92 protein-coding genes and 4 pseudogenes (2 of these 96 running past the window's edge) are annotated in these 115,343 nt (G+C 65.5%); 51 read left to right on the top strand and 45 right to left on the bottom strand.

What is annotated here, in order from left to right; translation table 11 throughout:
- Nucleotides 1–2,052 carry the 3' portion of a phosphoenolpyruvate carboxylase gene (ppc, locus tag ACVWW6_RS37455; RefSeq protein ID WP_456682518.1) on the top strand. It extends 747 nt beyond the left edge of the window, so 2,052 of the gene's 2,799 nt are visible here — the last part of the coding sequence; the start codon falls outside the window, past its left edge; the stop codon is at nt 2,050–2,052.
- A 90-nt stretch (nt 2,053–2,142) separates the two neighbouring features.
- Here the strand turns inward: ppc and ACVWW6_RS37450 are convergent, their stop codons facing one another.
- From ACVWW6_RS37450 to ACVWW6_RS37435, 4 genes are all read right to left on the bottom strand, one after another.
- Nucleotides 2,143–3,261: an SMP-30/gluconolactonase/LRE family protein gene (locus ACVWW6_RS37450; RefSeq protein WP_304551653.1), complete on the bottom strand. Its 1,119-nt coding sequence runs from the start codon at nt 3,259–3,261 to the stop codon at nt 2,143–2,145.
- A 128-nt stretch (nt 3,262–3,389) separates the two neighbouring features.
- Nucleotides 3,390–4,304, bottom strand: coding sequence for an SDR family oxidoreductase (locus tag ACVWW6_RS37445; protein WP_028172363.1), 915 nt, complete (start codon nt 4,302–4,304; stop codon nt 3,390–3,392).
- A gap of 106 nt (nt 4,305–4,410) precedes the next feature.
- Nucleotides 4,411–5,550 (bottom strand): thiolase C-terminal domain-containing protein, encoded by a 1,140-nt coding sequence (locus tag ACVWW6_RS37440; RefSeq protein ID WP_011085742.1) that lies wholly within the window; start codon nt 5,548–5,550, stop codon nt 4,411–4,413.
- 3 nt (nt 5,551–5,553) lie between these two features.
- Nucleotides 5,554–5,967: a Zn-ribbon domain-containing OB-fold protein gene (locus ACVWW6_RS37435; RefSeq protein ID WP_028172362.1), complete on the bottom strand. Its 414-nt coding sequence runs from the start codon at nt 5,965–5,967 to the stop codon at nt 5,554–5,556.
- Nucleotides 5,968–6,146: 179 nt separating this feature from the next.
- Here ACVWW6_RS37435 and ACVWW6_RS37430 point away from each other — a divergent pair, with 179 nt between their 5' ends.
- From ACVWW6_RS37430 to ACVWW6_RS37410, 5 genes are all read left to right on the top strand, one after another.
- The gene (locus tag ACVWW6_RS37430; RefSeq protein ID WP_028172361.1) at nt 6,147–7,496 is read left to right on the top strand and encodes an amidase; all 1,350 of its coding nucleotides are present in this window, start codon (nt 6,147–6,149) and stop codon (nt 7,494–7,496) included.
- Nucleotides 7,489–8,175 carry a DUF2848 domain-containing protein gene (locus ACVWW6_RS37425; protein WP_060911117.1) on the top strand — a complete coding sequence of 229 codons (687 nt, stop codon included), beginning with the start codon at nt 7,489–7,491 and terminating at the stop codon, nt 8,173–8,175. Before ACVWW6_RS37430 ends, ACVWW6_RS37425 begins: the two co-directional genes overlap by 8 nt.
- Nucleotides 8,176–8,457: 282 nt before the next feature.
- Nucleotides 8,458–9,204 (top strand): 2OG-Fe(II) oxygenase, encoded by a 747-nt coding sequence (locus ACVWW6_RS37420; protein WP_011085746.1) that lies wholly within the window; start codon nt 8,458–8,460, stop codon nt 9,202–9,204.
- 9 nt (nt 9,205–9,213) lie between these two features.
- Nucleotides 9,214–9,867 (top strand): DNA oxidative demethylase AlkB, encoded by a 654-nt coding sequence (alkB, locus tag ACVWW6_RS37415; protein ID WP_456682517.1) that lies wholly within the window; start codon nt 9,214–9,216, stop codon nt 9,865–9,867.
- A 56-nt stretch (nt 9,868–9,923) separates the two neighbouring features.
- Complete coding sequence (locus ACVWW6_RS37410; protein ID WP_456682516.1) at nt 9,924–11,168, top strand: MFS transporter; 1,245 nt, start codon at nt 9,924–9,926, stop codon at nt 11,166–11,168.
- Here the strand turns inward: ACVWW6_RS37410 and ACVWW6_RS37405 are convergent.
- The 6 genes and pseudogenes from ACVWW6_RS37405 to hpaH all read right to left on the bottom strand — a co-directional run bounded on the left by ACVWW6_RS37405 (nt 11,146) and on the right by hpaH (nt 17,548).
- Nucleotides 11,146–12,772 (bottom strand): annotated as a pseudogene (locus ACVWW6_RS37405) (thiamine pyrophosphate-dependent enzyme). The gene ACVWW6_RS37410 and the pseudogene ACVWW6_RS37405 sit on opposite strands and share 23 nt — an antisense overlap.
- Nucleotides 12,773–12,797: 25 nt before the next feature.
- Nucleotides 12,798–13,667: a fumarylacetoacetate hydrolase family protein gene (locus ACVWW6_RS37400; protein ID WP_456682515.1), complete on the bottom strand. Its 870-nt coding sequence runs from the start codon at nt 13,665–13,667 to the stop codon at nt 12,798–12,800.
- Nucleotides 13,668–13,670: 3 nt separating this feature from the next.
- The gene (gene hpaD, locus ACVWW6_RS37395; RefSeq protein ID WP_456682514.1) at nt 13,671–14,654 is read right to left on the bottom strand and encodes a 3,4-dihydroxyphenylacetate 2,3-dioxygenase; all 984 of its coding nucleotides are present in this window, start codon (nt 14,652–14,654) and stop codon (nt 13,671–13,673) included.
- Nucleotides 14,655–14,780: 126 nt separating this feature from the next.
- Nucleotides 14,781–16,319: a 5-carboxymethyl-2-hydroxymuconate semialdehyde dehydrogenase gene (hpaE, locus tag ACVWW6_RS37390; RefSeq protein WP_456682513.1), complete on the bottom strand. Its 1,539-nt coding sequence runs from the start codon at nt 16,317–16,319 to the stop codon at nt 14,781–14,783.
- Nucleotides 16,312–16,710 (bottom strand): 5-carboxymethyl-2-hydroxymuconate Delta-isomerase, encoded by a 399-nt coding sequence (locus ACVWW6_RS37385; protein ID WP_404523256.1) that lies wholly within the window; start codon nt 16,708–16,710, stop codon nt 16,312–16,314. The genes hpaE and ACVWW6_RS37385 overlap by 8 nt, the downstream gene beginning before the upstream one ends.
- Nucleotides 16,711–16,741: 31 nt before the next feature.
- Nucleotides 16,742–17,548, bottom strand: a complete 807-nt coding sequence (gene hpaH / locus ACVWW6_RS37380) for a 2-oxo-hept-4-ene-1,7-dioate hydratase (protein WP_456682512.1) — start codon at nt 17,546–17,548, stop codon at nt 16,742–16,744.
- A gap of 111 nt (nt 17,549–17,659) precedes the next feature.
- Between hpaH and hpaR the strand changes: the two genes are divergently transcribed.
- The 17 genes and pseudogenes from hpaR to ACVWW6_RS37295 all read left to right on the top strand — a co-directional run bounded on the left by hpaR (nt 17,660) and on the right by ACVWW6_RS37295 (nt 41,207).
- A complete protein-coding gene (gene hpaR, locus ACVWW6_RS37375) occupies nt 17,660–18,178 on the top strand; it encodes a homoprotocatechuate degradation operon regulator HpaR (RefSeq protein WP_011085755.1) in 519 nt (172 codons plus the stop codon).
- A gap of 8 nt (nt 18,179–18,186) precedes the next feature.
- Nucleotides 18,187–18,496: pseudogene (locus tag ACVWW6_RS37370) on the top strand (malate dehydrogenase); the annotation flags it as partial.
- 115 nt (nt 18,497–18,611) lie between these two features.
- Nucleotides 18,612–19,388, top strand: coding sequence for an HpcH/HpaI aldolase family protein (locus tag ACVWW6_RS37365; RefSeq protein ID WP_008549964.1), 777 nt, complete (start codon nt 18,612–18,614; stop codon nt 19,386–19,388).
- A gap of 168 nt (nt 19,389–19,556) precedes the next feature.
- Nucleotides 19,557–21,080 carry a UxaA family hydrolase gene (locus ACVWW6_RS37360; protein WP_456682511.1) on the top strand — a complete coding sequence of 508 codons (1,524 nt, stop codon included), beginning with the start codon at nt 19,557–19,559 and terminating at the stop codon, nt 21,078–21,080.
- 171 nt (nt 21,081–21,251) lie between these two features.
- Complete coding sequence (locus tag ACVWW6_RS37355) at nt 21,252–21,773, top strand: PAS domain-containing protein (protein ID WP_011085759.1); 522 nt, start codon at nt 21,252–21,254, stop codon at nt 21,771–21,773.
- Complete coding sequence (locus ACVWW6_RS37350) at nt 21,751–23,055, top strand: methyl-accepting chemotaxis protein (protein WP_028172347.1); 1,305 nt, start codon at nt 21,751–21,753, stop codon at nt 23,053–23,055. Before ACVWW6_RS37355 ends, ACVWW6_RS37350 begins: the two co-directional genes overlap by 23 nt.
- Before the next feature lie 294 nt (nt 23,056–23,349).
- A pseudogene (locus ACVWW6_RS37345) lies at nt 23,350–26,621 on the top strand (transglutaminase family protein).
- A 27-nt stretch (nt 26,622–26,648) separates the two neighbouring features.
- A complete protein-coding gene (locus tag ACVWW6_RS37340) occupies nt 26,649–29,162 on the top strand; it encodes a circularly permuted type 2 ATP-grasp protein (RefSeq protein ID WP_304551682.1) in 2,514 nt (837 codons plus the stop codon).
- Entirely contained in the window at nt 29,159–30,037 is an 879-nt protein-coding gene (locus tag ACVWW6_RS37335; RefSeq protein ID WP_304551683.1) for a transglutaminase family protein, read from the top strand. Before ACVWW6_RS37340 ends, ACVWW6_RS37335 begins: the two co-directional genes overlap by 4 nt.
- Nucleotides 30,038–30,352: 315 nt before the next feature.
- On the top strand, nt 30,353–31,180 hold the full coding sequence (locus tag ACVWW6_RS37330) for a metal-dependent phosphohydrolase (protein ID WP_028172344.1): 828 nt from the start codon (nt 30,353–30,355) through the stop codon (nt 31,178–31,180).
- Between the two features lie 113 nt (nt 31,181–31,293).
- Nucleotides 31,294–32,190 (top strand): alpha/beta fold hydrolase, encoded by an 897-nt coding sequence (locus ACVWW6_RS37325; RefSeq protein ID WP_456682510.1) that lies wholly within the window; start codon nt 31,294–31,296, stop codon nt 32,188–32,190.
- Nucleotides 32,191–32,268: 78 nt separating this feature from the next.
- Nucleotides 32,269–33,786 (top strand): FAD-dependent oxidoreductase, encoded by a 1,518-nt coding sequence (locus ACVWW6_RS37320; protein ID WP_456682509.1) that lies wholly within the window; start codon nt 32,269–32,271, stop codon nt 33,784–33,786.
- A 186-nt stretch (nt 33,787–33,972) separates the two neighbouring features.
- The gene (locus ACVWW6_RS37315; RefSeq protein WP_456682508.1) at nt 33,973–36,606 is read left to right on the top strand and encodes an ATP-binding protein; all 2,634 of its coding nucleotides are present in this window, start codon (nt 33,973–33,975) and stop codon (nt 36,604–36,606) included.
- A 3-nt stretch (nt 36,607–36,609) separates the two neighbouring features.
- The gene (locus ACVWW6_RS37310; RefSeq protein ID WP_011085770.1) at nt 36,610–37,725 is read left to right on the top strand and encodes a sensor histidine kinase; all 1,116 of its coding nucleotides are present in this window, start codon (nt 36,610–36,612) and stop codon (nt 37,723–37,725) included.
- A gap of 129 nt (nt 37,726–37,854) precedes the next feature.
- Nucleotides 37,855–38,436, top strand: a complete 582-nt coding sequence (locus ACVWW6_RS37305) for an HdeD family acid-resistance protein (protein WP_028172340.1) — start codon at nt 37,855–37,857, stop codon at nt 38,434–38,436.
- A 119-nt stretch (nt 38,437–38,555) separates the two neighbouring features.
- On the top strand, nt 38,556–39,767 hold the full coding sequence (locus tag ACVWW6_RS37300; RefSeq protein WP_304551688.1) for an ABC transporter substrate-binding protein: 1,212 nt from the start codon (nt 38,556–38,558) through the stop codon (nt 39,765–39,767).
- A gap of 222 nt (nt 39,768–39,989) precedes the next feature.
- Entirely contained in the window at nt 39,990–41,207 is a 1,218-nt protein-coding gene (locus ACVWW6_RS37295; protein ID WP_456682507.1) for an acyl-CoA dehydrogenase family protein, read from the top strand.
- An 83-nt stretch (nt 41,208–41,290) separates the two neighbouring features.
- Here ACVWW6_RS37295 and ACVWW6_RS37290 read toward each other — a convergent pair whose 3' ends face one another.
- Nucleotides 41,291–42,280 carry an MBL fold metallo-hydrolase gene (locus ACVWW6_RS37290; RefSeq protein ID WP_456682506.1) on the bottom strand — a complete coding sequence of 330 codons (990 nt, stop codon included), beginning with the start codon at nt 42,278–42,280 and terminating at the stop codon, nt 41,291–41,293.
- A gap of 578 nt (nt 42,281–42,858) precedes the next feature.
- Here ACVWW6_RS37290 and ACVWW6_RS37285 point away from each other — a divergent pair.
- Nucleotides 42,859–43,350 (top strand): septal ring lytic transglycosylase RlpA family protein, encoded by a 492-nt coding sequence (locus ACVWW6_RS37285; RefSeq protein WP_011085776.1) that lies wholly within the window; start codon nt 42,859–42,861, stop codon nt 43,348–43,350.
- Nucleotides 43,351–43,353: 3 nt separating this feature from the next.
- On the opposite strand, the gene ACVWW6_RS37280 is transcribed toward ACVWW6_RS37285, so the two are convergent.
- Together ACVWW6_RS37280 and ACVWW6_RS37275 are read right to left on the bottom strand one after the other, a co-directional pair.
- On the bottom strand, nt 43,354–43,632 hold the full coding sequence (locus ACVWW6_RS37280) for a hypothetical protein (protein WP_456682505.1): 279 nt from the start codon (nt 43,630–43,632) through the stop codon (nt 43,354–43,356).
- 33 nt (nt 43,633–43,665) lie between these two features.
- Nucleotides 43,666–45,396, bottom strand: coding sequence for a methyl-accepting chemotaxis protein (locus ACVWW6_RS37275; protein ID WP_060911133.1), 1,731 nt, complete (start codon nt 45,394–45,396; stop codon nt 43,666–43,668).
- A 213-nt stretch (nt 45,397–45,609) separates the two neighbouring features.
- Here ACVWW6_RS37275 and ACVWW6_RS37270 point away from each other — a divergent pair, with 213 nt between their 5' ends.
- From ACVWW6_RS37270 to ACVWW6_RS37255, 4 genes are all read left to right on the top strand, one after another.
- Entirely contained in the window at nt 45,610–46,992 is a 1,383-nt protein-coding gene (locus ACVWW6_RS37270) for an ethanolamine ammonia-lyase subunit EutB (protein WP_456683224.1), read from the top strand.
- A gap of 152 nt (nt 46,993–47,144) precedes the next feature.
- Nucleotides 47,145–48,731: a B12-binding domain-containing radical SAM protein gene (locus tag ACVWW6_RS37265; protein ID WP_028172333.1), complete on the top strand. Its 1,587-nt coding sequence runs from the start codon at nt 47,145–47,147 to the stop codon at nt 48,729–48,731.
- A 6-nt stretch (nt 48,732–48,737) separates the two neighbouring features.
- Entirely contained in the window at nt 48,738–49,523 is a 786-nt protein-coding gene (eutC, locus tag ACVWW6_RS37260; protein ID WP_271558440.1) for an ethanolamine ammonia-lyase subunit EutC, read from the top strand.
- Nucleotides 49,524–49,728: 205 nt separating this feature from the next.
- On the top strand, nt 49,729–52,095 hold the full coding sequence (locus ACVWW6_RS37255) for an efflux RND transporter permease subunit (RefSeq protein ID WP_011085781.1): 2,367 nt from the start codon (nt 49,729–49,731) through the stop codon (nt 52,093–52,095).
- 28 nt (nt 52,096–52,123) lie between these two features.
- On the opposite strand, the pseudogene ACVWW6_RS37250 reads toward ACVWW6_RS37255, so the two are convergent.
- Together ACVWW6_RS37250 and ACVWW6_RS37245 are read right to left on the bottom strand one after the other, a co-directional pair.
- Nucleotides 52,124–52,956 (bottom strand): annotated as a pseudogene (locus ACVWW6_RS37250) (hypothetical protein).
- 75 nt (nt 52,957–53,031) lie between these two features.
- Nucleotides 53,032–53,529: a hypothetical protein gene (locus tag ACVWW6_RS37245; RefSeq protein ID WP_027544089.1), complete on the bottom strand. Its 498-nt coding sequence runs from the start codon at nt 53,527–53,529 to the stop codon at nt 53,032–53,034.
- A 459-nt stretch (nt 53,530–53,988) separates the two neighbouring features.
- On the opposite strand from ACVWW6_RS37245, the gene ACVWW6_RS37240 reads away from it, so the two are divergent.
- The 6 genes from ACVWW6_RS37240 (at nt 53,989) to ACVWW6_RS37215 (ending at nt 60,163) form a co-directional block, all read left to right on the top strand.
- The gene (locus ACVWW6_RS37240; RefSeq protein WP_028172330.1) at nt 53,989–54,222 is read left to right on the top strand and encodes a hypothetical protein; all 234 of its coding nucleotides are present in this window, start codon (nt 53,989–53,991) and stop codon (nt 54,220–54,222) included.
- 191 nt (nt 54,223–54,413) lie between these two features.
- Complete coding sequence (gene hpnC / locus ACVWW6_RS37235; protein WP_456682504.1) at nt 54,414–55,298, top strand: squalene synthase HpnC; 885 nt, start codon at nt 54,414–54,416, stop codon at nt 55,296–55,298.
- Nucleotides 55,288–56,127: a presqualene diphosphate synthase HpnD gene (gene hpnD / locus ACVWW6_RS37230; RefSeq protein ID WP_011085786.1), complete on the top strand. Its 840-nt coding sequence runs from the start codon at nt 55,288–55,290 to the stop codon at nt 56,125–56,127. The genes hpnC and hpnD overlap by 11 nt, the downstream gene beginning before the upstream one ends.
- A complete protein-coding gene (hpnE, locus tag ACVWW6_RS37225) occupies nt 56,127–57,383 on the top strand; it encodes a hydroxysqualene dehydroxylase HpnE (protein WP_456682503.1) in 1,257 nt (418 codons plus the stop codon). Before hpnD ends, hpnE begins: the two co-directional genes overlap by 1 nt.
- 51 nt (nt 57,384–57,434) lie before the next feature.
- Entirely contained in the window at nt 57,435–59,417 is a 1,983-nt protein-coding gene (gene shc, locus ACVWW6_RS37220) for a squalene--hopene cyclase (protein ID WP_304565872.1), read from the top strand.
- Nucleotides 59,414–60,163: a phosphorylase gene (locus tag ACVWW6_RS37215; protein ID WP_028172326.1), complete on the top strand. Its 750-nt coding sequence runs from the start codon at nt 59,414–59,416 to the stop codon at nt 60,161–60,163. The genes shc and ACVWW6_RS37215 overlap by 4 nt, the downstream gene beginning before the upstream one ends.
- A 78-nt stretch (nt 60,164–60,241) precedes the next feature.
- Here ACVWW6_RS37215 and hpnH read toward each other — a convergent pair whose 3' ends face one another.
- Entirely contained in the window at nt 60,242–61,402 is a 1,161-nt protein-coding gene (gene hpnH / locus ACVWW6_RS37210; protein ID WP_011085790.1) for an adenosyl-hopene transferase HpnH, read from the bottom strand.
- A 35-nt stretch (nt 61,403–61,437) separates the two neighbouring features.
- Nucleotides 61,438–62,364, bottom strand: a complete 927-nt coding sequence (gene ispH / locus ACVWW6_RS37205; RefSeq protein WP_011085791.1) for a 4-hydroxy-3-methylbut-2-enyl diphosphate reductase — start codon at nt 62,362–62,364, stop codon at nt 61,438–61,440.
- Between the two features lie 451 nt (nt 62,365–62,815).
- On the opposite strand from ispH, the gene hpnN reads away from it, so the two are divergent.
- Nucleotides 62,816–65,404, top strand: coding sequence for a hopanoid transporter HpnN (gene hpnN, locus ACVWW6_RS37200; RefSeq protein WP_011085792.1), 2,589 nt, complete (start codon nt 62,816–62,818; stop codon nt 65,402–65,404).
- On the opposite strand, the gene ACVWW6_RS37195 is transcribed toward hpnN, so the two are convergent.
- A complete protein-coding gene (locus tag ACVWW6_RS37195) occupies nt 65,372–66,028 on the bottom strand; it encodes a DUF2147 domain-containing protein (protein ID WP_271611664.1) in 657 nt (218 codons plus the stop codon). The two genes, hpnN and ACVWW6_RS37195, sit on opposite strands and share 33 nt — an antisense overlap.
- Before the next feature lie 141 nt (nt 66,029–66,169).
- Here ACVWW6_RS37195 and hpnO point away from each other — a divergent pair, with 141 nt between their 5' ends.
- Nucleotides 66,170–67,561, top strand: coding sequence for an aminobacteriohopanetriol synthase HpnO (gene hpnO / locus ACVWW6_RS37190; RefSeq protein WP_011085794.1), 1,392 nt, complete (start codon nt 66,170–66,172; stop codon nt 67,559–67,561).
- Between the two features lie 395 nt (nt 67,562–67,956).
- Here the strand turns inward: hpnO and ACVWW6_RS37185 are convergent, their stop codons facing one another.
- The 4 genes from ACVWW6_RS37185 to ACVWW6_RS37170 all read right to left on the bottom strand — a co-directional run bounded on the left by ACVWW6_RS37185 (nt 67,957) and on the right by ACVWW6_RS37170 (nt 70,702).
- Entirely contained in the window at nt 67,957–68,724 is a 768-nt protein-coding gene (locus ACVWW6_RS37185) for an anti-sigma factor family protein (RefSeq protein WP_456682502.1), read from the bottom strand.
- Complete coding sequence (locus ACVWW6_RS37180) at nt 68,721–69,269, bottom strand: sigma-70 family RNA polymerase sigma factor (RefSeq protein ID WP_028172321.1); 549 nt, start codon at nt 69,267–69,269, stop codon at nt 68,721–68,723. Before ACVWW6_RS37180 ends, ACVWW6_RS37185 begins: the two co-directional genes overlap by 4 nt.
- A gap of 127 nt (nt 69,270–69,396) precedes the next feature.
- Nucleotides 69,397–69,732: a cupredoxin domain-containing protein gene (locus ACVWW6_RS37175; protein ID WP_011085799.1), complete on the bottom strand. Its 336-nt coding sequence runs from the start codon at nt 69,730–69,732 to the stop codon at nt 69,397–69,399.
- Nucleotides 69,733–69,757: 25 nt separating this feature from the next.
- Nucleotides 69,758–70,702, bottom strand: a complete 945-nt coding sequence (locus ACVWW6_RS37170; RefSeq protein ID WP_011085800.1) for a metallophosphoesterase family protein — start codon at nt 70,700–70,702, stop codon at nt 69,758–69,760.
- Between the two features lie 179 nt (nt 70,703–70,881).
- Here ACVWW6_RS37170 and ACVWW6_RS37165 point away from each other — a divergent pair, with 179 nt between their 5' ends.
- Both ACVWW6_RS37165 and ACVWW6_RS37160 read left to right on the top strand, forming a co-directional pair.
- A complete protein-coding gene (locus ACVWW6_RS37165) occupies nt 70,882–71,262 on the top strand; it encodes a helix-turn-helix domain-containing protein (protein WP_456682501.1) in 381 nt (126 codons plus the stop codon).
- Nucleotides 71,225–71,749 carry an MmyB family transcriptional regulator gene (locus ACVWW6_RS37160; protein ID WP_456682500.1) on the top strand — a complete coding sequence of 175 codons (525 nt, stop codon included), beginning with the start codon at nt 71,225–71,227 and terminating at the stop codon, nt 71,747–71,749. Before ACVWW6_RS37165 ends, ACVWW6_RS37160 begins: the two co-directional genes overlap by 38 nt.
- A gap of 22 nt (nt 71,750–71,771) precedes the next feature.
- On the opposite strand, the gene ACVWW6_RS37155 is transcribed toward ACVWW6_RS37160, so the two are convergent.
- From ACVWW6_RS37155 to ACVWW6_RS37145, 3 genes are all read right to left on the bottom strand, one after another.
- Nucleotides 71,772–72,095, bottom strand: a complete 324-nt coding sequence (locus tag ACVWW6_RS37155) for a putative quinol monooxygenase (RefSeq protein WP_011085802.1) — start codon at nt 72,093–72,095, stop codon at nt 71,772–71,774.
- A 45-nt stretch (nt 72,096–72,140) separates the two neighbouring features.
- Nucleotides 72,141–72,503 (bottom strand): hypothetical protein, encoded by a 363-nt coding sequence (locus tag ACVWW6_RS37150; RefSeq protein ID WP_011085803.1) that lies wholly within the window; start codon nt 72,501–72,503, stop codon nt 72,141–72,143.
- Between the two features lie 147 nt (nt 72,504–72,650).
- Nucleotides 72,651–74,270 (bottom strand): GMC family oxidoreductase, encoded by a 1,620-nt coding sequence (locus ACVWW6_RS37145; RefSeq protein WP_028172319.1) that lies wholly within the window; start codon nt 74,268–74,270, stop codon nt 72,651–72,653.
- A gap of 174 nt (nt 74,271–74,444) precedes the next feature.
- On the opposite strand from ACVWW6_RS37145, the gene ACVWW6_RS37140 reads away from it, so the two are divergent.
- Nucleotides 74,445–75,617, top strand: coding sequence for a M20 aminoacylase family protein (locus tag ACVWW6_RS37140; RefSeq protein ID WP_011085805.1), 1,173 nt, complete (start codon nt 74,445–74,447; stop codon nt 75,615–75,617).
- 170 nt (nt 75,618–75,787) lie between these two features.
- Here the strand turns inward: ACVWW6_RS37140 and ACVWW6_RS37135 are convergent, their stop codons facing one another.
- Together ACVWW6_RS37135 and ACVWW6_RS37130 are read right to left on the bottom strand one after the other, a co-directional pair.
- Entirely contained in the window at nt 75,788–77,416 is a 1,629-nt protein-coding gene (locus ACVWW6_RS37135) for an inorganic phosphate transporter (RefSeq protein ID WP_011085806.1), read from the bottom strand.
- A 98-nt stretch (nt 77,417–77,514) separates the two neighbouring features.
- Nucleotides 77,515–78,924, bottom strand: coding sequence for a UdgX family uracil-DNA binding protein (locus ACVWW6_RS37130; RefSeq protein WP_456682499.1), 1,410 nt, complete (start codon nt 78,922–78,924; stop codon nt 77,515–77,517).
- 166 nt (nt 78,925–79,090) lie between these two features.
- Between ACVWW6_RS37130 and ACVWW6_RS37125 the strand changes: the two genes are divergently transcribed.
- The 3 genes from ACVWW6_RS37125 to ACVWW6_RS37115 are packed head-to-tail and all read left to right on the top strand — an operon-like array spanning nt 79,091 to nt 84,874.
- Nucleotides 79,091–79,876 (top strand): ImuA family protein, encoded by a 786-nt coding sequence (locus tag ACVWW6_RS37125; protein WP_456682498.1) that lies wholly within the window; start codon nt 79,091–79,093, stop codon nt 79,874–79,876.
- Nucleotides 79,776–81,425, top strand: coding sequence for a Y-family DNA polymerase (locus tag ACVWW6_RS37120; RefSeq protein WP_161535796.1), 1,650 nt, complete (start codon nt 79,776–79,778; stop codon nt 81,423–81,425). Before ACVWW6_RS37125 ends, ACVWW6_RS37120 begins: the two co-directional genes overlap by 101 nt.
- Nucleotides 81,422–84,874: an error-prone DNA polymerase gene (locus tag ACVWW6_RS37115; RefSeq protein WP_456682497.1), complete on the top strand. Its 3,453-nt coding sequence runs from the start codon at nt 81,422–81,424 to the stop codon at nt 84,872–84,874. Before ACVWW6_RS37120 ends, ACVWW6_RS37115 begins: the two co-directional genes overlap by 4 nt.
- 251 nt (nt 84,875–85,125) lie before the next feature.
- Here ACVWW6_RS37115 and ACVWW6_RS37110 read toward each other — a convergent pair whose 3' ends face one another.
- Both ACVWW6_RS37110 and ACVWW6_RS37105 read right to left on the bottom strand, forming a co-directional pair.
- The gene (locus tag ACVWW6_RS37110) at nt 85,126–85,896 is read right to left on the bottom strand and encodes an SDR family NAD(P)-dependent oxidoreductase (protein WP_038965747.1); all 771 of its coding nucleotides are present in this window, start codon (nt 85,894–85,896) and stop codon (nt 85,126–85,128) included.
- A 215-nt stretch (nt 85,897–86,111) separates the two neighbouring features.
- Entirely contained in the window at nt 86,112–86,399 is a 288-nt protein-coding gene (locus ACVWW6_RS37105) for a hypothetical protein (RefSeq protein WP_028172312.1), read from the bottom strand.
- Between the two features lie 121 nt (nt 86,400–86,520).
- Between ACVWW6_RS37105 and ACVWW6_RS37100 the strand changes: the two genes are divergently transcribed.
- The 3 genes from ACVWW6_RS37100 to ACVWW6_RS37090 all read left to right on the top strand — a co-directional run bounded on the left by ACVWW6_RS37100 (nt 86,521) and on the right by ACVWW6_RS37090 (nt 92,486).
- The gene (locus ACVWW6_RS37100; protein WP_456682496.1) at nt 86,521–87,921 is read left to right on the top strand and encodes a CoA transferase; all 1,401 of its coding nucleotides are present in this window, start codon (nt 86,521–86,523) and stop codon (nt 87,919–87,921) included.
- A gap of 165 nt (nt 87,922–88,086) precedes the next feature.
- Nucleotides 88,087–89,331: an efflux RND transporter periplasmic adaptor subunit gene (locus ACVWW6_RS37095; RefSeq protein ID WP_028172310.1), complete on the top strand. Its 1,245-nt coding sequence runs from the start codon at nt 88,087–88,089 to the stop codon at nt 89,329–89,331.
- 38 nt (nt 89,332–89,369) lie between these two features.
- A complete protein-coding gene (locus ACVWW6_RS37090; RefSeq protein ID WP_028172309.1) occupies nt 89,370–92,486 on the top strand; it encodes an efflux RND transporter permease subunit in 3,117 nt (1,038 codons plus the stop codon).
- A 20-nt stretch (nt 92,487–92,506) separates the two neighbouring features.
- Here the strand turns inward: ACVWW6_RS37090 and ACVWW6_RS37085 are convergent, their stop codons facing one another.
- The 5 genes from ACVWW6_RS37085 to ACVWW6_RS37065 all read right to left on the bottom strand — a co-directional run bounded on the left by ACVWW6_RS37085 (nt 92,507) and on the right by ACVWW6_RS37065 (nt 97,400).
- On the bottom strand, nt 92,507–93,469 hold the full coding sequence (locus ACVWW6_RS37085; protein ID WP_456682495.1) for an amidohydrolase family protein: 963 nt from the start codon (nt 93,467–93,469) through the stop codon (nt 92,507–92,509).
- Nucleotides 93,470–93,520: 51 nt separating this feature from the next.
- Complete coding sequence (locus ACVWW6_RS37080; protein WP_456682494.1) at nt 93,521–94,078, bottom strand: hypothetical protein; 558 nt, start codon at nt 94,076–94,078, stop codon at nt 93,521–93,523.
- 23 nt (nt 94,079–94,101) lie between these two features.
- Nucleotides 94,102–95,532, bottom strand: a complete 1,431-nt coding sequence (locus ACVWW6_RS37075; protein ID WP_028172306.1) for a TolC family outer membrane protein — start codon at nt 95,530–95,532, stop codon at nt 94,102–94,104.
- A 187-nt stretch (nt 95,533–95,719) separates the two neighbouring features.
- Nucleotides 95,720–96,499 (bottom strand): enoyl-CoA hydratase, encoded by a 780-nt coding sequence (locus ACVWW6_RS37070; protein ID WP_456682493.1) that lies wholly within the window; start codon nt 96,497–96,499, stop codon nt 95,720–95,722.
- Between the two features lie 208 nt (nt 96,500–96,707).
- On the bottom strand, nt 96,708–97,400 hold the full coding sequence (locus tag ACVWW6_RS37065; protein ID WP_060911156.1) for a hypothetical protein: 693 nt from the start codon (nt 97,398–97,400) through the stop codon (nt 96,708–96,710).
- Nucleotides 97,401–97,688: 288 nt separating this feature from the next.
- Here ACVWW6_RS37065 and ACVWW6_RS37060 point away from each other — a divergent pair, with 288 nt between their 5' ends.
- On the top strand, nt 97,689–98,234 hold the full coding sequence (locus tag ACVWW6_RS37060; protein ID WP_028172304.1) for a sigma-70 family RNA polymerase sigma factor: 546 nt from the start codon (nt 97,689–97,691) through the stop codon (nt 98,232–98,234).
- A 2-nt stretch (nt 98,235–98,236) separates the two neighbouring features.
- Nucleotides 98,237–98,875, top strand: coding sequence for a DUF1109 domain-containing protein (locus ACVWW6_RS37055; protein WP_304551741.1), 639 nt, complete (start codon nt 98,237–98,239; stop codon nt 98,873–98,875).
- On the opposite strand, the gene ACVWW6_RS37050 is transcribed toward ACVWW6_RS37055, so the two are convergent.
- Together ACVWW6_RS37050 and ACVWW6_RS37045 are read right to left on the bottom strand one after the other, a co-directional pair.
- Nucleotides 98,872–99,975: a DUF2336 domain-containing protein gene (locus tag ACVWW6_RS37050; protein ID WP_060911157.1), complete on the bottom strand. Its 1,104-nt coding sequence runs from the start codon at nt 99,973–99,975 to the stop codon at nt 98,872–98,874. The genes ACVWW6_RS37055 and ACVWW6_RS37050 overlap by 4 nt on opposite strands.
- A gap of 62 nt (nt 99,976–100,037) precedes the next feature.
- Nucleotides 100,038–101,195: a GGDEF domain-containing protein gene (locus ACVWW6_RS37045; RefSeq protein ID WP_456682492.1), complete on the bottom strand. Its 1,158-nt coding sequence runs from the start codon at nt 101,193–101,195 to the stop codon at nt 100,038–100,040.
- A 439-nt stretch (nt 101,196–101,634) separates the two neighbouring features.
- On the opposite strand from ACVWW6_RS37045, the gene ACVWW6_RS37040 reads away from it, so the two are divergent.
- The 4 genes from ACVWW6_RS37040 to ACVWW6_RS37025 all read left to right on the top strand — a co-directional run bounded on the left by ACVWW6_RS37040 (nt 101,635) and on the right by ACVWW6_RS37025 (nt 105,881).
- On the top strand, nt 101,635–102,204 hold the full coding sequence (locus tag ACVWW6_RS37040) for a sigma-70 family RNA polymerase sigma factor (RefSeq protein WP_038965738.1): 570 nt from the start codon (nt 101,635–101,637) through the stop codon (nt 102,202–102,204).
- Nucleotides 102,201–102,896, top strand: a complete 696-nt coding sequence (locus ACVWW6_RS37035; protein WP_011085827.1) for a hypothetical protein — start codon at nt 102,201–102,203, stop codon at nt 102,894–102,896. The genes ACVWW6_RS37040 and ACVWW6_RS37035 overlap by 4 nt, the downstream gene beginning before the upstream one ends.
- Before the next feature lie 15 nt (nt 102,897–102,911).
- Nucleotides 102,912–104,597 (top strand): S8 family serine peptidase, encoded by a 1,686-nt coding sequence (locus ACVWW6_RS37030; RefSeq protein WP_456682491.1) that lies wholly within the window; start codon nt 102,912–102,914, stop codon nt 104,595–104,597.
- A gap of 486 nt (nt 104,598–105,083) precedes the next feature.
- Nucleotides 105,084–105,881, top strand: a complete 798-nt coding sequence (locus tag ACVWW6_RS37025) for a TIGR03809 family protein (RefSeq protein WP_304551749.1) — start codon at nt 105,084–105,086, stop codon at nt 105,879–105,881.
- A gap of 118 nt (nt 105,882–105,999) precedes the next feature.
- Here ACVWW6_RS37025 and ACVWW6_RS37020 read toward each other — a convergent pair whose 3' ends face one another.
- The 9 genes from ACVWW6_RS37020 to scpA form a co-directional block, all read right to left on the bottom strand.
- Nucleotides 106,000–107,370, bottom strand: coding sequence for a TIGR03808 family TAT-translocated repetitive protein (locus ACVWW6_RS37020; RefSeq protein WP_456682490.1), 1,371 nt, complete (start codon nt 107,368–107,370; stop codon nt 106,000–106,002).
- A gap of 213 nt (nt 107,371–107,583) precedes the next feature.
- Complete coding sequence (locus ACVWW6_RS37015; RefSeq protein WP_456682489.1) at nt 107,584–108,231, bottom strand: pyroglutamyl-peptidase I family protein; 648 nt, start codon at nt 108,229–108,231, stop codon at nt 107,584–107,586.
- Nucleotides 108,228–109,217, bottom strand: coding sequence for a methylmalonyl Co-A mutase-associated GTPase MeaB (gene meaB / locus ACVWW6_RS37010; RefSeq protein ID WP_011085832.1), 990 nt, complete (start codon nt 109,215–109,217; stop codon nt 108,228–108,230). Before meaB ends, ACVWW6_RS37015 begins: the two co-directional genes overlap by 4 nt.
- A gap of 51 nt (nt 109,218–109,268) precedes the next feature.
- A complete protein-coding gene (locus ACVWW6_RS37005; RefSeq protein WP_011085833.1) occupies nt 109,269–110,780 on the bottom strand; it encodes a tripartite tricarboxylate transporter permease in 1,512 nt (503 codons plus the stop codon).
- Nucleotides 110,781–110,783: 3 nt separating this feature from the next.
- Nucleotides 110,784–111,275 (bottom strand): tripartite tricarboxylate transporter TctB family protein, encoded by a 492-nt coding sequence (locus ACVWW6_RS37000; RefSeq protein ID WP_011085834.1) that lies wholly within the window; start codon nt 111,273–111,275, stop codon nt 110,784–110,786.
- A 161-nt stretch (nt 111,276–111,436) separates the two neighbouring features.
- The gene (locus ACVWW6_RS36995) at nt 111,437–112,429 is read right to left on the bottom strand and encodes a tripartite tricarboxylate transporter substrate binding protein (RefSeq protein ID WP_456682488.1); all 993 of its coding nucleotides are present in this window, start codon (nt 112,427–112,429) and stop codon (nt 111,437–111,439) included.
- Nucleotides 112,430–112,557: 128 nt separating this feature from the next.
- On the bottom strand, nt 112,558–113,331 hold the full coding sequence (locus ACVWW6_RS36990; RefSeq protein WP_161537129.1) for an RsiV family protein: 774 nt from the start codon (nt 113,329–113,331) through the stop codon (nt 112,558–112,560).
- Nucleotides 113,332–113,363: 32 nt separating this feature from the next.
- Nucleotides 113,364–113,660, bottom strand: a complete 297-nt coding sequence (locus ACVWW6_RS36985) for a nucleotidyltransferase family protein (protein ID WP_027544150.1) — start codon at nt 113,658–113,660, stop codon at nt 113,364–113,366.
- Nucleotides 113,661–113,697: 37 nt separating this feature from the next.
- A protein-coding gene (gene scpA / locus ACVWW6_RS36980) for a methylmalonyl-CoA mutase (protein ID WP_456683223.1) crosses the window boundary here: on the bottom strand, nt 113,698–115,343 show its 3' portion. The gene runs 511 nt beyond the window's last position; only the last 1,646 of its 2,157 coding nucleotides appear in the window; the start codon falls outside the window, past its right edge; its stop codon occupies nt 113,698–113,700.

The following is a 115,343-nucleotide window of genomic DNA, read 5'->3' as shown; positions in this document are numbered from 1 at the left end:
CTGGAAGACCGGCTGGAGGAGGACGGCGAGCAGGCGGCCGGCGAGCTCGCCTCGTTCCTGCGCATGGGCAGCTGGATCGGCGGCGACCGCGACGGCAATCCCTTCGTTACCGCCGACGTCATGCGCGGCACGCTGCGGCTGCAGTCGAGCCGGGTGATGCAGTTCTACCTGAACGAGCTGCACGTGCTCGGCTCCGAGCTGTCGATCGCGGCCCATCTCGCCGACGTCTCCGAGGAGCTGCGCACGCTGGCGGAGCGCTCGCCCGATACGTCGCCGCATCGGAGCGGCGAGCCGTATCGCCTCGCGGTCTCCGGCATCTATGCGCGCCTGACGGCGACGGCTGAAGCGCTCGAGGTCGAGATCACGCGCCGGCCGGTCGGCAAGGGCAGGCCTTACGAGAGCGTCAAGGAGTTGCAGGCCGATCTCGACGTGCTGCACCGTTCGCTGATCTCCAACAATGCCCGCGTCATCGCCCGCGGCCGGCTGCGGCTGTTGCGGCGTGCGGTGGACTGTTTCGGCTTCCATCTGGCGCGGCTCGACATCCGCCAGAACTCGGCGGTGCACGAGCGGACCATCGCCGAGCTGATGGACGCCGCCAACCCCGGCATGTCCTATCTCGCGCTCGGCGAGGACGCGCGCATCTCGCTGCTCACCAACGAACTCCGCAGCACGCGCGCGCTGGTGTCCCCGTTCGTCAAGTACAGCGACGAGACCATGGGCGAGCTCAACGTTTTCCACGCCGCCGCGGAGGCGCATGCGAAGTTCGGCTCGGACGCGATCCCCCAATGCATCATCTCGATGTGCAAGGGCATGTCGGACATGCTCGAGGTCGCTGTGCTGCTCAAGGAGGTGGGCCTCGTCCATCCCTCCGGGCGCAGCGCGATCAACATCGTGCCACTGTTCGAGACCATCGAGGATCTGCAGGCCTCCAGCGCCATCATGGACCGCATGCTGTCGCTGCACGATTATCGCCGCCTGGTCGACAGCCGCGGCAGCGTGCAGGAGGTCATGCTCGGCTATTCCGACAGCAACAAGGATGGCGGCTTCGTCACCTCGGGCTGGGAGCTCTACAAGGCCGAGATCAATCTCGTCGACGTGTTCGAGCGGCATCACGTGCGCCTGCGCCTGTTCCACGGCCGCGGCGGCTCGGTCGGCCGCGGCGGCGGGCCGAGCTACGACGCGATCATCGCGCAGCCCGGCGGCGCGGTGAACGGCCAGATCCGCATCACCGAGCAGGGCGAGATCATCTCGTCGAAATATTCCAACGCCGAAGTCGGCCGCAACAATCTGGAGATCCTGGCCGCCGCGACGCTGGAGGCGAGCCTGCTGCATCCGCGCCAGAGCGCGCCGCGCCGCGAATACCTCACTGCAATGGACGAACTCTCAAGTCTCGCCTTCAAGGCCTATCGCGGCCTCGTCTACGAGACCGACGGTTTCGTCGATTACTTCTGGGCCTCGACCGTCATCAACGAGATCGCGACGCTCAACATCGGCAGCCGCCCGGCCTCGCGCAAGAAGACCCGCGCGATCGAAGACCTTCGCGCCATTCCCTGGGTGTTCTCCTGGGCGCAATGCCGCCTGATGCTGCCGGGCTGGTACGGCTTTGGCACCGCGGTCGAGCAATGGATCGCCGAGCATCCGCAACAGGGCATGCCGTTCCTCAAAGAGCTCTACAAGGAATGGCCGTTCTTCCGCATGCTCTTGTCGAACATGGACATGGTGCTGGCGAAAAGCTCGATCGCGATCGCCTCGCGTTATGCCGAGCTCGTACCGGATGAGGCGTTGCGCGAAAAAATCTTCGGCCGCATCCGCCGCGAATGGCATTCCTGCATCGAGACGCTGCTCGACATCATGGGCCAGGACCGGCTGCTGCAAGGCAACCCGCTGCTCGAACGCTCCGTGCGCCACCGCTTCCCCTATCTCGACCCGCTCAACCACGTGCAGGTCGAGCTGCTGAGGGAGCACCGCGCGCAGAACCCGGACGAACAGGTGCTGCGCGGGATTCAGCTCACCATCAACGGTATCTCTGCGGGGCTGAGGAATACGGGCTAACCTCAGCCGTCGTTCCGGGGCGCCCGAAGGGCGAACCCGGAACCTCGAGATTTCGGCTCTGCGAGCCGCCCCGGAATGACGGCGCACACATCAACAGAAATGCGCCCCCTGTGTCTCCACATAGACCGCATAGAGCGACTGGCTCGCGGTCATGAACAGGCGGTTGCGCTTCCTGCCGCCGAAGCAGACATTGGCGCAGGTCTCGGGCAGCAGGATCTGTCCGATGCGCGCGCCGTCGTTCGGTGCGAACACCTGCACGCCGTCATAGCCCGGACCGACCCAGCCGGCGCCGACCCAGATGTTGCCCTCGGTGTCGACCCGCAGGCCATCGGGGAAGCCCGACTTGCCGTCGAGCTTCATGTCGATCAGCCGCTTCGGGTTCGACAGCTTCGGCCCGTCGATGTCGTAGGACCACACCACGTTCTCCGCCTGCGGATAATGCGTGATGCCGGTGTCGCAGACATAGAGCTTCTTGTAGTCGTGAGAGAATGCGATGCCGTTCGGCTTGAACGGCTCGTCGGCGACCTTCGCAACCTGTCCGGTCTGCGTGTCGAGACGATAGACCGCTTCCTTCTGATACGGCTGCAACGAGCCGGTATTGGCAAGCTTGCCCTCGTAGATGCTGATCGCGCCATAACCGGGATCGGTGAACCAGATCGCCTTGTCGTTGGGGTGCACGACCATGTCGTTGGGGCCGTTGAGCGGCTTGCCGCCAGCCTGCTCGGCCAGCGTCGTCACCGAACCGTCATGCTCGTAGCGGACGAGGCGGGTGCGCTCGGCGCTGATCTGGCGGCCCTCAGTGTCGAACGAGTTGCCGTTGGCCTCGTTCGACGGCTTGTGGAACTGCTCGGAGATGTGCCCGTCGTCGTCGAGATAGCGCAGCTGCCGGTTGGCCGGGATATCGCTCCAGACGAGATATTGGCCCTGCGCATTCCACGCCGGTCCCTCCGCCCACAGGCAGCCGGTATAGAGCCGCTTGATCGCGGTGTTGCCGACCTTGGCCTTGAAGCGCTTGGGGTCGATGGCAATGATGTCAGGGTCGGGATAGCGCTGCGGCTCGGCATTGGCGCCGAACTCGCGGGCGTCAGCGCGCGAGGCGAGCAGGGCGGTTGCGGCCACCGTGGCCGCGCCCTTGAGAAGAGTGCGGCGGCCGAGACCGCCACGCTCGCTTGCAGTCGTATCGTCGGAGTTGGTCAGTATTCTTGTCATGGTTTCCTCCCAAAGTTTTGTTGGGAGGACAGCATCCGCCTGCAATCGGGCGTAAACCGGGGCGATCTCTGATCGAGACAACCAGAGATCGCAGGGCAGGGATGCCGGAAATGCGGCTGGACGGATCCTTACACGGGATCCCAGGGGAAGATGTCGGCGGAGCGGTCGAGCTTGTAGAACGAGCCCTTCAGCGCCGGCATGCCGTGTTCCGCGATCGATTGCGGCGTCCAGCCTTCGCTGCGATGCACCGAGCGCAGCGGGCGGTTCTGGCTGAACAGGAACAGCTCGTTCATGCGCGCGCCGAAGATCTGTCCGGTGACGTCCTTGGCGGCATCGGACAGCAGATAGGCGCAGACCGGCGCGATCTTCTCCGGACCCATCTGCTTGATCTTCTCGACGCGCGCCTTCTCGGCTTCGGTCTCGGTCGGGATGGTGCCGATCATGCGGGTCCAGGCGAACGGCGAGACGCAGTTGGAGCGGACGTTGAAGCGGCCCATGTCGAGCGCGATCGACTTCGACAGGCCGACGATGCCGAGCTTGGCGGCCGCGTAGTTGGCCTGGCCAAAGTTGCCGATCAGGCCCGAGGTGGAGGTGAAGTGCACGAAGGAGCCGGACTCCTGCTCACGGAAAATCCGCGCCGCGGCGTGGCTGACGTAGAACGAGCCCATCAAATGCACCTTGATGACGGCCTCGAACGCCTCCACGCTCATCTTGTGGAAGATCATGTCGCGCAAAATGCCGGCATTGTTGACGACGCCGTCGAGCCGGCCGAAATGATCGGTCGCGGTCTTCACGATCTTGCTGGCGGGAATCGCTTCCGCCACCGACTCGAAATTGGCGACCGCCGCGCCGCCACGCTTCTTGATCTCCTCGACCACTTCCTCGGCGGGAGAAGCGCTCGAGCCGGCACCGTCGGCAGCGACACCGGGATCGTTGACGACGACCTTGGCGCCTTCCGCCGCGCAGAGCAGCGCGATCTCCCGTCCGATGCCGCGGCCTGCGCCGGTGACGATGATGACCTTGTCTTGCAGTGATTTTGTCATGTGGGTGCCTCCTGTTATGCCCGTCATTCCGGGATGGTGCGAAGCACCAGACCCGGAATCTCGAGATTCCGGGTTCGCGCTGCGCGCGCCCCGGAATGACGGTGCGTTACCTCTCGTTCGTAAACACGATCGTGCCCGATGCCGCGAACATGCCGCCGACGCCATGGCACACCGAAATCTTCGCGTTCGGCACCTGCGCCGGCGCGATGCCGCGCATCTGGCGCACGCTCTCCTGGAGCGCGTACATGCCGTACATGCCCGAGTGCATGTAGGAGAGGCCGCCGCCATTGGTGTTGAGCGGTAGCTTAGCCCCGGGCCGCGTGTTGCCGTCGGCGATGAACTTCCCCGTTTCCTCATGCGGCATGAAGCCGAGATCGCCCAGGCCGAACAGCGGCAGATGCGCGAACGCGTCGTAGATCATGAGATGATCGACGTCCTTGTGCGCGATGCCGGCTTCCTTGAACGCGAGGGGACCCGCGGTCTTGAACGCGCGCGAGGAATTAAACGTCTCCATCTGGCTGACCATCGGCGTTTCCACGCTCTCGCCGGTGCCCATGATGTAGACGGGCTTGCGCGGAAAATCCCTGGCGCGGTCAGCCGAGGTCAGGATCAGCGCGCCGCCGCCGTCGGTGACGAGGCAGCATTGCAGCAGGCGGAACGGATAGGCGATCATGCGCGAATTGAGGACATCGGCGACCGTGATCGGGTCCTTCATCATCGCCCGCGGATTTTTCGCCGCCCATTCCCGCTGCACCACCGCGACCGCGGCAAGCTGCTCGTGGGTGATGCCGTAGGTTTTCATGAAGCGCAACACGGGGATCGGGAACATGCTGGGCGGACCATAGACGCCATAGGGCGCCTCGAACTGGCCGTTGAGGCTGTCCGCCGGCGTCGAGCGCGGCAGCTTGCCGATCATCGATTTGCCGCTCTCGGCATGGGTGATCAGCACGGTCTTGCACAGGCCGGCCTCGATCGCCGCGGCGGCATGACGAACATGCAGCATGAAGGAGCAGCCGCCGACCGAGGTGCCGTCCACCCAGGTAGGCCTAATGCCGAGATAGTGGCAGACCTGCTGCGGCGTTTCGACCGCTGTGGCAAAGCCGTCGATGTCGGAGAGCTTCAGCCCGGCATCGGCGATGGCGTTGAGCGCCGCGTCCGCGTGAAGCTGGAGCTGCGAGGCGTTGGGGACGATTCCGAGCTCGGTGGTCTCGGCCGCGCCGACGACGGCAACCTGGTTGCTGCGCATGGCTTACCCCTTCGCCGGACGGAAGACGGGAAGGGTGATCTTGTCGTCGAGCTCCTGGAAGGCGACCTCGAGCTTCATGTCGAGTTCGAGCGCTTCCGGGGTCTGCGGGCAGTCGATGATGTTGCTCATCATCCGCGGTCCCTCGGCAAGCTCCACCACGGCGATCGCATAAGGCGGCGTGAAGCCGGGCGCGGCGGGACGGTGGTTGATCACGTAGCTGTAGAGGAAACCCTTGCCGCTCGCCTTGAAGATGCTGACCTTGCGCGAGGCGCAGGACGGGCAGAACGGGCGCGGCGGGAAGTAGACATGTGCGCAGGCGTCGCAGCGCTGCAGGCGCAGTTCGCCCGCTTTCGTGCCGTCCCAGAAATGCTGGGTCTCCGGCGTCGGTTTCGGTCGCGCGCGCTGCGGTTCGGCCATGTCGGCGGGTCCTCCCGGGCGGCAGGCCTTTGTGCCTGCCTGCTTCGACCTTGATGCGACAATCGACCATGGCGCGTCAACGGTCCAGCAATGCGCATGCATGCCATCATGCGCACAATGCTTGTGTCGAACTGAAGCAGCGCTATAGATTGCGCGCGCAAATATTCCGTGAGACAGACATGCCCGATTTTCCGACACTGGCGAAGCTCGCCGAAGACCTCGAAAGCGGCCGCACCACCTCCCGCAAGCTGGTCGAGGCCTGTCTCGCCAGGATCGCCGACCCCGCCGGCGAGGGCCAGCGCACCTTCATCCACGTCGACAAGGACGCCGCGCTCGCGGCGGCGGATGCGATGGACGCCTTGCGCAAGGTCAAGGCCGCACCGTCGCGCTATGCCGGCATCCCGATCTCGATCAAGGACCTCTTCGACATCAAGGGCCAGGTGACGCGCGCCGGCTCCCGCGCGCTCGACGATTCCCCGGCGGCCGAGCACGACGCCGCGACGGTCGAGCGGCTGCGCAAGGCCGGCTTCGTCCTGATCGGCCGCACCAACATGACCGAGTTCGCCTATTCCGGCATCGGCATCAATCCGCACTACGGCACGCCGAAAGGCGCCTGGAACCGGGCCGAGGGCCACGTGCCAGGCGGCTCGTCCTCGGGCGCGGCGGTCTCCGTGCTCGACGGCATGGCGCATGGCGCGCTCGGCACCGACACCGGCGGCTCCTGCCGGATTCCGGCCGCCTTCAACGGCATCGTCGGCTACAAGCCGACGCAGCGTCGCGTGCCGCTCGACGGTGCGGTGCCGCTGTCGTTCTCGCTCGACAGCATCGGGCCGCTGGCGCGATCGGTCAGCTGCTGTGCCATACTCGACGCCGTGCTCGCGAACGAGCCGGTCGTCGCGCTGAGGCCGCGCCCGGTGAAGGGCATGCGGTTGGCGGTGCCGACCACGATTGCGCTCGACGACCTCGACAAGGCTGTGGCCGAGACGTTCGAGCGCGCGCTGAAAACGCTGGCCGATCACGGCGCCATCATCGATCGCATCGAGATGGCCGAATTCCACGATATCGGCCCGATGAACGCCAAGGGCGGCTTTGCCGCGTCCGAGAGCTACGCCTGGCACCGCTATCTCATCACGACCAAGGGGGACGTCTATGATCCCCGCGTATCCGTGCGCATCATGCGCGGCGAGGCGCAGAGCGCGGCGGATTACATCGATCTTCTCAACGAGCGCCGCTCGCTGATCGCCCGCGTCAATGCGCACATCGCCCCCTATGACGCCTTGGTGCTGCCGACCACCGCCAACACCCCGCCGAAGATTGCCGACCTTGCCGACGACAAGGCGTTCACCACCCAGAACCTGCGCGCGCTGCGCAACTGCACCCTGATCAACATGATCGACGGCTGCGCCATCTCGCTGCCCGCACATCGCGAGGGCGACGTTCCCGTCGGCCTGATGCTGGCGGGTGCGGGCGGATCGGACCGCCGTATCTTTGAACTTGCTGCCGGCATGGAGGCCGTAATTCGTGTTTGACCTGACTTTCACCGTCGATGCCCAGGACGCCACCACGCCGCTGACGCTGGCGATCGACCAGATGGTCATCGCCGGCTGGACCGGCCGCGATCCCGTCGCGCGCGACAAGCACATCGCCGAGCTGCAAGAGATGGGCATCGCCCCGCCGGCCTCGACCCCGATCTACTACCGCGCCTCGGCGCGGAGGCTGACCATGGAAGACCGCATCGAGTGCTGCGGCGGCGACTCGTCCGGCGAGGTCGAGTTCGTGCTGATCGGCTGGCAGGGCCGCATCTTCGTCGGCTGCGGCTCCGATCACACCGACCGCAAGGTCGAGGCCTACAACGTCACAGTCTCCAAGCAGATGTGCGACAAGCCGATTGCGTCAGTGCTGTGGGAGCTCGAGGAGGTCATCGGCCACTGGGACAGGATGATTTTGCGTTCCTACGCCACGATCAAGGGCGAGCGCGTGCTCTACCAGGAGGGCACGCTCGACGCGATGCTCCCCGTCGCCGACCTGATCGCGCGCGGCTTCGACGGCACCAGGTTCCCCGACGGCTGCGCCATGTTCGGCGGCACGTTTGCGGCCAAAGGTGGCATCCGCCCCGCCGACCGGTTCGACTTCGAGCTGGAAGACCCCGTGCTGAAGCGGACGATCAGGCATGGGTACGACGTGGTGACGTTGCCGGTAAGGGGCTGAAGGCTCTCGAGCGTCATTGCGAGGAGCCCTTGCGACGAAGCAATCCAGACTGGTTCCCCGGTGGGATTCTGGATTGCTTCGCTGTGCTCGCAATGACGGGGAGGCAGTCGGAAATCGGGTGGTTACGGTCGTCAGGACTTGCGACACAACCTCCGTCATTCCGGGGCGCGACGACGTCGCGAGCCCGGAATCCATTCATCCGCAGTCTCTGCGGCTTGATGGATTCCGGGCTCGCGCCCAAGAGGGCGCGCCCCGGAATGACGGATGTGGATAGGATGAGCCATGGGCGTCGCCAAACGTATTGCCGCAACTGAATCCGGAACTGACGTTGCCTCCCAGGTCGATGCCCTCGACTGGCCCCAGATCACCGGAGACCTCGATACCCAGGGCTGCGCCGTCCTCAAGGGCCTGCTCAGCCCCGACCAATGCCGCGCCATCGCCGCGCTCTATCTCGATGACGCGCACTTCCGCAGCCGCATCGTCATGGGCCGCCACGGCTTTGGCCGCGGCGAGTACAAGTACTTCTCCTATCCGCTGCCTGATCTCATCGCGCAGCTGCGCCCGGCGCTCTATGCGCACCTGCAAGGCGTCGCCAATCGCTGGAACGAAGCGATGGGGATCGATATTCGCTACCCCGCCGCGCACGCGGCGTTCCTGAAGCGTTGCCACGAGGCGGGGCAGGCGCGGCCGACGCCGCTGCTGCTGCAATACGAGGCGGGCGACTACAACTGCCTGCACCAGGACCTCTATGGCGAGCACGTGTTCCCGCTCCAGGTCGCGATCCTCCTGTCCGAGCCCGGACGCGATTTCACCGGCGGCGAGTTCGTGCTGACCGAGCAGCGCCCGCGCATGCAGTCCCGCGCCGAGGTGGTGCCGCTGGCGCAGGGCGACGCCGTCGCTTTCGCTGTGCATCACCGCCCGGTGCAGGGGACACGCGGCACCTATCGGGTTAACCTCCGCCATGGCGTCAGCCGTATCAGGTCCGGCCAACGCCACACGCTGGGTGTGATCTTTCATGATGCCAAATGAGCGCAGGCGTTGACGGTGGATTTGTTTGATAGCGTCGCCGAGGCGCAGCCCTTGCGCGAGGAGATCGCCGATGGCGCCGTGCTGCTGCGCGCATTCGTCAGGCCGATCGAGAGTGAGCTGATTGCCGCCGTGCGCGCCATCGTGGCGCAATCGCCATTCCGGCGGATGACCACGCCCGGCGGCTATCAGATGTCGGTGGCGATGACCAATTGCGGTGAGCGCGGCTGGATCACCGATCACACCGGCTATCGCTACGACCCGATCGATCCGCGAACCGGCGCGCCATGGCCGGCGATGCCGCCGGTGTTCCGCGATCTCGCCCGCCGCGCGGCGGAGCAGGGTGGTTTTGACGGCTTTTCGCCCCAGGCCTGTCTCGTCAATCGTTACGAGCCGGGCACGCGGCTGTCGCTGCATCAGGACAAGGACGAGCTCGATTTCGCCGCGCCGATCGTCTCGGTTTCGCTCGGGTTGCCCGCGACCTTCCTGTTCGGCGGCATGGCGCGCAGCGACAAGCCGCGCCGTTTCCGGCTCGTCCATGGCGACGTCGTGGTCTGGGGCGGGGCTAGCCGGCTCGCCTATCACGGCGTGGCGCCGCTCGCCGACGGCGAGCACGCGCTGCTCGGACGGCAGCGCATCAATCTGACCTTCCGCAAGGTGCTCTGAAGCATTCCCTTAGGGCCAGTCTGTCGTCTAAGCTTCGGCGAGGGGGAGGCGGCGACATGACCACTGCACAGGTCTCGACTGGCGCGAGCGCAAACGCGGCTCGCACGGGACTTTATCTCGCCGTGCTGCAATTGGTGTTCACACTGGGCTGGACTACCTACGTCGTCTACCTGCCAAGGCTCGCGGCGGATGTCGGCCTCGCGCCGGCGGTCGTGATTTTCATCCTGATGCTGGACCAGGCCATCTTCACCATCGCCGATACCGCGATGGGGATCGCGGCCGACAGGATCGCGCCCGTCGTCGGGCGGCTCGGCCTGTTCGTCGGCGTTCTGGCGGCGATCTCCTGCGCGGCCTTCGTCGCGCTGCCTTTCGTGGCCGGGATCGGCGCGGGTGCGCAGGTAGGGTTGATCGCGCTGATCGTGGTCTGGTCGGTCACGTCGTCGGCCCTGCGCGCGCCGCCGCTGACCTTGCTCGGCAAGTACCGCGCCAGGCCGCAGGTGCCGTTTCTCGCGGCGCTGGCCATGCTGGGCTATGGCCTCGCCGGCGCCGTCTCGCCCTATCTCGGCGTGATGCTGCGCGAGCACGACGCGCGGCTGCCCTTCGTGATCTCCGGCGCGGTGCTGCTGCTGACGGCGCTCGGGCTGTCGCGGATCGAGTACGACGTGGCGCGCGACACCTCGCCGCCGACGCCGGCCGAGGCGGCCAAGCCGCTGGGCCTGGTGCCGATCGCCTTCATCGTCGCGATGGTGGCGCTCGCGCTCGGCTATCAATTGCACTTCGCCATGAACAGCGCGCCGTTCTATCTGCGGTTCGCCAAGCCGGACGAGCTGCAATGGTTGATGCCGGTGTTCTGGATCGGCTTCAACATCGCGATGTTTCCGGCGAGCCTCGTCGTCAAGCACCGTGGCGGCCTGATCGTGATGGGCGCCGCCGGATTGCTTGGAGCGGTCGCGATCGCGGCAGCGGAGCTTGCCGGCAGCCTCAACACGCTGATCGCCGCGCAGTTTCTCGCCGGCGCGGCCTGGGGCTGCATGCTGATGAGCGCGATCTCGGCCGCGCTGGCGATCGGCTCGACCGGTGCGGAGGGGAAAGTCACCGGCCTCGTGTTCTCGGCGCTGGCGCTCGGCACCTTCGCGCGGATGGCGGCGGTCGCCGGCGGCTTGCAGAAGATGCCCGAGTACGCGCCGTTGCTGCACTGGGCCCCGGTCGCCTGCTGGTCGGTCGCAGGCGCGGGCCTGTTGGTGATCGCGGCGGCGCGACTTCAGGGCGCGCCCGGCCTCAAGGCTTCGGCGGGTGGATGAACGCCCACGGGCTGATTTCGGAGGTCCCGCGTCACCTCGACCGAGATCAGATACGGCCCGCCGTGGCTAAGCGCCTTCTCCATCGCCGCCTTGAACTGGTCCGGTGCGGTGACGCGCGCCGCCGCCACGCCAAAGGATTCCGCGAGCTTGACGAAATCCGGGTTGACCAGATCCGACGCCACCACGCGGCCGTCGAAGCGCTCGCGCTGGTCGCGACGGACATTGCCATAGGCGTTGTTGTTGAACACCAGTGTCACCACGCCGATGTTGAACTGCACGGCGGTGGCAAGCTCCTGCACGCCGAACATGAAGCCGCCGTCGCCGGTGATCGCCACCACCGGCTTGTCCGGGTTCGCCACCTTGGCGCCAAGCGCGGTCGGGAAGCCCGAGCCGAGCGTGCCCTGATAGCCTGACGTGATGAAGGTGCGCGGCTCGTAGATCGGAAAGCCGTACCAGGAGGCGAAGCCGACCTGCGACAATTCATCGGTCACGATCGCGTTCGCCGGCAGCACCTCGCGCAGGATGTTGAGATACGCCATCTGCGGCTGGATGCGCTGGATTTCGGCTTGCGCGCTCGCGGTGGCCTCGCGGATCGCGCCGCGGCGGCCGGCGGTCTTGCTGTAGCCGGCCTTGCTGACGGCAGCGGCGAGATCGGCGGTTGCGGCCTTGGCATCAGCGACGATGGCGATGTCCGAGATGAAGCGCCGCATCTCCACCGGATCGATGTCGATGCGGATGCTCTTCAGCCCGTCGGGGCGGTAGGGCCAGCGCGACATGGTCGGCAGCTCCAGCCGCGAGCCGATGCCGATCATGAGGTCGGTGTTCGGCCACAGCTTGTAGGCGGCGGCCATGGTGAGGCCGAGCTCGTGCGCATTGGAGACGATGCCGCGCCCGCTGCGGAAAGCAACCACGGGCGCATCGATCATCTCGGCAAGCTCGAGGATCTCCTCGCCCGCATCGATCGCGCCGCTGCCGACGAAGATCATCGGCGCCTTGCTGGTCTTGATCAGCGCGGACGCCTGCTTGATCAGATCAGGATCGGGTAGTGGCGCGGGCAGCGGCTCCAGCACCTGCGCAGCCGCGGTGTCCGCGCGTTGGGTAAAAATATCCCAGGGCATCTCGACCGAGGTGGGACCGCGCCGCCCGGAGGTCATCTCCTGGAAGGCGCGCGCCACGGTGGTCGGCGCGTTGCCGGGCGCTTCGATCCGGTCGGCCCATTTCACATAGGTGCGCAGGGTCGCGAGCTGGTCCGGCATCTCGTGCAGATGGCCGCGGCCCTTGCCGAGGAACTGCGTCGGCACCTGGCCGGTGACGCACAGCACCGGCTCGTTGCAGCCATAGGCGGTGAGCAGCGCCGCGCTGGCGTTGAGCACGCCGGGACCCGGCACCACGCTGAACACGCCGGGCCTGCCGCTGGAGCGCGCATAGCCGAACGCCATGTAGCCGCAGGCCTGCTCGTGCCGCGCGCCGATCACCTTGAGCTGCGCCTGATGGAAGGCGTCGAACAGGCCGTAGATTTGCGCGCCGGGCAGGCCGAACACGGTGTCGACGCCATGGGCGACAAGGCCACTTACGATCGCTTCGCCGCCGGTGAGGGTGGTCATTCTGCTATTCCATTTCAATCGTTGGTCAGGCTTCGTCGACGACGCCGTTCCGCAGGCGCCCAATGCCCTCGGCTTCGACCTCGATCACATCGCCGGGCTTCAGGTATCGCGGCGGATCGAACCGCGCACCGGCGCCGGTTGGCGTGCCCGTCACGATGATGTCACCGGGAACCAGCGTTGCGAAGGTCGAGATATAGCTGATGAGGTAGCGGAACGGAAACATCAGCCGGCTGGTACGGTCGTCCTGCCGCAGCTCGCCGTTGACATGTGTGGTGAGCCTGATGTCGGCGATCTGCGATTCCCGCATGTAAGGCACCAGCCACGGGCCGAGGCTGCCGCTGGAATCAAAATTCTTGCCCTGCGTGACGTTGAACTTGGCGTGGCGAAGCCAGTCGCGCACCGAGCCTTCATTGCAGAGCGTGAGGGCGGCGATGTGGTCGAGCGCCGTGCTTTCCGGAATGTGCCGGCCGGCTTTGCCGATCACCAGCACGATCTCGCCTTCATAGTCGAGCTGCGCGGAGGCACGCGGGCGCACCAGCGGCGTATCATGGCCCACGAACGAGCGGGGCGAGCGCATGAACATGCTCGGATATTTCGGCGCGTCCTGGCCGTCCTTGTACTCGGCATTGCGGTCGGGATAGTTGACGCCGATGCAGATGATCTTTTCCGGCGCAGGCACCGGCGGCAGCCAGGTGATCTCGCCGAGCGCGTGAACCGGCGTGCGACCCGCGGCTTCCTCGGCAAGGCTGACGAGCTTTCCGGCGGCGATCACCTCGCGCAGCGTCGGATAATCCTTGGCGTAGCGCGCGGAGAGATCGACGATGCCGCCCTCGAGGACGGCGCCGTACCTGGGTTCACCCTTGACGGAATAGGTGGCGAGGCGAGGGAGCTTCATCGCTCAATCCGCCACCAGCACATCGGCGATGAATTTCGGCTCGCGCACGGTCTGGCCCGTGAAGGGTGAGCCTTGCTCGAACCAGGAGCGCGGGGCAGGTGCGCCCCACAGCGTCTGGCGGCGCGGATCGCGCAGCGACCAGCGCAGCGGCTCATGGTCGTGATCCCCAGTGAAATAGTCGCTGGTGTAGAGCTCGAGGCGGTGTCCGTCAGGGTCGCGGACGTAGAGGAAGAACGCGTTCGAGATGCCGTGGCGTCCGGGGCCGCGCTCGATGTTCTTGACGAAGCCCGAGGAGGCCATGACATCGCAGAGATGGATGATGTTCATCGCCGTCGGCGTCCAATAGGCGAAGTGATGCAGCCGCGGGCCCTTGCCGTTGGTGATGGCGAAGTCGTGGACATTGCCCTTGCGATGCATCCAGGCGGCGGCGATGCGCCCGTTCGGCCCGTCTTCTTCCGCGTACTCGGTGAGGCGGAAGCCAAGCCGCGCATAGAAGTCCACGGTGTCCTGCACCTCGGCGGCGAAGACGTTGAAATGGTCGAGCCGCTGCGGGTGGCAGCCCCGGTAGAGGTCGTAGCGGCGAAGCAGATGCGGCCGCTTGTCCATCGCCGCATAGAGCTCGATCTGGAAGCCGAAGGGATCGGTGAATTGCAGGGTGCGGCCCTGGAAGGGCTGGTCGGCGAAGGCGTAGGCGAGGCTGTTCTCGGAGAGGAACGCGGCGGCCTTGTCGAGGTCTTTGTCGTTGCCGACCTTGAAGCCGAGCCGGGCGCAGGCGGGAGCCGCCGCCTTGCGCAGCACCAGCGAGTGATGCTGATGCTCCTCGGCCGCGCGCAAATACACGACCTTGTCGTCGGCGTCCTCGACATGCAGGCCGACGGTGGTCTCGTAGAACGCGCGGCTGAGCTTCAGATCGGTCACGTCGAGCACGACGTGGCTCGAACGGATGATGTTGAAGGGCGGCTCGAAGACGTGTTGCGGTACCGGCATTGGCGTTTCCCCTCGGTCCTGTCATTGCGGGGCGGCTCGCAGAGCCGAACCCGGAATCCATCGCGCAGCAGAGTTGGTGGATGAATGGATTCCGGGCTCGCTTCGCGCCCCGGAATGACCGTTTCCCTAAATTCCCAGTTTCTGAATCTTGTGCGTGCCCCGCGCCAGCGAGACGTGCTTGGTCTCCATGTAGAAGTCGAACGAGTAGTCGCCGCCGTCGCGGCCGATGCCCGAGGCCTTCATGCCGCCGAACGGCGTCGGCAGATGGCGAACGTTCTCCGAGTTCAGCCAGATCATGCCGGCCTCCAGCGCGTCGGCGACGCGCAGCGCCCGGCCGACGTCGTTGGTCCAGACATAGCCGGTCAGGCCGTAGCGGATGTCGTTGGCGACCTCGATCGCGTCGGCTTCGTCCTTGAAAGGCAGCACGGTGAGGAACGGGCCGAACACCTCTTCCTGCGCGACGCGCATCTTGCCATGCGCGCCAGTGACCAGCGTCGGCTCGACATAATGTCCGCCGCCGGGGCCGTCATAGGCCTTGCCGCCGACCGCAATGGTCGCGCCGTCCTGGCGCGCGACGTCGAAATAAGAACAGACTTTTGCGAGGTGCCGCTCGTGGATCAGCGGTCCGATCTCGGTTGAGGGGTCGAGGGGATGGCCGACCTTCAGCGCCTTCACGCGCGCGGTCAGCTTCTCCACGAATTTCTCCGCAATGCTGGCCTGGATCAGCAGCCGGCTCGACGAGGTGCAGCGCTCGCCATTGAGCGAGTAGATCATGAACACGACGGCGTCGAGCGCGCGGTCGAGATCGGCGTCGTCGAACACGATCACCGGGTTCTTGCCGCCGAGCTCGAAATGCACGCGCTTCAGGGTCGGTGCGCCCTGAACCATGATCGCCGAGCCCGTCGCGCTCTCGCCGACGAAGCCGATCGCCTTGATGGCGGGATGCTCGGTCAGCGCCTTGCCGGCCTCTTCACCGAAGCCGTGGACGGTGTTGAGCACGCCGTCGGGCACACCGGCTTCCTTGACAAGTCTTGCGAGAATAGCCGCCGTCACCGGCGACCACTCCGCCGGCTTGTGCACGACGGTGCAGCCGGCGGCCAGCGCAGGGGCGATCTTCCAGGTCGAGAGCATGAACGGCGTGTTCCACGGCGTGATCACGCCGACCGGGCCGATCGGCACGCGGGTCGAGACGTTCCAGTGCTCATCGCTCGGCATGTTCTGGCCGTCGCGGGCTTCAGCGCATTTGTCGGCGAAGAAGCGAAAATTCTCAGCGGCGCGGATCGCGGCCTTGGCCATGAAGCGATAGGCCTGCCCGGTGTCGATGCATTCCAGCACGGCGATGTCGTCGGCATTGTCCTCGATGGCATCAGCCACGCGATGCAGCAGCTTCTTCCGCATCGCGGGCCCCATCTCGCGCCAGGACTTGAAGGCGAGCGCTGCGGCGGTTGCCGCGCGATCGATATCCTCGGCATTGCCGCGCGCGACGCTCGCGAGCACAGCGCCATCGACCGGCGACTTGGTCTCGAAGGTCTCGCCTGAAATCGACGGGACGATCTTGCCGTCGATCATGTGGCCGATGCCGTCGGCGCGCAGCGTCTTTAAGAGCGGCGCGACGCGGTCGCGGTTGGCCTGGAACACATCGGCTTTCGGCGTGGGCTTATCCATGGGCGGCCTCCACTTTCAGGGCGTCGTGGATGTTGTTGCGCTTCCAGCTGGTGTCCTTGTCGTTGATCTGCATATCGAACGAGAGGGCGAACTTGCTGGCGGCGAAGACGGGATCGAGATGCCGCGAGAGGGCCTGGAAGACGTGCTCGCCGGCTGTCTTGCGGGTGGGGAGGTCGCGGCCCTCACCGATGCGCAGCACCATGTCGAGAAAGCCGTAGTCCTGCCTGCTATCCGCGATCGCATAATGCTCACACCTGACAGCGCGGACGCGGATGCCCCCGAGCGGGAAGATGCCGGTCTCCACCGCCGCCTTGCGCACCACTTCGCAGACCGCGCCGATGTCGAGGCGGCCATCGAGATTGGCCGAATACTCGATCGTGAAATGCGGCATGGCGGTTTCACTCCCTGTCTTTTTTGTTCGCCTAGGCGAAGTAGCAGCTCACCGAGCCGTAGGCGCCATAATCGGCCTGAATTGTGTCGCCCTTGCGGGTCTCGATCGGGCGGATGAAGGAGCCGGCGAGCACCACCTGGCCGGGCTCAAGCGCAAGGCCGAGCGGCGCGATCTTATTGGCAAGCCAGGCCACGGCGGTGGCGGGATGATTGAGCACGCCCGCGGCAAGGCCGGTCTCTTCCAACTGGCCGTTCTTGAAACACAGCGCGCCGATCCAGCGCAGATCGGCCTCCAGCGGGCGGATCGGCCGGCCGCCGAGCACGATGCCGGCATTCGCCGCATTGTCGGCGATGGTGTCGAAGATTTTTCGCGTCGCTTTGGTCTTGGGATCAACGCGCTCGATCCGCGTGTCCAGGATCTCCAGCGCCGGCACCACGAAATCGGTGGCGTTGAGCACGTCGAACATCGTGCTATCAGGCCCCGCGAGGCGCTTGCTCATGACGAAGGCGAGCTCGGCCTCGACGCGCGTCGCGATGAAGCGCTCGGTCGGGACCAGGCCGCCGTCAGCGAAGAACATGTCGTCGAGCAGCACGCCGGAATCCGGCTCGTCGATGTTGAGCGCACTCTGCATCGCCTTCGAGGTCAGGCCGATCTTGTGGCCCTTGACGAGGCGCCCCTCGGCGATCTTGACGTCGACCCAGGTCTTCTGAATCGCGTAGGCGTCAGCGATGGTGATGCCAGGGAAATCCTGCGAGAGCTGCCGGATCTGCGTGCGGGTCTTCTCCGCCTGGTGCAGACGTCTCGCGCAAGCTTGGATATCGTCGTTGGAAAGCGCCATCTGTGATCTGACAAATCGTGGTGCGGGGAGATACTTAACATGTTAAGTGAATGCGTCAAACAGAATCTGGCCTTGCTGCACTGCAAACATTCTGCGGCTTGAAAGGGCGTCATGACGAAGAGACCGGCCGATCCCGCCAACGCTAGCGCGCCTGCCGCACGGCAGGTTCCGATGCGCGATTTCTCGCGCTCGCTGCCGATGTCGCTCTTGCGCGCGCGAGAGGCGGTGATGCGGCAGTTTCGTCCCTCGCTGCGTGAGCACGGCCTGACCGAGCAGCAATGGCGCATCCTGCGTGCGCTGGCGGCCATCGACGCCGCAGAGGTCACGGAACTCGCGCGCACGGCGTTTCTGCTCGGGCCGAGCCTGTCGCGCATCCTGCGCGATCTCGAGGCGCGCAATCTGATCGAGCGCAAGACCGCGAAGGCGGACCAGCGCCGCAGCATGGTCTCGATCTCGAAGGAGGGCGTGAAGCTGATGGCCTCCGTCGCGCCGACGTCGGAGGCGATCTACGCCGAGATCACCAGCCGCTTCGGCGCCCGCAAGCTCGCCGAATTGCAGGAGATGCTCGGCGAACTCGAACAGAGTCTTGCGGGGCTCGGCGCCGGCAACGAGGCAAGTGCCGAGGAGTGAGGGCCAGGGGCGCGCTGACCGGAACCGGGGCCACCTCCTGCGGCCGGCGCTTTGCCGACGGCATGCTGGCCTTCCCTGTCGATCCCCAAGGTGGTCGATACCTCCCATGTGTTCGATGCAGAGGTCTTGCGCCATGTCGACTTCAAGCCGGTAGCAGGGCTCGATCAGGTGCTGATTCCCGGCGATCCCGGGCGGAAAACCCGCATCCAGCGCACCCAAAACGGCATCCCCTTGCCGGATGACACCCGGGCGGCGATAGTGAATACCGCCCGCGAGGTCGGCGTCAGCGAAGTCAGCATCCAGAGGGCGACTGCATAGGTCTTGCGTCATTGCGAGCGTAGCGCGGCGCTCCGGTTCGCGCTAACAGCGGGGCCGTGCTGTCGCGGCGCTCGTCATGGTGACGACGGCCCAAACAACAAAGAAGGAAGGCAACGTGGCGAACAAGGTCAAGGAAATCTGGAAGTCGGGCAAGGCCGTGGTCAACGCATGGCTCGCGATTCCCTCCGGCTTCTCGGCCGAGATGATCGCGCAATGCGGCTTCGACAGCGTCACGGTCGACATGCAGCACGGCGTGCAGGACTATCTGTCGATGGTGCAGTGCTTCCAGGCCATGGACAAGCATCCGGTGACCCCGATGGTCCGCGTGCCCTGGAACGAGCCCGGCATCATCGGCAAGGTGCTCGACGGCGGCGCCTATGGCGTGATCTGCCCGATGGTCAACACGCCGCAGGAGGCCAGGAACCTCGTTTCCTATTCGAAATATCCACCGCAGGGCGTCCGCTCCAACGGCCCGATCCGCGCCGGCATGTACGGCACCGCGGGCTCCTATCAGAAGACGGCGAACGCCGACACCATTCTGCTGCCGATGATGGAGACCAAGACCGCGGTCGAGAACATGGAAGCGATCCTCGACGTCGAGGGCATCGACGGCGTCTATATCGGCCCGTCCGATCTCGGCTTCTCCTATGGTCTCGAGCCGAAGCTCGACCGCAGCGAGCCGGAGATCCTCGCGATCTACGAGAAGATCATCAAGGAGTGCGGCAAGCGGGGCCTCAACCCGGGCATCCATTGCAGCGGCGCCGAAGGCGCGGCGCGCGCCATCAACATGGGCTTCAAGCTCGTGACGCTCTCGAACGAGGTCGGCCTGATGACCACCTATGCCAAGATGCAGGTGAATGCGACCCGCAAGGATTCGGGCGGCAAGGCCTGATCTCTCGTGTCCCGGACGCGATACGGCGCCTAGCGCCGCTTCGCAGAGCCGGGACCCAGTCGCTGGCGAAGCACATGACGTGACAACTAGGCCCCGGATCTGCAGCGCACCGCTTCGCGCTGCGCAGCGTCCGGGGCACGATACTTTGAAGACCTAAGGAGACCTCTCATGACCATCAGCCCCGCCATCCGCCTGCATCCCGATGATGGCGTGCTGATCGCGCGCGCGAGCCTGCCGCCGGGAACATCGGTGGCCGACGGCGTGACCACGGTCGAGCGCATTCCCTCCGGCCACAAGGTCGCGATCAAGCCGATCGCCGTCGGCGAGCCGATCAAGCGCTACGGCCAGATCATCGGCTTTGCCACGGTGCCGATCGCGCCCGGCCAGCACGTGCACACCCAGAATTGCGGCATGGGCGATTTCGCCAAGGACTATGCCTATTGCGCCGACGTCAAGCCGACGCCGAACTTCGACCTGCCGGCGACCTTCGAAGGCATCCGCCGCCCGGACGGCCGCGTCGCCACGCGCAACTATATCGGCATCCTCACTTCGGTGAATTGCAGCGCGCATGTCGCGAGCCTCGTCGCCGACGTCTTCAAGAAGAACCCCTTCAGCGGCGACAACCCGCTGGCCGATTTCCCCAACGTCGACGGCGTGGTCGCGCTGACGCACAAGACCGGCTGCGGCATGACGCAGAACGAGCCGCTGGCGCTACTCCGCCGCACGCTCGGCGGCTACGCGCGCCACGTCAATTTCTCCCACGTCATCGTGCTCGGCCTCGGCTGCGAGGTGAACCAGATCGGCGGCCTGATGGAGGAGCAAAAGCTCGCCGGCCGCCTGCGCGCGATGGACATCCAGGAGGTCGGCGGCACCCGCAAGACGGTGGAGGCGGGGATTGCCTTCGTGCGCGAGGCGCTCGCCGACGCCAACAAGGTGAAGCGCGAAACGGTGCCGGCAAGCGAGCTCACCGTGGCCCTGCAATGCGGCGGCTCCGACGGCTATTCCGGAGTATCGGCCAACCCGGCGCTCGGCGCCGCCAGCGATCTCATCGTGCGCCACGGCGGCACCGTGATCCTGTCGGAGACGCCGGAGACCTACGGCGCCGAGCACCTGCTCACCCGCCGCGCCGTCAGCCGCGAGGTCGGCGAGAAGCTGGTCGATCTCATGCGCTGGTGGGACGCCTACACCGAGCGCGAAGGCGCCGAGATGAACGCCAATCCGAGCCCCGGCAACAAGGCCGGCGGCCTCACCACCATTCTGGAAAAGTCGCTCGGCGCGATGGCCAAGGCCGGCACCACCAACCTCGTCGAGGTGCTGCGCTACGCCGAGCCCATCACCAAGAAGGGTTTCGTGTTCATGGACACGCCCGGCTACGATCCCGTCGCGGCGACCGGGCAGGTCGCCGGCGGCGCCAATCTGGTCTGCTTCACCACCGGCCGCGGCAGCGTGTTCGGCTGCAAGCCGGCGCCGTCGATCAAGCTCGCCACCAACACGCCCATGTACAAGCGCATGGAAGAGGACATGGACGTCAATTGCGGCACCATCCTCGAGGGCGAGGAGAGCGTCGAGCAATGCGGCCAGCGCATCTTCGAGCTCATCCTCAAGACGGCCTCGGGACAGCCGACCAAGAGCGAGAGCTTCGATTTCGGCGGCGCCGAGTTCGCGCCCTGGGTGCTGGGCGCGACGATGTAGCGGTGCTGATGCACCTCGCTGCAGGACGCGGACACCTAAGTAGTCATACGTAGGTGTCATATGACCGCAGGAGCTCCTGCGGTCACTCGGGATTAACATTTCGCACCGTAATCGTGAGGTGATGCGGGCGACTCCTTCGAGGGCGCCGCCCTTCGTGAGGATTCGTCAACGATGACGCGTGCGATACGGCCGACTGGCGTGGAAAATCTCCTCGGTGAGGAGGAGCTGATCGTATCGAAGACCGACCTCAAGGGCCGCATCACCTACGCCAACGACATTTTCATCCGCATGGCGAAATACAGCTATGCCGAGCTGATGGGCGCCCCCCATAGCCTGATCCGCCACCCCGACATGCCGCGCTGCGTCTTCAAGCTACTCTGGGACACGCTTCAGTCCAAGCAGGAGATCTTCGCCTACGTCGTCAATCTGGCGAAGGATGGCAGTCATTACTGGGTGTTCGCCCACGTCACGCCGACGTTCGACGAACGCGGCAATATCGTCGGCTATCACTCCAACCGTCGCAAGCCGGATCCGGCGCAGGTCGAGCGCATCAAGCCGATCTACAAGACGCTGTGCGCGGAAGAAGCGCGGCATGCCAATGCCAAGGACGGCATGCATGCGAGTTTCGATGCGATGGTCGGCCTGCTCAAGCAACAGGGTGTCGGTTACGATGAATTTGTGCTCTCTCTCTAAGGCGCAGGGAGCGACCGCGCTCGCGTGTATCCTCGCCGTCGTTGCCTTCGGACTCTCGCTTCTCGGTGTGACTGGAATCATCAGTGCGGCGCTGTCAGGCGCGACGGTCGCGCTGCTCGGCTATGCCGTCTGGTGCCAGCGTCGCACGGCGGTGGCCGTCGATGAGGTCGCGGATGTGTGCCGCAAGGCGGCGCGCGGCGATCTCGAGGCGCGCATCCTGAGCGACCGTCAGGCCGGGCGGATCGGCGCTATCCAGAAGTCGGTCAACGACATGCTCGACATCACCGACGCCTATCTGCGTGAAGCCTCGGCGTCGATGGAGTATGCCAGCCGCGGCAAGTATTTCCGCAAGATCCTGGCGCGCGGATTGCCCGGCTCGTTCCGCCGTTCGGCCGCCGTGATCAATTCCGGCACCGACAGTCTCGGCCGCAGGGTCGTCGAGATCGCGGACCTCGCACAGCAGTTCGGCACGCATCTCGACCAGGTGGCCGGCACCCTCATGGGTGCCGCGACCGATCTCGAATCCGACGCCGGCCAGATGGCGGCGGCGGCTGAGAAGACCAGCCGGCAGACCTCCGGCGTGCTCAGCGCGTCCGATCATGCCTCGCGCAACGTCGCCACCGTCGCCAGCGCAGCCGAACAGCTTGCGTCCTCGATTGCCGAGATCGGCCGTCAGGTGACCGGCTCGACCGCGAGCACCGGACGCGCCGTGAACGAAGCCAATCGCGCCGGCAGCGAGATCCGCACGCTTGCGGATGCGGCGATGCGGATCGGCGACGTCGTCAAGCTGATCAGCGAGATCGCCGAGCAGACCAACCTCCTGGCGCTCAACGCCACGATCGAGGCGGCGCGTGCGGGCGAGGCCGGTCGCGGCTTCGCGGTGGTGGCCTCCGAGGTCAAGAGCCTCGCCAACCAGACCGCGAAGGCGACCGAGGAGATCAGCGCCAAGGTCGGCGAGATGCAGCAATCGACGACCAATTCGGTCGCAGCGGTCGAGGCGATCGCGCAGACCATCGCCGAGATCGACGGGATCACCGCTTCGATCGCGACCGCGATCGAGCAGCAAGGTCTTGCCACCCGCGAGATCGCCCACAACGTCCAGGAGGCGTCGGCCGGCACCTCCCAGGTCTCCTCCAACGTGACAGGCATCAGCGAGGCCGCCGCCGACACGGGGCGGGTTGCAAGCCGCGTCAACAGCGCCTCCGAACGCGTCCATGGCGAGGTCGAGACGCTCAAGCGCGAGGTCACGCAGTTCCTGCAGCGACTGACCTCGGCGGCGTAGCGTCACCCTACAAGAGGTCGTCATGCCCGGGCTTGTCCCGGACATCCACGTTCGTAGGGTGGGCAAAGGCGCTCTTGCGCCGTGCCCACCATCGATCCACACGACGAAAGCGGTGGGCACGCTTCGCTTCGCCCACCCTACGATACTGCCCGTGTAGCTCGGATTACGCTTCGCTCCGTCCAGGCCTACGGGGCAACGACGGACACTTCCTAGGCACGGTCTGCCCGTTGTTAGTGCTTGATCGCACTGACGTCAGGTGTTCTGCTCAAAAAAGCTGCTGGAGCACCGTACCCCGTGTCGATCTACGTCGCGTTACACCACGTCACGCACTACAAATACGACCGCCCGATCGATCTCGGCCCGCAGACCATCCGTCTGCGGCCGGCGCCGCACACGCGCACGCCGATCCTGAGCTATTCGCTCAAGGTCACGCCGGCCAACCATTTCGTGAACTGGCAGCAGGATCCGCAGGGCAACTGGCTGGCGCGCTACGTTTTTCCGGAGAAGACGACCGAGCTGAAATTCGAGGTCGATTTCACGGCGCAGATGACCGTGGTCAACCCGTTCGACTTCTTCGTCGAGCCCTATGCCGACAGCTTCCCGTTCGAATATCCCAAGGACCTGAAGACGGAGCTGGCGCCCTATCTCGAGACCGTCAAGCCGGATCGCCTGTTCGCAAAATTTCTCGACACGATCCCGCATGAAGCCCCGAACACCGTCAACTTCCTGGTCGATCTCAATCGCGAGCTTCAGAAACACGTCCGCTACATCATCCGCATGGAGCCCGGCGTGCAGACGCCGGAGGAGACGCTCTCCTCTGGCGCCGGCTCGTGCCGCGACTCCGCCTGGCTCCTGATCCAGACGCTGCGTCATCTCGGGCTCGCCGCCCGCTTCGTCTCCGGCTACCTGATCCAGATCCGTCCCGACATCGATCCGATCGAGGGACCGCCCGAGGTCGAGAACGACTTTACCGACCTGCACGCCTGGGCCGAGGTCTACCTGCCGGGCGCGGGCTGGATCGGGTTCGACGCCACCTCCGGCATGCTGGCGGGCGAGGGGCATATCCCGGTGGCTGCCACGCCGCATTATCGCTCGGCCGCGCCGATCTCCGGCGGTGCCGGCTTTGCCGAGGTCGAGTTCGCCTTCGACATGAGCGTCAAGCGCATCCGCGAGGCGCCGCGCATCACAAAACCGTTCTCCGACGAATCCTGGGCTCGGCTCAACGATCTCGGGGAGCAGGTCGACGGCGATCTCGCGAGCGCGGACGTGCGGCTCACCATGGGCGGTGAGCCCACCTTCGTCTCGGTCGATGATCTCGAGGCGGGGGAGTGGAACACGGAAGCCGTCGGCCCGACCAAGCGCGCGCTCGGCGACGATCTGATCCGCCGCCTGCGCACGCGCTTCGCGCCGGGCGGGCTTCTGCATTACGGCCAGGGCAAATGGTACCCGGGCGAGAGCCTGCCGCGCTGGGCCTTCGGCCTCTACTGGCGCAAGGACGGCGTGCCGATCTGGAAGAATGTCGACCTGATCGCCAAGATCGAGAACCCGCGGCCCGCGGGGACGAAGGACGCCGAGGCATTTATCGGGGGCGCGGCGCTGCGGCTTGGGCTCGATCCCGGCTACATCATGCCGGCCTATGAAGACACCGCACTCTGGCTTCAGAAGGAGGCCGAGCTTCCCGTCAACGTCGATCCGACCGACTCCAAATTGTCCGATCCGGAGGCACGTGCGCGGATCGCGCGGGTGTTCGAGCAGGGCCTCAACACCCCGCGCGGCTTCGTGCTGCCGGTGCAGCGCTGGAACGCGCCGCCGCGCTGGCGCAGCGAGCGCTGGACGTTGCGGCGCAATCATCTGTTCCTGACGCCGGGCGATTCCCCGCTCGGCCTGCGCCTGCCGATCGGTTCGCTCGGCTACGTCCCGCCGAACCAATATCCCTACATCATCGAGCGCGACCCGATGGAGGCGCGGGGCAAGCTGCCGGTGTTCACCCTCGCGGCGCGCCCGGAAGCGCCGCCGCGGGTCGCGCCCGAGCATCTCAACACGTCGATCCCGGTCCGCACCGCGATGTCGGTCGAGGTCCGCGACGGCGTGCTCTGCGCCTTCATGCCGCCGGTCGAGCGGATCGAGGATTATCTCGAACTGGTCGCGGCGCTCGAAGCGACCGCCGAGGAGATGCAGCTCCAGGTCCATGTCGAGGGCTATCCGCCGCCGTTCGACCCGCGCATCGAGGTCATCAAGGTGACGCCCGATCCCGGCGTCATCGAGATCAACATCCAGCCGGCCAAGAGCTGGCGCGACGCGGTCGACATCACCTCCGGCCTCTATGAGGACGCGGCGAAGGTTCGCCTCGGCGCCAACCGCTTCCTGGTGGACGGCCGCCACACCGGCACCGGCGGCGGCAATCACGTCGTGGTCGGCGGCTCCTCACCTCAGGACTCGCCGTTCCTGCGCCGGCCCGATCTGCTCAAGAGTCTGGTCTTGCACTGGCAGCGGCATCCGTCGCTGTCCTACTTCTTCTCCGGCCTCTTCATCGGCCCGACCAGCCAGGCGCCGCGCATCGACGAGGCCCGGCACGACAGCATCTACGAGCTCGAGATCGCGCTCTCGCACGTGCCGCCGCCGGGCTACCAGACGCCGCTGTGGCTGGTGGACCGGCTGTTCCGGCATCTGCTCGTCGACATCACCGGCAACACCCACCGCGCCGAGATCTGCATCGACAAGCTCTATTCGCCCGATGGTCCGACGGGGCGGCTCGGCCTCGTCGAATTCCGCGCGCTCGAAATGCCGCCCGATCCGCGCATGTCGCTGGCGCAGCAGCTCCTGATCCGCGCGCTGATCGCAAAGTTCTGGCGCGAGCCGCAGCAGGGCAAGTTCGTGCGCTGGGGCACGGCGCTGCATGACCGTTTCATGCTGCCGCATTTCATCTGGGAAGATTTCCTGGACGTGCTCTCCGAGCTGAAGCAGTTCGGCTATCCGTTCGAGCCGGAATGGTATCTGGCCCAGCTCGAATTCCGCTTCCCCGCCTTCGGCCGCGTCCATCATGGCGGCGTGACGCTGGAATTGCGCCAGGCGCTGGAGCCTTGGCATGTGCTCGGCGAGGAGGGGTCGGCCGGCGGCACCGTGCGCTATGTCGACTCTCGTCGGTCGAGCGCCTCCAGGTCAAGGCGGAGGGTTTCGTCGAGGGCCGCCACATCGTGACCTGCAACGGCCGCCGCCTGCCGATGACCTCGACCGGTCGCTCCTCGGAGGCCGTGGCCGGCGTCCGCTTCAAGGCCTGGCAGCCGGCCTCCGGCCTGCACCCGACCATTCCGGTTCACGCGCCCCTGACCTTCGACCTGATCGACACCTGGAACGGCCGCTCGCTCGGCGGCTGCGTCTATCACGTCGCCCATCCGGGCGGGCGCAGCTACGACACCAAGCCGGTCAACACCTATGAGGCCGAGGCGCGGCGGCTGGCGCGCTTCCAGGACCATGGCCATACGCCGGGGCCGATGCAGCCGCCGCCCGAGGAACGCACAAATGAGTTTCCGCTGACCCTCGACTTGCGAACCCCGCTCCTGCAATGAGTATGAGGGTGGGGCAGGGAGAGGCGCATGGGCGAGGGCGCAGCCGAAGAGGACGACAAGGCGGGTAAGGCGCAAAGCCAGCGCCGGCTCGCGCAATGGGTCCGCGACTATAGCCGCCTGCCCGGCATTCCCGACGAGTTCCTAGGGCCCGACGGCGCCCCGCGCGCGGTCTGGAGCCGCTTCTTCGATGCCTTCGGCGCGCTTGCGCCCGACGAGATCGAGCGGCGGTTCGGCATGGCCGACCGCCACCTCCGCGAGGCCGGCGTCACCTACCGCGCCCCGGGAGACAGTGCCGACCGGCCGTGGTCGCTCAGCCATCTGCCGCTGCTGATCGACGAGGCCGACTGGAAGCAGCTTTGCGACGGCATCACCCAGCGCGCCGAGCTGCTCGAGCTCGTGCTGCGCGACATCTATGGCGAGGGCCGGCTGGTCGCGGAAGGCGCGCTGCCGGCGGCCGCGATCGCCGGCAGTCCCGAATATCTCCGTCCCGTCTGCGGCGTGCCGCCGCCGGGCGGGCGCTATCTCTCGCTCTACGCCGCCGATGTCGGCCGCGGGCCCGACGGTCGCTGGTGGGTGCTCGGCGATCGCACGCAGGCGCCCTCAGGCGCGGGCTATGCGCTGGAGAACCGCCTGGTGCTCTCGCGCGCCTTCTCTGATCTCTACAAGTCGATGAACGTGCCGCGCGTCGCGCCGTTCTTCGAGGCGTTCCGCGACAGCCTGCGCGCACGCGCCGATCGCGACGAGCCGCGGATCGGCGTGCTCACGCCCGGCAGTTTCAGCGAAACCTATTTCGAGCACGCGACGCTGGCGCGCTATCTCGGCTTCCTCCTGGTCGAGGGCGACGATCTCGCCGTCAGCGACAACCGCATCCACATCCGCACCGTCGCCGGCCTGAAGCGGCTCGACGTGCTGCTCCGCCGCGTCGATTCCAATTCGCTCGATCCGCTCGAGCTCGATGCGTCTTCGCGGCTCGGGGTGCCCGGCCTGATCGACGTGCTGCGCAAGGACGGCGTCGTCGTCGCCAACATGCCGGGCTCCGGCGTGCTGGAGGCGCGGGCGCTGCTCGGCTTCCTGCCGGCGCTCAGCCGCCGCCTGCTCGGCGAAGAGCTGAAGATGCCGCACATCGCGACCTGGTGGTGCGGCCAGCGCATCGCGCGCGACGAGGTGTTGTCGCGGCTCGACGAGGTCGCGATCGAGGGCGCCTACCGCCGCGGCGTTCCCGGCTTCGACAGCAACGGTCCGGTGCTGGCGAGCGAGCTCGACGCCGCCGGACGCCAGCGCCTGATCGACGCCATCGGCGCACGCGGCATGGACTATGTCGGCCAGGAGGTGGTGCGGCTCTCGACCATGCCGGTGTGGGAGCAGGGTCAGATCACGCCGCGCCCCTTCGTGCTGCGCGTGTTCGCAGCCGCCACGCCCGACGGCTGGGCCATCATGCCCGGCGGCTTCTGCCGCATCGCCGAGCAGGCCGATGCGCGCGCGGTGTCGATGGGCGACGGCGCCCGCGCCGCCGACGTCTGGGTCGTCTCGGGCAAGCAGGTCTCGACCGCGACGCTGCTGCCCGCGACCGACAAGGTGCGGATCCGCCGCATCGCCGGCGTGCTGCCGAGCCGCGCCGCCGACAATCTGTTCTGGCTCGGCCGCTATCTCGAGCGCGCCGAGGCGACCCTGCGGCTGGTGCGCGCGCTGGGCTCGCCGAGCGGGCCCAACAAGGGCACCGCTGCCTCGCTGCAATCGGCCGAACGCATCCAGCGCCTGCTGGTGGCCTGGGGTGCGATCTCGCAGACCTCGCGCGCGGCCCCCGGGCGGATCGCCGCCGAGGCGTTGCAGAGCGCGGAGCGCTTCGGCTCGGCCTTGTCGCTGGTGCGTGCGGCGCAGCGCACCGCGACCTCCTTGCGCGAGCGGCTCTCGCCCGATGCCTGGCAGGTCATCACCGAGATGGCTGAGCGCCTCGCCTACGAGGTCGAGGACGACGACAGCGTGCTGAGCGCGGCCGAGCTGACCTTGCAGGAACTGGCGAGCTTTGCCGGCCTTGCGCAGGAGAACATGAACCGCGCCGCCGGCTGGCGCTTCCTCGACATCGGCCGCCGCACCGAGCGCGCCATCAACACTGCGCGATTCGCGCGCCAGTTCGCCTATGACGAGGCCGGCGACGAGGATCTCGACATCCTGCTGACGCTGGTGGATTCCCAGATCACCTACCGCTCGCGCTATCTGCTGGCGCCGATCCTGGCGCCGGTGCGCGACCTCGCGGTGCTCGACGGCTTCAACCCGCGTTCGGTCGCGTTCCAGGTGGCGACGCTGAACGAGCACATCGCGGCGCTGCCGAGCCTGAAGGAGCACGGCCTGATCGAGCAGCCGCAACGGCTCGCGGTGGCGGTGCAGGCGATGCTGGCGACGGCCGAGGCCGAGAAGCTCGAGGTCAAGACGCTGTTCTCGCTGGAGCAGGATCTGCTCAGCCTCGCCGAGGCGATCGGGCTGCACTACTTCCCGCATGGCCCCAATGCCAGCCGGCCGGAAAAGCTGACGGGGCTGGCGTGATCTACGACATCCGTCACGTCACCACCTACGAATACGAGAGTCCGGTCAGCTTCGCCCGCTGCACGCTGCGGCTGGAGCCGAAGAGCGGCAGCGGTCAGGAACTGATCTCGCACCAGGTCGAGATCCGTCCGCGCCCGTCCGAGCGCAATATCCGCCGCGACTTCTTCGGCACGCTGACCGAGAGCGTGGTGATCGAAGCCGCGCATCGCAATTTGCGCATCGACTCGCGCTCGCGCGTCGCCGTCTCGCGCCAGCCGCCGGCGCGCGATGCTGTCAGCCCGGCCTGGGAGAGCATCCGCGACATCGCATTCGAGGCAACCAGCCTCGGGCCGTCATCCCCGGTCGGCTACGTCTTTGCGAGTCCGCTGGTGCCGGTGCTGCGTCCGGTCAGCGCCTATGCGGCGGAGAGCTTTCCACCCGGCGAGGGCATCCTCAAAGGGGCGGTCGATCTCATGCACCGCATCCGCAACCAGTTTCGCTACGATCCCAAGGCGACGGTGATCTCGACGCCGCTCAACGAGGTCTTCGACAAGCGGCACGGCGTCTGCCAGGACTTCGCCCATGTGATGATCGCAGGGCTGCGCGGGCTCGGCCTGCCGGCGGCCTATGTCAGCGGCTATTTGCGCACCATCCCGCCGCCGGGCCAGCCGCGGCTGCAAGGCGCCGACGCCACCCACGCCTGGGTGTCGCTGTGGTGCGGGACGGAGCTGGGCTGGGTCGATTTCGATCCGACCAACGATCTTCTGGTCGCTGGCGACCATATCGTGCTCGCGGTCGCGCGTGACTTCTCCGACGTCTCCCCGGTCGATGGCATTATCGTCGGTTCGCCGAAGCAGAAGCTCGGCGTCGCCGTCGACGTGCTGCTGGTGGAATGACCGCGGGTCTCCGCCGTCCAGGACGATGCAGGCGCATGCGCCAGGCGGCGGCCCGTTCCCGTGGTCTCTTGTCAACATCCGATAAAGCGAATTTGATTTGTGTTGGGCGGCCGCAGTCCTGCCGGGCCCGCCCCGGGTGTATCGCGCCGTGACCGCAAACGCGATGTCGCAGCGCGCAACGCAACATATTTCCGTATTTTTGTTCCGGGATTTGGTCACCCGGCAAAAGATGGGCTATGCTGGCCTTTGCGTCGAGGACATGAATGAGACGTCGGGAGTTGGCGTGGAACACCACCGACAAGCGGGGCTGCATCCATGATCACGTTACCGAGGCTGGCGGCCGAATCCCTGGAGAAGTTGCTCGGTACGTTCATGCGTCGCCGGTACGACGAGACATCTGCAAGTATCGTCGAGAGCGCGACCCGCACTGCGATGGAATGCATCGGCAATAGCGATGCGCTCTATCACAATATCGAGCATACGATGCTGGTGACGCTGGCCGGCCATTCCATCCTCAGTGGCCGAAGTCTCCATACGCATCTGTCGGCCGCGGATTACGTCCATATCCTGATCGCCTGCCTTGCCCACGACATCGGCTATGTGCGCGGCCTGTTCGAGGAGGATGACGTCGACGGCTTCGTGATCGATGCGGCCGACACCAAGATTTGTTTGCCGCGCGGCGCATCGGATGCCAGCTTGATGATGTATCACGTCGATCGGTCGAAGCTTTACGTGACGCGGCGGCTGCGACATATTCCCGGACTCGATCCGGAACGCATTGCCCGCGCCATCGAGGGCACGCGGTTTCCGGCCCGGGAAGGCCAGGACTATGACGACGAGGCCTCGATCCTGCGCGCCGCCGACTTCATCGGCCAGCTCGGCGATCCCAACTATTTGCGCAAGGCCAACGCGCTCTATTACGAGTTCGAGGAGGTCGGCATGAACCGACAACTCGGCTACGACTCGCCCGCTGACATCGTGAACCGCTATCCACAGTTCTATTGGAACAGCGTCGCACCGCATATCCAGACCGAGATCGGCTACCTCAACAAGACCGAGATCGGCCGGCAGTGGATCGCCAACCTCTACAGCAACGTATTCCGCGCCGAACGCGACATCTCGCTGTCGGGCCCGCAGAAGTAGCCCTGTTGTAGCCCGGATGGAGCGCAGCGCAATCCGGGGACACCTGCATCCGCGAATCCCGGATGTCGCTGCGCTCCATCCGGGCTACGAAGTCCCAAATCCGTAAGCAAATCATGCAACAAAAAACCATCACTACGGATGTCCTCGACATCGCCTATCTCGAATACGGCACGCCTGACGGCTGGCCCTGCATCATGGGCCACGGCTTCCCCTACGACGTGAATGCCTATGCCGAGACTGCGCCGATCATCGCGCAGGCCGGCGCGCGGGTGCTGGTGCCCTGGCTGCGCGGCTACGGGCCGACGCGGTTTCGTTTCCCGGAAACGCTGCGCTCCGGCGAGCAGGCGGCGCTGGGCGCCGATCTTCTGGCCTTCATGGATGCGCTTCGCATCGAACGCGCGGTCGTCGGCGGCTATGACTGGGGCGGCCGCGCGGCCTGCGTGGTTGCGGCGTTGCACCCCGCGCGCGTTGTCGGGCTCGTCTCCGGCAATTCCTACAACATCCAGGACATCGCCCGCGCCATGGAGCCGGCGGCACCGGCGCATGAGGCGGCGCTCTGGTATCAATATCTCTTCCACAACGAGCGCGGCCGCCGCGCGCTGGAGCGCAACCGGCGCGGCTTCGCCCGCCAGCTCTGGTCGATGTGGTCGCCGACATGGGCCTTCGACGATGCGACGTTCGAGCGGAGCGCGACCTCGTTCGACAATCCCGATTTCGTCGAGGTCGTGATCCACTCCTACCGCCACCGTTACGCGCTGGTCGCGGGCGATCCCGCCTATGCGGGGATCGAGGAAAAGCTTGCGGCACAGCCGCCGATCCGCGTTCCGACGATCGCAATCGACGGCGACAGCGACGGGGTCAATACCGGCACCGCCCATCACGCGCGCAAGTTCGAGGGCTTTTTCGAGCGGCGCGTGTTCGCGGGCGCCGGTCATAACCTGCCGCAGGAGCGGCCGGCCGAATGGGCGCAGGCCGTGGCCGACGTGCGCAAGGCGGCTGCCGGGTCCTGATTTTAGCGATCGCGGGAACTTTTCGCCGGTCCCGCCGTCCAATCCTGAGCTGCGCGTTGAGCTGCGAGGGAGATGACCATGAGCGAGGAAAGCAAGCCCAGCGGACCGGATCTGACCGAAGGCGTGGCGCTCACCGCGTTCAGGGACGGCAAGCTGCTCGGCCATGTCGGCGCGGAAGATGTGCTGCTGGTCCAGGCGGGCGGCGAGGTCTTCGCGATCGAACCCGCCTGCAGCCATTATCACGGCCCGCTCGCCGAAGGCCTGGTGGTGGACGACACCATCCGCTGTCCCTGGCATCACGCCTGCTTCTCCTTGCGATCGGGCGAGGCGACGCGGCCGCCGGCCTTGAGCGCGCTGGCCGTATGGGAGGTGACGCGGGACCAGGACAGGATTATCGTTCAGCGCAAGCGTGAGGCACCGAAGCCGACGGCCCGCAGCGCGCCGGCGCCCGAGAAATTCGTCATCGTCGGCGGCGGCGCGGCCGGCTTCGCGGCGGCCGAGATGCTCCGGCGCGAGGGCTTTGCCGGCACCATCACCATGCTCAGCGATGACGGCGCCATGCCGGTCGACCGGCCGAACCTCTCCAAGGACTATCTTGCCGGCAACGCACCGGAGGATTGGCTGCCGCTGCGGGGCGAGGACTATTATCGGGACGCGGGCATCGATCTCAGGCTGAACACGAATGTCTCCGCGATTGATGCGAAGACACGCGGCGTCACGCTGGGCAATGGCGACAGACTGCCGTTCGACCGGCTGCTGCTCGCGACCGGCGCCGAGCCGGTCAAATTGCAGATTCCGGGCGCCGACCAGCCCCATGTCCACACCTTGCGGTCTGTCGCCGACAGCCGTGCCATCATCAAGGCCACGGGCAGCGCGAGGCGCGTGCTGGTGATCGGCGCCAGCTTCATTGGCCTCGAAGTCGCGGCCTCGTTACGGGCACGCAAGCTGGAGGTCCATGTGGTCGCTCCGGAGGAGCGGCCGATGCAGCGCGTGCTCGGACCGGAGATGGGCGATTTCGTTCGCACGCTGCATGAGGAGAACGGCGTCAACTTCCACCTCGGGGACACTGTGGAGAGGCTCGACGGTACGCGCGCGACGCTGAAGAGCGGCGGCGTCATCGAGGCCGACCTCGTCGTGGTCGGCATCGGCGTCAAGCCGCGCCTTGCGCTGGCCGAGAAGGCGGGGCTTGCGGCGGATCGCGGTGTCAGCGTGAGCGAATATCTCGAAACCAGCATCGCCGGCATCTTTGCGGCCGGCGACATCGCGCGCTGGCCCGATCCGCATTCGCGGCAAACCATCCGCGTCGAGCACTGGGTGGTCGCGGAGCGGCAGGGCCAGACCGCGGCGCGCAACATGCTGGGCCGGCGCGAACGCTTCGATGCCGTGCCGTTCTTCTGGAGCCAGCACTACGATGTGCCGATCAACTATGTCGGCCACGCCGAGAGTTTTGACGACATCGCGATCGACGGCAGCATTGCCGGCAGGGACTGTCTGCTGAAGTACCGCAAGGCCGGCCGCGTGCTTGCGGTCGCCTCAATTTACCGCGATCTCGACAGTCTCAAGGCCGAGCTCGAGATGGAGCGGCGGGGGTCGTAAGCCGCGGCCGTCGCTCGGCGGTGCCTCCCGGCGCCAATTCACCTGCCGGATCGTCGCAGGCAAGGAGCCGGGGCGGCTCTGCCGCTTCCCTCGCGGCTGCTGCACGTATAGATTGCATACGCTGCAAAAAGGGCGGAAGCATCGCTGACGTTCGATTCGAGCCGTCCCTTTCTCAAAGATAGCGATATGGACAGCGGGGCCAGCACTGCAAATCGATCGCTCAGTGTCGCGGGCGTCCTGATCGCCTTTGGCATTGGCAGCGTGTTTCTGCTCGGCGCCGGACGACAGAACTATCCGGAACTCCACACCATTCTCGACACCAGCATCACCCTCATCACGGGGCTGCTGGCATTGCTGCTCTGGGATATGGGCGCGCGCATCGAACAGCCGCTGTCCAAGCGGCTCGCGATCGCCTTCGGCGCGACCTTCGTCCTGGAGTTCCTCCACGTGCTGGTGATCGTGGAATGGTCGGGGTCGCTGGCGTTCGTCATGCAGCTGCGGGAATTTCTCCGGCCGGCGACATGGCCGCCGGCCGCCCACATCCTCGCGATCGGAATTCTCGCCGCGATCTGGTCGGCGCGGCGGGATCGGGGCGGGATGCCGGCCTTTGCGCTGTTCATGGCCGTCGTCGCGGTGCTGCTGGTTGCGATCTTCCAGCGCCTTCCGCCATATCGCCCGCCGGGCCTGCTCGATATCACCCGTCCGGTGTTGATCGTGGCGCCGCTGTTGTGGGCGATCACCTGCGTTCTGTGCTGGCGGCTGCGAGCGACGGACCGCATCTTCGGGCCGCTGGCCCTGATGGGCGCGGTCGTTCTGCTCGGCCACGTCGCGATGCTGTATTCGCAGGCGCCGCACGACACCGAGGCGATGGTCGCTCACCTCGGCAAGGTCGCCGGGCGCCTCGTCCTGCTGCTCTCGATGATGCGGATGGCCTCGTCGGACATGCTGGAGCGGATGCGGGCGGAAGCCCAGCTCGCGCGCTTGAACGAGGAGCTGGAAGTGCGTGTCGAGGAGCGGACCGCACAGCTTGCAGCGTCCAATCTTGCGCTGGAATCCGAAATTCTCGTGCGCAGGCACGCGGAGCAGAAGGCCCAGGCGCAACTCGCCCGATTGAGCCTGCTGCACCAGATCACCCGCGCGATCGGCGAGCGGCAGGATCTCAACAGCATTTTCCAGGTGGTGGTCCGCAGTCTCGAAGACCAGTTGCCGGTGGATTTCGGCTGCCTGTGCTTTCAAGACGCGGTCGATCACGTGCTGACGGTGGAATGCGTCGGGATCAAGAGCGGTGCGCTGGCCATGGAACTGGCGATGCCCGAGCGGTCGCGGATCGACATCGACGAGAACGGCCTTTCGCGTTGCGTGATGGGTCAGCTCGTCTATGAGCCTGACATCACGCGGTCGTCCTTTCCGTTCCCGGTCCGGCTCGCGCGGGGCGGGCTGCGGGCGATGGTGCTGGCCCCGCTGCAGGTGGAGAGCCGGGTGTTCGGCGTCCTCGTCGCGGCGCGGAAGGAGCGGGACAGCTTCAGCAGCGGCGAATGCGAGTTCCTGCGGCAGTTGAGCGAGCACGTCGCGCTCGCCGCCCATCAGGCGCAGCTCCATGGCGCCCTGCAACAGGCCTACGAGGATCTGCGGCAGACCCAGCAGGCCGTGATGCAGCAGGAGCGGCTGCGCGCCCTTGGGCAGATGGCGAGCGGCATTGCCCATGACATCAACAATGCGCTCTCGCCGGTGTCGCTCTACACCCAATCGCTGCTGGAACGGGAGCCGGGCCTGAGTGCGCGCACGCGCGATTATCTGGAGACGATCCAGCGGGCGGTCGAGGACGTGGCCCATACCGTGGCGCGCATGCGCGAGTTCTACCGCCAGCGAGAGCCGCAACTGACGCTGATGCCGGTTCATCTCAACCAGCTCGTGCAGCAGGTCATCGACCTCACGCGGGCGCGGTGGAGCGACATGCCGCACCTTCGCGGAACCGTGATCGCGCTGCGCACCGAGCTCGCGGAGCAATTGCCTGCGATCTCCGGCATCGAGAGCGAAATCCGCGAAGCGTTGATCAATCTCATCTTCAATGCCGTCGATGCGGTGCCCGGCGGCGGCACGCTGACGCTGCGCACCAGGCTTGCCGGCGGCGCGGACGGGCACGGCCAGGTGCGGGTCGAGGTCGGTGACGACGGGCTGGGCATGGACGAGGAGACCCGCCGGCGCTGCCTCGAACCGTTCTTCACGACCAAGGGGGAGCGCGGAACCGGATTGGGCCTCGCGATGGTCTACGGTGTCCTGCGGCGGCACAACGGCGAGATCGAGATCGACAGCGCCGTCGGTCGCGGCACCACCGTGTCGTTGAATTTTCCGGTCCCGCAGGCGGCGCCGGCCACGCCGTCGCAGGACAGGCTCGATTCCGCGAGGCTCTCCCGGCTGCGGCTGCTGCTGGTCGACGACGATCCGCTCCTGCTGAAATCATTGTGCAATACGCTGGAGGCGGAGGGGCACGTCGTGACGACGGCCAATGACGGCGTCGCGGGCATCGCCGCGTTCCGCGCCGCCTCCGCGCGCGGCGAGACCTTCGCCGCCGTGATCACCGATCTCGGCATGCCTGATGTCGACGGCCGCAAGGTGGCGAGCGCGATCAAGGCCGCGTCGCCCGCCACGCCCGTGATCATGCTGACCGGATGGGGCAAGCGCCTGATGTCCGAGGATGACATGCCGGCCCATGTCGACTGCCTCCTGAGCAAGCCGCCGAAGCTTCGCGAATTGAGGGAAACGCTGGCGCAATGCTGCGAGCCCGGCCGCGCACAGGGTGCGATAGAGGTGAGCGAATAGGAAATGCCGACCGCAAAGTCAAAGGCCCGCATCCTGGTGGTTGACGACGAGGCTGCGCAGATGCGGGCGCTGTGCGACACGTTGCCAGTCGAGGATTACGATGCGGTCGGCTTCACCGACGCCAGATCCGCGCTGGCGGAGCTGCAGCGCACGAAATGCGACCTCCTGCTCGCCGACCTGATGATGCCGGGCATGGACGGCATCGAGCTGCTGCGGGCCGCGCGGGAGATCGATCCGCATCTGGTCGGCATCATCATGACCGGCGACGGCACCATCGCGACGGCGGTCGAGGCCATGAAGGCGGGGGCGCTCGACTACATTCTCAAGCCGTTCAAGCTCAGCGTCGTCATTCCCGTGCTGGAGCGCGCGCTCGCGGTGCGGCGCCTGCACCTGGAGAATGCGGAGCTGGCGCTGCGGGTCCGCGAGCGGACCCTCGAGCTCGAAGCCGCCAACCGGGAGCTCGAGGCATTCGCCTATTCCGTCGCGCACGATCTGCGCGGTCCGCTCTCGGTCATCGTCGGCTATGCGGAGACGCTGATCGAGGATCATTCCGCGCAATGGCCGGACCAGCCGCAGCAGCTGGCCGGCGCCATCCTGGCAAGCGGCGAGCACATGCAGCGCCTGATCGACGGACTGTTGCGCCTGTCGCGGTTCGGCCGCCAGCCGCTGTCGAAGGGGCCGGTCGATGTCGGAGCACTCGTCGGCGAGGTCGTCGACGAACTGCGCCGGCAGCATGCCGGCCGTGAGGTCTTCGTCCATTTGGGCGAAATTCCCGGATGCGTCGGCGATCAGGCTCTGCTGCGGCAGGTGCTCGTCAATCTGCTCTCCAACGCGTTCAAGTTCACCCGCGCCCGGGAGAAGCCGCTGGTCACGGTGATCGGCTGGACCGAAGGGCGCGAGACGGTCTATTGCGTGCGCGACAACGGCGCCGGCTTCGACATGCAGCAGGCCGACAAGCTGTTCGCGGCGTTCCAGCGATTTCACGATTCCGATGAGTACGAGGGCACGGGGATCGGCCTCTCGATCGCATCGCGCATCGTGCAACGCCATGGCGGACGCATCTGGGCCAGCGCCGAGGTGGGCAAGGGGGCGGCGTTCTATTTCAGCATTCCGGACTGAAGCGCCGCATTCGATCTTGATTTGCGTCAATGTTGCTGCCGGTGAAGGCTGCTCTGCTGGCTGTTGCCCGGGTGCGGTGCGTGCTAGTCTGGCGTGTGCCCGCGGGCTTCGCATGCAGGAGTGGCCGCCATGACAAGTGCTTCGGATACGTCTCACCATCCCAGTCTCGGCTCGGGCATCACCGCGCTGCATGCCAAATGGGGATGGATCGTCGCGCTCGGTGTCGTTTATCTCGTCGCCGGCTTCGTAGCGCTCGGCAGCATGGTCATGGCGACGGTGGCGAGCGTGATCGTGGTCGGTGCGATGATGATCGTGGCCGGGGTCACCGAAATCATCGGGGCGTTCCAGATGAAGAGCTGGGGCAAGTTCTTGATCTGGGCCCTGCTCGGCGTGCTCTACGTCGTCGCGGGCTTCCTGACCTTCGAGAATCCGCTGTTCGCCGCCGTCCTGTTGACGCTGTTCCTCGGCGCCTCGCTGCTCGCTTCCGGCGCGGTCAGGTTGTTTCTCGCCTTCAGCATGAAGCGCGAAAGCCCGTGGGTGTGGGTGGCGCTATCGGCCGTGATTACGCTGCTGCTCGGATTGTTGATCCTGGCGCGCTGGCCGGTCAACAGCGTCTACATCCTCGGCCTGTTCCTCGGCATCGACCTGATCATGGCGGGCGCGGGCTGGGTCAGCCTGGGCTTCAGCCTGCGGCGGCGCCACACTAGCTAACCAGCAACTCGACGCAAGACCGTGTTGCGGAACTCCGGTGATCTGACGCGCTGACAAAAAGCAGCGCGTCGCGCGTTCGCCTGATGGCGTCGCGCAGCGATAATCATCGGGGAGAAACCATGAAAGCCGCTTTGGCCCTGGCCGCAGCGTTGGCTGCCGCCTGCCTGTCCACGCCCGCTTCCGCACAAAAATCCTACGGTCCCGGCGTCAGCGACACCGAGATCAAGATCGGCAACACCATGCCCTATAGTGGGCCGGCTTCGCCGCTCAGCATCACCGGCAAGGTCATCGCGGCCTATTTCGATGAGGTCAACGAGAAGGGCGGCGTCAACGGCCGCAAGCTCAATCTGATCTCGCTCGACGACGCGTTCTCGCCGCCCAAGACCATGGAGGCGGCGCGCCGGCTGGTCGAGAGCGACGGCGTCGCCTTCATCTTCGCCACCATGGGCACGGCGCCGAGCTCGGCGATCGCGAAATATCTCAACAGCAACAAGGTGCCGCAGCTCTTCTTGATCAGCTCCGCCTCGAAGTGGAACGATCCCGTCAACATGCCGTGGTCGATGGCGCTGCCCTGGGCGCCGAACTACACCAGCGAGGCCGCGATCGACGTCGCCTATGCCCGCGCCAAGAATCCGAATGCGCGGTTCGCCGTGCTCTATCAGAACGACGACGCCGGCAAGGAATATCTGCGCGGCGTCAAGGAAGCGCTCGGCGCCGATGCCGACAAGGCGATCGCGATGGCCTCGAGCTTCGAGGTCGCCGATCCCACCGTCGATTCCCAGGTGCTGACGCTCGCCAACACCAAGGCCGATGTCTTCCTGATCTATTCGGTGACGCCGCGCGCCTGCGCGCAGGCGGTCCGGAAGGCGCACGAGGTCGGCTGGCAGCCGCAGCGCTTCATCGCCAGCGGCTGCGCCAACAAGGCCACCGTGATGGTGCCGGCCGGCCTCGATGCCGGCAAGGGCGTGCTGTCGCTCGGCTCGCTCAAGCCGTTCGTCGAGGCGCCGAAGGACGATCCGGCGATGACGGCCTATATCGACTTCATGAAGAAGCGCCTGCCCAATGCCGACATCAACAATGTCGCGGGTCTCTACGGCTACACCGTCGCCGAGGCCCTGGTGGTCCTGCTGAGGCAGTGCAAGGACAATCTGACGCGTGAGAACATCATGGCGCAGGCGGCCAACTTAAAGAGCGTGCCGCTGTCGCTGCTGATGCCCGGCATCACGCTCAACACCACGCCGCAGGATTTCCGCCCCATCAAGGACGGCTATATGCTCCAGTTCGACGGCAACGACTGGGTCGTGGCGAGCGAGCTGTTGCGCGGGACGTGAGGCGAATAGGCCGGCAAGCAACCACGGAGAAGGTGCACCCTCTCCCCCCTGTGGGAGAGGGTGGATGCGCGAAGCGCAGCCGGGTGAGGGGTATCTCTCCGCGACTCGTCTCTACATTTGAATGCGCGGATACAACCCCTCATCCGGCGCTTCGCGCCACCTTCTCCCACAAGGGGAGAAGGGAAGAGGCATCTGCTTTGGCGGCACGAACAGGAGACCCCAATGGACTTTCAACACTCCGCCCGTTCGCTGGAGCTCCAGGAGCGCGTCCGCCGGTTCATGCGGACGCATGTCGAGCCGGTCGAGGAGCTCTATTACGAGCAGGTGAAACTGGAAGCCACGCGTTACAAGACGCCGCAGGTGCTGCAGGACCTGAAGCGGCTGGCGCGCGAGCAGGGGCTCTGGAACCTGTTTCTGTCAAGCGAGCACGGACCCGGATTGACCAACCTCGAATACGCGCCCGTGAAGGAAATCATGGGCCGCATCCTCTGGGCGCCCGAGGTCTTCAACTGCTCGGCGCCCGATGTCGGCAACATGGAGGTGCTGGCGAACTACGGCACGCCGGCGCAGCAGGAGCGCTGGCTGACGCCGCTGCTGGAGGGGCGCATCCGCTCCGGCTTCTCTATGACGGAGCCGCAGGTCGCCTCCAGCGACGCCACCAACATCCAGTGCGAGATCAAGCGCGACGGCGACAGCTACGTCATCAACGGCCGCAAATGGTTCACGTCGGGCGCGATGAACGAGGATTGCGAGATCCTGATCGTGATGGGCAAGACCGCGCCCGATCATCCCGACCGCCATCGTCAGCAATCCATGATCCTGGTGCCGAAGGCGACGCCGGGCGTGCGCATCGTCCGCGACATGCTGACCTACGGCTATGACGACGCCCCGGTCGGCCATCCCGAGATCGTCTACGACAACGTCCGCGTGCCCGCGGAGAACATCCTGCTCGGCGAGGGCCGCGGCTTCGAGATCGCGCAAGGGAGGCTCGGCCCCGGCCGCATCCATCACTGCATGCGCCTGATCGGCTGCGCCCAGCGTGCGTTGGAATTGATGTGCCAGCGTGCGGTCTCGCGCACAGCCTTCGGCAAGCCGCTCGCCGAGCAGGGCTCGGTGCGCGAGGACATCGCCAACTCCTTCTGCGAGATCGCGCAGGCGCGGCTCTTGACGCTGCAGGCCGCCGACAAGATGGATCGCGAGGGCAACAAGGCGGCGCGCGACCTGATCGCCGCGGCCAAGATCGTGGTGCCCAGCATGGCCGCCCGCGTCATCGACCGCGCCATCCAGATCCACGGCGCCGCCGGCGTCTCGCAGGACACCTTCCTCGCCCGCGCCTATGTCTACGCCCGCTTCATCCGCATCGGCGACGGGCCTGACCAGGTGCATCTGGCCGCGGTCGGCAAGGAGCTGATCAGGCGGGGCGGGGTGGGCGTGGCGTGACGACCCGGGCGCCGTGAACTAACCCAGTTGCTCCCCGATTTCGACTTGATCGGCCGATGGCAGCGCCGCTCTTCCGCGGGAAATCAGTCTTCGCGACTGGCAAGCTTGCGATAGACCGCGAAATCGTCAAGCGCCGGCGCCTCGCCACGCCGGACGTTGGAATTGATGTCGGGCCCGATAACCAGCGATGTGCCGAGACCGGCATAGATGTATCGCGCGCCGAATGCCTTCTTCAGCGCCGCAAACGTCGGTTCACCCGTGCAGTGACCGGGGGCAATGTTCTCGACCCGGAACTTGTCCTTGAGGGCGATCACGATCTTCTCGATGGCGTCGTCGGTGGCAACCACAAGGTGGAAGCCGCCGGCAACGAGATGAATCTTCGGATTGATGACTGTTGCGGCCTCTACGATGCGTTCGATTCCGGGATGCGAACAGCCGACCACAAGAACCACACCATCCGGCGTGTTCACGGCAAGAGAAAGTTCCTTGAGTTCCTTCGTCCCGGGAAGATCGGAGATCAGAGCGATCAGGGTGATGCCCGGCATGATCTCCGTCGTCTGATCGATCAATTGGAAGTTGGCAGTGGGCCAGGCGGTGCCGAACTCCATGATTTTCGGCGGTTTTCCGCTGTAGTATCGCATCTCCTCGGGCAGGGAGTCGTCCTTGCGATAGAACGTCGAGGGGAGCGATGAACCGTAGATGCCAAATCCTTCCTTGGGTGCGTAAATCGTGATCTTCGGGTTCACACTCAGGACATGACTCAATCCAGCCATGTGATCGGCGTGACGATGGGAGAGAACGACGAAATCGAGCGTGGTAAGATCAACCCCCTTCGCCTTGACATTCTTCTCGAAGATCTCGGCGTTATCTCCAGTGTCAAAGAGAATGCGCTTTCCTGCGACTTCCACCAGCGCGGAGAAACCCCAGTCCTTTGTCATTGCTGGATCGGCGCCGAACGCGTCATACAAGATCGTAATCCTGCCGTTCGGCTCAGCTGCGATGGTGGCCGGAGAGTTCGCCGTTGTGGCGCACATCGAAAGGGCGGCGATGAAAATCCATCTTGCGAATTTCATGGTCGTGCCTCCTCTTCGGTTGGGATGGGCCGAAACAGTACTCCTGTAGCTTGCCTGCGGCGCATTGCGTGCGCGGGGCCTCCGCCTGACGACGGTTTCGGCCTAATGCGTTATCTTCGGATGCTATCGACCAACCAGCAACACGATATTTGCACGCTAAAGACTTAACCCTTTCGGCGGCTCCAAAGCTGGGAGCGCGTCAATACCTCCAGGTCGTCGCGATCTCGTTGTTTGTATGCGCGCGGTCGTTTGCCTGCGCGCATCTTCTTGATTTTGGAGCTGCACGATCCCTTCACGGGACTCCTCGGGATTGCAAGCTCGATACTGCGCACTTTTACCGCCGTAATCACACGGTCGCGCGTCGCTCTCGTCGGTCATTCTGCTGACGCAATCCCTGTCTTAGACGGCGAGAATTAAAACACTCCGTGGGACCGCTCTGGTTCCCACAACGGTTCCGTAGCCAGGGGTTGGCTCGAATCCGCAAAAGATTGGCGCAAGTTCCTGAACGCTTCCGCGTTCGCTTGTCCATGTCTTGCGGCATCCGGAACCGGACGATCGAGAAAATCAAAGGAGATATAATGGTGTTCCGCTCGAGCGCCGCAATTTGCGGCGCCGTGGTTGCGCTTGCCGTTTCTGTTACCGTTGCTCGAAGTGAAACGGGTGGAGCTCACTCAAGCGCTATCGTCAATGCCGCCTCTGGGGATGCGATCGTTGGCGCAGCATCCATGTACAATCCGTTCAAGCCCGGCAAGGAGGAGGGCGGCCCAAGCACAGCCTCGGGCGAGCGTTATGATCCCTCGCTGTGGACGGCCGCCATCAAGACGAGTTTGCGTCAGAAATTTGGTGGGGTCCAATTTGGCGCTCGGCCGAAATATGCTCTCGTCGAGGCCGCAGGCAAGAAGGTCATCGTCAAGATAAACGACGTGGGGCCGCTCAGGCCTGGCCGCATCATTGATCTCAATGAGCGGACGATGCGCCATTTCGATCCGAGCCTGGAGCTCGGGGTCATTCCCGACGTAACAGTCAGGCCGCTTTCCGGCGACGATTGGATCCCCGGACCGGTTGGCTGAACGTCATACCCGAAAGAGGCACAGCACGGCCGTTCGGGACGGTGGAAACGTCTCGATGGTCTTCTCGCGGGGATCGTAGACGAAGAGATCGACCCTCAGGGCGGAAGGGTACGGTTCGGCGAACTGCACCGCCGCCATGGTGACATCATGCCGGTGTTTTGCCCGACGAGTCAAATCGACTTCGTAAAATCCGCACAGTGTCGCGCCGCCGGCCAAGCTATTGAAAAAACTGTCCCCGGCTACTGTGCATGGGGTTGTTTTCGCGTTTTTTGTCTGGGGCATGCCCCCGCCGGCTTCACGGCGGCGAACGCGCCGCTATCCCGCCCTGGCGGCGCGGGCATCCGACCGCAGGTTCTGGAAGAACTTCTCCACCTCGCGCGACAGCGTCTCCGCGGTCGCGGTCAGGCTGCTCGCCGCGGTCAGCACGGAGGATGCCGCCGTATCGGTCTCGCCGATGGCGTCGCGCAGCGAGGTGATGTTGGCGACCAGCGTCTCGTTGCCCTGGGCGGCGCTTTGCGCGTTGGACGAGATCTCGCGTGTGGCCTGGTCCTGCTGGCCGACGGCGCCGGCGATCGCCGAGGTGACCTCGTTGATCTCGCGCACCGCGCCGCCGATCTCGCGCACGGCATCGACCGCGTTGCGGGTGGACGCCTGGATCATGGAGACGTTCTCGCCGATCTCGGCGGTCGCCTTGGCGGTCTGGCCTGCGAGCGCTTTCACTTCGTGCGCGACAACGGCAAAGCCGCGGCCGGCATCGCCGGCGCGGGCGGCCTCGATGGTGGCGTTGAGCGCGAGCAGATTGGTCTGCTCTGCGATCGCCTGGATCAGGTTGAGCACGCCGTCGATGCGCTGGGTGGCGGCGGCGAGGCTCTCGATCTCCGAGATCGATTTCTCGGTGCGCTGGCCGGTCTGCTCGACCGCGCCGGCGCTCTGCCGGACCTGCCGGCCGATCTCTTCGACGGAGGCCGACAGCTCCTCGGCCGCGCCTGCGACCGCCGTGACGTTGTGCGAGGCCTGCTGGCTGGCGTTTGCGGCCATGCCGGCCCGGTTGCTTGCATCCGCGGTGACGCGCGTGATGGTCTGCGCGGTCTCGCGCATGACCGAGGCGTTGTCGCCGAGGCCGCGCATGATCGCGCCGATCGCGTCGCGAAACTCCTCGACGGATCGTTCGATATGGCGGGCGCGCTGCTCGCGCGCGGCGGAATCCTGCGAGACCTGCGAGGCGAGGTTGCGGTTGCGCCCCATCGCGTCCTGGAAGATCTGGATCGCGCGGGCCAGCCCGCCGATCTCGTCGGCGCGGTTGCCGTACGGCACCACGACGTTCTCGGCGCCATCGGCGACCTGCTTGATGGTGGCGGTGATCGAGGCGAGCGGCCGGGCGATCGAGCGGGCGATGATGACGATGCCGATCACGACGAGCGCCAGCGCCACGCCGGCAAGGCTGGTCAGGACGAAGGACAGGGTGCGGTTGGTCTCGGTCTGCCGGGCGATCTGTTTGCCGCGCTCGGCATAGACCTTGGACAGTGCCTCGAGATCCTTGTTCAGCGCCGAGCGCACGGCGCGGTTGGCGTCGTTGTCGCCCCATTCGCGGCCCGCGGCCGCATTGATTTCGACGCCGCGGCGGACCAGCTCCTTGCGAAACTCGACGAACTGCTCGATGCGCTTCCTGAAGGTGGCGAACTGCTCGGCATCGTCGTCCCTGACGATGGTTTCCCAGCGCTTCACGACGTCGAGGATCTGCGCGTTGAACTTGAGCAGGCCCTCGCCGTATTTCTTCACGACGGCAGGCTCCGTCGACATGTAGACGCCGCGCGATTCCATCACCACCGCATAGACCAGCGAGTTGACGCGCTCGACGTTCAGCGCGGCCGCGTTCGCCGTCTCGATCGCGCTGATCAGGTCGGCGCTGCGGCGGCTGTTGTAGTCGGACAGCATCGCAATCGCCGCCGTGAGCAGTGCGAACAGCGCGAAGATCGCATAGAGCTTGGTGGCAAGCGTGAAGCGGCCGGCCAGGCCGGCGGCATTCCCAGATTGGTCGATGGTCATGGTTTTCAGGGGCCCGAATGGCCTGAGGCGGCCGGTGAGCGCGGTCGTGTAAAAATCTATGCAAAACTATGCAGAACGAAGATGGACGCGGCGTTAACGCGCCTTCGTCCTTGGTCGAAAGAAAGGTAAGTTATTTCAGCGTCTTGATCCGAAGGTATAGTTTCAGGATAGTCCTGGAGTCGGCCTTTGGCCGACGAACCCCCGGAGGGGACCTTGGTCTACCGCCATACCATCGACGCCACGACCTATGCCTTCCCGGATCTGCGCGACCTGCTCGCCAAGGCGACGCCGCCGCGCTCCGGCGACCGGCTGGCCGGAATTGCCGCTCCCAGCGCCGAGCAGATGATCGCGGCGCGGATGGCGCTCGCGGATGTTCCGCTCGGACAGTTCTTGCAGGAAGCGCTCATCCCCTACGAGACCGACGAGGTCACCCGCCTCGTCATCGACAGCCATGACGCAAGGGCCTTTGCGCCGGTGGCCTCGCTCACGGTCGGCGCCTTCCGCGACTGGCTGCTGTCGGACGCGGCGACGCCCGAGATCCTGCGCAAGCTCGCCCCCGGTATCACGCCGGAAATGGCGGCCGCGGTCTCGAAACTGATGCGCAACCAGGATTTGATCCTGGCGGCGCGGAAATGCGAGGTGACCACCGCCTTCCGCAATACCATCGGGCTGAAGGGGCGGATGAGCACGCGGCTCCAGCCCAACCATCCGTTCGACGACGCGAGGGGCATCACCGCCTCGATCCTCGACGGCATCCTGCTGGGGGCCGGCGATGCCTGCATCGGCATCAATCCCGCCAGCGACGACCCGACCGTCATCGCCCAATTGCTGCGCCTGCTCGACGAGATCATCGCGCGGCTGAAGATTCCGACGCAAGGCTGCGTGCTCACCCATGTCACGACGACGCTGTCGCTGATCGGGCAGGGCGTGCCGGTCGACCTCGTCTTCCAGTCGGTCGCCGGCACCGAGGCCGCCAACCGTAGCTTTGGCGTCGATCTCGCCTTGCTCCGGGAGGCGCAGGAGGCCGGGCTGTCGCAGCGGCGCGGCACGGTCGGGCAGAACGTGATGTATTTCGAGACCGGCCAGGGCTCGGCGCTGTCCGCCAATGCCCATCACGGCGTCGACCAGCAGACCTGCGAGGCGCGCGCCTATGCGGTCGCACGCGCCTATGCCCCGCTGCTGGTCAACAGCGTGGTCGGCTTCATCGGCCCGGAATATCTCTACGACGGCAAGGAAATCATCCGGGCGGGGCTGGAGGACCATTTCTGCGGCAAGCTGCTCGGCCTGCCGCTCGGGGTCGACATCTGCTACACCAACCACGCCGAGGCGGACCAGGACGACATGGACAACCTGCTGACGCTGCTCGCCGCCGCCGGCGTCACCTTCATCATGGGCGTCCCCGGCGCCGACGACGTCATGCTGAATTACCAGTCGACGTCTTTTCACGACGCGCTCTATGTCCGCGACGTCTTCGGTTTGCGCCGCGCGCCGGAATTCGACGACTGGCTGGCGCAGTCGGGCATCGTGGGCGCCGATTTCCGCCTTGCCGGCGATGCAGGCCTGCTGCCCGATTTTGCCTCCCGGCTGATCGCCTGAGGTGAGGGAGGCGCCAGCTCGCCCCCGGAAACCATTGGCCGCTCTCGGAATTAAGCTCACGCCACAATATTGAGAAATTCCGGCGACAGCATTACGCTATGTGTCTGGCTGGCAATTTCCGCAACCAGGTCGAGCGTGGCGGGGGAGCTTTGATGCGAGCTGAAAGCAACGGTACGTCGCGGCGGATTCTTTGCGTGTTTCCGCGTTACACATCGTCGTTCGGTACGTTCGAGCATTCCTATCCGCTGACCGACGGCGTCCGCGCCTTCATGCCGCCGCAGGGGCTTTTGCTGCTCGCGGCCTATCTGCCCGAGGACTGGCAGGTCAAATTCGTCGACGAGAACCTGCGCCGCACCACGAAAGAGGAGTTCGGCTGGGCGGAAGTCGTCTTCGTCAGCGGCATGCACATCCAGCGCCAGCAGATGAACGACATCTGCCGCCGCGCCCATGAATTCGATCTCCCGGTTGCGCTCGGCGGGCCCTCCGTCAGCGCCTGCCCGGATTATTATCCGTCCTTCGACTATCTGCATGTCGGCGAGCTCGGCGACGCCACCAACCAGCTGATCGAGATTCTGTCGCGCGACATCTCGCGCCCCGAGACCCAGGTGGTGCTGACCACCAAGGACCGGGTGCCGATGACGGAGTTTCCGATCCCGGCCTACGAGCTTGCCGACGTGAAGAAATACTTCCTCGGCAGCATCCAGTATTCAAGCGGCTGTCCCTATCAGTGCGAGTTCTGCGACATCCCCGGCCTCTACGGCCGCAACCCGCGCATCAAGTCGCCGGAGCAGATCATCGCCGAGCTCGATCGCCTGCGCGAATGCGGCATGACCGACACGGTCTATTTCGTCGACGACAATTTCATCGGCAATCGCAAGGCGGCGATGGACCTGCTGCCGCATCTGATCGAATGGCAGAAGAAGACCGGCTACGTGGTGCGGCTCGCCTGCGAGGCGACGCTCAACATCGCCAAGCGCCCCGAGATCCTGGAGAAGATGCGCGAGGCCTATTTCATCACCATCTTCTGCGGAATCGAGACGCCCGATCCCGATGCGCTGAAGGCGATGCACAAGGACCACAACATGATGGTCCCGATCCTGGAGGGCGTGCGCACCATCAACTCCTACGGCATGGAGGTGGTGTCCGGCATCATCATGGGGCTCGACACCGACAAGCCGAACACTTCGGAGGCGCTGCTCGCCTTTGTCGAGGAGTCCCGGATTCCGCTGCTCACGATCAACCTGCTCCAGGCGCTGCCGAAGACGCCGCTGTGGGACCGTCTGGAGCGGGAAGGGCGCCTGATCGAGGACGACGGCCGCGATTCCAACGTCGACTTCCTGTTGCCCTATGACGACGTCGTCGCATCCTGGAAGCACGCCATGGGCGTCGCCTACGAGCCCGAGAAGGTGTTCGCGCGCTTCCAGTATCAATGCGACCACGTTTATCCTCATCGTCTCAAGATGCCGGTGGCGGACGAGATGAAGACCTGGCCCAACATCAGGCGCGGTCTCGTCATGCTGCGCAACATCTTCTGGAAGGTCGGCGTGCTCGGCGACTACAGGCGCGTGTTCTGGAAGTTCGCGTTGGGTCGCATCAAGCGCGGCGACCTCGAAGGCCTGATCGGCTGCACCCTGATCGCGCACCATCTCATCACCTTTGCCCGCGCGGCCTCCAGCGGCAAGCAGAACGCCTCGAACTATTCGATCCGGCTGCGCGAGGCTTCCGTTCCCGCCGAATGACGCAACATGTCTGATCCGGCCGTCCCGCGCCGCCCGACTCTCGATCTGCGGTCGTTCACGCCTGCGCGCGTTGCGCTCGGCCGCAGCGGCGCAAGCGTGCCGACACGCGCGCTGCTCGACTTCACGCTGGACCACGCCCGGGCCCGCGATGCCGTGCATGCAGTCTTCGACGTACCGCGGCTGCTCGCGGATCTCGGTGCGCTCGGCCTCGCCGTCACCGAGGCGAGGAGCCAGGCGGCCGACCGCAGGGACTATCTGCGGCGGCCGGATCTGGGGCGGCAGCTTGATGCCGGCTCAATCGAGGCTCTGGCGCGAATTGCCTCAAGGCCATGCCAGCTTGCGATCGTGATCGGCGACGGCCTGTCGGCGGCGGCGGTCCACGCCCATGCGGTGGCGCTGGTGACGCGCCTGCTGCCGCTGCTCGCAGCCGACGATGCTGTCGCGCTCGGCCATGTTGTCGTCGCCTCCGGCGCGCGCGTCGCGCTCGGCGACCAGATCGGCGCCATTCTCGGCGCGCGCATGGTCGTGACGCTGATCGGCGAGCGACCCGGCCTGTCCGCGCCCGACAGCCTCGGCGCCTATCTGACCTTCGCGCCGACGCCGGGCCGCACCGATGCCGAGCGCAATTGCGTGTCGAACATCCACCACGCTGGGTTGAGCTATGACGAGGCCGCCTTCAAGATCGCCTGGCTCCTCCGGGAGGGGCTGGCAAGGGAGGTCACCGGCGTCGCGCTGAAAGACGAGAGCGCGGACCGGGCGCCGCGTCGAATTGGCACGTCCTTGCCCGAATAACGGGCATTCCGGCAAAATCGCTACATCTTGATCGATTTGGCCACACTTCGCCTGCTTGCGAGGGAGGCTATGGACCTGCTAAACCCCTCGCGGCGATTTTCCGCGCATTTTCAAGGGGCAAGCCTCCCATTGGTATGGCGTTTTCAAGCCGTTCGCGGAGCGCAATAAGCTCACAGACCGAGCCGATTTAGGAACTGGATAAGGCATGCTCGAAAAGCACAGCGAGAGTGAGGTTCATGTCGACAAGGTCGAGCAGGGACCCGCGTCCTCCATCGCCTTCGGGTTGGAGCGCATCGGGCTGATCGCCGTCCGGGCGCCGATCGTCTCCTGCATCGTCCTGCTCGTCCTGATCGTGGGCGCCGTATTCGGCATCCACCGGATCAAGATCGACGATTCGCTGTCGCAGCTGTTCCGCTCCGACACCCGCGAATTCCACCAGTACGAAGAGGTGACGAAGAAGTTTCCGGCCGAGGAGTTCGACGTCCTCGTCGTGGTCGAAGGCAAGAACCTCCTGGCTCGGAACAACCTCGAGAAGCTGCGCGACTTCATCACCGACATGCAGCTGGTCGAGGGCACGCGTGGCCTCGTCTCGCTGTTCTCGGCGCGTCAGGCACCGGCGCCGGGCAAGCTGCCGGCGGCGCTGTTCCCGCCCGAGCTGCCCGAGGGCGCGGCCTATGACAAGTTCATCGAAACCGTCAAGAACAACGAGATCATCCGCGGCAAGTTGTTGTCGGAGGACGGCACGCTGGCCCTGATCGTGCTGTCGCTCGATCCGGAGGTGGTCGCCTCCAGCAAGCTGACCAAGACCGTCGCCGACATCCGCGCGCTGATGAAGGAGGATCTCGGCGACACCGGGCTCAACGTGCAGCTCTCCGGCGTGCCGGTGATGCAGCTCGAGATCCGCAACGCGGTCGAGCGCGACGGGCTGACCTACAACATCCTCGGCATTCTCGCCGGCTGCGTCATCGCCATCATCTTCTTCCGCAAGATCTCGTTCATGATCGCGGCCGCGTTCCCGCCGATGATCGCGATCCTGTTGGCGCTCGGCGCGCTCGGCTGGGCGAACTTCAATCTCAACATGTTCCTGAACGTGATGACGCCGCTCATCATGGTCATCAGCTTCTCGGACTCGATGCAGCTGACTTTCGCCGCGCGCGACAGGCTGATCGCGGGCCAGGACAAGTTCACCGCGTTCAAGAACGCCGTGCTGGTGGTGGGACCCGCCTGCGTGCTGACGCACGGCACCGCCGGTATTTCCTTCATCGCGCTCCAGTTCTCCAGCTCCGACCTGATCCGCAAGTTCGGCGAGGCGGGGCTCGCCGCCACCATCATCGCGCTGGTCGCGGTGCTGTCGCTGGTGCCGGTGTTCGGCGTGCTGTTCGTGCGCAACGAGAAGGTCTTCGCGGTCAAGTTCCAGGGGGCGGACGCCGGCGTCCAGGCGCTACGCAATTTCTGCTACTGGATCGCGGTGCGCATGGTCGGCCGGCCAGGCCTGTTCAGCCTGATCGCGGTGCTGTTCGTCGGCGGCCTCGGCGTCATCTACGCCAATCTGGAGCCCCGCTACCGGCTTGCCGACCAGGTGCCGGACAAGCGCCAGGCGGTCGCCGCCAGCGACCGGCTCGACGCCAAGCTCACCGGCGCCAACCCGGTCAACGTGCTGGTCCAGTTCCCCAAGGGTGAATCGCTCTATTCGCCGGAGACGCTGCAGACGATCGCCGACGTGCATGCGACCGTGGAGAAGGCGGCCGGTGTCGGCAACGTCTGGTCGGTCGAGACCCTGCGCCGCTGGCTTGCGGAAAAGGCCGGCAGCGCCGACGTTGCGACGCTGAAGGAATATATCGGCGTCATTCCCGAGCATCTGGTGCGGCGGTTCATCGACGCCGAGCAGGATGCGGTCGTGGTCGCAGGCCGCGTGCCGGACAAGGATTCCAGCCAACTCCTGCCGATCGTGGACAAGCTCGATTCCGAGCTCGACGCCGTCCGCAAGAAGCATCCCGGCTACGAGGTCGCGGTGACGGGCCTTGCCGCCATCGCGGCGCGCAATTCCGCCAGCATGATCGAGAAGCTGAACCGCGGGCTCACCGTCGAATTCGCACTGGTCGCGATCTTCATCGGCCTCGCCTTCCGCTCCTGGGTGGTGATGTTCGCCTGCATCCTGCCGGGCATCTTCCCTGTCGTGATGTCGGGGACGGTGCTGTGGGCGATGGGCGAGGGGCTGCAATTCGCCAGCGTCGTCGCGCTCACCGTCTCGTTCGGCCTGGGATTGAGCGCCACCATCCACTTCCTCAATCGCTTGAGGCTGGAGAGCAAGCCGGGCGTCGGCTCGGCGCTCGCGGTGGAGCGGGCGACCGTGCTGGTCGGACCGGCCTTGATCCTGACCACGGTGGTGCTGGCCTGCGGCCTCGTCGTCACCGTGTTCTCCGACCTGCCGTCGCTGCGGCTGTTCGGCTGGCTCAGCGCCTTCTCGATGGTCATGGCCCTCGTCGCCGACCTCTTCATCCTGCGGCCGACGGCGATGTGGCTGATCAACCTGCACGCCAAGCTTCAGGGCGCGGACAAGCGCGCGATCTAAGCGCGGGGCGGCGAACGCTGCCCTGTGCTCAGGCTTCGATGCGGATGATGCCGTACGGGTTGAACTTGAAGTCGTCCTCGGCGTAGTCCTGTTCCCGCGAGAGCGTAAGCTTGCGATCGCGCAGCGTCGCGTCGATGCCGCGCTCGGCCATCGCGTTTGCGATCTCCTCCATGAGCATCACCGCGGACCATTCGTTGCCGCGCGATTTCGCGACATAGACCTCCGGCAAACCGGGAGGTGATAGCCGACGGTCTCGTAATAGCGATCGCCGCCGAGCGGGCGCTTGGCGAAGGCAAGACGACAGGCCTTCGCGAGGGCGAGCGTCATGCCGAGGCCCTCGCTGGTCTTTGCGCCTGTGCGTGCCTGATCGGCGAGACTGCGCCATCGCGCAAGCCCGTGGGCAACGCCTGCGCTTTCGCCCTTCACGGCGGTGGCACCGGCCTCGATCATCTCCTCGACGATGCGCAAGGCCGCTGCCGAATAGGCGACCGTCTTCTGCTGGTCCATCGGCGGGCTCAGCACGTAGAGCACCGATTTGTGGTTGGCCACGGCTGCTTCGTCGGCGGCAGACCATGCATTGGGAAAGACACGGTCCCAGCACACGCCGAACGACCGCTCCATGTGCGGATCGGGCTTGGCTTGCGAATACGTGCGGTCGATCTCGAAGTTGAAATCCGCGATCGTCCTGGCCACCGCCTTCGGTGGCTGCAGCAGGCTGTCGTCCTTGCCGAGGAAGCAGAGCACGTGACGTGGTTTCACGGACGAAGGCTGCATGCTCGTTCCTTGCTGGTCATTTGCGAAGGCGCGACTGGCGGCGATAAGGCCGGCGGCCTTGAGCAGATGTCTGCGAATTGGGTCCATGTCCGCAACAATGTCAGCAAAAAGCCCCCGGCTCGCGAGAACCGGGGGCGTGTTCCTCTCGACGCGGGAAGGGCGTCAGCCCTTCGTCATCGTGATGTTGACGCCGCGGATCTCGCCCTTGGAGCTGATCTGCACCGTCTGCTTGGTGCCGTTGGTGCGCAGCGACAGGTTGGCGGCGAAGCCGTTGGCCTCGACGAACACCTCGATCTGGCCGCCGCCGGCGGTGCCCTGGAGATTGCCGAAGATGTTGCGGCTGGCCTCGCTCCAGTTGCCGGAGATGCGGTCGCCCTGGCTCGTCACGTCGCTGGTGAGGTCGAACTTGTAGCTGTCGGACGCGCAGTGCAGCGCCTGCTTCAGGTTGAGACCGCTGCCGGCGACCTTGTAGTCGGCCTTGCAGCGGATGCGCTCGGTGGAGCCGTCGGACAGCGACACCGTGCCGGTGCCGGTCCACGCGCCGTCAAAACCGGCAAACGGTCCGGACGACTGTGCGTGGCTTGCCGAAACCGAGAAGAGCAGCGCCGCCCCGATGCCGGCCGCCTTGATTGCCAGTCCAGATCGCCCAAAGAATTTCATCACAAATATCCCGTTTTGGAACGACGTCCGCTCAAGATCGGGACGTCTCGCCACATCGAAGGTTTAGTGCTTCGAGCCCGTGTCAGGTTCAAAGCCTGGCCGCCAGAGATGGCGGTTCATGAGGCCTTGCGCCATGCCCGGCGGCTGCGATTTCCCATGTTTCGGCATGTTTCCGGCCGAAACGGAGGGGTTGAGCGATGCAGCTCTGCAACAGGCGTGCAGCAAAATGCGGGCCGCCTGAATTATGACGTAGTATCAACCTCTTACATCTGCCAATGAAGGCGCAGGGAAGACCTGATTTGGTGGGTGTGGCGCCAATTTGGCCGCATTTGCCAGTGCTTGTGCCTTCTCCGAGGCCGCACGCTCCGCGGCGACTTGCCATCAGAACATTCCGTTCCGGTCGTCCGCCCTGTGCTGTCCGGGATTGGTGCGATTCTGCCGTCAGAATGAAGGAATACAATGCGTAAGCTTCTCGTCGCTCTCACCCTGCTGTCGGCGTCCCTTTCCACGGCGGCATTTGCCCAGCAAGGGCGTGGCACGGACTCCGAGCAGAAGGCCTGCACGCGCGATGTGCAGAAGTTCTGCCGTCCGGTCATCGATCAGGGCGATTTCACCATCCTGGCCTGCCTGAAGGAGAACCGGACCAAGATCTCGCAGGCCTGCGACCAGGTTCTGAAGAACCACAACCAGTAAGCTCGGCCACTGGCCCACAAGGGCGGCCCCGGGGCCGCCTTTTTCAGGCCGGATCCGCAGGGCAGCCTTCGAGAGACAGGATTGGTTTTGCGGCCGTATTCCCCTATATGGGGGCCGCGGCGGCATCGCCGGCACGAGCCCGCGCGAGCGAAAAAGCTCTTCCTGTCCAAACGATTGTAAACCAGCCCTCGATGACCTCTGCGAGCGAATTGCGATCCGGCAAGGGTGACCGCGACGAGAATTTTCCCGTCGCGTCCTGGATCATTCATCCGCGTCATCGCGCGCTGATCCTGTCGTATTACAATTTCGTCCGTACTGCCGACGACATCGCCGACCACGCGACGCTGCCAGGCGACCAGAAGCTCGCCTATCTCGACCTGCTCGAGGCGGAACTGCTCGGCAAGGGCGACACCCAGGCCGAAGCCGTCGTCTTGCGGCGCGCGCTGGCCGAGCGCGGCATGGCGCCGCGCCACGCGCTCGACGTGCTCATCGCCTTCCGCATGGACGTCACCAAGCTGCGCTACGAGAACTGGGACGAGGTGATCCACTATTGCCGTTACTCGGCGATGCCGGTCGGCCGTTTCATGCTCGACGTCCACGGCGAGAGCACCTCGACCTGGGCCGCGTCGGACGCGCTTTGCGCGGCGCTCCAGATCAACAACCACCTCCAGGATTGCGGCAAGGATTTTCGCGAGCTCAACCGCGTCTATCTGCCGCGCGATGCGCTGGCCGCGAGCGGCGCCTCGGTCGAGCAGCTCGGCCTTGCCCAGTCGCCGCCGGCGATGCTGGCCTGCCTGCAGTCGCTCGCCGTGCGCAACGAAGCGCTGCTCGACGAGGGCAGGTCGTTAGCTGCGGAGATCCGGGATTTCCGCCTCGGCATCGACGTCGCGGTGATCCAGGCCTATGCCGACCGCATCGTGCGCCTGCTCAAGGTGCGCGATCCCCTGCGCGAGCGCGTGCATCTCAACAAGTTCGAGCTCCTCACCTTCAGCCTCGCCGGCATGATCGGCGAAGTCGGCCGCCGCGCGATCGGACGCAAGGCCATTTCCAGACCGGGGACTGCACATGACGCTTGAGGCGACCTCGCCCGGCGCCAGTTATGGCTCGACCGCATCCGGCAGCTCGTTCTACGCCGCGATGCGCATCCTGCCGCATGACCAGCGCGAAGCGATGTTCCAGATCTACAGCTTCTGCCGGCAGGTCGACGACATCGCCGATTCCGACGGCCCGCGCGAGGAGCGGCTCGCCGCGCTTCAGGCGTGGCGCACCGACATCGACGCGCTCTATCAGGGCAATCCGCCGCCGCGGCTGAAGGACTACGTCGCCTCGGTGAAGACCTTCGGGCTCAAGCGCGAGGATTTCCTGGCCATCGTCGACGGCATGGAGATGGACGTGCCGCAGGACATCCGCGCGCCCGACATGGCGACGCTCGATCTCTATTGCGATCGGGTCGCCAGCGCCGTGGGGCGGCTGTCGGTGCGGGTGTTCGGCCTGCCCGAAGAGGACGGCATCCAGCTCGCCTATCATCTCGGCCGCGCGCTCCAGCTCACCAACATCCTGCGCGACATCGACGAGGACGCCGGCCTCGGCCGGCTCTATCTGCCGCGCGAAGCGCTGCTGCATGCCGGCATCACCTCCAACGACCCGAACCGCGTCATCGCCGAACGCGCGCTGCCGAAGGTCTGCCTGCCGCTGGCGCAGCGTGCGAAGGTGCATTTCGAGAAGTCGGACGAGATCATGAACCGCAACAAGCGCCGCACCGTGCGTGCGCCGCGGATCATGTCGAAATACTATCATTCCATTCTGGACCTCCTGATCGCGCGCGGCTTCAACGCGCCGCGCGAGCCGGTGCGTGTGTCGAAGGTCACACGCATCCTGATCCTGCTCCGTTACGCTTTCATCTGATGCAAAACACAGCTCACATCATCGGCGCTGGAATTTCCGGCCTCTCCGCCGCCGTGCGGCTCGCCAATGCCGGCTTCAAGGTCGCCGTGCACGAGGCGACGCGCCAGGCCGGCGGCCGCTGCCGTTCTTATTTCGACGGCGCAACCAACCTCACCATCGACAACGGCAATCATCTGCTGCTGTCGGGCAACAGCCATGCGCGCGCCTACGCGCGCTCGATCGGGACCGAGGCGGGCCTGGTCGGCCCTGAAAGCGCGCAGTTTCCCTTCGTCGATATCAAGACCGGGCAGCGCTGGCAGATCGATCTCGGCACCGGCCGGCTGCCGACCTGGGTGCTCGACGAAAGCCGCCGCGTTCCCGACACGGGCCTCACCGACTATCTCAAGCTGGCGCCGCTGATCTGGGCTTCGGAGGAGACGCTGGTCGGCAAGTCCATTCCTTGCGAAGGCGTGCTCTATCAGCGCCTGGTGCAGCCGCTGCTGCTCGCCGCGCTCAACGTCGATCCGCCCGAGGGCTCGGCCGGGCTCGCCGGCGCGATCGTGCGCGAGACGCTGCTTGCCGGCGGACAGGCTTGCCGTCCCTTGATCGCGCGCGACGGCCTTAGCGCCGTGCTGATCGAGCCCGCCGTGAAGTTCTTGCAGGAGCGCGGCCACTCGGTTCAGCTCGGCCATGAGCTGCGCGCGTTCGTGACCAGTGACGGCAAGGCCGGCGCGCTGAATTTCGGCGGCGAGGACGTGATCCAGCTCGCCGACGGCGATGTCGTCGTGATGGCGGTGCCGCCGCGTGCCGCCGCCAGCCTGCTGCCGGGCCTGAAGACGCCGACCGAATTCCGCGCCATCGTGAATGCGCATTTCCGTATTGAGCCGCCGCCGGGCTCGGCGCCGATCCTGGGCGTGATCGGCGGCATCGTGGAATGGCTGTTCGCGTTTCCGAACCGGCTCTCGGTGACCATCAGCAACGGCGACCGTCTCGTCGACATGCCGCGCGAGGAACTCGCGCAGACGATCTGGAACGATGTCTGCGAGGCAGGCGGCGTCTCCGGCGAGCTGCCTCCCTGGCAGATCGTGCGCGAGCGGCGCGCCACCTTTGCCGCCACGCCGGCGCAGAATGCCCTGCGTCCGGGGCCGGTCACCGCGCTGAAAAACCTGTTCCTCGCCGGCGACTGGACTGCTACGGGATTGCCTGCAACCATCGAGGGATCGGTCCGGTCCGGTGATCGCGCCGCCGATCTGGTGCTGGCCGCACAGCGGCCCTGACGGGAATTTGTCCCGGTCAATTCAAATTAACTATCGGAGTAATCGAGCCAGATGGATTCCGTGAACGCGACCGCCCGCGAAGCCAAGGAATCCAAGATCTCGGAATCGGAGATCTTGGAATCGAGCATTGCGTCAGCCACGCAAGGCGTCCTCGGCTTCCAGCAATCCGACGGCCATTGGGTGTTCGAGCTCGAGGCCGACTGCACGATTCCGGCCGAATACGTTCTGTTGCGCCACTATCTCGCCGAGCCGGTCGACACCGTGCTCGAGGCCAAGATCGGCAATTATCTCCGTCGCGTGCAGGGCGCCCATGGCGGCTGGCCGCTCGTGCATGACGGCGAGTTCGACATGAGCGCCAGCGTGAAGGCGTACTTCGCGCTGAAGATGATCGGGGATTCCATCGACGCCCCGCACATGGTGCGTGCGCGCGAGGCGATCCACGCCCGCGGCGGCGCTATTCACAGCAACGTCTTCACGCGCTTCATGCTCGCGATGTTCGGCATCGTGACCTGGCGCGCGGTGCCGGTGCTGCCGATCGAGATCATGCTGCTGCCGTTCTGGTCGCCGTTCCACATCAACAAGATCTCCTACTGGGCGCGCACCACCATGGTGCCGCTGATGGTGATCGCCGCGCTGAAGCCGCGCGCGAAGAATCCGAAGGGCGTCGGCATCGACGAGCTGTTTCTCCAGGATCCGCGCTCGATCGGCATGACCGCGAAGGCGCCGCACCAGAGCATGGCTTGGTTCCTGCTGTTCCGTTCGCTCGATGCGATCTTGCGCGTCATCGAGCCGCTGTTTCCGAAGAGCCTGCGCAAGCGCGCCATCGACACCGCGCTCGCCTTCAGCGAGGAGCGGCTCAACGGCGAGGACGGCATGGGCGCGATCTATCCGCCGATGGCCAACCTCGTCATGATGTACGACGCGCTCGGCAAGGACGAGAACTATCCGCCGCGCGCGGTCACGCGCCGGGGCATCGACAAGCTGCTCGTGATCGGCGACGACGAGGCCTATTGCCAGCCCTGCGTCTCGCCGGTGTGGGATACGACGCTGACCGCCCATGCGCTGCTGGAAGCCGGCGGCGACAAGGCGGTGCCTGCGGCGAAGCAAGGCCTCGACTGGCTGATCCCGAAGCAGGAGCTCGAGGTGAAGGGCGACTGGGCCGTGAAGCGGCCCGACGTCCGCCCGGGCGGCTGGGCGTTCCAGTACAACAATGCCTATTACCCTGATCTCGACGACACCGCGGTCGTGGTGATGTCGATGGACCGGATGCGACGGGAGCACGGTGCAACTGGCTATGATTCCGCGATCGACCGCGGCCGGGAGTGGATCGAGGGGATGCAGAGCGACGACGGCGGCTGGGCCGCCTTCGACGTCAACAATCTCGAATATTACCTGAACAACATCCCGTTCTCGGACCACGGCGCACTGCTAGATCCGCCGACCGAGGACGTCACCGCGCGCTGCGTCTCGATGCTGGCCCAGCTCGGCGAGACCGCCAAGACCAGCAAGCATGTGGCCGACGGGGTCGCCTACCTCCGCAAGACCCAGCACCCGGAAGGGTCCTGGTACGGCCGCTGGGGCATGAACTTCATCTATGGAACCTGGTCGGTGCTCTGCGCCCTGAACATGGCCGGCGTCCGCCACGACGACCCGATGATTCGGAAAGCCGCCGACTGGCTGGCCTCGATCCAGAACAAGGACGGGGGCTGGGGCGAGGACGCCGTCAGCTACCGGCTGGACTACAAGGGCTGGGAAGCCGCCCCCTCGACCGCCTCGCAAACGGCATGGGCCTTGCTTGCCCTGATGGCGGCAGGCGAGGTTGATCACCCGGCCGTCGCCCGCGGGGTGGAGTACCTGATTGCAACACAGAACGAAAAAGGACTGTGGGACGAGCAGCGGTACACCGCCACAGGCTTTCCCCGTGTATTCTATCTACGGTATCATGGTTACTCGAAGTTCTTCCCGCTGTGGGCGCTGGCGCGGTACCGGAACTTGCGGAACACCAACAGCAGGGTGGTAGGGGTCGGAATGTGACTTTGGGGACGGGGGACTATCTTACCGCGGGCAATGCCATTGATCCGCGGCCAATACTCATTGTGACCGGTCTGGTTCAGGAGGCCCGCATCGCGGCTGGCCCCGGAATGGCCGTCATCTGCTCGTCCAGCAGCCCGACCCAGTTGCGGGCGCTCCTGACCGTGGTGGATCCTGAGACGATTCGCGGCGTGATCTCGTTCGGTGTGGCCGGCGGGCTCGACCCGACGCTGCGCTCCGGCGACGTCGTGCTGGCGACCGAGGTGCTGTCAGGCGACACCCGTTGGGCCGCTGGCCTATCGCTCGGCGACGACCTGATCGACCGCCTCACGTCAGGGCGCCGCCGCGTGGTGCGCGGCAGCCTCGCCGGCGCCGAGGAAGTGGTCACCGGGCGGTCCTGCAAGGCGGCGCTGCATTCGGAGACCGGCGCCTCCGCCGTCGACATGGAGAGCCACATCGCGGCCGCCTATGCCGCCGAGGCCGGGTTGCCCTTTGCCGCGGTCCGCGTCATCAGCGACCCCGCCCATCGCGCGCTGCCGGCGCTCGCCCGCGCCGCCATCAAGCCGAACGGCCAGATCGACCTCGCGGCCGTGCTGCGCGGCATCGTGCGCAACCCGACGACGCTGCATGCGCTGGTCTCGACCGGCATCGACTTCAACCGCGCGCTGCGCTCCTTGCGCGGTTGCCGCGACTTCCTGATCGGCACCGAGCTGGTCGACAGCGAGGCGTTGGTCGCCGAGACAGTCTGAGCGTCTCGATCTGACAAAAGAAAAGGCCCGGTCGCGATGGCGACCGGGCCTTTTTCGTTCGTGGTGCTGTTTCTCGCCTTACGCGGCCGTCGAGGCCTTCCGTGCGGCCTTCTCCTGCGCGGCGGCGGCCTCGTCCTTGCGGATCTCGGAGAGCTTCTTCTGGACCTGCTCCGAGAAGATGTACTGCGCCGGGCGCTGCTTGCTCATGTCGATCTCCGGCGCCATCGGGCCAGAGGTCTTGACGCCGCGCAGCGACACCCACATCGCCTTCAGCGGGTTGTTCAGCGCTGCGGTCGCCGCGGTCGGCTCGTAGCCGCAATGGGCCATACAGTCGGCGCACTTCTCGTACTTGCCGGTGCCGTAGGTCTCCCAGTCGGTGGTGTCCATCAGCTCCTTGAAGGTCTTGGCATAGCCTTCACCGAGCAGATAGCAGGGCTTCTGCCAGCCGAAGATGTTGCGCGCGGGCATGCCCCAGGGCGTGCACTCGTATTCCTGGTTGCCGGCGAGGAAGTCGAGGAACAGGCCGGAATGCATGAAGTTCCACTTCTTGCCCTTGCCCATCGCGAAGACGTCCCGGAACAGCTTCTTGGTCTTGGTGCGGTTGAGGAAGTGCTCCTGGTCCGGCGCACGCTCATAGGCGTAGCCCGGCGACATCGAGACGCCGACACCGAGCTCGACGGTGAGGTCGAGGAACTTCGCGATCTCCTCGGCCGGATGGCCGTCGAAGATGGTGGCGTTGACGTTGACCGTGAAGCCGCGCGCCTTGGCCGCCTTGATCGCGGAGACGGCGCGGTCGAACACGCCCTTCTGCGACACCGCCTTGTCGTGATGGTCCTTCAGGCCGTCGAGATGCACGGAGAAGAACAAATACGGGGAGGGCTCGAACAAATCGAGCTTCTTCTCGAGCAGCAGCGCGTTGGTGCAGAGCGAGACGAACTTCTTGCGCGCGACGAGGCCGCGCACAATCTCGCCGATCTCCTTGTGGATCAGCGGCTCGCCGCCGGGAATGGCGACCATCGGCGCACCGCATTCGTCGGCCGCGTCCCAGCACTCCTGCGCCGTCATGCGGCGGTTCAGGATCGCATCCGGATAATCGATCTTGCCGCAGCCGACGCAGGCGAGGTTGCAGCGGAACAGCGGCTCCAGCATCAGCACGAGCGGATAGCGTTTGCGGCCAAGCAGTTTCTGCTTGAGCAAATAGCCGCCGATACGCATTTCCTTGAAGAAGGGGATAGCCATTACACGTTTCTTTCTGGGCTTGAAATTCGGGTGGGTCAGCTCGCAGCCAGTTCGGCCGGAAGCCGGAATTCGATGTTTTCCTCGCGGCCCGGCAGCACCTGGACCTTGACTGGTCCGATCCGCCGCATCGCTTCGATCACGTCATCCACGAGTACCTCGGGCGCCGAGGCGCCGGCCGTGACGCCGACGGTCCTGGCATCTTTCAACCACTCCGGATTGAGCTCGCTGCCGTCGGCAATCAAATAACTCGCGACACCGGCTTCAGTGCCGATTTCGCGGAGCCGGTTCGAGTTCGAGCTATTGGCAGCGCCCACCACCAAGATCACGTCGACCAGCTTGCTCAAGTCCCTTACCGCAGATTGGCGGTTCTGTGTCGCATAGCAGATATCCCGGATATCCGGGCCTTGAATATCTGTAAAGCGGGCCTGAAGGGCCGAAATGATGTCCCTGGTGTCGTCCACCGACAGGGTAGTCTGGGTGATGTAGGCCACTGGCGTATCCGCCGGCAGCGTGAGGGCGTTAACCTCTTCAACGCTTTGAACAAGCAGCACGGGGGCGGGAACCTGGCCCATCGTGCCCTCGACCTCGGGGTGGCCGGCATGGCCGATCAGGATCAGGGTGCGGCCCTTGGTGATATAGCGCTTCCCCTGATTGTGAACTTTCGTGACCAGGGGGCAGGTGGCATTGAGCACCGGAAGGTCGCGCGCGGCGGCCTCTTCCTCGACGCTGCGGGCGACGCCATGGGCGCTGAAAACGGTCACCGCCTTCGGCGGAACCTCGGACAGCTCCTCGACGAAGATGGCGCCCTTGTTCTTCAGGCTCTCGACCACGTATTTGTTGTGCACGATCTCGTGGCGCACGTAGACGGGCGGGCCGAACTTCTCCAGCGCCCGTTCCACGATCTCGATCGCCCGCACCACGCCCGCGCAGAAACCGCGCGGTTGCGCTAGATAAACTTCCATAGGACGCCCATCACGCAAGTTGCACCAATCCGCTTCAAAGTTCCCGGCGGCACCTCGATACTGACCAATGAGTTGCAATATCCGCACCATTGGTTTCGCGCACGCGGTAGCCACCCACCCCCGTCGGGGCTCCGGCGCATGGAGGCGCAATACTTTGTGTCAAAAAATCGGCAGAAAGGAAAGGTCGGATAGACCTTTGGTTCCCCGCCGGGTATTATAGTATGGAAATTGCGATGAGCAAAATGGCGACATTTGTGCTCACCCCTTCGTCACTTTCCCGCCTCAACTCCCCGGCTATACCGACCGCCCCGCATGATTTTGCCACGGTCCGCGCCGTTTACCTCGAACCTTCTTGCGGCGAGAGCCACTTAAAACAGCAATAGGTTTCGCCCGGGAACTCCGATAAACAGCGGGCGTTTTCGGCAAGCTGTTAACAGCAGAAAGAAAAGATGTGCTGCAAAGCGTAGTCGTTGCCATCGTCAGGGCCTGTACCCGGTTTGCCTCCCTCGTCGTCGTTCTCGGGCTCCTGCTTGCGGTGGGGGCCGGCTATTACACGTCCAAGCACTTCGCCATCAACACCGACATCAACTCGCTGATTGCCCAGAATCTGGACTGGCGCCAGCGCGACCAGCAATTCGACCGCGCCTTCGACCGCGACGCGACGATTACGGCAGTGGTCGAGGCAAAGACGCCGGAAATGGCGACCGCGGCATCGGACGCGCTGTTTGCCAAGCTGAAGGACGACAAGACCAACTTCCAGTCGATGCAGCAGCTCGGCACCGGCGAGTTCTTCGAGAAGAACGGCCTCTTGTTCCTGCCGACCGAGGAGGTCGCCAAGGTCACCGGCGAGTTCGAATCGGCGGCGCCCCTGATCGAGATCATGGCGGGCGACCCCTCGATCCGCGGCCTGACCGGCGCGCTGGAGACGGGACTTGCCGGCGTCAAGCGCGGCCAGGTCAAGCTCGACAATACCGCGCGGCCTTTCAACCTGATCGCGCAGACGGTCGAGACCGTGCTCAACAAGGGCAATGCGAGCTTCTCGTGGCGCGAACTCGTCAGCGACGAGCCGCTGTCGGATTCCGACAAGCGCGCCTTCATCGAGTTCAAGCCGATCCTCGACTACAACGCGCTGGAGCCCGGCAAGGGCGCTACCGACGCGATCCGCAAGGCTGCGGCGGATCTGGATTTCGCGACCAAATACCAGGCGCGGGTGCGACTGACCGGCCCGGTGCCGATCGCCAATGAGGAATATGCCACCGTCCAGGAAGGCGCCGTCGTCAACGGCGTCGGCACCGTCCTCGTCGTGCTGCTGATCCTGTGGCTGGCGCTGCACTCGGCGAAGATCATCTTCGCGGTGTTCGTCAATCTCTTCGTCGGCCTTGCCATCACGACCGCCGCCGGCCTGATGATGGTCGGATCGTTCAATTTGCTGTCGATCGCGTTCGCGGTGCTGTTCGTCGGCCTCGGCGTCGATTTCGGCATCCAGTACAGCGTCCGCTACCGCTCGGAGCGCTACAAGCACAACGACCTTTCGGGTGCGCTGGTGCTGGCAGCGAAGCGCTCTGCGGTGCCGCTGTCGCTTGCGGCGATGGCGACCGCGGCAGGCTTCCTTTGCTTCATGCCTACGGACTATCAAGGCATCGCGGAGCTCGGCCAGATCGCCGGCGTCGGCATGCTGGTGGCTTTCCTCTCTTCGATCACCGTTCTGCCGGCAATGCTGAAGCTGCTCAACCCACCCGGCGAGAAGGAGCCCGTGGGCTACGCCTTCCTGGCGCCGCTCGATCACTTCCTGGAGAAGCATCGTGTGCTGGTGGTGGGGGGCACGCTGCTGCTCGCGCTCGCCGGCCTGCCGCTGCTCTATTTCATGAAGTTCGACTTCAACCCGATGAACCTGCGCAACCCGAAGGCCGAATCGATCGCGACCTTCCTCGACCTGCGCAAGGATCCCAACACCGGTGCCAATGCCATCAACGTGATGACGACGTCCGAGGAGCAGGCACGGCAGGTCGAGGCGAAGCTGGAGAAGGTGCCGGAGGTGCTGCGCGTGATGTCGCTCGACAGCTTCGTGCCGCAAGACCAGCAGCCGAAGCTGAAGCTGATCGCACAGGGCGCCAAGGTGCTGAACCCCGCGCTCAATCCCGACCAGATCGATGCCGCGCCGTCGGACAAGGAGAACGTCGATGCGCTGAAATCCTCGGTCGATAATCTGCGCCGGACCGCCGGCGATGCGAAGGGGCCGGGCGCGGTCGCCTCGCGCCGCCTTGCGGACGCGCTTGAGAAGCTCGCCAATGCCGACGAGGCCATGCGCAACAAGGCGCAGGACGTGTTCGTCACGCCGATGAAGATCGTGTTCGACCAGCTCAGGAACGCGATGCAGGCTGAGCCGGTCACCCTGAAGTCATTGCCGCCCGATCTGGTCAGCGCCTGGAAGAGCAAGGACGGCATCATCCGCGTCGAGGCGCTGCCCAAGGGCGATCCCAACGACAACGACACCCTGCGCAGATTTGCGGCGGCGGTGCTCGTTGCCGAGCCGACCGCGATCGGCGGGCCGGTCTCGATCCTGAAATCCGGCGACACCGTGGTGAAGGCGTTCATCCACGCCGGCGTCTACGCGCTGCTGGTGATCGGCCTTCTGCTGTGGATCACGCTCCGCCGGTTCGTGGACGTGCTGATGACGCTGGTGCCGCTCCTGGTTGCCGGCGCGGTCACGCTCGAGATCTGCGTGCTGATCGGCCTGCCGCTCAACTTCGCCAACATCGTCGCGTTCCCGCTGCTGCTCGGCGTCGGCGTCGCCTTCAAGATCTACTATGTCGTGGCCTGGCGCTCGGGCAGAACAAACCTGCTTCAGACCAGCCTGACACGCGCGATCTTCTTCAGCGCGCTGACGACGGCGACGGCATTCGGCAGCCTGTGGCTGTCGAGCCATCCCGGCACGTCCAGCATGGGCAAGCTGCTGGCGCTCTCACTGGTGACGACGCTCGCCGCCGTGCTGCTGTTCCAGCCGGCCCTAATGGGCAAGCCCCGCAATCTCAGGGAGTAGGCAGATGTCGCCGACGGGGTCGGCGGCGCCCTTCTGACCGGGCTTGGCCGTCGTGGCGGTTTTCGGGGCCGGCGCAGGCGCTGTTGCGCCCGTCGTGCCTTGGGGCGCTGTGCCTTGGGGTGGTGCGGTGCCTTGGGCTTTCGGCGCCGCGCCGGTGGGCTTCGGCGCGCCCTTGGCCATGGCGTTGGCGGGGCTCAAGGGGATCGGCGGTCCGACCCGGGTCCAGGTTTCGCCGCCGCAGAGGAAGCCCATCACGCAGCCCTTGATCTCAAGCTGGTCGGTACCGGCCGGAGTGATGGTTGCGCTGTAGAGCTGGCCGTCTTTCGCGTTGTAGACCTGTCCTTCCCACTGATCGACGCCGGGCTTCTTCTTCATGTCGATCAGGGTCGCCATGCCCAGCGTCGGCCTGTTCTGTTTCGAGACATCCGGGTTGTTCTCGTCACGGCCGCCAGGCTGCTTTTCCCAGGAAACCGCGCCCCACATGCTGCCATTGCATTGGGCGACACGGATGTTGGCGACGCCGTCGGCGACCCGCCAGTCGCCGGTGGGGTCGGCGGCGAGAGCAGGAGTCAGGCAGGCGTAACCGCCAGCCAGTATAATTCCGGTGTAAAGGGCCAAACGCATGAGTGTTCCTTGGCAGTGCAACATGGTTTAAAGCTGTGCTTGCGAAGATGGTCCGAAAAAGGGCAAAAGGCCGCACAGACCGTTTTCTGTAACGGTCCGTTTCCAGTTGACGAGACGGCCCTCAACCGAAGTATGTAGCGGATGCACAGCCCAAATCCAGACATGTCTCAACTGTTCGCGGACCGTCAGGCCCAGCGCAGTGCCCTGCATAATCGGTATCTGAACGAGCAGTTCGTTCGGGTTCTCAAGACCATCGGCTACGACGTCGGCTTCCAAAAGGGGCAGGGGCAGTACCTCTACGACCGCGACGGGGCGCGCTATCTCGACCTGTTGTCCGGCTTTGGCGTGTTTGCGATCGGGCGCAATCATCCGGTCATGCGCGACGCGCTCAAGAGCGTGCTCGATGCCGACCTGCCCAACCTCGTCCAGTTCGACGTCTCGACGCTCGCCGGCGTGCTCGCCGAGCGTCTCCTGAAATACGTTCCCTATCTCGACAAGGCGTTCTTCGCCAATTCCGGGGCGGAATGCGTCGAGGCTGCGATCAAGTTCGCACGTGGCGCCACCGGCCGTCCCGGCATCGTCTATTGCGCCCACGGCTATCACGGCCTGACCTATGGCGCGCTGTCGCTGACGGGTGACTCGAACTTCCGCACCGGTTTCGAGCCGCTGCTGCCCGGCTGCACCCCGGTCCCCTTCAACGATCTCGCCGCGCTCGAAAAGGCGCTGGCCTCGCGCGAGGTCGCGGCCTTCGTCGTCGAGCCGATCCAGGGCAAGGGCGTCAACATGCCCACCGACGAGTTCCTGCCCGGTGCGGCAGCACTCTGCAAGAAATACGGCACGCTGTTCGTCGCCGACGAGATTCAGACCGGCATGGGCCGCACCGGCCGCTTCCTCGCGGTCGAGCACTGGAACGTCGAGCCCGACATGGTGCTGCTGTCGAAGTCGCTGTCGGGCGGCCACGTGCCGGTCGGCGCGGTGCTGACGCGCAAGGGCATCTTCGACAAGATCTTCAACCAGATGGATCGCGCGGTGGTGCACGGCTCCACCTTCTCCAAGAACGATCTGGCGATGGCCGCGGGCATCGCCACGCTCGATGTCATGGAGTCCGAGAAGCTGATCGAGTCCGCCGCCAAGCGCGGCGCCGAGCTGCGCCTTGCGCTGACGCGCATGGTGCCCGGCTACGAGCTGATGAAGGAAGTGCGCGGCAAGGGCCTGATGATCGGCGTTGAGTTCGGCCCGCCGAAGTCGCTGCGCCTGCGGGCGTCCTGGAACGTGCTGGAGGCCGCCAACAAGGGCCTGTTCTGCCAGCTCATCACCGTGCCGCTGTTCAAGGATCACAAGATCCTCACCCAGGTCGCCGGCCACGGCAGCCACACCATCAAGCTGCTGCCGCCGCTCACCATCACCGAGGAAGACTGCGGCTGGATCGAGCGCGCCTTCGACGACGTCATCGCCGGCAGCCACAAGGTGCCCGGTGCGATCTGGTCGCTCGGCAAGACGCTGGTGGACAACGCGGTGCGAAGGTCGGCGTAGGCACCGTCCGCGTTATCGATATAGTTTGCGGGAGCGCTTGGCCTCGCGCAATGCGGGCAAGGGTAGAGATCTCGTTCTATGCGATCGATGATTGCGCTTGTCTCGGTTCTCTTATTTCTGACGTTCGCGATATCCGTCTCTTTCGCTTGGCTCAGCTATGATAGTTACAAGCGATCGGTGCCTAAACCCCGCATAGTCGGACCTCTCACTGCCATACGTGCGTCCATGCGTACAGTGCACCTTCCTTACGAGCCTGCTCTGTCCGAGGCCTGCTTGATGTACCTTAAGCGCTTCAGGATCGCGGCCATGGTTGCGGCCATGGCGTCGATCCTGATGGTGGCATTTGTCGTGGCAGTGCGAGCGCTTGATCTCCAGCGTCACCTTGACTGAAGAAGCTACCCCTCCACATTCGTCTTCATCGCCGCCCCGAACTTGTCGACGAACTCGGCGAGCTCGTCGGCGCCGAGATCGCTGACCGCCCAGAAATTCAGGCCGCGATCGCCCCAGCGGCGGCAGTTGAAGCCCTGCATGGTCTGGGTCTTCGGCGGCCGGTGTTCGGTGCTCGAGGTCTGCGACACGAACAGGTTGATCAAATGCTGCCGGCGCCGGTAGACGACGGCGCCGATGGCGCGGGCGTCGATATAGTCGAGCCGGCCGCCGACCAGCGTAAAACCCTGCGCGGTGAGGTCGATCACGGGCGGGGCGACGTCGAGCTTGCCGTTGAACCAGGGTTTGACGGTGTGCTGGTCGGTCGAGATCACGTCGGTGAGATGGCCGGCCTGAAGCGAGCGCAGATGGGCGGAGACGACCTCCGACAGGATGCGCTGCTGGTCGTCCTGGCGCAGCACCACGGCGACGACGCCGGAGGCGGCGAGCGCGGAGACCGCCGAGCCCATCGCAAAGCCGCGCAACACGGAGCGGCGGGTCGGTTGCAGGCGCTGCGGCTGAGGCATCGAGGCCTCGATGCGGGCGCGCAAGCTCGCCGGTGCGGTGTAGCGCAAATCGGTGTCGGCGAGCACGCGCTGCATCTCGCGTTGTGCCGCAAGCTCCGCGGCGCAGGCCGGGCAGCTGGCGATATGGGCTTCGACTTCGCGCGCGTGGCCGGCATCGAGCTCGTTGTCGATCAGCGCGTGAAGCAGGATTCTTGCCTCGTCGCAGGTCATCTTGGATGCTCCTCTTCCGCCGTCCAGGCCGCGCGCAGCATGGCGCGGGCGCGGGCGAGGCGGGACATCACGGTGCCGACGGGGGCGCCGACGGCCTCGGCGATTTCACGATAGGACAGGTTGTTGATCTCGCGCAGCACGAAGGTTTCCTTGAACGGCTCGGCGAGCGTGTCGATCAGCTTGCGGATGGCGCCGGCATCGCGGCTGCGCAGCACTTCGGTTTCCGGGCTTGCCCCGGTCTCCTGCCAGATCGGCGTCTGCTCGGCGGCGCCGGGCGTATCCTCGATCGCGCTGGGCCTGTGCGCGCGACGCGCATATTCTGCGTTGCAGACGTTGCGCAGGATCGCGAACAGCCAGGGCTTCATCGCCGGCCCGCGATAGCTGTCGAAGTGCTTCAGCGCGCGCAGATAGCACTCCTGCACCGCGTCCTCGGCATCGGAGGCGTCGCGCAGCAGATAGCGCGCGAGCGTGTAGACGTCGTCGAGATAGGGCAGCGCCGCTTCGCGGAAGCGCTGCGCCTTCTGCAGATCGTCGGTGGCGGGCATCGCTCCTCGCTTTGCCTCTTGTTCTGCCTGTGGCTTCGTTCCGTCCCTGTGTGTGACGGAACGCACACGAGCCCGGCCGGCGTGGGACCACCGGCCGGGCAAGACGTTGATGCCTTGGTTGGAGACGTTACTCAACCTTGATCATCCCCGTCATGTGCGGGTGCAACGAACAAAAATATTTGTAGTCGCCCGCATTGGTGAAGGTGAACGAGAACTTGTCGTCGGTGTCCAGGGTCTTGGACCTGAACTTGCCGGCCGAGACGATCGTGTGCGGGATGTCGTCCCGGTTGGTCCAGGTCACGGTGGCGCCGACCTTGATCTTGAGCTCGGCCGGCTGGAAAACGAAATTGTCGATGTGCACGTCCATGTCGTCGGCCCGGGCGGTCGTTGCGGGCAGCAGGACGGCCGCGGCCAGAGCGAGACCGAGGTCGACGCCGAAGTCGCGGCGATTGAGTGTCTTCATTGTCAGCTTCCATTCAACCTTGGATTCAGCCCTGGAGCGGCGTGTCGATGATCGCGAGCCGCTGCTCGTTCTGCTTGAAGTTGATGCTGGCGACGCCGAGCATCGAGCGCAGCCTTGCGTCCTCGACCTTCATCGGTCCGGGCGAAGGAGCTGCCCCCGGCGCCGGCTGCGGGAAGGCGGTCGAGCGCGCGGTGTGGAAGGTGACGTTGCCCTCGACCTTCTGCATCACCTGGTGGATGTGGCCGTTCAGCACGGTGACCGAGCCGAAACCCTTGACGTATTCGAGCGCGCGGCCGCCATCCTCGGTGCCCCAGCCCCATTCCGGATAGACGGTCCAGAGCGGGATGTGGGCGAACAGCACGACCGGCGTCGATTTCGACTTGCCTCGGAGATCGTCCTCCAGCCAGGCAAGCTGCTCGGCGCCGAGATTGCCGAGGCCGCCGGCCTTGAGGTCGACGACGTTGACGAGGCCGACGAAGTGCACGCCGCCGGCATCGAAGGAGTACCAGCCGTGCCCCTTGGTGCCGCGGCCGTAGCGCTCGCGATAGAGCTTCACCTCCTCGTCGATGAAGTCATGCTCGCCCGGGACGTAGTGCACGTCGAGCTTGGTCTGCGAGATGATGCGTTCGGCATTGTCGAACTCGGCGGCTTTCGACAGATGGGTGATGTCGCCGGTGTGGATCATGAACGACGGCTTGGCCGGCATCGCGTTGATCTTGTTGATGGCTTCCTCCAGCGTGCCGAGCGCGTTGGGATTGGCCGGCTTGTCGAAGCCGACATGGCTGTCGCTGATCTGGAGGAAGGTCATGCCGGGCGCGGCCGCGGTGGCGGCTTGCGCGGAATCGATGATGCCGAGCGAGCGCGGCACGCCGCCCGTGATGGTCCAGAGCACCCCGGTGCCGGCCCAGGTCATGCATTCCAGCACCTTGCGGCGGTTGACGCCGTCATCCCCGTGATCGTGTCCGCTCATCGCAACGTCTCCACTTCGCCCGGAATTGGGCTTCGGGGAGGTGATTGGGGGAGGGCGGGGTTTATTCCCGGATGGGATGACGATTTCGTGAAGTCGGAAGGTGCCGCGACTTGGAAAGCCTGGAAATCTTGACCTCGGATGTCATTTTCTATGGCTGGGCTCAAAGCTAGGCTGGCCCCATGACAGCACACCAGCTTCCTTTCGGGATCCTCTTGAGGCGTTGGCGCGAGCGGCGACGCCTCACGCAGACCGATCTGGCTCTCGCGGCCAATAGCTCAACCCGGCATTTGTCATGCCTCGAAACCGGGAAAGCGCAACCAGGCCGGGCCATCATCAACCGTCTGACAGACCTTCTCGATGTTCCGCTTCGGGATCGCAACAGATTGCTGCTCGCGGCGGGGTTTGCGCCAGCGTACGAGGAGACGTCGATCGACGGCCTCGAAGCAGCGAGGGCGGCGATGGATCGCATTCTCCAGGCACACAAGCCCTTTCCCCGCCTTCGCAGTGGATCGGCGTTGGAACGTGGTGCTTTCAAATGGCGCGCTTCCCCAGCTCTATGAAGGATGTTCGGAAGCACTCCTAGAGCCACCCATCAACGCGATGCGTCTCATGCTGCATCCGGCAGGCATGGGACCGCGAATCCTGAACCTCGCGGCATGGCGCGCCTATTGCTTGAGCGTGCTGCGTCAGCAGATCGAGGCCGGCGCCGATCCCTGGCTGCAAAATCTGCTCGCAGAGGTCGCAGCGTATCCCGCCCCGTCAGACTCGACCACCAGCATGGGCTTCGAGCAGTCCGAGCGGCTAGCCACCCCGCTGCGTATCACGACGCGCCTCGGCACCATGTCCTTTTTGAATACCGTGACCGTCTTCGGCACCGCCACTGACATCACCTTGGCCGAACTCGCCCTCGAAATGCTGTTTCCGGCAGACAACCGTACGATCGAGCTTGCAAACCTGATGCAGTCGGAGCTTGTCGATCAGGCATCGCCGGTCGCTGTCGAGAGGGGACGGGCAGGCGCCAGAGAGCACGTGCTCATGCGCAGATAGCGCCGCCCGATTCTCCACGAGGTCATCTGGTCTTCGGGGAGCGCTTCGGATCCGCCCTGATTGGTTCCCACACGCCGATTTTGCGCTCACTCGCCAGTATTCTCGGGAGAGCATCATGCCACGCGTGCCGGTAGGGACGGTTCAGTTGCACGTTGACGACATCATCGTGGTTGTCCCACGTCTCGTAGAGCATGAAGTGGTTTTCGGACGTCGGATCCTGGTGCAGGACCGCCTCACAATATGTCGTCTCGACCTTCATCGCGTCCAGGACTTCACAGAGGCGCTCCAGAAATTCCTCCCGCTTGCCGGGGACAACTTGAAACTCGATGGCATATGAAACGGGCATGAATCACTCCGCCTTCGTGTCGTCGGACATTGCGATGCGGGCCTGTCAGGCCGGATAGAACTGGTAGTCCTGGACTATCTTTCCAGCATCCGAGACGACAACGAATTCCAGGCCTTTGCCCAGCACGGTATCCGCGTTGGCTGGCAACATCTCCCAATAGAATGCCACCACGTTGCCTTCCCGGCGAGCGCCGGGCACTGCGCGAAAGCGATTTCCCGCATCGCGCACGAATTCGTTGTGCGATTCAATGATGCGCAGCTCGAGCGCATCATGCCCAACGACCTTGCGCGACTCGACATAGTGCTCACCTTGCGGAATCCATAATTCCGCGACTTGTCGCTTCCGCTTTTCAGAGTCCCGCTCGTTCCACACAGCCACATATCGATCGGCAAGCTCGTTCAAATTCATTTTCTGCTTCCTCGTCTTGCGTCACCCGCTGAGAGCGCAGACGCCTGTCCGCGCTGCGCCTGGCCCTCATACCTGCAGGCCGACGGGCGGTCGATGACGTGGGAAGTCAAAAACGAAATCATCCGACCTAAGGACTGGAAGTTTGACTTACTTCGCATCCTCCAAAATCATCGTCGCACCTTTCTCGGCGATCATTGCGGTCGGCGTGTTGGTATTGCCCGACGTGATCGTCGGCATGATCGAGGCATCGACGATGCGAAGGCCGCTGAGGCCGTAGAAGCGGAGGCGTTCGTCGACCACCGCCATCGGATCGTTCGCCGCGCCCATCTTCGCCGTGCCGACCGGATGGAAGATGGTGGTGCCGATATCGCCCGCGGCTTTGGCGAGCGAGGCATCGTCGTCGCCGACGGAAGGGCCGGGCAGATATTCGCTCGGGTGATATTTTGCCAGCGCCTTCTGCTGCATCAGGCGGCGGGTGGTGCGGATGGCGTCGGCGCCGACCTGGCGGTCGTCGTCGGTCGACAGGTAGTTCGGCGCGATGATCGGCTTCTCGTCCGGGCTCGCCGAGCGCAGCCGCACGGTGCCGCGCGAGGTTGGCTGCAAGTTGCAGGCGCTCACGGTGATGGCGGGGAAGCGGTGCAGGGGATCGCCGAACTTGTCGAGCGACAGCGGCTGTACGTGGAACTGGATGTTGGCGCGTGCGCGCGTCGCATCGGAACGCGTGAAGATGCCGAGTTGCGACGGCGCCATCGTCAGCGGTCCGCGGCGGCGGAAGGCGTAGTCGAGCCCCATCAGGCCGCGGCGGAACAGGTTGTAATAGGTCTCGTTCAGCGTGCGCACACCCTCGACCTTGTAGATCGCGCGCTGCTGGAGATGGTCCTGCAGATTGCGGCCGACACCGGGCTTGTCCATCATCACGTCGATGCCGAGCGGCGACAGCCAGTCGGCAGGCCCGATGCCGGAGCGATGCAGCACCTGCACCGAGCCGATCGCGCCGGCCGACAGGATCACCTCGCGCTTCGCGCGCGCTTCGATGATCTCGCCGTTCTGGACGAAACGCACGCCGACGGCGCGGCCCTGCTCGATGATGAGACGGTCGACCAGCACGTGCTTCTCGAGCCGCAGGTTGGGCCGGTTCAGCGCGGGCTTGAGGAAGCCGCGCGCCGAGGACCAGCGCCGGCCGCGCTTCTGGTTGACGTGGAAATAACTGGTGCCTTCGTTGTCGCCGGTGTTGAAATCCGGGATGCGCTTGATGCCCATTTCTTCTGCGGCATCGCCGACGGCATCGAGAACCTCCCACGACAGCCGCGGCGCCTCGATGCGCCAGCCCCCGCCGACGCCGTGATGCTCGCTCGCGCCCAGGAAGTGATCCTCGATCCGCTTGAACAGCGGCAGCACGTCGTCATAGCCCCAGCCGGTCATGCCGAGCTGGCGCCAATGGTCGTAATCGGCGGCCTGTCCGCGCATCGAGATCATGGCGTTGATCGCCGAGCAGCCGCCGATCACCTTGCCGCGGGGATAGGCCAGCGCGCGGCCGTTCAGGCCCGGCTCGGCCTCGGTCTTGAACATCCAGTCCGAGCGCGGATTGCCGATCGCGAAGAGGTAGCCGACCGGAATGTGGAACCAGATCCAGTTGTCGTCGCCGCCGGCTTCGAGAATGAGGACGCGATTTTTCGGATCGGCCGATAGGCGGTTGGCGAGAATGCATCCTGCCGTGCCTGCCCCGACGACAATGTAGTCAAACTCACCTTCGAGCCGCCTTGGCATTCTGCTTCCACCCGGATGGTCACTTGATGTTCCGTCCTAATAGGCAGACGCAGCGGTTTGGGACAAGTCCGGCCATGACGAGAGGGCAGGGCTCCCCCCGATCCGCGGCGGTTAGGTGGACTGCGGCTTGCATGGTAGACAGTCCTGTATTCCCAACAAAGCTTGAGACCATCCATGCCCATCGTGAACCGCGTCGCCGACCTTCAACCCGATATTCAGGCCTGGCGCCGGGACATCCACCAGCATCCCGAATTGCTGTATGACGTTCACCGCACCGCAGCATTCGTCGCGGACCGCCTGCGTGAATTCGGCTGCGATGAGGTTGTGACCGGCCTCGGCCAGACCGGCGTGGTCGGCGTGATCAAGGGCAACAAGCCAGCCGGCGAAGGGCTCAAGACCATCGGCCTGCGCGCCGACATGGACGCGCTGCCGGTCGAGGAGCAGACCAACCTGCCTTACGCCTCGAAGAATCCGGGCAAGATGCACGCCTGCGGCCATGACGGCCACACCGCGATGCTGCTTGGGGCAGCCCGCTACCTCGCCGAGACCCGCAATTTTGCCGGCGATGCTGTCGTGATCTTCCAGCCGGCCGAGGAGGGCGGTGCCGGCGGCGCGGCCATGGTCAAGGACGGGCTGATGGAGCGCTTCGGCATCGAGCAGGTCTACGGCATGCATAACGGCCCGGGCATCCCGATCGGCTCGTTCGCGATCCGGCCGGGCCCGATCATGGCGGCGACCGACGAGGTCGATATCATGATCGAGGGCCTCGGCGGCCATGCCGCGCGTCCGCACAAATGCATCGATTCCGTGCTGGTCGGCGCGCAGGTGATCACCGCGTTGCAGTCGATCGTGGCGCGCAGCGTCGATCCGCTGGAATCGGCGGTGATCTCGATCTGCGAATTCCACGCCGGCAACGCCCGCAACGTCATTCCGCAGACCGCGACGCTGAGGGGCACCATCCGCACGCTGTCGCCGGACGTGCGCAAGCTGGTCGAGAAGCGCGTGCACGAAGTGGTGGCGGGCGTGGCGCAGATCACCGGCGCGAAGATCGACCTGCACTACAAGCGCAACTATCCCGTCGTGAACAACCACGCCGCGGAGACCGAGGTGGCGCGGCGTATCGCAAGGCAGGTCGCGGGCGAAGCCAATGTGCACGAGATGCCGCCGCTGATGGGCGGTGAGGATTTTGCCTATATGCTGGAAGCGCGCCCCGGCGCCTTCATCTTCTGCGGCAACGGCGACAGCGCCGGCCTGCATCACCCCGCCTATAATTTCAACGACGAGGCGATCGTGTTCGGCACGTCCTACTGGGTCAAGCTGGTCGAGGAGTCGCTCGCAGCGTCGTAGGCGCGGCGTCATTCACCTCGCCCGCTTGCGGGGCGAGGTCGGATTTTTCGCGAAGCGTAAAATCCGGGTGAGGGGGACTCTCCGCGAGTCCGTCTCTCACCGTGATCGCGGAGGCAGCCCCTCACCCCAACCCTCTCCCGTAAGAACGGGGAGAGGGAGAGGAGAGGTCTTCAGAAGATTCGCGAGAAGATCACGTAGAGCGTGGCCGACAGCATGATCGCGCAGGGCAGCGTCAGCACCCAGGCCATCAGCAGGTTGCGGATGGTCGCCATCTGCAGGCCCGAGCCGTTCGCGGCCATGGTGCCGGCGACGCCGGACGACAGCACGTGGGTGGTCGAGACCGGCAGGCCGAACACGTCGGCGGCACCGATCGTGGCGGCGGCGACGAGCTCGGCGGAGGCGCCCTGTGCGTAGGTGAGATGGGTCTTGCCGATCTTCTCACCGACCGTGACGACGATGCGCTTCCAGCCGATCATGGTGCCGAGGCCGAGCGCGATGGCGACCGCGATCTTCACCCAGTTCGGGATGAACTTCGTGGCGGCGTCGAGCGAGCCCTTGTAGGCGTTCAGGGTCGCGACCTCGTCCTTGTTGAGATCGTTCTCCTTGTCCTTCATCAGGAAGCGGATCGCTTCCGAGGTCAGATACATGTCGTTGCGGGTGTTGCCGACGGCTTCCGCTGGCACCTTGTTCAGCGTGCCGTATTTGGCGACCTGGTCGCCGACATCCTTCACCAGCACGGCGAGCGAGGGATAGGTGCCCTCGTTGATCTGATGCAGTGCGATGTACTGCGTCACCGCCGGACGGGGATCGCCGATGATGCTGTGCCCGGCGCCCTTGGCCGAGATCACCCTGGCGGCGGCCTCCGAGGTCTTCTGGAACTGGGCGACCTGGGATTCCGGCAGAGCGCGGTTGAGCGCGTAAGCGGTTGGAACGGTGCCGATCAGGATCAGCATGATCAGGCCCATGCCCTTCTGGCCGTCGTTCGAGCCGTGCGCGAAGCTGACGCCGGTGCAGGTCAGGATCAGGAGGCCGCGGATCCAGAGCGGCGGAGCCTTGTTGCCTTCGGGCGCGGCGTACAGAGCCGGGTTGCGCACGATGAACTTGAGCACCAGCAGCAGCACGGCGGCGCAGGCGAAGCCGACCAGCGGCGACAGCAGCAGCGCGTAGCCGATCTCGGTAGCCTTGCTCCAGTCCACGCCCGAGGTGCCGTCGCGGCCGCGCATCACGGCGTTGGCGATGCCGACGCCGATGATGGAGCCGATCAGCGTGTGCGAGGACGAGGCGGGCAGGCCGAAATACCAGGTGCCGAGATTCCACAGGATCGCGGCGATCAGCAGCGCGAACACCATTGCGAAGCCGGCGCTGGAGCCGACCTGGAGGATCAGCTCGACCGGCAGCAGCGAGACGATGCCGAAGGCGACCGCGCCAGAGGACAGCAGCACGCCGAGGAAGTTGAAGAAGCCCGACCACATCACGGCGACTTCGGCCGGGAGCGAATGGGTGTAGATCACGGTCGCCACCGCATTGGCGGTGTCGTGGAAGCCGTTGACGAACTCGAAGCCGAGCGCGATCAGCAGCGCAACGAACAAGAGGATGTAGGGCAAGAAGGTCGTGACCCGCGTGCCGGTCGCGTTGACGTCGGCATAGATGCTGTAGGCGACGAACAGCAGACCCGCGGCGAGGATGCCGAAGAACAGGATCATCGTCAGCGGATTGAAGCCCTTGTCGAGATTGGGCCGCGAGGCCGGCTGGATCGGCGCGGGATCGGCTACCGCGCGGTCGAATGCTACATCGGTCATGTCAGGACGCCCCTTAACTTTCAGGTAAGGGTATTGTCCGCGATGGATTTGAAGGCTGGATGACAAGCGGTGGTTGAAAGGCGTTTTCCCGCCCGTATTTAGGCGGCGCGCGCGGATTTCCTCTGCAGGCTGGCGGCGATCTTCAGGTCTTCGACAAAGCGCTGATATTCCAGCACTTTGGCTTCCGGGTCGGGCAGTCGCAGCAGATAGGACGGGTGCACCGTCACCAGCGCCTTGCGGCCGTCGGGAAGGTCGATGAGCCGGCCGCGGGTCTTGCCGACAGGGGTGATCTTGCCGAATACGCTTTGCGCGGCGGTGGCGCCCATCGCGACGATGAGCTCGGGCTGGATTGCCGCAACTTCCCGCTCATACCATGGCCGGCACGCTTTGATTTCCGGTGTTGCCGGCTTCTGGTGCAGGCGGATCTTTCCGCGCGGCACGAATTTGAAGTGCTTCACCGCATTGGTGACATAGACCTTCTTGCGGTCGACGCCGGCTTCCTCCAGCGCGCGGTCGAGCATCTGCCCGGCCGGTCCGACGAAGGGATGGCCGGCGAGGTCTTCCTTGTCGCCGGGCTGCTCGCCGACCAACATGATGGTTGCGTCTTTCGGCCCCTCGCCGAACACGGTTTGCGTCGCGTCCTTGTAGAGCGGGCAGGCACGGCAATGCGCGGCCTCCTCGCGGAGCGCTTCGAGATCGTTGGCGGCGGCTTTGTGTCCCATGATGGCTTCCGGACGTGGGGAGATCCGTCCGCCGGTCCAGCGTTCGGCATCGGCGAGCAGGGGTCCAAGTATCGATCCAAGTACCGATGCGTCCTGGAGGTTCCTCCGGCGCTTCACCGGCGCGTCGGTCGTGGTCAGCCGGCCGGGCTGGAAATGGCGCCGCCAGGTTTCCTCCAGGCGGCCTGGGGCCGGCCACTCCGTCCGGCTGATGCCAGGCGTGAAGGAGATCGCGTGACCGTTCCAATGGGCACAAACGTCAGGCGTGAGGATCGACCAGGGCATGTCGGCAAAACGACGCGCAAAGAACGGCGCGGCGAATGCGACGATGTGATGCTCCGGCTCGAACCAGGCGGCGTAATGCGCCTTCTGCTCGCGCCCGATCTCGCGGAAGCGGACGAGATCGCGCATCCGCTGTGCATCGTGCTGCACGCTGCCAGCCATCGCGGTTGCCTGCGCCACGTCGGGATCGCTCATCGTTACGAGCAGGTCGTGATCGGCCTTCAATCGACAGAGCAGGCGATAGAGCAGCGCAAAACGCTCGCCCTCGCGATGCAGGATCGCGATGCGGGCAAGCTCGATGAAATTGGCCGGCACGGTGAACGTGCTCTCGGTCTCGATCGGCGGAAGGCTTGGCGCTTCGGACAGGCCGGGCGGCATCTGGTCTTTCGTCTGGCCTTGCACGTGCCACACCACGTCCGCCGGGGCGACGTGGTGCAGCGCGAATGCGCGTGCGGCTTTACGCCAGCCGTCGAAATCGGTCTCGCTGTCCAGGGTGACGAGGTACATGGCACTCGAATCCTCTTGATTCCGCTCATGAATCCATGGGCGCGCCAATTCGATTGACTCCAGGGGCGCCGTTAGCTTTATATTAGAACATATCATGAACAAATGAGCCAGCCGCTGGTTCTCTTTTTGAGAGCCACCGGCAATCACCTCTGAAGGAGCGGCGTATATGAGCGGCGCACGCACAAGCGCGCTTGCGACCTTGCGCAGCCAGATCGAGCGCATCGAGACGGCGGAGGTCGTGCATCAGCATGATCGCGTCGCGCTTGGCCACGGCGAGGTCGACAGCGCGCTGAAGGGCGGGCTCGCGCGCGCGGCGATCCACGAGGTGTTTTGCGAGGGGCGCCAGGGCGCCGCCGCGACCGGGTTTGTCATGGGCGTTGCGGGACGCGTGACCGCGCGCCGGCCGCTGTTGTGGGTGCGGCAGGATTTTTCGGAACTGGAAGCCGGCGCGCTGTCGATGAGCGGGCTCGCCGAGCTCGGCCTCGACCCGCGCCGCGTGGTGATGGTGCGCGCGGCCGATGTGGAGGGTGCGCTGCGCACTTCGGCCGATGCACTGGCCTGCGATGCGCTCGGCGCGGTCGTGCTCGAGCTCTGGGGCGAGACGCGGCAATTCGATCTCGTGGCGAGCCGCAAGCTGACGCTGGCCGCGCAAGGCTCCGGCGTCACCGGCCTGCTGTTGCGGATGGCCGCGCAGCCGCTGCCCTCGACTGCCGAGACCAGATGGATGCTGCGCGCGGCGCATTCGCCGCCGGGCACGATGTGGAATGCCTGGGGCGCGCCGCGCTTCGATGCCGAGCTGTTGCGCAATCGTCATGGCCCGTGCGGCCGGTGGATCATGGAATGGAAATGTGATGAGTGCCAGTTCAGTGAACCGTCGACGTATTCTCAGCTTGTGGCTGCCGCGCCTGCCCATCGACCGGATCCAGCGGTTCTTCAACGGCGGGCTGGGTAAGACCAAAGCGTTTTCGAGCGAAGTGGGTACCGGTTCGCGTGAAGAAAACGCGTCAAAACAAAAAGACGAGCCCAGCATCGTCGTCATCAAAGAGACCAATGCGCTGGTGATCCATGCGCTTGACGATGCGGCGTCGCGGCTGGGCCTGCATATCGGCCAGCCCCTGGCCAATGCGCGGGCGATGTGCCCGGACTTGCGGGTGTTCGATGCCGATGTCGTCGCCGATGCGAAGACGCTGAGCGACATCGCCGACTGGTGCGACCGTTTCACGCCGCTGGTGGCGCTCGATCCGCCGCACGGGCTGTTCCTTGATATCACCGGCTGCGCGCATCTGTTCGGCGGCGAAGCCGCGCTGTTGCAGACGCTCATTCGCGCGCTCGGCCGACAAGGCTTTGCCGTCAGCGCGGCGATTGCCGGCACCTCGGTCTGCGCGCGGACGCTGACGCGCCAGGTCACAGGCACCATCGTCGTCGATGGCGGGGAGGCGGAGGCGATCAGCCGGCTGCCGGTGTCCGCGCTCGGCGCGGGCGAGGCCATCACCACCGGCCTGCGCCGTGCCGGCCTGAAGACCATCGGCGATGTCGCATCGCGCGGCGCCCACGAGATCACGGCGCGGTTCGGCGCGCGGTTCTCCACGCTGCTCGCGCATGCGCTGGGGCAGGGCGATGCGCCGATCAATCCGCGAAAGCCGCTGCCTGACTACATCGTAGAGAAGCGCTTTGCCGAGCCGATCGCGACCGACACGATGATCGCGATGACGCTGTCGCGGCTCGCCGACACGTTGATCGCGTCCATGGAGAAGCAGGGCAAGGGCGCGCGGCGGCTGGAAGCCGCCTTCTTCCGCACCGACGGCGTGGTGCGGGCGATCATGGTCGAGACCGGACGGCCGGTGACGCGAAGCGCCGTCATCGACCGCCTGTTCCGCGAGCGGCTCGATGCGCTCGCCGATCCCCTCGATCCCGGCTTCGGCTTCGACATGGTGCGGCTGTCGGCGAGCCGCACCGAGATCGTGGTGCAGGAGCAGCGCGATCTCGACGCCCATGTCCACGACAATGACGAGCTCGCCGCGCTGATCGACCGCATCGCGGCGCGGATCGGCGGAAAGCGCGTCGTCGTGCACCTGCCGCAGGACACGCATGTCCCTGAATGTGCGGTGCTGGCCGCGCCGGCGCAGCATCACCTTGCCGCCGCCATGCAGGCCGAATGGCCGGCGCGCGCCGAGGGCGAGCCGCCGCTGCGCCCCCTGCGGCTGTTCGACAAGCCGGAGCCGGTCACAGTGCCGTTCGCGACCGTGCCGGATGGTCCGCCGCATCAATTCACCTGGCGGCGCGCGAAACACGCGGTGGTGCGGGTGGAAGGGCCCGAGCGCATCGCGATGGAATGGTGGCGTCAGGACGGCAAGCAGTTGACGCGGGATTATTTCCGCATCGAGGATGCCGAAGGCCTGCGCTTCTGGATTTTTCGCGACGGTCTTTACGAGGGAGAGGTGTTCGACGCCGACGGCAAGCCCGCTCCTCCCAACTGGTATGTGCACGGTCTCTTCGCATGAACACGCCTGCTTATGCCGAGATCGGCATCACCACCAATTTCTCCTTCCTGCGGGGCGGTTCGGATCCGCGGGCCTATGTGCACCAGGCGAGCATCCTCGGCATCTCCGCGATCGGCATCGCCGATCACAACACGCTGGCCGGCGTGGTGCGGGCCTACAAGGAGCTCGACAATGACAAGGTGCTGCACAAGCCGAAGCTGCTGATCGGCGCGCGCATCGTCTTCATCGACGGCACGCCCGACATTCTTGTCTATCCGCGCGACCGTGCGGCCTATGGCCGGCTCTGCCAGCTCCTGACCCGGGGCAAGCGTGGCGACGACGTCACGCGGATCGAGAAGGGCGAATGCCGTCTCACCTTCTCCGATCTCCTCGCGTTTTCGGAAGGCCAGCTCCTGGTCTTGACCCTGCCGCATCGCTTCGAGCCAGCGCAGGCGCTGGATGTCCTTGCAAAGCTCAAAGCGACCCGCGCCGAGGGCGTGTGGCTGGCGGCGAGCCTGGTCCATCGCGGCGATGACCGACGCCGCCTGGCGCGGCTCGACGATCTCGCGACGACGGCAAAGGTGCAGTTGCTCGCGACCAACGAGGTGCTCTATCACGATCCTGCGCGCCGTCCCCTCCAGGACGTGCTCACCTGCATCCGGGAAAAGACCACGATCGAGGCGGTCGGACGAAAGCTCGAGGCCAATGCCGAGCGCTTTCTCAAAACTCCGCGCGAAATGTCGCGGCTGTTCCGTGACTTCCCCGACGCGATCGCGGAGACCATGCGCTTTGCGAACAAGATCGACTTCTCGCTCGACCAGCTTAGATATCAATACCCGGACGAGCCGGTGCCGCCGGGCAAGACCGCGCAAGGGCATCTGGAGGACCTGACCTGGGCGGGCGTCGATAAATATTTCGCCGGCAAGATCGATGACAAGCTGCGTGCTACGCTCAAGAAAGAGCTCGCGCTGATCGCCGAGCTGAAATACGCGCACTATTTCCTCACCGTGCACGACATCGTCCATTATGCGCGCAGCCAGAACATCCTGTGCCAGGGGCGGGGATCGGCGGCGAATTCAGCGGTGTGCTACGTGCTCGGCATCACCTCGGTCGACCCGACCAAGGTCGATCTCTTGTTCGAGCGCTTCATCTCCAAGGAGCGGCTGGAGCCGCCCGACATCGACGTCGATTTCGAGCATTCGCGGCGCGAGGAGGTGATGCAATATGTCTATCGCCGCTATGGCCGTCACCGCGCCGCGATCATCGCCACGATCATCCATTATCGTCCGCGCAGCGCCATCCGCGACGTCGGCAAGGCGCTGGGCCTGACCGAGGACGTCACCGCCGCGCTCGCCGACACCGTCTGGGGAAGCTGGGGCAGTGGCCTCAACGACATGCAGGTGAAGCAGGCCGGGCTCGATCCGCAAAACCCCATGATCAACCTCGCGGTCGAGCTTGCGACCGAGCTGATCGAATTCCCGCGCCATCTCTCCCAGCATGTCGGCGGCTATGTGCTCACCCAGGACCGGCTCGATACCTATGTGCCGATCGGCAACGCCGCGATGGACGACCGCACCTTCATCGAATGGGACAAGGACGACGTCGACGCGCTCAACATGATGAAGGTCGACGTGCTTGCGCTGGGCATGCTGACCTGCATCCGCAAATGTTTTGACTTGATCGACCAGCACAAGGGCGAGCGCTGGGTTCTGGCGAGCGTTCCGCAGGACGATCCCAAGGTCTACGACATGCTGTGTGACGGGGAGTCGCTCGGCGTGTTCCAGGTCGAGAGCCGCGCCCAGATGAACATGCTGCCGCGCCTGAAGCCGCGGACCTTCTACGACCTCGTGATCGAGGTCGCGATCGTGCGGCCGGGGCCGATCCAGGGCGACATGGTGCATCCGTATTTGCGGCGACGGAACGGCCAGGAGAAGGTGAACTATCCTTCGCCATCACCCGAGCATGGTCCCGCGGACGAGCTCTACAAGGTGCTGCACAAGACGAAGGGCGTGCCGCTGTTCCAGGAGCAGGCAATGCGCATCGCGATCGAGGCGGCCAAATTCACCTCCGAGGAGGCCAACGGCCTGCGCCGCTCGATGGCGACCTTCCGCAATGTCGGCACCATCGGCAAATACGAAGACAAGCTGATCGGCAACATGGTCGCGCGCGGCTACGATCCCAACTTCGCCAGAAGCTGCTTCGACCAGATCAAGGGTTTTGGTTCCTACGGTTTTCCGGAGAGCCACGCCGCGAGTTTTGCGCAGCTCGTCTACATTTCGTCATGGCTGAAATATCATTATCCCGATGCGTTCTGCTGCGGCCTCTTGAACTCGCAGCCGATGGGCTTCTACGCGCCGGCGCAGATCGTCGGCGATGCCCGCAAGAACGGCGTCGAGGTGCGCGACATCGACGTGTCCTACAGCTTTGCGCAGAACACGCTGGAGCAGGGGAGCAGCAAATACTGCGCGGTACGCCTCGGCTTCCGCCAGATCGACGGTTTCCATTGGTTGGACGAGGATGAGGAGCGCCTGAAACACTCCCAGCTGTCATTCCGGGGCGACGCGTCAGCGTCGAGCCCGGAATCCATAACCACGATCGGGAGTATGGATTCCGGGCTCGCGCCAAGAGGCGCGCCCCGGAATGACGGCGGAGCGTTAGACTGGGCCGACCGCATCGTCGCCGCCCGCAATCGCTGTCCCTTCACCTCGCTCGAAGACTTTGCCCGCGATACCGGCCTGCCCAAGCGCGCGCTGATCCTGCTGGCGGATGCCGATGCGTTCCGCTCGCTCGGGCTCGATCGCCGCGAGGCGCTGTGGCAGGTGCGGCGGCTGCCAGATGACGTGCCGTTGCCGCTGTTCGAGGCCGCCACCGCCCGTGAGCAGCCCGACGAGCATGCAAAGCCATTGCCCTTGATGCCGCGCCCCGAGCAGGTGGTCGCGGACTACCAGACCATCCGGCTATCGCTGAAGGGCCACCCGATGGAATTCCTGCGCGAGATGTTTTCGCGCGAGCGCGTCGTCGCCTGCAAGGACGTCAATCATCAGAACGAGCGGCGGCGCGTCCGCTGCGCCGGCGTGGTGCTGGTCCGGCAGCGGCCGGGCAGCGCCAGCGGCGTCGTGTTCATGACGCTGGAGGACGAAACCGGCATCGCCAATGTCGTGGTGTGGCCCAAGATCATGGAGCAGTACCGCAAGGAGGTGATGGGCGCGCGCCTCATCCTGGTCGAGGGCTATATCCAGAGCAGCCCCGAGAAGGTGACGCATCTCATCGCCCAGCGCATGGTCGACCGCTCGCACGATCTGATTGGACTGGCCAACGATGCCTTGACCCGCAGGCATCCGGTGCCATCAGGCGCCGCCCTGATCGAGCCGCTCAACGACGACCGCCGCGACCACGCGGATGCCCCGGCACAGAAAATCCGCCACCCCCGCAACGTCCGCATCCTGCCGCCGTCGCGGGATTTTCATTGAGGTTGTTGCGCGGGATGCTGCCACGCCGTCATTGCGAGCGTAGCGAAGCAATCCAGACTGTTGCCGCGGAAAGATTCTGGATTGCTTCGCTGCGCTCGCAATGACGAGTTTGTTGAAGCGATCGCGCCTCACTCTCAGTCGTCATACCCCGCAAAGGCGGGGTATCCAGTACGCCGCGGCCTCTCGGTTCTAGCCGCACTGTCTCTGGAATACTGGACCGCCCGCCTTCGCAGGCGATGACAGCGTGCCCCTCAAAAATTCACCCGGTTCGAGATCGCCCCGTCCACGACCAGATTCGATCCCGTGGTGAACCCCGACACCGGGCTGGCCAGAAACACCGCCGCGCTTGCGATCTCCTGCGGCGTCGCCATGCGGCCGGTAGGGTTGCGCTTCATCGCATCCTTGTAGCGCTCGGGCATGTTCTGCTCGATCGTGTTCCAGACGCCGCCCTTGAAATAGACGGTGCCGGGCGAGACCACGTTGACGCGGATCTTCTTCTTCGCATATTGCCGCGCCAGCCCCTTGGCCATGTGGATCAGCGCCGCCTTGATCGGGCCGTAGGAGCTCGCGAGATCGGCCTGTGCCGCCGAGATCGAGGCGATGATGACGAAGGCTGCGTCGCCGCTTGTCTCGCCGCTCGCCTCGAGGAACGGTCGCGCGGCATCGAACGCATGCACGGCGCCGAGCACGTCGAGCCGGAAGTTCTGCTCCCAGGACGCTGCATCCTGACCTTGCGCCATCGCGCCGGCATTGGAGAACAGCATGTCGATGCCGCCGAGCTCCTTTGCAGCGCCCTCGACCCAGGACTTCAACGCCGCGCCGTCGGTGACGTCGACCGGGCTGCCGGTGGCGCGGATGCCGCTCGTCTTCAGCTCAGTGACGGTGGCGGCAACCTGATCCGCATTGCGCGCGCACACCGCGACATTGGCGCCTTCGCCGGCCAGCGTCGCCGCAATCGCCCGCCCGATGCCGCGCGTGCCGCCGAGCACGATGGCGTTCTTTCCCTTGAGACCGAGATCCATTGTTTTGTCTTCCTTGTTGTTGGTCGCGAACGAAGCGCAGTGCCTCCTCCAATGTCGTCCTGGCGAAAGCCAGGACCCATTACCACGAACTTGCGCTGCTGTGCGATGTTGTGGCCAAGACGTGCTGTAACAACATTCGACCGGGGTAATGGGTCCTGGCTTTCGCCAGGACGACACCGAGCGTGTGGTTAGTTGCTTCGCCTGCGGCGACGACCTCACTCCGGTGCCGCCCCCACCGGCGGGCCGCCGGGCGGGCGGTGCAGGTAAGTCAGCGAGACGTAGGCGCCGGCCCAGGAGCCGAGCGCCGCGAAAGCGACATAGAAGGCGTTTTCGGTGTAGCTGATCACCGCGTAGGAGGAGAGCAGGTACCAGACCGCGCTCCAGTTCGCCGCCGGCACGCGCTTGCGCGCGATCACGGCGGAGGTGAACATGACATAGACCGCGTCGGTGGCCGCCGTTGCGATGAACACGGCGCCGGCGGTAAGGGGATCGATGGCGGCCATTGCATTCCTTTCTGCGATCATGACATGGTCGCGAAAAGTACAGCATGATCCTGAAAAGTGCGCAGCGGTTTTCCGGAAGGATCGTACGCAAAACAACAACCCGAAAGGGAGAGAAGCGGCCATGCAAAGCCCTGCCGATATTCTCGAGGGCATCTGGACCTCCGCCGGCGGCGATAAGGCCGCGCTTGCACGCGTGCGACTGACCGGCGAAGAGCCGCAGATCCCGTCCTCGTTTCGTGTCGCTGTCGCCGGCCAAACCACAATCGCTGCCGCGGGCCTTGCTGCCGCCGAAATCTGGCGATTGCGCAGCGGCGAGGTGCAGGACGTCCATGTCGACATGCGCCATGCCGTGGCCGAATGCCGTTCCGAGCGCTATTTGCGGCTCGACGACAAGCCGCCGCCACCGGCCCGGGACGCCATCGCCGGCGTCTACAGCACAGGCGATGGCCGCTTCGTCCGCTGCCACACCAACTTTCCGCATCACCGCGACGCGGTCTGCAAGGTGCTGGCTTGCGAGGCGGAGCGCGAGAAGGTGCAGGCCGCGTTGATGCGGTGGAAGGGCGAGGATTTCGAAACCGCGGCCTACGCTGCCGGCGGCGTCGTTGCCCTGATGCGCTCTCACGACGAGTGGTCCGCACTGCTGCAGGCACGTGCGCTCGCCGAACTGCCGTTGATCTCGATCGAGAAGATCGGCGAGGCCCCGCCAAAGCCGTGGCTTGAAGGCGATCGCCCGCTCGCCGGCCTCCGCGTGCTCGATCTCTCCCGCGTCATCGCGGGCCCCGTCGCCGGCCGTACGCTCGCCGCGCACGGTGCCGATGTGCTCCTGGTCTCGGGGCCTGAGTTGCCCGCCATTCCCTGGCTCACCATCGACACCGGCCGCGGCAAGCTCACCACCTTCATCGAGCTGAAGAGCGAGGCGGGCAGGGCGCAGATGCGTGCGCTGTTGAAGGACGTCGACATCTTCTCGCAAGGCTATCGCCCGCACGCGCTCGCAGCTCTGGGTTTCTCGCCCGAGGAGGCAGCGAAGATCAATCCCGGCATCGTCTACGTGACTCTGTCAGCCTACGGTCATGCCGGACCCTGGGCCGAGCGGCGCGGCTTCGACTCTCTGGTGCAAACCACCACCGGCTTCAACCATGCCGAGGGGAAGGCCGCCGGCATCGACGGTCCCAAGGAATTGCCGGCACAGATACTCGATCACGCCACCGGCTATCTCATGGCGTTCGGCGCGATGATGGCCAGGGCGCGCCAGGCCCGCGAAGGCGGCAGCTGGCACGTGCGCGTGTCGCTGGCGCAGACCGGCCGCTGGTTGTGGAATCTCGGCCGGCTCGACGGCGGACTGGACACCCCGGATCTTACGGGCGAGGCTGTACATGCAGCGTTCATCGAGAGCATGCCATCTGGCTTCGGCACGTTGAAAGCGGTGCGCCATTCGGCGCTGCTGTCGAGAACGCCGGCGCAATGGAGCCGTCCGGCGATGCCGCTCGGCAGTCATCCGGCACAGTGGCCGGTGAGAAGCTGACACTGAGCTTACTTGGCTTACTTGGAGCTGACGCGTCGCAAAATTTTAACGCAAACGGAAAGGTGCCGGGCGTTTTTTAGGTTGTTTGAAATCTGAATTCGGCACTATTAGCGCGACCGATGAGGCAATTGTTTGCCGAGATCGTCGCAGACATGACCGGGCCCCATGGTAGTTGAAAATACCAAGCGATTGCAGGTGCTTACAAAACAGCGGGTGATCTCATCCGTAGTTTTACTGGCACTCGCCGGCGCCGGTGCCTACGGCTTCCTCTATGCGGGGACCAAGGAAAAAAGTCATTCCGAGGTCTCCAGCCAGTCGCGCAGGAACGCGCAGAATTTCACGCCGACCCCGTCCGAATGGGCGACCCTGACGATCGAGCCGGTCAAGGCCAAGACCTTCCGGGCCGAATATGTCACCGAGGGCAAGGTCGCGGTCGACGAGGACCGCTCGACGCCGGTGTTCTCGCCCTATGCGGGCCGGGTCACCAAGCTGCTCGCCAAGCCCGGCGAGATGCTGAAGCAAGGTCAACCGCTGTTCACGATCGAGGCCGCCGACACCGTGCAGGCCCAGAACGATTTCATCGCGGCGATGACCTCGCAGAACAAGGCGAAGTCGGCGATCGATCTTGCCGACATCCAGTTCAAGCGGGCCAAGGATCTCTATGAGGGCCACGCCATTCCGCTGAAGGACTATCAGCAGGCGGAAGCCACCCAGGTCCAGGCGCAGAACGACATGCGCTCCTCGGCGACGGCGCTGGAAGCCGCACGCAACAAGCTGCGGATTCTCGGCTTCACCGACGAAACCATCAAGGCGTTCCAGGACAAGGGCGTCATCGATCGGGAGATCACGATCTACTCGCCGATCTCCGGCACGGTCGTGCAGCGCAAGATCGGCCCGGGCCAGTACGTCAATTCCGGCGCCAGCGATCCGGTCTTCGTGATCGGCGACCTTTCCACGGTCTGGCTCACCGCCTTCGTGCGTGAGAGCGATGCGGCCGCTGTGTGCATCGGGCAGGACATCACCGTCAACGTGATAGCGCTGCCGGGCCGGCCGCTGACCGCCAAGATCAACTACGTCGCCGCCGCGATCGATCCCAGCACCCGCCGTCTGCTGGTTCGCGCCACCATCGACAACAAGGACGGCGTGCTCAAGCCGGAAATGTTCGCCAACGTCACGATCTATTCGGCCGGCGACCGCGCGGCACCTGCGGTGCCGAAACAGGCGTTGATCTATGAAGCCGACAAGGTTCGCATCTGGGTGGCGCGCGAAGACAAGTCGGTCGAGCTGCGCCAGATCAAGATCGGCCTGATCAACGGCAACCTCGTCGAAGTCACGAGCAACCTGCAACCCGGCGAGCAGATCGTCACCAAGGGCAGCCTGTTCATCGACCGCGCGGCGTCCGGCAGCTGATCGACGACCCAAAAACTGAAAACAAACTGAAGACCTGAATGGATCGTCTCGTCGCCCTTGCCGTCAACCGGCGCTACCTGATGGTCGGCATGTTCGTTGCCGTGCTGATCGGCGGCTTGATCGCATTCAACCAGCTCAATATCGAGGCCTATCCCGACCCGACCCCGCCGATGGTCGACATCGTGACGCAGAGCCCGGGCCTGTCGGCCGAGGAAATCGAGCGTTACATCACGATCCCGATCGAGACCCAGGTCGCGGGTCTGAAGAACCTCACGACCATCCGCACCATCTCGCTCTACGGCCTCTCTGACATCAAGCTCCAGTTCTCCTTCGCCTACACCTACGACGAGGCGTTGCAGCAGGTCTTGAACCGCCTGGCGCAGCTCGCGCCGCTGCCGGGCAATGTGCAGCCGCAGATCTCGCCGCTCAGCCCGATCGGCGAGATCTTCCGCTACCGCCTGGTCGGCCCGCCGAACTACAGCGTGCTCGACCTGAAGACGATCCAGGACTGGATCCTCCAGCGCCGCTTCCGCGCCGTGCCGGGCGTCATCGACGTCACCGGGTGGGGCGGCAAGAGCAAGACCTACGAGCTCCAGGTCGATTTCAACAAGCTCGTCGCCAACGGCCTGACGCTGCCGCAACTGCTCCAGGCGGTCGGCAATGCGAACGTCAACGTCGGCGGCAACACCGTCAATATCGGCCAGCAATCGGCCGTGGTGCGCGGCGTCGGCCTGATACGTTCGATCGACGACCTTGCCAACACCATGGTCTCGCAGACCAACGGCAACCCGGTGCTGGTCAAGGACGTCGCCACAGTCACGGTCGGGCAGAGGCCTCGCCTCGGTATTGCCGGCATCGACGATGCCGACGACATCGTGCAGGGCATCGTCCTGATGCGCCGCGGCGAGCAGAGCTCGCCAACCATCAAGCGCGTCCACCAGCTCGTTCAAACCATCAACAACTCCAGCATTCTGCCGCCCGGCGTGCGCATCGAGCGCATCTACGACCGCGGCGACCTGATTGAGCTCACGACCCACACCGTGCTGCACAACATGGTGGTCGGCATTCTGCTGATCGTGCTGTTGCAGTGGATCTTCCTCGGCGACCTGCGCAGCGCGCTGATCGTCGGCGCCACCATTCCGTTCGCGCTGTTCTTCGCGGTGATCATCCTGGTGCTGCGCGGCGAATCGGCGAACCTGCTGTCGGTCGGCGCGATCGATTTCGGCCTGATCGTCGATGCCACCGTCATCATGGTGGAGGCGATCTTCCGCCGCCTGACGCAGACGACGCCGGTGTCCGAATCCGAGCACATGTCGTCCGAGACGCTGTTCGGCATGAAGAGCCACGCCATCCTCAGCGCCGCGGCCGACGTGTCGCGCTCGATCTTCTTCGCCGCCGCCATCATTATCGCGGCCTTCCTGCCGCTGTTCACGCTCTCCGGCGTCGAAGGCAACATCTTCGGACCGATGGCGCGCACCTATGCCTATGCGCTTGCCGGCGGGCTGCTGGCCACCTTCACGGTGACGCCGGCGCTGTCCGCGATCATCCTGCCTGCGCATGTCGAGGAAACCGAGACCAAAGTCATGTTGATCCTGCACCGGATCTACATGCCGGTGCTGCATTGGGCCGTCGCCAATCGCGGCATCATGCTCGGCGGTGCGGTCGGCCTCGTGCTGATGACGGTGGCGCTCAGCCGGCTGCTCGGCCTCGAATTCCTGCCCAAGCTGGAAGAGGGCAATCTCTGGATCCGCGCCACGCTGCCGCCGACCATCTCGCTCCAGGAAGGCAACACCTACGTCAACGAGATGCGCAAGGTGATCCGCGCCCGGCCCGAGGTGGAATCGGTGGTGTCGCAGCATGGCCGTCCCGACGACGGCACCGACGCGGCCGGCTTCTTCAACGCCGAGTTCTTCGCGCCGCTCAAGCCCGTGAGCCAATGGCCCGGCACGCGCGACAAGGAAGAGCTGACCGCGCAACTGCTCAAGCAGCTCGACGACCGCTTCCCCGGCGTCGAGTTCAACTTCTCGCAATATCTTCAGGACAACGTCTCCGAGGCCGTCTCCGGCGTGAAGGGCGAGAACTCGATCAAGCTGTTCGGCAGCGATCTGCAGGCGCTTACCGACACCGCCAACAAGATCAAGCAGGTGCTGTCGACGGTGCAGGGTGTCACCGACCTTGCGGTGTTCACATCGCTCGGTCAGCCGACCATCCAGATCGACATCGACCGCGCCAAGGCCGCGCGCTACGGCCTCGCACCGGGCGACATCAACGCCACCATCAAGGTCGCGATTGGCGGCGACACCGCGGGCGATCTCTACGAGCCCGGAAGCGACCGCCATTTCCCGATCATCGTTCGGCTTGCGCCGGAATACCGCCGGAGCGCGGAGGCGATCCAGAACCTGCGCATCGGCGCGCCGGGGCCGAACGGGACCGTCACGCAGATCCCGTTGAGCGAGGTCGCCACCATCAGCCTCGTCTCGGGCGCGGCCTACATCTACCGCGAGCAGCAGGAGCGCTACCTGCCGATCAAGTTCTCGGTCCGCGAGCGCGATCTCGGCAGCGCGATCCGCGAGGCGCAACAGAAGATCGCCGACCAGGTGCAACTGCCGCCCGGCTCGCACATGGACTGGGTCGGCGAGTTCGGCAATCTCCAGGACGCGATCCGGCGCCTGTCGATCGTGGTGCCGATTTCGCTGGCGCTGATCGGTGTTCTGCTCTGGTTCAATTTCGGCTCGATGACCGACACGCTGCTCGCGATGAGCGTGATCCCGATGGCGATCTTCGGCGGCGTGCTCGGGCTGTTGATCACCGGCACGGCGTTCAGCGTCTCTGCGGCGATCGGCTTCATCGCGCTGTTCGGCATCGCGGTCATGGATGGCATCATCATCCTGTCGCAGTTCAACCAGCTCATCGAGGAAGGCATGGACCGCGTGAGCGCGGTGATCCGCACCGGCGAGCTTCAGCTTCGGCCCGTGCTGATGACCTGCGTCGTCGCCGGCGTCGGCCTCTTGCCCGCTGCCCTGTCGGAGGGCATCGGATCGCAGGTGCAGAAGCCGCTCGCGGTCGTCGTCGTCACCGGCATGATGCTGGCGCCGGTCGTGATCCTGGTGACCTTGCCGGTCCTGATCTCCTTCTTCTCCCGCCGTGCGCGCTGATCGCGGGCGGCCGTCGCGACTCAGAATCCGTAGAGCCGCCCCGGATTGTCGACCAGGATCTTTTTGCGCACATCCGCATCCGGTGCCCACACCGGAAGCTGGTTGAGCAGGCGGCCGTCATCGATCTGGTAGAGAGGCGCGACGTCGGTGGCTTTCCGTCCCTCGACATGACTCGAATCCGGATGCGGCCAGTCGGTGCCCCAGACGATGCGATCCGGATTGGCCTCGATCAGCGCGCGCGCAAAGGGCACCATGTCCTGATAGTCCGGCGCGAGTTTTGACGAGCGATAGGCGCCGGAGATCTTCACATAGGCCTTGCCGGATTTGACGAGCGCGACCAGGTCGGAAAATCCCGGCTGCTCCAGCCCGAGCGAAGCCTCGAGGCCGCCGAAATGATCGAACACCGCGGGCACGGGCGCGGCCAGCACCAGGTCCTTGATCGCCGAGATCATCGGCAGCGTGGTGTAGAGCTGCACGTGCCAGCCGCGCGCCTTCATGCGCTCGACGGCCGCAGTGAAGCGGGCCCGGCCGACATTGGGATCGCTGATGCCGCCGGTCGCAAGGTTGATGCGGATGCCGCGGAAGCCTTCCTGCTGCATCGCGTCGAGCTGCGCTTCGGTCGTCTTGTCGTCGATCACGGCGACCCCGCGCGCGGTCCCGCCACGCGCCTTCATGCCGAACAGAGTGGAGGAGTTGTCGGTGCCGTAGACGCTCGGCGTCACGATCACCACGCGCTCGATATGCAGCGCCTTGTGCAGCGCGGCCATTTCTTCAGGGCTCGCCAGCTCCGGCGTATAGACGCGGCCTGCGAAGAACGGAAACTTTTCGGGATCGCCATGGATGTGGGTGTGGCAGTCGCAGGCATGCGCCGGAACGTCGAAATTGACCGGCGTCGCGGGCTGCGACGCGCGGGCGTGGGCTTTGCTGGTCATGGCTACTCCGGCGGCAAGTGAGGCAAGCAGGACGCTGCGTCGGTCGAGCATGGTTTCTCTCCCTGCTTCGTTATTTGGAGGTTGGACCGGGACAGTATCACATCAGCCCGGCAATCGCTCCGCTTCGCTGCATAGCTGCTCGACAAGGTTCGCAAGCGGGTTTGAGCCGTCAACGCGCACGACCGGGCAGGGCAGGCCCGCGAGCCAGGCCTCATGCTTTGCAAGATTGCGGCCTTCGCGATCACCGGCCTCGTAATGGGAGGCCCATTCGACGAAGGCTTCGGTCTCGTCATGGCGCCAGCCGCCCGGCGCGACCGCCTCAACGCCAAAATGGGCGGCCTCGCGGGCGCGCAATCGCTTCAGCCGGATTTCGCGCGGTGCGGTGACGAAGACGACGAGATCGAACAACGGAGCGAGTTCCTCGCCCCAGCCGGTGACGGATCCGCTGAGCACCCAATCGAGACGCGGCAGAAACATCTCGTGCATCAGGCGCAGGCGCTCTGCGGCGGGGCGCGTCGTCTGGTAGGGTGGCGCGGTCGGCAGCCAGAAATAATCATCGCTGTCGTGATGCGGAAGCGCAAGCCGCCCGGCGAGCGCGCGACCGAGCGTCGTCACGCCGGAGCCCGAAGCTCCCATCAGATGGATGCGGCGGCTCTTCATGGCACCGGGCCAAAAGATTGAAACTACTGCCCTGACGGCGTGCGCAGGCCGTGCCAGGCGTCGCGGACCTGCTGGTAGTGCACCTCCGGCAGGTAGTCCGGCGTGTTCAGGCTCAAGGTCTTGACGTCGAGATGGCCGACGGCGCTGAGCAGCGTGTAGGAGGCGATCACGCGGTCGCGCAGCGCGCCGATCAGACGGGCCTTGGCCTGGATCAGATCGGCCTGCGAGTTCAGCACGTCCACCGTCGTGCGCTGTCCGCCGGCGGCCTCGCGCTGCACGCCCTGGAGCGCGACGGTCGCCGCCTTCACTTCGGACTCGGAGGCCGAGACCGCGATCTTGGCGCCTTCGTTCGCAACCCAGGCGCTGACTGCCGCGGTGCGGGCCTGATTGCGCACCTGGTCGAGCACGAGCCGGCTCTGAGCGGTGATCTCCTTGGCCTGCCGGGTCTGCGCGGCGGCCTGGCCGCCGTCATAGATCGGCGCGGTGACGTTGGCGACGATCGAGGCCTGGTCCTCTGCGAACGTGCCGAGTGTGGGGTCGTTGTTGCGGCTTTTGCTGGCGCTGCCCTGGATGCTGGCGCTCGGCAGCAGGGCGCCTTCCGCGACGCGGATGTTGGTGGAGGCGACATCGACGTCGAAGCCTGCCGCCATCACGGCTGGATGCTGACGGATCGCCATTGTCAGCGCATCCTCGCGGCTCTTCGGCAGATAGCGGTCGACCACTTCGGCGGCCCGAAGCTGCGATGGCGCATTGCCGATCACCTGCGCGTATATTGCCTGGCTCACCGCGAGCGCGACTTCGGCGGCATTGAGGTCGGAGAGCCCGCGGTTGAGACGGGCCTCGGCCTGCGCGGTGTCGGTCGGCGTGACGTCGCCGGCGTTGAGGCGGCGCTGGGTGACGGAAAGCGTCTCGCGCAGGAAGGCGACGTTGGAGCGCTGCGCCTCCACCAGCGACTGATTCGCCAGCACATTGGTGTAGGCGGTGACCGCGTCGAGCAGCACGCCCTGGCCGACATTGCGCAGCGCCTCGCGGCCCGACTGCACCTGGAGCTCGGCGGCCCGCACGTTATTGGCGGTGCGGAAGCCGTTGAACAGGGTCTGCGTCACGGTGACGCCGATGACCCATGGCGTCAGATTGGCGGTCTGGATCGTATTGTTGGGCAACAGGTTGCGCACCGACTGCAAGCCGGCGCTGAGGCTTGCAACGAGTTGCGGCCGGTAGCCGGCGAGCGCCTGCGGCACGTTCTCATCGGTCGCACGCTGCCGCGCGCGCTCGGCATTGAGCTGCGGGTTGGTCTGGTAGGCCTTGGCCAGCGCCTCCGGCAGGGCTTCGGCCCCGGCGGCCGAGGGCAGGGCGCAACAGAGCGCCAGCGCGGTCCATGTCGCAAGCACAGGACCCACGCCCGATCGATGCCGCGTCATCACGCGACCAACTCTGGCGGCACGCCCAATCATGTAATCCCGCTAAACCCCGGCTGTCCGCCCCCGCCGACGGTGGCCTCTTAACTGTTTAACCAGCCGGGGTCCCGCAGGCAAACTGCCGCGGGGAAAACCCCCATGTATTCCGTGCTTGTTGCAGGCGCGTCACAGGGGTTGTGCGGGAAAGCGTCAGAGCCTTACACCGGCCTGACCAGGTGCTGCCTCAGCGGTTCTTGTTCACCGGTTTGCGCTTCTCGATGAACGCGGCCATGCCCTCGGAGCGGTCTTCCAGCGCGAAGGTCGAGTGGAACAGGTTGCGCTCGACGCTCATGCCCTCGGCGAGCGTGGTCTCGAAGGCGCGGTTCACCGCTTCCTTGGCCATGGCGACGGCGGGCCGTGACATCGACGCGATCTTTTCGGCGGCCGCCATCACCTCGTCCATGAGCTTGTCGGCGGGCACGATGCGGCTGACGAGGCCGCTTCGCTCGGCTTCCGCCGCATCCATCATGCGGCCGGTGAGGCAGAGGTCCATCGCCTTGGACTTGCCGATCGCGCGGGTCAGGCGCTGGGTGCCGCCGATGCCGGGAATGGTGCCGAGCGTGATTTCGGGCTGGCCGAACTTGGCGGTGTCGGCGGCGATGATGAAGTCGCACATCATGGCGAGCTCGCAGCCGCCGCCGAGCGCGTAGCCCGCGACAGCGGCGATGGTCGGCTTGCGGCAGCGCGCGACGCGGTCGCCGCCGATCGCGGAGAAATCCTCGGAGAACATGTCGATGAAGCCCTTCGGCTGCATCTCCTTGATGTCGGCGCCAGCGGCAAAGGCTTTCTCGCTGCCGGTCACGACGATGCAGCCGATGGTATCATCGCCCTCGAGATCGTCGACGGCGGCCGCAATCTCGCGGAAGACGCCGAAGGAGAGCGCATTGAGCATCTTCGGCCGGTTCAGCTTGATGATGCCGACCGCGCCTTGGCTTTCGACGATGATGTGTTCGAACGTGCTCATGCTCCACCCACGCTTTTGATTGGGCGGGCAATGTGCCTGCTGCCGCGGTGGGCTTCAAGGGGCCCCGAAAAGCTGCCGGAACAAGGCCGCCCGGGACGCGCAGCAAACTGCGCGTCCCGGGCGAGGTCCGTCGGGCCAAAAGATCAGGCCAAAAGATCAGGCCAAGAACTCAGGCCAAGAAATCAGGCCAAGAAATCAGGCCAAGAAATCAGGCCATGAACATCCGCGCGGCGGAGGCCAGGGTCAGCAGCGTGCCGACGCCGATGAAGATCTTGCCGATCAGGGAGCTCTGGTCCCAGGCCGAGCTCTGGTGGCTGCTCGCCATCACCGGCGCGGGTCGCGGCTGCGCGTCGGTTGCGGCGATCACCGCGTTCTGCTTCTGCGCCGGCGGGCTGTCCTGTTGCAGGGCGCGGTCGAGATCGTTGAGCTGGTCGGGCGCCACCACCTGGCTCTCGGCGTTCGGGGCGGCGGTATTATCGGCCGCTGCCTGGACGTTGTCGTTGGCGCGGTCCGTCATCGCGGAGGCCGCAGCCGCGGGCGGCGTATCGGCGGCGGCGAGCTGAGCCTTAGCGTTGGCGACCTCCGGCGGCATCTGGCTCGAGGCCGGCACATCGCCACCAGCCTTGTTGTCGGCCTTGCTGTCAGCCCTGGCCGCGTCGGACTTTGCCGCAGCGTCCGTCTTGCCGGCCTTGTCGTCGGAGGACTTCTGCGCCGTCTTGCTGCTGGTGCGGCGCGCAGAGTGACGCCGGTGCTTGCTCGGCTGGACTGCATCAGCCTGTTTGCCTGCGCTGTCCGATGGGCTGCTCGCAGCCGAACTCGGCGCCGCCTGTGCAGCGCCTCCGAACAGCAGGAAAAGCCCGGCCAAAAGAATCAGGGCAGCGCGCCCGCTGGCTTTGATCATGTTGACGATCTCCCCAATCCACCCATGCCCGGACCGAACAGAGACGCCGTGGCGTGACGATAGCGGGGCAAAAAATGGGAATCTTCGGGCTAGACCGGGCAAAAACGGGGCAAGCCGCCCCTTCGCGGCCGGTCGCCGGATGCGAACGGGACCGATCGGTGTTATGAGCCGTCGCGGATTTCCACGGCCGCATTGGACGGTGGCACAGCATCTATCACGAAACCGTGATCGTACCGGTGCCGGCGTAACAAATTGAAAGAGCGGCCGAATTGCATGATGAGGGCGCGGGTGCGCGGACGTGAGGACGAATGGACCGGCCTGATGCGGTCGGCCATGGCGGGCGATGATGCGGCGTATCATCGCCTGTTGAAGGCGGTCACGCCGGTGCTGCGCGCTGCCGCGAGGCGCGGGCTGGCGCGGGCCGGCCAGCCTCCCGACCAGGCCGAGGATATCGTGCAGGAGATTCTGTTGGCGGTGCATCTGAAGCGGCACACCTGGGACAGCGAAGCCCCCTTCGCACCCTGGCTGTTCGCGATCGCCCGCAACAAGCTGATCGATGCGCTAAGACGACGTGGCCGGCGGGTCTTCGTCAACATCGATGATTTCGCCGAGACCCTGCCGGGCGAGACGCCGCAGGAGACGGCTTCGGCGGGCGAGGTCACGGCGCAGCTCAACACGCTGCCGCAGCGCCAGCGCGACGTGTTGCAGTCGATCGCGGTCGACAGCGCGTCGATCAAGGACACGGCGGCAAAGTTTTCGATGAGCGAGGGCGCAGTACGGGTCGCGCTGCATCGCGGACTTGCGGCGCTCACGGCCAAACTGCGGGACCACTAGTCATGGATACCGATCAACTCATTCGCTCGCTTGCGGCCGACAACGCCCATCGCACCCCGCGCGTCGGCGCCGTGCTGACCATGGCGCTCCTGGTCGCCGCGCCGCTGTCGATCCTGATCTTCGCGACGTTCCTCGGCGTGCGGCCCGACGTGATGAGCGCCATGCACAACCCGTTCTTCGACATGAAGTTCGCGGTGACGCTGTCGCTCGCGATCCCCGCGATCATCGTCAGCCTGCATCTGTCGCGGCCCGAGGCCTTGCTGCGCGGCTGGGGCTGGCTGTTGCTGCTTCCCGTCGGCCTTCTTGCGGTCGCGATCGGCGGCGAGACGATGATGGCGCCGGCCATGCCGATGTCGATGCGCTTGATGGGCAAGAACTCCAGGGTTTGCCTGCTGGCGATCCCGGCGATGTCGCTGCCGCTGCTGGCGGGAGCGCTGTTCGGCCTGCGCCACGGCGCGCCATCGCACCCCGCGCTCGCCGGTGCGCTCGCCGGCCTGGTGTCGGCCGGGCTCGCCGCGACGCTCTACGCCTCGCACTGCACCGACGACTCGCCGCTGTTCGTCGCGACCTGGTACACGATCGCGACCGCCCTGGTAGCCGCGATCGGAGCGGCGGTTGGGGCGAGGGTGTTGCGGTATTAGGCCGCGGGCGTCGTGCCGTGCTGCATGCGGTGGAAACGCAGCACCTGCTGCGCGGTCGATGAGCGCAGGGCCTCGTAGGTATCGCGCAGCGTCAGCATGTCGGTCTGCGAGCCGCCCGAGAGCTTTTCGCGCAGGGCGATGATTGCGCGCACGCTCGCCCACGACATGCCCGCGACCTTGGCGAGGATCATCACGCCCTCGGTGCGGCTCTCGATCATCATGTTCTCGGCGGTCTCGACCGCAACGCCGGCGAGCGCCGCGAGGCCCGCATTGGTCTCGTCGAACTTGCCTTGCTCGGCGAAGGCGGTGACCTGGAATTCGTTGAGGCGGCCGTCCTCGTGGAGCGACTTCACCAGCGCGCGCGCTATCTCGGTTTGCCGGGTCATGGCCGCGGCGCGGACCCGCTGGGCCGCTTCCTGGACCACGCTCGACACCTCGTCCGCGAGCTCCGGATGCGCGGCCTCGAGCTTCCTGCGCACGCTCAGGGACGCCTTCGCGACCAGCTTCAGGTAGTGATGGCGCGGCAGGTCGGGCCGCAGGCCGATGCATGTGGCGAGGTCGTCATCGCGCTCGGCCCGCGTGACGAGGTCGGAGAGGCTGTCCTCGGAGAGCTGTGCGCCGGGATTGCCGACGGTCGATTGCACGACGTCCTCGTTGCCGCGCGTCACCAGCACGTCGGTGAGTGCTGCCGACAGCACCCGCCGCAGCGAGATCGCCTTCAGATGCGCCTGACCCCGCGTGCGCGCGATCTCGATCAGGGTCGCCTCGTCCAGCCGTTCCGATTTCGACAGCACCGGTCCTGCGACCTCGATCACCTCGTCGAGCGCGAGCGTGCGGATGATCTTCGGCGGTGCCGCCGCGATCGGTGCGAGGCGGTCGGCGAGCAGCGTCCTCGCCGAGGTCTCGATCTGTTCGATCAGGCACTGGAATACGTCGTCGAACACGCGGATGTGCTCGTCGGAGTAATCCACTGCATTGCCCACGAACAGATCGGTGACGCGGCGCAGCGCCTCGACCCGGCGCACAACGGTGCCGTGCGAGAGCGCAGCCTGCAATTCCTCGAGCAGGTTCTCGGATGGTCTGGCGGATCTGGATATCATTGCCCTGTCCTGGAGCGTTTGGTCCGGCGGCGGCTTCTCACGTGCCGGAGAAAATGGGTTGGTCAGTTCGTTGCAATACGGTTGCGGCCTTGCGCCTTGGCTGAATAGAGCGCGCTGTCGGCGCGCGCGAGAAACGTGTCGGCAGTATCAATGTCGCGCAGCGTCACGACGCCCGCGGAAATCGTCACGCGCATGCCGGGGGAGAATGCGCTCCAGTCGAGATCGGCGACGATGCTGCGCAAGCGCTCGAGCATGCGCGGGGCCGCCTCGCCGTCGGTGTCCGGCAGCAACAGCAGGAATTCCTCGCCGCCGTAGCGGCCGAAGCAGTCGGTCGGGCGGATGTTGGCGAATATGGTGATCGCGAAGGTGCGCAGCACCTCGTCGCCGATGGGATGGCCGTGGGCATCGTTGATGCGCTTGAACCAGTCGAGATCAATCAGCGCGATCGTGCAAGATGTCGATGCCCGCCGCGACTTGTCCATCTCGGCGTCGAGCAGTCGCATGATGCAGCGGCGGTTGTAGGACCCGGTCAGCTCGTCGAGCTCGGCCAGTTCCTCGATGCGCTGATAGGCAGCCTTCAGCTCGATGCTGCGCTGGTACAGGATCTTGCGCAGCGTGGCGCCGAACAGGCCGAGGAAGGCGCACTGGCCGATCACCAGCACGAAGCACAGCATCGAGGCGGTCCGCTGCAGCCGGGTAGCAACGGGCATGCCGATCGGCAGGTCGGAGGCGAGGAAGACGGCGGCAAGGCCGATGGCCGCGAGCGTCCAGGTGATCATCGCCTGGGCCGAGGTCATGCGCAGCGTGCCGAAGGCGAAGATCAGGAACAGCACGCAGATGAAGGCGATGCCGATGGTCGGGACCGACAGCAGGAACACGAATTGCAGCGCCATATGCGCCGAGATCTGGAAGACGGTGAGGTAGTGGTCGGTGAATCTGTCGCCGATGCCGGCTTCCGACAGCACGGTGAACGTGCCGATGATCAGGAGGCCGCCGAACCAGAACAGCGAGGTAATGTCGACCGAGATCGTGCCGTCATAGGCGTAGATCAGCAGGACCGAGGCGCCGAGCGAGTAGCTCGCCACCTGGCCGACATACATCTGGCGGCGCTGCCGGGCCCGGCGCTCCCGGACTTCGGGGGCCGCCGCCTCGGGCGCGAGAACGAGTTCCGCGACCTCAGCGGCATTCCTCTCCGGAAAGGACGTCGCGGCCGTGTTCATGGTCCCGCCAATGGTGGATGTCAGCCCAAAAATCTACGTGGCAAGCCTTTAGGTTTGGTATCCTTTGAAAGCGAATCCGAACCGTGCAGCGCAGAACAGGGTGATGTCGGTCGCTGGGGGAATTTGCCGGCGATTAGGCATCGTTTGCGATGCGGTCGAGCCAAAGCAGGCCTTCGTGAGACATACGTCGTGCAGGACTGCTATGGAACCGAACTTGGTCGGCCCGCCCGTGACCGGGCAGGCGTTCCGCAGGGAAATGTTGCAGTATTATGTTACCGATCTGGATCCAAACGGCCGACCCGCACGGGCGGGACAGGAAAAATCCGCGTATGTGGGGTAGATCACACAAGCTCCCGTATGACTGCGGTAGGTTGAACAATTTTGCACCTGCCGTCGAACCGTCCGCTGCATCGACCCGACCAACCTTGCGAGACGGCCTTTGAGCGTGACACAGGCGGCTTCGGACGAGATCCTCATCGCCAGGATCGCTCAGGGTGACCGGCTTGCCATGCAGGTGCTGTACGGGCGGCACCATGTCAGGGTCTACAGGTTCGGCCTCAGGCTCGTACGGGACGAGCAGGCGGCGGAAGACCTCATCAGCGAGGTGTTTCTCGACGTCTGGCGTCAAGCCGGCAAGTTCGAGGGTCGATCCGCAGTTTCTACTTGGCTGCTGGCCATTACCCGATTCAAGGCCCTCTCGGCGCTCCGGCGCAGGAAGGACTTTGAGTTGGACGAAGACGCCGCGAACGCGATTGAGGATACGTCCGACAATCCGGAAACGGTGGTGCAGAAGAAGGATACCAGTGAAGCGTTGCGGGAGTGTCTGACGGGCCTCTCGCCGGAACACCGGGAAATCGTCGATCTCGTCTACTACCACGAGAAGTCCGTGGAAGAAGTGGCCGAAATCGTCGGGATACCGGAGAACACTGTAAAGACGCGCTTGTTCTATGCGCGCAAGAAACTGGCCGAACTGCTGAAGGCAGCCGGCGTTGAGCGAGGCTGGCCATGATGGCTTTGAGCAAAAAGATGCTGGAGCAAGAGCCCAGTGAGATTGAACTGCTGCTGCCGTGGCACGCGGCCGGCACGCTGAACGCGCGCGACGCCCGCCGCGTCGAGGACGCGCTGGCGCGTGATCCCGAGCTCGCGAAACAATATGCCGCGATCCGCGGCGAGTACGAAGAGACCATCCATCTGAACGAGAGCCTGGGGGCTCCGTCGGCACGCGCGATGCAGAAGCTGTTCGGCGCGATCGACGCCGAGCCGGCGCGTGAGACCGGATCGCTGCCGCTGTCGGCGCGCATCGCGACCTTCTTCGCGAGCCTGTCGCCGCGGACCCTGGCCTGGTCGGCGAGCCTCGGTGCAGTCGCGCTCGTGCTCCAGGCCGGCATCATCGGCGCGGTGCTGATGAAGACCCAGCCCACGACCTTCCAGACCGCCTCGCTTTCGACCAGCGCGCCGATCACGCGCGAGCTTGGCGCTGCCGTTGCGCCGGCGCGCGCGCTGGTGCGCTTCACGCCCGAGGCGCGGGTCGCCGACATCACGGCGCTGCTCGACAGCTACCAGGCCTCGATCATCGGGGATGCCAAGGGCGGCATGTTCCGCCTCCAGTTCGACAAGGCGATGAGCCAGGACGAACTCGCCTCGCTGCTCGGCAGGATGCAGCGCGAGAAGTTCGTCAACCTCGCCGTCGCGGCGCCGTAAGGCGCCGCTGAACCGATGACGCGCAAGTCCGAGAGTAAGTCGCGAGCCGGGGCCTACGCTTCGTCGGTCGGAGCCGCGCTCCTGCTCGCCGCCAGTCTCGGCGTCGAGGTTGCGCAGGCGCAGGCGATCATGCGCACGCCCACGATCAGCGTTCCCTCGCGCACGCCGACCATCTCTCCCAACGTTGCTGCGCGGGCGGTAAGCATTGATCGCGGCCCGCGCACGATGACGACCGCACGTATCTCTACGCCCCGAATCGGGCCGGCGCCGGTGCTGCCTTATGCGCGCTACTCGCCGAACCTGTATCCGTCCTGCACGGCACCGTACCGCGACGCCGACGGCGAATGCCTGGCGCAGCCAAATACAGGCGGTGACGGCGCCGGCAAGTCCGGCAAGAAGAGCGCGGGCAAGGGGCGCGGCAACAACACGCCCGTCGCCCTGAACCAGCGCATCTTCGCAGGCGAATTCGTCGCCGAGATCGACGGCGCGCTATCGGTGACCGAAGCCGATGAGCTCGCGCGTCGCCACGGCCTCGCGCGCGTCGCGTCCGAGAATTTTCCGCTGATCGGGGCGACCTTCGGCCTGTTCCGTATCACCGACGGCCGGCCCGCCGAGACGGTGCGGCGCGAATTCGCCGCCGACGGCAGCGTGCGCTCGGTCCAGCCCAACTTCCGCTACGTGCTCCAGGACCAGAAATCCTCCGTGCCGACCGAGGGCGATCCCGCGCAATATGTGCTGACAAAGCTCCGCCTCCCGCAGGCGCACACGCTGGCGCACGGCGCCAACGTGACGGTTGCCGTGATCGACTCCGGCATCGACGCCAAACATCCCGAGCTCGCCAATTCCATCGCCGACAATTTCGACGCGCTCGGCAGCGCCGAGGGCCCGCATATTCACGGCACCGGCATCGCCGGGGCGATCGTGGCACATGCCCGGCTGATGGGCAGCGCGCCCGAGGCGCGCATCATCGCGATCCGCGCCTTCGGCGGCACCACGGGTGGCGCCGAGAGCTCGTCCTATATCATCCTGCGCTCGTTGAACTACGCCGCCGAGCATGGCGCGCAGATCGTCAATATGAGCTTTGCAGGTCCGAAGGATGCCGTGATCGAGCGGGCCATCGCGGCGACCGCGGCGCGCGGCCTCGTGCTGATCGCGGCCGCCGGCAATGCGGGTGCGAAATCGCCGCCGCTCTATCCCGCCGCCAATCCCAACGTGATCGCGGTCAGCGCGACCGACCAGCAGGACAAGCTGTTCACCGCCTCGAACCGCGGCAACTACATCGCGCTGGCGGCGCCGGGCGTCGACATCTTCCTGCCGGCGCCGGAAGGCAAATACCAGATGACGTCGGGAACCTCGTTCTCGGCGGCCTATGTCTCCGGCGTCGCGGCGCTGCTGCTCGAGCGCAACTACGCGCTCAAGCCGGAGGCGCTGCGCATGACGCTTGCGAAGACCGCGCGCGATCTCGGCTCACCCGGGCGTGATGATCTGTTCGGCGACGGCGAGGCCGATGCGTTTGCCGCGGTCATGGCTGTTCCCGCCGACAGCGCGACGCCGGTTGCGGCTGCGTCCGGTACAACAAAACGTGAAGATGGGCAGCCACGTCGCGACGAGCCCGGCATCCGCGCGATCGAGCAGCCCTCGCTGTCGAGCTCGGATGATAAATCCACGATTTCTCAGGTGGATAGGCCGGCGACGCGATAGGCGCTGCGACAACTTTGCGCGCGGGCCGAAGGTTAAATAATCGAACGCCGCATTGAACGTTCAGCCGGCTGCCACGACCAAATTATGTGGGAGCGGTCATCCCTCCCCATCAGTCATATCAGGCGCGAGCGCCCATCCACCCCAAGCGCCCATATGGCTCGACCCGTCCGGTTGTCCCCCCGGACGGGTCTTTTCTTTTCGGGGCATCCGATTCCTTGAAGCCGTATTTGAGATCAGCTTCCGGTTGAGCGATCGCGCTTGCGTTCGTCGCCATCGGTCGGCCGGCATCCCGCACGCCCGCTATGCTTGTGCGAAGCTTGACTCGAAAACACAGCAAATCTCCGCACGACTACGGTCTTTGACGACGAACGAGGTGTCGTTGCTGGACAAGTCAAAACTTTTCCACAAAATATTCATGTCGCGTCTAAATTGATTCGTGTGCGTTGCGTCCCCCGCGTCCGTATTTTTCTCCTGACGGGCTGGTCCATGACACATCGCCAAGAGTCTGTTCGCGATCTTGTTCGCGGCGCGGCTGGTAGCCGTGAGATCGCGGCACGCTGGTGCGTTCTCGCGGAACAGCGGCTGCAACATCTCTCCGAAATGTTCGAGACCGGACGCTGGCGCCGCTATCACTCCGAGATCGCATTCCTCGAAAACATCCAGGAAGCCAAGCGCGCCGTCCAGACCTGGCGCGCCATCGCCACCGGCGGGGACGTTGCCGCGGCGGCCGCGAGCGTCACCCCCGCATTCGGCTGGTCGCCGGCGACAATGCCCCGCATGGCGCCGCGCGAGCAGCAGGCCCAGACCATGCAGCCGAAGGCGGTCCACATCGCCCCCGAGACCGCCGTGCCGGTCAGGCTCGCCCCCACGCCGAATGTGCTCGCCGAGGTGACCGAAGCCCCGCTCGTGCCGCTCGCTCCCAGCGCACCGCTCGCGGCGCCCGCTGCGGTGGCATCGTTCACTGCACCCGCCGCCGTCCCCCCGCTCAAGGCTCCCGCGGCGAGGGCGCTGCCGACGGTACCTGTCGTGAGGACGCCGTCCGCAGCGCCTGCTGCGTTGGCGCCGCGCACCGCGCCTCCCGTGAGGTCGCCGTTCGCCGAACCCGCTGCAATAGCATCGGTTGCCGCACCTGCAGTGAAGGCGCCTGCCGCGGTGGCAACGCTGCTGCAGCAATTCTCGCCCCCGGCGGACGAAATCGTCGCCGCCCCCGAGCGCGTCGTCGAATTCACCCTCAGCCTCGACGGCATCGAAGCGAAATACCCGCTGCTGCGGAATACGTTCTAAGAGGAAAGGTGAGGCGGCCGCGCCTTTTCAAACCCGTCATCCTGAGGTGTGAGGCATGGGACGCAACGCGTCCCATGGGGAGCCTCGAAGGATGAACGGCCCGTCCGCTGCCGCGCATCTACCGCCGCACCGCGTTCCCGCCGACCATCACCTGCGCAAAGCGCTGCGCGCCGTCCGCCGCCAGATCCGCCGTCACCGCGCGCGCGTGATCGAGGCCGACCACGGCGCCGCGCGGGGTCTCGGAGATCATGTTGTTGTTGACGAGCGCGGTGCCGGCGCCCGGCACCACGGAGACGCCGATTCCGGCCAGCGCCTTGCGGATCACGTTGCCCGTGATCGCGACGTCGCGCAGATATTTGCCCCAGCCGGCGACGATGCCGTAGGACGGCACGTTCTCGATCACGTTGCCGGTCACCGAGGTATCCGCCTCGATGTAGATGCCGACGCCGGCATCGTCGTCAGGCGCGGTGCCGATCGGCCGCTTCGGGATCAGATTGCGGATGATGTTGCCCTGGACCACCGCGATGCGGCCGCCCTCGTTGAAATTGCAGACGGAGACACCGACGGCGGCGCCGTCCACAATGTTGTTGGCGATCACCGCCGCCTCGAACGCGAACTCGGAATAGAGCGCGACCTCGCGCACATCGCTGACGCTGTTGCCTGTGATGTGGATGTTGGAGGCGGAATTGCCGCGCACCGCGGAATAGTCGCAATTTTTGATGCGGTTGCCGCGCACGATCACATTGCCGGCGCGGAAGGCGTTGATGGCGTTGCCGTACTGGCCGGAGCCGCCGGGGCCGGCCTTGATGTCCTCGATGCGGTTGTCTGCGACCAGCGTGCCGTCATCGCCGATCGCGCTGCGCAGGATCTCGATGCCGTTGTCGTTGGTGCCGATGATGGTGTTGCGGGCGACGCTGAGGCCCTTGGCGTCGAACGAGACCACGGCCGTCACCGCGATGCTGGTGAAGATGTTGCCGGAGATATCGCCTAAGATCTGCTCGAGCCAGATGCCGCTGCCGCCGGAGCCTGTGATCTCGCAATCGGTGATGCGGACGTTGCGGCCGCCGAGAACGTGGATCAGTCCGCGCCGTGTCGGCAGCGGGATGCCGCCACCGTCGAAGGTGATGCCGGAAAGGCCGATCGCATCGGCGCCGTCGCTCCGGATCGCCGACGGCCCGCCGGTGAACACGATTTTCGTCGCGCCGCGCACGCCGATCAGTTGTGCGCCGTTCGGCAGCCGCAGCAATCCGCTGCGGTAGACGCCCGGCGGCAGCGCCAGCGGCATCTGTGCCCGCGCGGCCTCGTCGATGGCGCGCTGGAGTGCGCGGGTCTGGTCCTCGCTGCTGCCGGGCCGCACGCCATATTGCGTGGCGTCGCGGCCGAGCAGCGACGTCAGCGGCGCCGTGCGCGCAGCGTCGGCCGGCATGGCCAGCGCGCCGGCGATGCCGGCGGTCGAGGCCCCGATGAGATGACGCCGGTTGAGGTCCATGGATGCGTCCTCCGGCGGACGCGGGAAGTGTCCGCAGCGGTTAGGTAGCGCAGAAATGGCGCAAGGCGGCCGGGGCGATGAGGATTGTTCGCGGTAGGGTTAAATGTTTACGCAAAGCGAGGTGCCGTAGGGTGGGCAAAGCGCAGCGTGCCCACCATTGTCACCCGGATTGAAAGAGAAGGTGGGCACGGCGCAAGTGCGCCTTTGCCCACCCTACGAAGTGCGGGCCTTCCGGGCCAATCGCACCATTTCCACCAGCATGGCTTCCCCGGCATCCACCAGTTCCTCCAGCGTGATCCGTGGCGCACCCTTGAGCCGCACTGTACCGCTGCGCGCAAGCAGCGGAATATGGATGAACGCCGCCAGCCGTGGCCCGCCGTCCCTCGCGTTCTCGATCGCGCGCCAGCTTAAGTAGTTGCAGAGATAGGCGCCGGCATCGCGCGAGGCGCGTGCATCGATGCCGGTGAGGCGTGCGGCGCGCAGCAGCCTTGCGGTGTGCGGGCCGAACAGCATCGCATCCGCATCGCCGGCGATGCCGCGCTTGCTCGAGCGGGTGTTGGCGGCATCGGGCCAGAGCAGGGTGACCGCGTTGCGCGCGCGGGTCTCGATGCGCAGGTACGAGGTCCGCGCCGCAAGGCCGAACATCAGCAGCGCATCGGGCTTTTGCGCCGCGAGCACCTCCGGCAATTGCCGGTCAACGGCGGCATAGGTCACAGGGAAAATGTGGGTCGCAAGCTCGACGTCGTCGAGTGCCGGGCGGCGCAGCCGCGCCAGCCGTGCCACCAGCGGCTGTGTCGGGTTATAGGGCGCGCCGGGGAAGGGACCGAAGCCGGTCAGGAGAATGCGGAGCTTTTGGCTCATTGCAGCAGCCCCAGAATTTGCTCGGCGGCGAGCGCCGGCGTGAGATGACCATCGGCGACTTCGGCCTCGATCTTCCGGACCCTGGTCCGCACCGATGCCTCGCTGCGCAGCCGCGCCAGCATGCGCTGCTCCAGCATCGACCACATCCATTTCACCTGCTGCTCGCGCCGGCGCGCGGCGAAATCGCCGGACGCGTTCATCGCCTTGTGGTGATCGAGGACCTTTTGCCAGATCTTTGCGATGCCGTCGCCGGTCAGCGCCGAATAGGTCTCGACCGGCGGGTGCCAATGCTCGGACCGCGGCGCCAAAATATGCAGCGCGCTGCGATAGTCGGCGGCGGTGATGTTGGCGCGCTTGAGATTGTCGCCGTCGGCCTTGTTGATCGCGATCATGTCGGCGAGCTCGACCAGGCCCTTCTTGATGCCCTGGAGCTCGTCCCCGCCGCCGGGCAGCATCAATGCGAGGAAGAAGTCGGTCATGTCGCAGACCGCCGTCTCGGACTGGCCGATGCCGACGGTCTCGACCAGCACGACGCCGAAGCCGGCCGCCTCGCATAGCAGCATCGCCTCGCGCGTCTTCGCGGCGACGCCCCCGAGCGTGCCCGAGGATGGCGAGGGGCGGATGAAGGCGTCATCCGACGCCGACAGCCGCGCCATCCGCGTCTTGTCGCCCAGGATCGATCCGCCGCTGCGCGCCGAGGACGGATCGACCGCGAGCACTGCGACCTTGTGGCCCTGCTCGATCAGATAGGTGCCGAGCGCGTCGATGGTGGTGGACTTGCCGACCCCGGGCGAGCCGGTGATGCCGACGCGAAACGCCTTGCCGGTGTCGGGCAGCAGCATCTGCACCAGCTCCCGCGCCAGCGCCTGGTGGTCGCCGCGCCGGCTCTCCACCAGCGTGATGGCCCGGGCGAGGGCCGCGCGACTGCCGGAGCGGAGGTCGCGGGCGAGGGATTTGATGTCCAGTGAAACCTTCTTCTCAACCATGCCTTGCTTTACAACGCCCCGGCGGGGCAGGCGAGGGCCGCCCGCCCCCTATCACCGGGATGTTGCTGCCGCCGTCTGCACCGGTTTCACCTTGCGCCAGACCCATACCATCACCGGCCACAGCAGTGCGCCGATCGCCATGGCGGCGAGGATGGCGGCGACGGGGCGTTCGAAGAACGGCAGGATACTGCCGTCGGACTTGATCAGCGAAGTGACGAAGGCCTGCTCGACCATGGTGCCCATGACGATGCCGAGCACCATCGCGGCGACGGGATAGCCGTTCGCCTCCATCACGTAGCCGATCACGCCGAAGGCGGCGACGGTGACGACGCCGAACATGTTGTTGCCGATCGCGAACGAGCCGACCGCGCAGCACAGCATGATGATCGGCATGATGGCGGAGCGCGGTGCCAGCAGGATGTAGGCGGCGATCCGGATCATGGCGATGCCGAGCGGGATCATCAGGATGTTCGCGATGATGAACATCAGGTAGATCGCGTACATGCTCGACGCCTTCTCGGTGAACAGCGTCGGGCCGGGATTGAGCCCCTTCATGTAGAGCACGCCGATCGCGATCGCGGCGATGGTGTCGCCGGGAATCCCGAACAGCAGCGAGGGCACCCAGCCCGAGGCGATGCTGGCATTGTTGCTGGCGCCGGCCTCGACCAGGCCTTCGACATGGCCGGTGCCGAATTTCTCCGGCTCCTTGGAGAAGCGCTTGGACATCGCGTAGCTGACCCAGGCGGCCATGTCGGCGCCGGCGCCGGGCAGCACCCCGATGATGATGCCGACGATGTTTCCGCGCGTCATCTGCCAATGGTATTTCCTGGTCAGCTTCCACTGGCCGGCCATGATGCTTCCGAATTTTCGACGCGGCAGTGGAGGTGGTTCCGGCGTCAGCATCGCGCGCATCACCTGCGCCACCGCGAACACGCCGACCAGCGCCGGGATCGGCTCGATGCCGCCGAACAGGTCGGTGATGCCGAAGGTGAAGCGCGGCACGCCGCCCGGATTCTCGATGCCGATGCAGGAGACGAGCAGGCCGAGGAACATGCCGGCGATCGCCTTCACCGGCGAGGAACGCGCGACCAGGGTGGCGCACATCAGGCCGAGCAGCGCCAGCCAGAAATATTCGAAGGTGGAGAACGACAGCGCGACCTCGGCGAGCGGCGGCGCCAAGATCATCAGCGACAGCACGCCGGCGATGCCGCCGACCGCTGAGAACCAGACGCCGGCCCCGAGCGCCAGCTCGGCCTGGCCCTTGCGCGTCATGGCATAGGCTTCGTCCGCATAGGCGGCGGACGCGGGCGTTCCGGGAATGCGCAGCAGCGCGCCGGGAATGTCGCCGGAGAAGATCGCCATCGAGGACGCCGCGACGATGGTCGCGATCGCCGCGATCGGCGACAGGTAGAAGGTGACGGGGACGAGCAGGGCGGTCGCCATCGTCGCCGACAGGCCCGGCAGCGAGCCGATGACGAGGCCGTAAACGGAGGCCGCGAACATCGCGATGACCACCTCCCAGGTGGAGATCAGCGCGAACGCTTCAATCAGGGTCTTCAGCATGGATCACCAGGGCGTCGGCAGCAGGCCGGCAGGAAGCGGCACGCGCAGCAGCTTGCCGAAGATGAGGTGGATGGCGAAGGGCGACAGCGCGGCGAGCGGCAGCGCCAGCTTCCACTTGGCGCCGAGCGCGGTCGAGGTCACGTAGACCATGATCGCCGCGGTGATGATGAAGCCGAGCCGGTCGGCGGCGACGACGTAGAACAGCAAAAGCGCCGGCGGCAGCAGCGCACGCAGGCCGTAGAGCTTGCCCTGCGGCGGCGGGCTTGCGGCCTGGCCGCCCTCCAGCGGGATCAGCTCTTCCTCCTCCTCGAAGGAATGGCCGATGCCGAACACGATCGCGAGCCCGCACAGCGCAAGCCCGGTGCCGATCACGAGCGGAAACACGTTGGGGCCGACCGGCTGCCCCGGCACCGGCGGCAAGATGTAGCCGCCATAGGCAGAAGCGGCGCCGAGCACGACGAGAAACGAGCCCGTGACGGAGTCGGGAAGACGCATGGGAGGAGTCCTGTGGGGTTTCTTCTCCCTCTCCCGTTCTTACGGGGAGAGGGGGACTTTCCGCGCGGACGGTGAGAGTTGGACTCGCGGAGACCCCCCTCACCCGAATTCGAGCGGAGCTCGAATTCGACCTCTCCCCGCACGCGGGGAGAGGTGAAGGTTCACGCCTTGCTCAAACCTGCGGCCTTCATCGCTTCGCCCATCTGGGCGTCGCCCTTGTCCATGAAGCCAGCGAACTGGCCGGCATCGCCCCACACCGTGCCGAAGCCGCGATTGCTCATGAAGTCCTTGAACTCGGCGGAGTCGAAGACCTTCTTCAGCGCCGCGGTGAGCTTCGTTGCGAGCTCCGGGGGCAGGTTCTTGGGTGCGCCGATGCCGCGCCAGGCGCCGGTCGCGTATTCGATGCCCATCGCCTCCTTCAGCGTCGGCACGTCCGGGAAGATCGGGTTGCGCGCCGGCGCCATGATGGCGAGGCTCCTTGCCTTGCCGGCCTCGATGATGGCGCGCGCTTCCGGCACCGAGCAGGTGGTGAGGTCGAGGCCGCCGGCGGCGAGATCCTGCATCGCGGGCGCGGCGCCGTTCGACGGCACCCAGGCGACCTGGTTGGCGGGCAGGCCCATCGCCTGCATCCAGCCGACCAGCGCCAGATGCCAGATGCCGCCCTGGCCGGTGCCCGAGGCCTTGAACTTGCCGGGCGGCGCGGCCTTGATCGCTTCGGCAAGGTGCTTGACCGTCTTGTAGGGCGAGGAGGAGGAGACCTGGATGCCGGGCGGGTCCTCGTTCATCAACGCCAGCGGGGTGTAGCTCTTCGGCGTCAGCTCGGTGAGGCCCTGCCAGTGCATCATCGAGATCTCGACCGTGAGCATGCCGATCGTGTAGCCGTCGGGCTGCGCAGTCGCGATCGCGGTATGGCCGACGACGCCGGAGCCGCCGGTGCGGTTCACCACGTTGAAGGGCTGGCCAAGGTCCTTTTCCAACAGGGCTGCGACAATGCGCGCAGTCGCGTCGGTGCCGCCGCCGGCGCCCCAGGGCACGATCACGGTGACCGGCCGCGCCGGATAGGCTTGGGCGCGGGCGGGCGTGAGACCGAATGCGGCGGACGCCGCGACCGCGGCGGATGAAGCCGCAAAAGCGCGGCGCGTAATCTTGGACATGAATGCCTCCCAGCGGCGCCCGTGACACCGGGCGCTCTTAATGACGGCATTCTAGTCAGCTTTGCAGCGCCGCTGCAAGGTAGCGCTACCAGAGCACTGTGAGCAATGTGTCGCTGCTCACACGACGATCATTGCGGCTCCTCCGCATCGCCCTTCGGCCGTGCGCCGCCGAAAATGCGCGTGCCTTCCGCGGTGAGGTAAGGCTTCAGCGTCTCCCACGGCACGAATGCGACATATTCGCCTTCGGCGTAGGGACCGACCGCGTAAGGCGGATAGTGGAACGTGAGCCCGGAACTCTTGCCGGCCTCGGTCGACGGGGCGAGCGTCACGGCGCCGATCTTGAGCAGGCTCGGCTCCACGCTTTTGAACCACTCGTCGGTTGCGGTCTCGCTGGTGTCGCGCTTCTTCTTCTCGGCCTTGAGCGAGGCGATCACGGCTTTCAGCATCGCCTTCATGGTCGGGCCGCCATCGGCGGTCTCGTTGAAGAACGGGCGGATCGAGATGCGCTTGCGCTCGGTCTTGTCCCAGAGGATCGTGTTCACGTCCGAATTGGGATGGGCGCCGTGGGTGTCCATGTAGTCGTTGCGCAGGATGCTGGCATAGCGGTCGGCAACGACCGAGCGGATCGCATATTTGCGCTCGAAGTCCCAGCCGCCGTCCTTGAAGAACTGCGGATCTTCTTTGCGCGCGGCGGCGGCCTCGGCCGCGTTCTTGTCGAGCCACTTCCTGCCTTCGGCCAGGCAATCCGCCGCGAGCGCTGCATCCGCCTTGATCCTGTCGTCGAGGAAGACGCGCGCCTCGATGCTCTTGGTCTTGACGACGGCGTCGGGCTTTGGATCCGCGGCGAAGGCGGAGATCACGCACGTTGCGCCAAGCGCCATGGCGACGCTCAAACCGATCATGAACTTCAAGGGGAGTGCTCCTTACGTGAGCGTCAGAATATTTCGAGGATGTCGTCTGCGATCTGCTGCGCAGAGTGGGGGGAGGCGGAGCGCCGGACAGTCGCCTGCGCCTGCAAGCCGGTCGCGTCCTCGATGATCTGCTCGACGTCGATCAGGTTGAGCAGCGAGAAAGAGGCCTCCGGTTCGACCTCGACCAGGACATCGATGTCGCTGTCCGGCCGATAGTCGGCGCCGGCCCGCGAGCCGACGATGGCGAGCTTCGAGACGCCCTTGGCTTTGATGGCATCGGCGTTCTTGCGGATCGCAGCGATGATCTCATCACGTGTCATGAAGACAACCCGACCGGTGATACGGCCAGCGTAGCATCTACTCCGCCGCCTCGCTATGCCCGAGCCGGGCGTTCAGCTTGCGGATCAGCTCCTCGGCGGCGTCGGCGATCACCGTGCCCGGCGGGAAGATCGCTTCGGCACCGGCCGCGTAGAGCGCCTCGTAATCCTGCGGCGGCACCACGCCGCCGACGATGATCATGATGTCGTCGCGGCCCTGCTTCTTCAGCGCGGCCTTCAGTTCAGGCACGGCGGTGAGGTGGGCCGCGGCAAGCGAAGAGACGCCGAGGATGTGGACGTCGTTCTCGACGGCCTGTCGCGCCGCTTCATCGGCGGTGGCAAACAGCGGCCCGATGTCGACGTCGAAGCCGATATCGGCGAACGCCGAGGCGATCACCTTCTGGCCACGGTCGTGGCCGTCCTGGCCGATCTTGGCGACCAGGATGCGCGGGCGGCGGCCTTCCGCCTCCTCGAAGGCGTCGATCAGCGCCTGAACCTTCTCGACCCGGTTACCCATGCTGGACGCCTCCCGCTTGTAGACGCCGGTGATGGACTTGATCTCGGCGCGGTGCCGGCCGAACACCTTCTCCATCGCGTCCGAGATTTCGCCGACGGTCGCCTTGGCCCGCGCCGCGTCGATGGCGAGCGCGAGCAGATTGCCGTTGCCCTCGCCGGCCGAACGCGTGATCGCGGCAAGCGCGGCATCGACGTCCTTCTGGTTGCGCTCGGATTTCAGCCGCGTCAGCTTGTCGATCTGCAGGCGTCGGACATTGGTGTTGTCGACCTTGAGGATATCGATCGGGGCCTCGTCGGTCGGCTTGTACTTGTTGACGCCGATCACCGCCTGCTTGCCGGCGTCGATGCGGGCCTGGGTCTTGGCGGAGGCTTCCTCGATGCGCAGCTTGGGCACGCCGGCCTCGATCGCCTTCGCCATGCCGCCGAGTTCCTCGACCTCCTGGATGTGGCTCCACGCCTTCGCGGCGAGATCGCGGGTCAGACGCTCGACATAATACGAGCCGCCCCAGGGATCGATGATGCGGGTGGTGCCGCTCTCCTGCTGCAGGAACAGCTGGGTGTTGCGGGCGATGCGCGCCGAGAAGTCGGTCGGCAGTGCCAGCGCCTCGTCGAGCGCGTTGGTATGCAGCGACTGGGTATGGCCTTGCGTTGCCGCCATCGCCTCCACCGTCGTGCGCATCACGTTGTTGAAGACGTCTTGCGCGGTCAGCGACCAGCCCGAGGTCTGGCAATGCGTGCGCAGCGAGAGCGAGCGCGGGTCCTTCGGGTTGAACGGCTTGAGCAGCTTCGCCCACAACAGGCGCGCGGCGCGCATCTTGGCGACTTCCATGAAGAAGTTCATGCCGATCGCCCAGAAGAACGACAGCCGCGGCGCGAAGCGGTCGACGTCGAGGCCTGCGGCAAGTCCGGCGCGCAAATATTCGACGCCGTCGGCCAGCGTATAGGCGAGCTCGAGATCCTGCGTCGCGCCGGCCTCCTGCATGTGATAGCCGGAGATCGAGATCGAATTGTATTTCGGCATCCTCGTGGAGGTATAGGCGAAGATGTCGGAGATGATCCGCATCGACGGCGCAGGCGGATAGATATAGGTGTTGCGCACCATGAACTCTTTCAGAATGTCGTTCTGAATGGTGCCCGAGAGTTTTTCCGGCGGCACGCCCTGTTCGCCCG

The sequence above is a fragment of the Bradyrhizobium sp. USDA 3311 genome, assembly GCF_054062495.1.
Note: the sequence above shows the minus strand (reverse complement) of the source record. Positions and strands in the feature narration are given on the sequence as shown.

What these genes read in the sequence shown, in the direction of transcription:
- ACVWW6_RS37450 (WP_304551653.1), bottom strand. Translation starts at nt 3,261, where the DNA reads ATGACAAGAATACTGACCAACTCCGACGATACGACTGCAAGCGAGCGT.
- ACVWW6_RS37445 (WP_028172363.1), bottom strand. Translation starts at nt 4,304, where the DNA reads ATGACAAAATCACTGCAAGACAAGGTCATCATCGTCACCGGCGCAGGC.
- ACVWW6_RS37440 (WP_011085742.1), bottom strand. Translation starts at nt 5,550, where the DNA reads ATGCGCAGCAACCAGGTTGCCGTCGTCGGCGCGGCCGAGACCACCGAG.
- ACVWW6_RS37435 (WP_028172362.1), bottom strand. Translation starts at nt 5,967, where the DNA reads ATGGCCGAACCGCAGCGCGCGCGACCGAAACCGACGCCGGAGACCCAG.
- ACVWW6_RS37430 (WP_028172361.1), top strand. Translation starts at nt 6,147, where the DNA reads ATGCCCGATTTTCCGACACTGGCGAAGCTCGCCGAAGACCTCGAAAGC.
- ACVWW6_RS37420 (WP_011085746.1), top strand. Translation starts at nt 8,458, where the DNA reads ATGGGCGTCGCCAAACGTATTGCCGCAACTGAATCCGGAACTGACGTT.
- ACVWW6_RS37410 (WP_456682516.1), top strand. Translation starts at nt 9,924, where the DNA reads ATGACCACTGCACAGGTCTCGACTGGCGCGAGCGCAAACGCGGCTCGC.
- ACVWW6_RS37400 (WP_456682515.1), bottom strand. Translation starts at nt 13,667, where the DNA reads ATGAAGCTCCCTCGCCTCGCCACCTATTCCGTCAAGGGTGAACCCAGG.
- hpaD (WP_456682514.1), bottom strand. Translation starts at nt 14,654, where the DNA reads ATGCCGGTACCGCAACACGTCTTCGAGCCGCCCTTCAACATCATCCGT.
- hpaE (WP_456682513.1), bottom strand. Translation starts at nt 16,319, where the DNA reads ATGGATAAGCCCACGCCGAAAGCCGATGTGTTCCAGGCCAACCGCGAC.
- ACVWW6_RS37385 (WP_404523256.1), bottom strand. Translation starts at nt 16,710, where the DNA reads ATGCCGCATTTCACGATCGAGTATTCGGCCAATCTCGATGGCCGCCTC.
- hpaH (WP_456682512.1), bottom strand. Translation starts at nt 17,548, where the DNA reads ATGGCGCTTTCCAACGACGATATCCAAGCTTGCGCGAGACGTCTGCAC.
- hpaR (WP_011085755.1), top strand. Translation starts at nt 17,660, where the DNA reads ATGACGAAGAGACCGGCCGATCCCGCCAACGCTAGCGCGCCTGCCGCA.
- ACVWW6_RS37360 (WP_456682511.1), top strand. Translation starts at nt 19,557, where the DNA reads ATGACCATCAGCCCCGCCATCCGCCTGCATCCCGATGATGGCGTGCTG.
- ACVWW6_RS37355 (WP_011085759.1), top strand. Translation starts at nt 21,252, where the DNA reads ATGACGCGTGCGATACGGCCGACTGGCGTGGAAAATCTCCTCGGTGAG.
- ACVWW6_RS37350 (WP_028172347.1), top strand. Translation starts at nt 21,751, where the DNA reads ATGAATTTGTGCTCTCTCTCTAAGGCGCAGGGAGCGACCGCGCTCGCG.
- ACVWW6_RS37340 (WP_304551682.1), top strand. Translation starts at nt 26,649, where the DNA reads ATGGGCGAGGGCGCAGCCGAAGAGGACGACAAGGCGGGTAAGGCGCAA.
- ACVWW6_RS37330 (WP_028172344.1), top strand. Translation starts at nt 30,353, where the DNA reads ATGATCACGTTACCGAGGCTGGCGGCCGAATCCCTGGAGAAGTTGCTC.
- ACVWW6_RS37325 (WP_456682510.1), top strand. Translation starts at nt 31,294, where the DNA reads ATGCAACAAAAAACCATCACTACGGATGTCCTCGACATCGCCTATCTC.
- ACVWW6_RS37320 (WP_456682509.1), top strand. Translation starts at nt 32,269, where the DNA reads ATGAGCGAGGAAAGCAAGCCCAGCGGACCGGATCTGACCGAAGGCGTG.
- ACVWW6_RS37315 (WP_456682508.1), top strand. Translation starts at nt 33,973, where the DNA reads ATGGACAGCGGGGCCAGCACTGCAAATCGATCGCTCAGTGTCGCGGGC.
- ACVWW6_RS37310 (WP_011085770.1), top strand. Translation starts at nt 36,610, where the DNA reads ATGCCGACCGCAAAGTCAAAGGCCCGCATCCTGGTGGTTGACGACGAG.
- ACVWW6_RS37305 (WP_028172340.1), top strand. Translation starts at nt 37,855, where the DNA reads ATGACAAGTGCTTCGGATACGTCTCACCATCCCAGTCTCGGCTCGGGC.
- ACVWW6_RS37300 (WP_304551688.1), top strand. Translation starts at nt 38,556, where the DNA reads ATGAAAGCCGCTTTGGCCCTGGCCGCAGCGTTGGCTGCCGCCTGCCTG.
- ACVWW6_RS37295 (WP_456682507.1), top strand. Translation starts at nt 39,990, where the DNA reads ATGGACTTTCAACACTCCGCCCGTTCGCTGGAGCTCCAGGAGCGCGTC.
- ACVWW6_RS37290 (WP_456682506.1), bottom strand. Translation starts at nt 42,280, where the DNA reads ATGAAATTCGCAAGATGGATTTTCATCGCCGCCCTTTCGATGTGCGCC.
- ACVWW6_RS37285 (WP_011085776.1), top strand. Translation starts at nt 42,859, where the DNA reads ATGGTGTTCCGCTCGAGCGCCGCAATTTGCGGCGCCGTGGTTGCGCTT.
- ACVWW6_RS37280 (WP_456682505.1), bottom strand. Translation starts at nt 43,632, where the DNA reads ATGCCCCAGACAAAAAACGCGAAAACAACCCCATGCACAGTAGCCGGG.
- ACVWW6_RS37275 (WP_060911133.1), bottom strand. Translation starts at nt 45,396, where the DNA reads ATGACCATCGACCAATCTGGGAATGCCGCCGGCCTGGCCGGCCGCTTC.
- ACVWW6_RS37265 (WP_028172333.1), top strand. Translation starts at nt 47,145, where the DNA reads ATGCGAGCTGAAAGCAACGGTACGTCGCGGCGGATTCTTTGCGTGTTT.
- eutC (WP_271558440.1), top strand. Translation starts at nt 48,738, where the DNA reads ATGTCTGATCCGGCCGTCCCGCGCCGCCCGACTCTCGATCTGCGGTCG.
- ACVWW6_RS37255 (WP_011085781.1), top strand. Translation starts at nt 49,729, where the DNA reads ATGCTCGAAAAGCACAGCGAGAGTGAGGTTCATGTCGACAAGGTCGAG.
- ACVWW6_RS37245 (WP_027544089.1), bottom strand. Translation starts at nt 53,529, where the DNA reads ATGAAATTCTTTGGGCGATCTGGACTGGCAATCAAGGCGGCCGGCATC.
- ACVWW6_RS37240 (WP_028172330.1), top strand. Translation starts at nt 53,989, where the DNA reads ATGCGTAAGCTTCTCGTCGCTCTCACCCTGCTGTCGGCGTCCCTTTCC.
- hpnC (WP_456682504.1), top strand. Translation starts at nt 54,414, where the DNA reads ATGACCTCTGCGAGCGAATTGCGATCCGGCAAGGGTGACCGCGACGAG.
- hpnD (WP_011085786.1), top strand. Translation starts at nt 55,288, where the DNA reads ATGACGCTTGAGGCGACCTCGCCCGGCGCCAGTTATGGCTCGACCGCA.
- hpnE (WP_456682503.1), top strand. Translation starts at nt 56,127, where the DNA reads ATGCAAAACACAGCTCACATCATCGGCGCTGGAATTTCCGGCCTCTCC.
- shc (WP_304565872.1), top strand. Translation starts at nt 57,435, where the DNA reads ATGGATTCCGTGAACGCGACCGCCCGCGAAGCCAAGGAATCCAAGATC.
- hpnH (WP_011085790.1), bottom strand. Translation starts at nt 61,402, where the DNA reads ATGGCTATCCCCTTCTTCAAGGAAATGCGTATCGGCGGCTATTTGCTC.
- ispH (WP_011085791.1), bottom strand. Translation starts at nt 62,364, where the DNA reads ATGGAAGTTTATCTAGCGCAACCGCGCGGTTTCTGCGCGGGCGTGGTG.
- ACVWW6_RS37195 (WP_271611664.1), bottom strand. Translation starts at nt 66,028, where the DNA reads ATGCGTTTGGCCCTTTACACCGGAATTATACTGGCTGGCGGTTACGCC.
- hpnO (WP_011085794.1), top strand. Translation starts at nt 66,170, where the DNA reads ATGCACAGCCCAAATCCAGACATGTCTCAACTGTTCGCGGACCGTCAG.
- ACVWW6_RS37185 (WP_456682502.1), bottom strand. Translation starts at nt 68,724, where the DNA reads ATGACCTGCGACGAGGCAAGAATCCTGCTTCACGCGCTGATCGACAAC.
- ACVWW6_RS37180 (WP_028172321.1), bottom strand. Translation starts at nt 69,269, where the DNA reads ATGCCCGCCACCGACGATCTGCAGAAGGCGCAGCGCTTCCGCGAAGCG.
- ACVWW6_RS37175 (WP_011085799.1), bottom strand. Translation starts at nt 69,732, where the DNA reads ATGAAGACACTCAATCGCCGCGACTTCGGCGTCGACCTCGGTCTCGCT.
- ACVWW6_RS37170 (WP_011085800.1), bottom strand. Translation starts at nt 70,702, where the DNA reads ATGAGCGGACACGATCACGGGGATGACGGCGTCAACCGCCGCAAGGTG.
- ACVWW6_RS37165 (WP_456682501.1), top strand. Translation starts at nt 70,882, where the DNA reads ATGACAGCACACCAGCTTCCTTTCGGGATCCTCTTGAGGCGTTGGCGC.
- ACVWW6_RS37155 (WP_011085802.1), bottom strand. Translation starts at nt 72,095, where the DNA reads ATGCCCGTTTCATATGCCATCGAGTTTCAAGTTGTCCCCGGCAAGCGG.
- ACVWW6_RS37150 (WP_011085803.1), bottom strand. Translation starts at nt 72,503, where the DNA reads ATGAATTTGAACGAGCTTGCCGATCGATATGTGGCTGTGTGGAACGAG.
- ACVWW6_RS37145 (WP_028172319.1), bottom strand. Translation starts at nt 74,270, where the DNA reads ATGCCAAGGCGGCTCGAAGGTGAGTTTGACTACATTGTCGTCGGGGCA.
- ACVWW6_RS37140 (WP_011085805.1), top strand. Translation starts at nt 74,445, where the DNA reads ATGCCCATCGTGAACCGCGTCGCCGACCTTCAACCCGATATTCAGGCC.
- ACVWW6_RS37135 (WP_011085806.1), bottom strand. Translation starts at nt 77,416, where the DNA reads ATGACCGATGTAGCATTCGACCGCGCGGTAGCCGATCCCGCGCCGATC.
- ACVWW6_RS37130 (WP_456682499.1), bottom strand. Translation starts at nt 78,924, where the DNA reads ATGTACCTCGTCACCCTGGACAGCGAGACCGATTTCGACGGCTGGCGT.
- ACVWW6_RS37125 (WP_456682498.1), top strand. Translation starts at nt 79,091, where the DNA reads ATGAGCGGCGCACGCACAAGCGCGCTTGCGACCTTGCGCAGCCAGATC.
- ACVWW6_RS37120 (WP_161535796.1), top strand. Translation starts at nt 79,776, where the DNA reads ATGAGTGCCAGTTCAGTGAACCGTCGACGTATTCTCAGCTTGTGGCTG.
- ACVWW6_RS37115 (WP_456682497.1), top strand. Translation starts at nt 81,422, where the DNA reads ATGAACACGCCTGCTTATGCCGAGATCGGCATCACCACCAATTTCTCC.
- ACVWW6_RS37110 (WP_038965747.1), bottom strand. Translation starts at nt 85,896, where the DNA reads ATGGATCTCGGTCTCAAGGGAAAGAACGCCATCGTGCTCGGCGGCACG.
- ACVWW6_RS37105 (WP_028172312.1), bottom strand. Translation starts at nt 86,399, where the DNA reads ATGGCCGCCATCGATCCCCTTACCGCCGGCGCCGTGTTCATCGCAACG.
- ACVWW6_RS37100 (WP_456682496.1), top strand. Translation starts at nt 86,521, where the DNA reads ATGCAAAGCCCTGCCGATATTCTCGAGGGCATCTGGACCTCCGCCGGC.
- ACVWW6_RS37095 (WP_028172310.1), top strand. Translation starts at nt 88,087, where the DNA reads ATGGTAGTTGAAAATACCAAGCGATTGCAGGTGCTTACAAAACAGCGG.
- ACVWW6_RS37090 (WP_028172309.1), top strand. Translation starts at nt 89,370, where the DNA reads ATGGATCGTCTCGTCGCCCTTGCCGTCAACCGGCGCTACCTGATGGTC.
- ACVWW6_RS37085 (WP_456682495.1), bottom strand. Translation starts at nt 93,469, where the DNA reads ATGCTCGACCGACGCAGCGTCCTGCTTGCCTCACTTGCCGCCGGAGTA.
- ACVWW6_RS37080 (WP_456682494.1), bottom strand. Translation starts at nt 94,078, where the DNA reads ATGAAGAGCCGCCGCATCCATCTGATGGGAGCTTCGGGCTCCGGCGTG.
- ACVWW6_RS37075 (WP_028172306.1), bottom strand. Translation starts at nt 95,532, where the DNA reads ATGATTGGGCGTGCCGCCAGAGTTGGTCGCGTGATGACGCGGCATCGA.
- ACVWW6_RS37070 (WP_456682493.1), bottom strand. Translation starts at nt 96,499, where the DNA reads ATGAGCACGTTCGAACACATCATCGTCGAAAGCCAAGGCGCGGTCGGC.
- ACVWW6_RS37065 (WP_060911156.1), bottom strand. Translation starts at nt 97,400, where the DNA reads ATGATCAAAGCCAGCGGGCGCGCTGCCCTGATTCTTTTGGCCGGGCTT.
- ACVWW6_RS37055 (WP_304551741.1), top strand. Translation starts at nt 98,237, where the DNA reads ATGGATACCGATCAACTCATTCGCTCGCTTGCGGCCGACAACGCCCAT.
- ACVWW6_RS37050 (WP_060911157.1), bottom strand. Translation starts at nt 99,975, where the DNA reads ATGATATCCAGATCCGCCAGACCATCCGAGAACCTGCTCGAGGAATTG.
- ACVWW6_RS37045 (WP_456682492.1), bottom strand. Translation starts at nt 101,195, where the DNA reads ATGAACACGGCCGCGACGTCCTTTCCGGAGAGGAATGCCGCTGAGGTC.
- ACVWW6_RS37035 (WP_011085827.1), top strand. Translation starts at nt 102,201, where the DNA reads ATGATGGCTTTGAGCAAAAAGATGCTGGAGCAAGAGCCCAGTGAGATT.
- ACVWW6_RS37030 (WP_456682491.1), top strand. Translation starts at nt 102,912, where the DNA reads ATGACGCGCAAGTCCGAGAGTAAGTCGCGAGCCGGGGCCTACGCTTCG.
- ACVWW6_RS37025 (WP_304551749.1), top strand. Translation starts at nt 105,084, where the DNA reads ATGACACATCGCCAAGAGTCTGTTCGCGATCTTGTTCGCGGCGCGGCT.
- ACVWW6_RS37020 (WP_456682490.1), bottom strand. Translation starts at nt 107,370, where the DNA reads ATGGACCTCAACCGGCGTCATCTCATCGGGGCCTCGACCGCCGGCATC.
- ACVWW6_RS37015 (WP_456682489.1), bottom strand. Translation starts at nt 108,231, where the DNA reads ATGAGCCAAAAGCTCCGCATTCTCCTGACCGGCTTCGGTCCCTTCCCC.
- meaB (WP_011085832.1), bottom strand. Translation starts at nt 109,217, where the DNA reads ATGGTTGAGAAGAAGGTTTCACTGGACATCAAATCCCTCGCCCGCGAC.
- ACVWW6_RS37005 (WP_011085833.1), bottom strand. Translation starts at nt 110,780, where the DNA reads ATGCTGAAGACCCTGATTGAAGCGTTCGCGCTGATCTCCACCTGGGAG.
- ACVWW6_RS37000 (WP_011085834.1), bottom strand. Translation starts at nt 111,275, where the DNA reads ATGCGTCTTCCCGACTCCGTCACGGGCTCGTTTCTCGTCGTGCTCGGC.
- ACVWW6_RS36995 (WP_456682488.1), bottom strand. Translation starts at nt 112,429, where the DNA reads ATGTCCAAGATTACGCGCCGCGCTTTTGCGGCTTCATCCGCCGCGGTC.
- ACVWW6_RS36990 (WP_161537129.1), bottom strand. Translation starts at nt 113,331, where the DNA reads ATGATCGGTTTGAGCGTCGCCATGGCGCTTGGCGCAACGTGCGTGATC.
- ACVWW6_RS36985 (WP_027544150.1), bottom strand. Translation starts at nt 113,660, where the DNA reads ATGACACGTGATGAGATCATCGCTGCGATCCGCAAGAACGCCGATGCC.